This window comes from Mycetocola zhujimingii (assembly GCF_003065425.1).
In the GTDB taxonomy this organism is placed as follows: domain Bacteria; phylum Actinomycetota; class Actinomycetes; order Actinomycetales; family Microbacteriaceae; genus Mycetocola_A; species Mycetocola_A zhujimingii.
Map to the genome: position 1 here is coordinate 512,305 of NZ_CP026949.1, position 115,343 is coordinate 627,647.

Annotated in this window: 97 protein-coding genes, 1 tRNA gene, 1 other RNA gene and 1 riboswitch (2 of these 100 only partly in view); of the genes, 77 read left to right on the forward strand and 22 right to left on the reverse strand. The window is 64.6% G+C overall.

All coding sequences use genetic code 11. The features are described 5' to 3' along the window. The 12 genes from C3E77_RS02465 to C3E77_RS02520 form a co-directional block, all read left to right on the forward strand. A protein-coding gene (locus C3E77_RS02465; protein ID WP_108390186.1) for an ABC transporter substrate-binding protein crosses the window boundary here: on the forward strand, window positions 1–1,151 show its 3' portion. The gene continues 136 nt to the left of window position 1, outside the view; 1,151 of the gene's 1,287 nt are visible here — the last part of the coding sequence; its start codon lies beyond the left edge, outside the window; its stop codon occupies window positions 1,149–1,151. Between the two features lie 12 nt (window positions 1,152–1,163). Further along, window positions 1,164–2,168 carry a carbohydrate ABC transporter permease gene (locus C3E77_RS02470; protein WP_108390187.1) on the forward strand — a complete coding sequence of 335 codons (1,005 nt, stop codon included), beginning with the start codon at window positions 1,164–1,166 and terminating at the stop codon, window positions 2,166–2,168. Further along, the gene (locus C3E77_RS02475) at window positions 2,165–3,037 is read left to right on the forward strand and encodes a carbohydrate ABC transporter permease (protein WP_108390188.1); all 873 of its coding nucleotides are present in this window, start codon (window positions 2,165–2,167) and stop codon (window positions 3,035–3,037) included. The genes C3E77_RS02470 and C3E77_RS02475 overlap by 4 nt, the downstream gene beginning before the upstream one ends. 64 nt (window positions 3,038–3,101) lie before the next feature. Next, window positions 3,102–5,423, forward strand: a complete 2,322-nt coding sequence (locus tag C3E77_RS02480) for a beta-xylosidase/alpha-l-arabinosidase (RefSeq protein ID WP_108390189.1) — start codon at window positions 3,102–3,104, stop codon at window positions 5,421–5,423. Between the two features lie 100 nt (window positions 5,424–5,523). Continuing rightward, window positions 5,524–6,216 (forward strand): phosphatase PAP2 family protein, encoded by a 693-nt coding sequence (locus tag C3E77_RS02485; RefSeq protein ID WP_108390190.1) that lies wholly within the window; start codon window positions 5,524–5,526, stop codon window positions 6,214–6,216. After that, window positions 6,213–7,007, forward strand: coding sequence for a GNAT family N-acetyltransferase (locus C3E77_RS02490; RefSeq protein ID WP_108390191.1), 795 nt, complete (start codon window positions 6,213–6,215; stop codon window positions 7,005–7,007). Before C3E77_RS02485 ends, C3E77_RS02490 begins: the two co-directional genes overlap by 4 nt. 96 nt (window positions 7,008–7,103) lie before the next feature. Then, on the forward strand, window positions 7,104–8,135 hold the full coding sequence (locus C3E77_RS02495; protein WP_108390192.1) for an aldo/keto reductase: 1,032 nt from the start codon (window positions 7,104–7,106) through the stop codon (window positions 8,133–8,135). A 36-nt stretch (window positions 8,136–8,171) separates the two neighbouring features. Further along, on the forward strand, window positions 8,172–9,281 hold the full coding sequence (gene menC / locus C3E77_RS02500) for an o-succinylbenzoate synthase (protein ID WP_108390193.1): 1,110 nt from the start codon (window positions 8,172–8,174) through the stop codon (window positions 9,279–9,281). A 90-nt stretch (window positions 9,282–9,371) separates the two neighbouring features. Beyond that, window positions 9,372–11,030 (forward strand): MDR family MFS transporter, encoded by a 1,659-nt coding sequence (locus C3E77_RS02505; protein WP_108390194.1) that lies wholly within the window; start codon window positions 9,372–9,374, stop codon window positions 11,028–11,030. Between the two features lie 232 nt (window positions 11,031–11,262). Then, on the forward strand, window positions 11,263–13,158 hold the full coding sequence (locus C3E77_RS02510) for a glycoside hydrolase family 127 protein (RefSeq protein WP_234031262.1): 1,896 nt from the start codon (window positions 11,263–11,265) through the stop codon (window positions 13,156–13,158). Window positions 13,159–13,182: 24 nt separating this feature from the next. Further along, a complete protein-coding gene (locus C3E77_RS02515; protein WP_108390195.1) occupies window positions 13,183–14,451 on the forward strand; it encodes a D-arabinono-1,4-lactone oxidase in 1,269 nt (422 codons plus the stop codon). 9 nt (window positions 14,452–14,460) lie between these two features. Then, the gene (locus tag C3E77_RS02520) at window positions 14,461–14,823 is read left to right on the forward strand and encodes a hypothetical protein (protein ID WP_108390196.1); all 363 of its coding nucleotides are present in this window, start codon (window positions 14,461–14,463) and stop codon (window positions 14,821–14,823) included. Between the two features lie 123 nt (window positions 14,824–14,946). Here C3E77_RS02520 and C3E77_RS02525 read toward each other — a convergent pair whose 3' ends face one another. The 5 genes from C3E77_RS02525 to C3E77_RS02545 all read right to left on the reverse strand — a co-directional run bounded on the left by C3E77_RS02525 (window position 14,947) and on the right by C3E77_RS02545 (window position 22,329). Further along, window positions 14,947–17,043, reverse strand: a complete 2,097-nt coding sequence (locus tag C3E77_RS02525; RefSeq protein WP_108390197.1) for an alpha-galactosidase — start codon at window positions 17,041–17,043, stop codon at window positions 14,947–14,949. A 5-nt stretch (window positions 17,044–17,048) separates the two neighbouring features. Further along, on the reverse strand, window positions 17,049–18,380 hold the full coding sequence (locus C3E77_RS02530) for an ABC transporter substrate-binding protein (protein ID WP_108390198.1): 1,332 nt from the start codon (window positions 18,378–18,380) through the stop codon (window positions 17,049–17,051). A gap of 96 nt (window positions 18,381–18,476) precedes the next feature. Continuing rightward, the gene (locus C3E77_RS02535; RefSeq protein ID WP_108390199.1) at window positions 18,477–19,382 is read right to left on the reverse strand and encodes a carbohydrate ABC transporter permease; all 906 of its coding nucleotides are present in this window, start codon (window positions 19,380–19,382) and stop codon (window positions 18,477–18,479) included. Beyond that, a complete protein-coding gene (locus tag C3E77_RS02540) occupies window positions 19,382–20,299 on the reverse strand; it encodes a carbohydrate ABC transporter permease (protein ID WP_108390200.1) in 918 nt (305 codons plus the stop codon). Before C3E77_RS02540 ends, C3E77_RS02535 begins: the two co-directional genes overlap by 1 nt. Continuing rightward, window positions 20,296–22,329, reverse strand: a complete 2,034-nt coding sequence (locus tag C3E77_RS02545) for a beta-galactosidase (protein ID WP_234031263.1) — start codon at window positions 22,327–22,329, stop codon at window positions 20,296–20,298. The genes C3E77_RS02540 and C3E77_RS02545 overlap by 4 nt, the downstream gene beginning before the upstream one ends. A gap of 129 nt (window positions 22,330–22,458) precedes the next feature. Here C3E77_RS02545 and C3E77_RS02550 point away from each other — a divergent pair, with 129 nt between their 5' ends. Next, the gene (locus C3E77_RS02550; protein ID WP_108392966.1) at window positions 22,459–23,481 is read left to right on the forward strand and encodes a LacI family DNA-binding transcriptional regulator; all 1,023 of its coding nucleotides are present in this window, start codon (window positions 22,459–22,461) and stop codon (window positions 23,479–23,481) included. A 16-nt stretch (window positions 23,482–23,497) separates the two neighbouring features. Here the strand turns inward: C3E77_RS02550 and C3E77_RS02555 are convergent, their stop codons facing one another. Then, a complete protein-coding gene (locus C3E77_RS02555; RefSeq protein WP_108390202.1) occupies window positions 23,498–24,325 on the reverse strand; it encodes an aminoglycoside phosphotransferase family protein in 828 nt (275 codons plus the stop codon). Window positions 24,326–24,409: 84 nt separating this feature from the next. On the opposite strand from C3E77_RS02555, the gene C3E77_RS02560 reads away from it, so the two are divergent. After that, complete coding sequence (locus C3E77_RS02560; RefSeq protein ID WP_108390203.1) at window positions 24,410–25,051, forward strand: GNAT family N-acetyltransferase; 642 nt, start codon at window positions 24,410–24,412, stop codon at window positions 25,049–25,051. Here the strand turns inward: C3E77_RS02560 and C3E77_RS02565 are convergent. Further along, window positions 25,015–25,566 (reverse strand): hypothetical protein, encoded by a 552-nt coding sequence (locus C3E77_RS02565; protein WP_108962417.1) that lies wholly within the window; start codon window positions 25,564–25,566, stop codon window positions 25,015–25,017. The genes C3E77_RS02560 and C3E77_RS02565 overlap by 37 nt on opposite strands. 184 nt (window positions 25,567–25,750) lie before the next feature. Next, window positions 25,751–25,838 (reverse strand) — tRNA-Ser (locus C3E77_RS02570). A 118-nt stretch (window positions 25,839–25,956) separates the two neighbouring features. Between C3E77_RS02570 and ffs the strand changes: the two genes are divergently transcribed. From ffs to C3E77_RS02635, 13 genes are all read left to right on the forward strand, one after another. Next, window positions 25,957–26,053, forward strand: an RNA gene (gene ffs, locus C3E77_RS02575) — signal recognition particle sRNA small type. Window positions 26,054–26,127: 74 nt separating this feature from the next. Further along, window positions 26,128–26,415 (forward strand): hypothetical protein, encoded by a 288-nt coding sequence (locus C3E77_RS02580; RefSeq protein WP_162924889.1) that lies wholly within the window; start codon window positions 26,128–26,130, stop codon window positions 26,413–26,415. 159 nt (window positions 26,416–26,574) lie between these two features. After that, the gene (locus C3E77_RS02585) at window positions 26,575–30,180 is read left to right on the forward strand and encodes an endo-1,4-beta-xylanase (protein WP_108390206.1); all 3,606 of its coding nucleotides are present in this window, start codon (window positions 26,575–26,577) and stop codon (window positions 30,178–30,180) included. A 116-nt stretch (window positions 30,181–30,296) separates the two neighbouring features. After that, on the forward strand, window positions 30,297–32,795 hold the full coding sequence (locus C3E77_RS02590) for a phosphoketolase family protein (protein ID WP_108390207.1): 2,499 nt from the start codon (window positions 30,297–30,299) through the stop codon (window positions 32,793–32,795). 53 nt (window positions 32,796–32,848) lie between these two features. Then, on the forward strand, window positions 32,849–34,960 hold the full coding sequence (pta, locus tag C3E77_RS02595; protein WP_108390208.1) for a phosphate acetyltransferase: 2,112 nt from the start codon (window positions 32,849–32,851) through the stop codon (window positions 34,958–34,960). Beyond that, complete coding sequence (locus C3E77_RS02600) at window positions 34,957–36,177, forward strand: acetate/propionate family kinase (protein ID WP_108390209.1); 1,221 nt, start codon at window positions 34,957–34,959, stop codon at window positions 36,175–36,177. The genes pta and C3E77_RS02600 overlap by 4 nt, the downstream gene beginning before the upstream one ends. A gap of 159 nt (window positions 36,178–36,336) precedes the next feature. Next, window positions 36,337–39,078: a DNA polymerase III subunit gamma and tau gene (locus C3E77_RS02605; protein ID WP_108390210.1), complete on the forward strand. Its 2,742-nt coding sequence runs from the start codon at window positions 36,337–36,339 to the stop codon at window positions 39,076–39,078. Between the two features lie 6 nt (window positions 39,079–39,084). Further along, the gene (recR, locus tag C3E77_RS02610; protein ID WP_108390211.1) at window positions 39,085–39,684 is read left to right on the forward strand and encodes a recombination mediator RecR; all 600 of its coding nucleotides are present in this window, start codon (window positions 39,085–39,087) and stop codon (window positions 39,682–39,684) included. Between the two features lie 259 nt (window positions 39,685–39,943). Beyond that, window positions 39,944–41,212 (forward strand): aspartate kinase, encoded by a 1,269-nt coding sequence (locus tag C3E77_RS02615; RefSeq protein ID WP_108390212.1) that lies wholly within the window; start codon window positions 39,944–39,946, stop codon window positions 41,210–41,212. 99 nt (window positions 41,213–41,311) lie between these two features. Next, complete coding sequence (locus C3E77_RS02620) at window positions 41,312–42,376, forward strand: aspartate-semialdehyde dehydrogenase (RefSeq protein WP_108390213.1); 1,065 nt, start codon at window positions 41,312–41,314, stop codon at window positions 42,374–42,376. Window positions 42,377–42,476: 100 nt separating this feature from the next. After that, window positions 42,477–44,123, forward strand: a complete 1,647-nt coding sequence (locus C3E77_RS02625) for a sensor histidine kinase (protein ID WP_162924890.1) — start codon at window positions 42,477–42,479, stop codon at window positions 44,121–44,123. Further along, on the forward strand, window positions 44,120–45,313 hold the full coding sequence (locus C3E77_RS02630) for a diguanylate cyclase domain-containing protein (protein WP_108390215.1): 1,194 nt from the start codon (window positions 44,120–44,122) through the stop codon (window positions 45,311–45,313). The genes C3E77_RS02625 and C3E77_RS02630 overlap by 4 nt, the downstream gene beginning before the upstream one ends. After that, entirely contained in the window at window positions 45,306–46,472 is a 1,167-nt protein-coding gene (locus tag C3E77_RS02635; RefSeq protein WP_108390216.1) for a GGDEF domain-containing protein, read from the forward strand. Before C3E77_RS02630 ends, C3E77_RS02635 begins: the two co-directional genes overlap by 8 nt. Before the next feature lie 45 nt (window positions 46,473–46,517). Here C3E77_RS02635 and C3E77_RS02640 read toward each other — a convergent pair whose 3' ends face one another. Next, window positions 46,518–46,934, reverse strand: a complete 417-nt coding sequence (locus C3E77_RS02640) for a hypothetical protein (RefSeq protein ID WP_108390217.1) — start codon at window positions 46,932–46,934, stop codon at window positions 46,518–46,520. Between the two features lie 71 nt (window positions 46,935–47,005). Here C3E77_RS02640 and C3E77_RS02645 point away from each other — a divergent pair, with 71 nt between their 5' ends. From C3E77_RS02645 to C3E77_RS02655, 3 genes are all read left to right on the forward strand, one after another. After that, entirely contained in the window at window positions 47,006–47,629 is a 624-nt protein-coding gene (locus C3E77_RS02645; protein WP_108390218.1) for a MerR family transcriptional regulator, read from the forward strand. A gap of 73 nt (window positions 47,630–47,702) precedes the next feature. After that, a complete protein-coding gene (locus tag C3E77_RS02650) occupies window positions 47,703–49,181 on the forward strand; it encodes a malate:quinone oxidoreductase (protein ID WP_108390219.1) in 1,479 nt (492 codons plus the stop codon). A gap of 57 nt (window positions 49,182–49,238) precedes the next feature. Beyond that, window positions 49,239–49,859: a thymidine kinase gene (locus C3E77_RS02655; RefSeq protein ID WP_108390220.1), complete on the forward strand. Its 621-nt coding sequence runs from the start codon at window positions 49,239–49,241 to the stop codon at window positions 49,857–49,859. 102 nt (window positions 49,860–49,961) lie between these two features. Here the strand turns inward: C3E77_RS02655 and C3E77_RS02660 are convergent, their stop codons facing one another. Beyond that, window positions 49,962–50,879, reverse strand: a complete 918-nt coding sequence (locus C3E77_RS02660; protein ID WP_108390221.1) for a DUF808 domain-containing protein — start codon at window positions 50,877–50,879, stop codon at window positions 49,962–49,964. Between the two features lie 213 nt (window positions 50,880–51,092). Between C3E77_RS02660 and C3E77_RS02665 the strand changes: the two genes are divergently transcribed. From C3E77_RS02665 to C3E77_RS02710, 9 genes are all read left to right on the forward strand, one after another. Beyond that, a complete protein-coding gene (locus C3E77_RS02665) occupies window positions 51,093–51,647 on the forward strand; it encodes a hypothetical protein (protein ID WP_108390222.1) in 555 nt (184 codons plus the stop codon). A 129-nt stretch (window positions 51,648–51,776) separates the two neighbouring features. Continuing rightward, window positions 51,777–52,763: a siderophore-interacting protein gene (locus C3E77_RS02670; RefSeq protein WP_108390223.1), complete on the forward strand. Its 987-nt coding sequence runs from the start codon at window positions 51,777–51,779 to the stop codon at window positions 52,761–52,763. A gap of 117 nt (window positions 52,764–52,880) precedes the next feature. Beyond that, window positions 52,881–53,915, forward strand: coding sequence for an iron-siderophore ABC transporter substrate-binding protein (locus tag C3E77_RS02675; RefSeq protein WP_108390224.1), 1,035 nt, complete (start codon window positions 52,881–52,883; stop codon window positions 53,913–53,915). 18 nt (window positions 53,916–53,933) lie between these two features. Then, window positions 53,934–54,968, forward strand: a complete 1,035-nt coding sequence (locus tag C3E77_RS02680; protein WP_198412183.1) for a FecCD family ABC transporter permease — start codon at window positions 53,934–53,936, stop codon at window positions 54,966–54,968. After that, on the forward strand, window positions 54,965–56,044 hold the full coding sequence (locus C3E77_RS02685) for a FecCD family ABC transporter permease (protein WP_108390225.1): 1,080 nt from the start codon (window positions 54,965–54,967) through the stop codon (window positions 56,042–56,044). Before C3E77_RS02680 ends, C3E77_RS02685 begins: the two co-directional genes overlap by 4 nt. A 64-nt stretch (window positions 56,045–56,108) precedes the next feature. Further along, window positions 56,109–56,942, forward strand: coding sequence for an ABC transporter ATP-binding protein (locus C3E77_RS02690; RefSeq protein WP_108390226.1), 834 nt, complete (start codon window positions 56,109–56,111; stop codon window positions 56,940–56,942). An 84-nt stretch (window positions 56,943–57,026) separates the two neighbouring features. Beyond that, complete coding sequence (locus C3E77_RS02700) at window positions 57,027–58,394, forward strand: hypothetical protein (RefSeq protein WP_162924891.1); 1,368 nt, start codon at window positions 57,027–57,029, stop codon at window positions 58,392–58,394. Between the two features lie 458 nt (window positions 58,395–58,852). Beyond that, on the forward strand, window positions 58,853–59,416 hold the full coding sequence (locus tag C3E77_RS02705; RefSeq protein ID WP_108390229.1) for a hypothetical protein: 564 nt from the start codon (window positions 58,853–58,855) through the stop codon (window positions 59,414–59,416). A gap of 49 nt (window positions 59,417–59,465) precedes the next feature. Next, on the forward strand, window positions 59,466–60,059 hold the full coding sequence (locus tag C3E77_RS02710) for a hypothetical protein (RefSeq protein WP_108390230.1): 594 nt from the start codon (window positions 59,466–59,468) through the stop codon (window positions 60,057–60,059). 153 nt (window positions 60,060–60,212) lie between these two features. On the opposite strand, the gene C3E77_RS02715 is transcribed toward C3E77_RS02710, so the two are convergent. The 4 genes from C3E77_RS02715 to C3E77_RS02730 form a co-directional block, all read right to left on the reverse strand. Beyond that, window positions 60,213–60,959 carry a CPBP family intramembrane glutamic endopeptidase gene (locus tag C3E77_RS02715; protein ID WP_108390231.1) on the reverse strand — a complete coding sequence of 249 codons (747 nt, stop codon included), beginning with the start codon at window positions 60,957–60,959 and terminating at the stop codon, window positions 60,213–60,215. A gap of 170 nt (window positions 60,960–61,129) precedes the next feature. Beyond that, complete coding sequence (locus tag C3E77_RS02720; RefSeq protein ID WP_108390232.1) at window positions 61,130–61,792, reverse strand: cyclodeaminase/cyclohydrolase family protein; 663 nt, start codon at window positions 61,790–61,792, stop codon at window positions 61,130–61,132. A gap of 253 nt (window positions 61,793–62,045) precedes the next feature. Continuing rightward, complete coding sequence (locus tag C3E77_RS02725; protein ID WP_108390233.1) at window positions 62,046–62,336, reverse strand: hypothetical protein; 291 nt, start codon at window positions 62,334–62,336, stop codon at window positions 62,046–62,048. 268 nt (window positions 62,337–62,604) lie between these two features. Next, entirely contained in the window at window positions 62,605–64,593 is a 1,989-nt protein-coding gene (locus C3E77_RS02730; RefSeq protein WP_108390234.1) for a beta-galactosidase, read from the reverse strand. Between the two features lie 235 nt (window positions 64,594–64,828). Here C3E77_RS02730 and C3E77_RS02735 point away from each other — a divergent pair, with 235 nt between their 5' ends. The 6 genes from C3E77_RS02735 to C3E77_RS02760 all read left to right on the forward strand — a co-directional run bounded on the left by C3E77_RS02735 (window position 64,829) and on the right by C3E77_RS02760 (window position 71,644). Beyond that, on the forward strand, window positions 64,829–66,136 hold the full coding sequence (locus C3E77_RS02735; protein WP_108390235.1) for an ABC transporter substrate-binding protein: 1,308 nt from the start codon (window positions 64,829–64,831) through the stop codon (window positions 66,134–66,136). 76 nt (window positions 66,137–66,212) lie between these two features. Continuing rightward, on the forward strand, window positions 66,213–67,205 hold the full coding sequence (locus tag C3E77_RS02740) for a carbohydrate ABC transporter permease (RefSeq protein ID WP_232528894.1): 993 nt from the start codon (window positions 66,213–66,215) through the stop codon (window positions 67,203–67,205). A 1-nt stretch (window position 67,206) separates the two neighbouring features. Continuing rightward, the gene (locus tag C3E77_RS02745) at window positions 67,207–68,100 is read left to right on the forward strand and encodes a carbohydrate ABC transporter permease (RefSeq protein ID WP_108390236.1); all 894 of its coding nucleotides are present in this window, start codon (window positions 67,207–67,209) and stop codon (window positions 68,098–68,100) included. Between the two features lie 26 nt (window positions 68,101–68,126). After that, a complete protein-coding gene (locus tag C3E77_RS02750; protein ID WP_108392972.1) occupies window positions 68,127–69,143 on the forward strand; it encodes a LacI family DNA-binding transcriptional regulator in 1,017 nt (338 codons plus the stop codon). 175 nt (window positions 69,144–69,318) lie between these two features. Beyond that, entirely contained in the window at window positions 69,319–69,798 is a 480-nt protein-coding gene (locus C3E77_RS02755) for a GNAT family N-acetyltransferase (RefSeq protein WP_108390237.1), read from the forward strand. Window positions 69,799–69,961: 163 nt separating this feature from the next. Next, window positions 69,962–71,644 (forward strand): hypothetical protein, encoded by a 1,683-nt coding sequence (locus C3E77_RS02760; RefSeq protein ID WP_108390238.1) that lies wholly within the window; start codon window positions 69,962–69,964, stop codon window positions 71,642–71,644. 204 nt (window positions 71,645–71,848) lie between these two features. Here C3E77_RS02760 and C3E77_RS15565 read toward each other — a convergent pair whose 3' ends face one another. After that, on the reverse strand, window positions 71,849–72,790 hold the full coding sequence (locus C3E77_RS15565; protein WP_234031264.1) for a type IV toxin-antitoxin system AbiEi family antitoxin domain-containing protein: 942 nt from the start codon (window positions 72,788–72,790) through the stop codon (window positions 71,849–71,851). 412 nt (window positions 72,791–73,202) lie between these two features. Beyond that, window positions 73,203–74,594 carry an MFS transporter gene (locus C3E77_RS02770; protein ID WP_108390239.1) on the reverse strand — a complete coding sequence of 464 codons (1,392 nt, stop codon included), beginning with the start codon at window positions 74,592–74,594 and terminating at the stop codon, window positions 73,203–73,205. 172 nt (window positions 74,595–74,766) lie between these two features. On the opposite strand from C3E77_RS02770, the gene C3E77_RS02775 reads away from it, so the two are divergent. From C3E77_RS02775 to C3E77_RS02800, 6 genes are all read left to right on the forward strand, one after another. After that, window positions 74,767–75,609: a DeoR/GlpR family DNA-binding transcription regulator gene (locus tag C3E77_RS02775; protein WP_108390240.1), complete on the forward strand. Its 843-nt coding sequence runs from the start codon at window positions 74,767–74,769 to the stop codon at window positions 75,607–75,609. 302 nt (window positions 75,610–75,911) lie between these two features. Next, a complete protein-coding gene (locus C3E77_RS02780; RefSeq protein ID WP_108390241.1) occupies window positions 75,912–77,252 on the forward strand; it encodes a Gfo/Idh/MocA family protein in 1,341 nt (446 codons plus the stop codon). Further along, a complete protein-coding gene (locus C3E77_RS02785; protein ID WP_108390242.1) occupies window positions 77,249–78,550 on the forward strand; it encodes an ABC transporter substrate-binding protein in 1,302 nt (433 codons plus the stop codon). Before C3E77_RS02780 ends, C3E77_RS02785 begins: the two co-directional genes overlap by 4 nt. Before the next feature lie 3 nt (window positions 78,551–78,553). Next, on the forward strand, window positions 78,554–79,528 hold the full coding sequence (locus C3E77_RS02790) for a carbohydrate ABC transporter permease (protein ID WP_108390243.1): 975 nt from the start codon (window positions 78,554–78,556) through the stop codon (window positions 79,526–79,528). Further along, the gene (locus C3E77_RS02795) at window positions 79,521–80,414 is read left to right on the forward strand and encodes a carbohydrate ABC transporter permease (protein ID WP_234031265.1); all 894 of its coding nucleotides are present in this window, start codon (window positions 79,521–79,523) and stop codon (window positions 80,412–80,414) included. Before C3E77_RS02790 ends, C3E77_RS02795 begins: the two co-directional genes overlap by 8 nt. A gap of 62 nt (window positions 80,415–80,476) precedes the next feature. Continuing rightward, window positions 80,477–82,210 (forward strand): DUF4832 domain-containing protein, encoded by a 1,734-nt coding sequence (locus tag C3E77_RS02800; RefSeq protein WP_120694489.1) that lies wholly within the window; start codon window positions 80,477–80,479, stop codon window positions 82,208–82,210. Between the two features lie 74 nt (window positions 82,211–82,284). Here the strand turns inward: C3E77_RS02800 and C3E77_RS02805 are convergent, their stop codons facing one another. Continuing rightward, window positions 82,285–83,040, reverse strand: a complete 756-nt coding sequence (locus C3E77_RS02805; protein ID WP_108390244.1) for an SDR family NAD(P)-dependent oxidoreductase — start codon at window positions 83,038–83,040, stop codon at window positions 82,285–82,287. Between the two features lie 264 nt (window positions 83,041–83,304). On the opposite strand from C3E77_RS02805, the gene C3E77_RS02810 reads away from it, so the two are divergent. Next, the gene (locus tag C3E77_RS02810; protein WP_158270271.1) at window positions 83,305–84,048 is read left to right on the forward strand and encodes a YoaK family protein; all 744 of its coding nucleotides are present in this window, start codon (window positions 83,305–83,307) and stop codon (window positions 84,046–84,048) included. A 42-nt stretch (window positions 84,049–84,090) separates the two neighbouring features. Here C3E77_RS02810 and C3E77_RS02815 read toward each other — a convergent pair whose 3' ends face one another. Next, window positions 84,091–85,746: an ATP-binding protein gene (locus C3E77_RS02815; RefSeq protein WP_108390246.1), complete on the reverse strand. Its 1,656-nt coding sequence runs from the start codon at window positions 85,744–85,746 to the stop codon at window positions 84,091–84,093. Window positions 85,747–85,891: 145 nt separating this feature from the next. Continuing rightward, a riboswitch (cyclic di-GMP riboswitch) is annotated at window positions 85,892–85,965 on the reverse strand. Window positions 85,966–86,182: 217 nt separating this feature from the next. Between C3E77_RS02815 and C3E77_RS02820 the strand changes: the two genes are divergently transcribed. The 18 genes from C3E77_RS02820 (at window position 86,183) to C3E77_RS02905 (ending at window position 107,190) form a co-directional block, all read left to right on the forward strand. Next, window positions 86,183–86,650, forward strand: coding sequence for a MarR family winged helix-turn-helix transcriptional regulator (locus C3E77_RS02820; protein ID WP_108390247.1), 468 nt, complete (start codon window positions 86,183–86,185; stop codon window positions 86,648–86,650). Between the two features lie 232 nt (window positions 86,651–86,882). After that, the gene (locus tag C3E77_RS02825; protein WP_234031266.1) at window positions 86,883–88,688 is read left to right on the forward strand and encodes an amidase family protein; all 1,806 of its coding nucleotides are present in this window, start codon (window positions 86,883–86,885) and stop codon (window positions 88,686–88,688) included. Window positions 88,689–88,745: 57 nt separating this feature from the next. Then, a complete protein-coding gene (locus C3E77_RS02830; RefSeq protein WP_162924892.1) occupies window positions 88,746–89,477 on the forward strand; it encodes a cohesin domain-containing protein in 732 nt (243 codons plus the stop codon). A 246-nt stretch (window positions 89,478–89,723) separates the two neighbouring features. Next, window positions 89,724–90,236: a hypothetical protein gene (locus C3E77_RS02835; RefSeq protein WP_162924893.1), complete on the forward strand. Its 513-nt coding sequence runs from the start codon at window positions 89,724–89,726 to the stop codon at window positions 90,234–90,236. 132 nt (window positions 90,237–90,368) lie between these two features. Continuing rightward, window positions 90,369–91,844 carry a tyrosine-protein kinase domain-containing protein gene (locus tag C3E77_RS02840; protein ID WP_108390251.1) on the forward strand — a complete coding sequence of 492 codons (1,476 nt, stop codon included), beginning with the start codon at window positions 90,369–90,371 and terminating at the stop codon, window positions 91,842–91,844. 3 nt (window positions 91,845–91,847) lie between these two features. Next, the gene (locus tag C3E77_RS02845; protein ID WP_198412185.1) at window positions 91,848–92,450 is read left to right on the forward strand and encodes an arsenate reductase/protein-tyrosine-phosphatase family protein; all 603 of its coding nucleotides are present in this window, start codon (window positions 91,848–91,850) and stop codon (window positions 92,448–92,450) included. Window positions 92,451–92,458: 8 nt separating this feature from the next. Then, window positions 92,459–93,400: a beta propeller repeat protein gene (locus C3E77_RS02850; protein ID WP_162924894.1), complete on the forward strand. Its 942-nt coding sequence runs from the start codon at window positions 92,459–92,461 to the stop codon at window positions 93,398–93,400. Beyond that, window positions 93,391–95,244, forward strand: coding sequence for a polysaccharide biosynthesis protein (locus C3E77_RS02855; RefSeq protein WP_108390253.1), 1,854 nt, complete (start codon window positions 93,391–93,393; stop codon window positions 95,242–95,244). The genes C3E77_RS02850 and C3E77_RS02855 overlap by 10 nt, the downstream gene beginning before the upstream one ends. Window positions 95,245–95,258: 14 nt before the next feature. Further along, the gene (locus C3E77_RS02860; RefSeq protein ID WP_418288069.1) at window positions 95,259–96,380 is read left to right on the forward strand and encodes a DegT/DnrJ/EryC1/StrS family aminotransferase; all 1,122 of its coding nucleotides are present in this window, start codon (window positions 95,259–95,261) and stop codon (window positions 96,378–96,380) included. Beyond that, entirely contained in the window at window positions 96,377–97,468 is a 1,092-nt protein-coding gene (locus C3E77_RS02865; protein ID WP_162924895.1) for a GNAT family N-acetyltransferase, read from the forward strand. The genes C3E77_RS02860 and C3E77_RS02865 overlap by 4 nt, the downstream gene beginning before the upstream one ends. A 59-nt stretch (window positions 97,469–97,527) precedes the next feature. After that, window positions 97,528–99,348, forward strand: a complete 1,821-nt coding sequence (locus C3E77_RS02870; protein ID WP_234031342.1) for a sugar transferase — start codon at window positions 97,528–97,530, stop codon at window positions 99,346–99,348. Continuing rightward, the gene (locus tag C3E77_RS02875) at window positions 99,348–100,154 is read left to right on the forward strand and encodes a GNAT family N-acetyltransferase (RefSeq protein ID WP_108390257.1); all 807 of its coding nucleotides are present in this window, start codon (window positions 99,348–99,350) and stop codon (window positions 100,152–100,154) included. Before C3E77_RS02870 ends, C3E77_RS02875 begins: the two co-directional genes overlap by 1 nt. Next, entirely contained in the window at window positions 100,151–101,104 is a 954-nt protein-coding gene (locus tag C3E77_RS02880; protein WP_108390258.1) for a DegT/DnrJ/EryC1/StrS family aminotransferase, read from the forward strand. The genes C3E77_RS02875 and C3E77_RS02880 overlap by 4 nt, the downstream gene beginning before the upstream one ends. Beyond that, a complete protein-coding gene (locus tag C3E77_RS02885; RefSeq protein ID WP_335583239.1) occupies window positions 101,101–102,207 on the forward strand; it encodes an SDR family NAD(P)-dependent oxidoreductase in 1,107 nt (368 codons plus the stop codon). The genes C3E77_RS02880 and C3E77_RS02885 overlap by 4 nt, the downstream gene beginning before the upstream one ends. 77 nt (window positions 102,208–102,284) lie before the next feature. Then, window positions 102,285–103,304 (forward strand): polysaccharide biosynthesis C-terminal domain-containing protein, encoded by a 1,020-nt coding sequence (locus C3E77_RS02890; protein WP_234031268.1) that lies wholly within the window; start codon window positions 102,285–102,287, stop codon window positions 103,302–103,304. Between the two features lie 2 nt (window positions 103,305–103,306). After that, window positions 103,307–104,449 (forward strand): non-hydrolyzing UDP-N-acetylglucosamine 2-epimerase, encoded by a 1,143-nt coding sequence (wecB, locus tag C3E77_RS02895; RefSeq protein ID WP_108390261.1) that lies wholly within the window; start codon window positions 103,307–103,309, stop codon window positions 104,447–104,449. Between the two features lie 20 nt (window positions 104,450–104,469). Beyond that, window positions 104,470–105,729 (forward strand): lipopolysaccharide biosynthesis protein, encoded by a 1,260-nt coding sequence (locus C3E77_RS02900; protein ID WP_162924896.1) that lies wholly within the window; start codon window positions 104,470–104,472, stop codon window positions 105,727–105,729. A gap of 123 nt (window positions 105,730–105,852) precedes the next feature. Next, window positions 105,853–107,190, forward strand: a complete 1,338-nt coding sequence (locus tag C3E77_RS02905; protein ID WP_162924897.1) for a hypothetical protein — start codon at window positions 105,853–105,855, stop codon at window positions 107,188–107,190. Between the two features lie 66 nt (window positions 107,191–107,256). Here the strand turns inward: C3E77_RS02905 and C3E77_RS02910 are convergent, their stop codons facing one another. Next, entirely contained in the window at window positions 107,257–108,471 is a 1,215-nt protein-coding gene (locus tag C3E77_RS02910) for a glycosyltransferase family 4 protein (RefSeq protein ID WP_108390264.1), read from the reverse strand. Between the two features lie 213 nt (window positions 108,472–108,684). Here C3E77_RS02910 and C3E77_RS02915 point away from each other — a divergent pair, with 213 nt between their 5' ends. The 4 genes from C3E77_RS02915 (at window position 108,685) to C3E77_RS02925 (ending at window position 112,097) form a co-directional block, all read left to right on the forward strand. Next, window positions 108,685–110,019: a UDP-glucose dehydrogenase family protein gene (locus C3E77_RS02915; RefSeq protein ID WP_108390265.1), complete on the forward strand. Its 1,335-nt coding sequence runs from the start codon at window positions 108,685–108,687 to the stop codon at window positions 110,017–110,019. Window positions 110,020–110,121: 102 nt separating this feature from the next. Next, a complete protein-coding gene (locus C3E77_RS02920) occupies window positions 110,122–111,090 on the forward strand; it encodes an LCP family protein (protein ID WP_234031269.1) in 969 nt (322 codons plus the stop codon). Window positions 111,091–111,252: 162 nt separating this feature from the next. Next, window positions 111,253–111,393 (forward strand): hypothetical protein, encoded by a 141-nt coding sequence (locus tag C3E77_RS15355; RefSeq protein ID WP_162924898.1) that lies wholly within the window; start codon window positions 111,253–111,255, stop codon window positions 111,391–111,393. A 113-nt stretch (window positions 111,394–111,506) separates the two neighbouring features. Continuing rightward, entirely contained in the window at window positions 111,507–112,097 is a 591-nt protein-coding gene (locus C3E77_RS02925; protein ID WP_108390266.1) for an acyl-CoA thioesterase, read from the forward strand. Window positions 112,098–112,289: 192 nt separating this feature from the next. Here C3E77_RS02925 and C3E77_RS02930 read toward each other — a convergent pair whose 3' ends face one another. The 3 genes from C3E77_RS02930 to C3E77_RS02940 all read right to left on the reverse strand — a co-directional run bounded on the left by C3E77_RS02930 (window position 112,290) and on the right by C3E77_RS02940 (window position 114,225). Continuing rightward, complete coding sequence (locus tag C3E77_RS02930; protein WP_108390267.1) at window positions 112,290–112,658, reverse strand: hypothetical protein; 369 nt, start codon at window positions 112,656–112,658, stop codon at window positions 112,290–112,292. A gap of 150 nt (window positions 112,659–112,808) precedes the next feature. Then, window positions 112,809–113,522, reverse strand: a complete 714-nt coding sequence (locus tag C3E77_RS02935; RefSeq protein ID WP_108390268.1) for a GAF and ANTAR domain-containing protein — start codon at window positions 113,520–113,522, stop codon at window positions 112,809–112,811. Beyond that, on the reverse strand, window positions 113,515–114,225 hold the full coding sequence (locus C3E77_RS02940) for a GAF and ANTAR domain-containing protein (protein WP_234031270.1): 711 nt from the start codon (window positions 114,223–114,225) through the stop codon (window positions 113,515–113,517). Before C3E77_RS02940 ends, C3E77_RS02935 begins: the two co-directional genes overlap by 8 nt. 228 nt (window positions 114,226–114,453) lie before the next feature. Between C3E77_RS02940 and C3E77_RS02945 the strand changes: the two genes are divergently transcribed. The 3 genes in view from C3E77_RS02945 to C3E77_RS02955 are tightly spaced (at most 3 nt apart) and all read left to right on the forward strand, a layout consistent with a single transcriptional unit that may run on beyond the window. Then, window positions 114,454–114,660: a hypothetical protein gene (locus tag C3E77_RS02945; protein WP_108390269.1), complete on the forward strand. Its 207-nt coding sequence runs from the start codon at window positions 114,454–114,456 to the stop codon at window positions 114,658–114,660. Between the two features lie 3 nt (window positions 114,661–114,663). Further along, window positions 114,664–114,876 (forward strand): YozE family protein, encoded by a 213-nt coding sequence (locus C3E77_RS02950; RefSeq protein ID WP_108390270.1) that lies wholly within the window; start codon window positions 114,664–114,666, stop codon window positions 114,874–114,876. After that, window positions 114,877–115,343, forward strand: the 5' end (the start) of a protein-coding gene (locus C3E77_RS02955) for an NAD-dependent epimerase/dehydratase family protein (RefSeq protein WP_108390271.1). The gene runs 553 nt beyond the window's last position; the window shows 467 of its 1,020 coding nt (coding positions 1–467); it begins with the start codon at window positions 114,877–114,879; its stop codon lies beyond the right edge, outside the window.

A 115,343-nucleotide genomic window follows, 5' to 3' on the forward strand; every position in this document is an offset into this window, starting at 1 on the left:
GCCCTGGAAAAGAATTCTGGGACAAGACCGTTGCCGACTTCGAGAAGGAGAACGACGGCGTAAAGATCAAGATCCAGTCGATCCAGAACGAAGACCTCGACGGAAAGCTCCAGACGGCGCTCAACTCGGGTGACGCTCCTGATATCTTCCTGCAGCGCGGTGGCGGCAAGATGGCTGCCATGGTGGCTGCCGGACAGCTCATGGACCTGACAGACAAGCTGTCTGACACGGCACAGGAAGAGATCCCCGAGGGGTCATTCAAGGCCAACACGCTCGAAGACAAGATCTACGCAATGCCCGTCGCTGTCCTTCCCGGCGGTCTGTTCTACAGCCAGGACCTCTTCACTGCAGCGGGCATCACCGAGACGCCGACGACCATCGAAGACCTCGAGGTCGCCGCAACCAAGCTCAAGGAAAGCGGCGTTCAGCCGATCGCCCTCGGTGCCAAGGACGCATGGCCTGCAGCGCACTGGTACTACCACTTCGCACTCCGCGCCTGCTCGCCCGAGACCCTGGCCAAGGCTGCAGACGAGAAGGACTTCACGGCATCCTGCTGGGAAGACGCAGCTCAGGAGCTCGCTGACTTCGCCGGAACCGAACCGTTCAACGACGGCTTCCTCACCACCTCCGCCCAGCAGGGCGCTGGCAGCTCAGCTGGACTCCTCGCCAACCACCAGGCCGGCATGGAGCTCATGGGCGCATGGAACCCCGGAGTGATCGCTTCGCTCACCCCCGACGAGAAGCCGCTTGCCGACCTCGCCTGGTTCCCGTTCCCCGAGGTTTCGGGTGGAGAGGGCGAGCCCGGCTCGGTCCTCGGTGGTGTTGACGGTTACTCGTGTGGTGCTGACGCGCCAGCCGAGTGTGTTGACTTCCTCAACTACCTCGCCACGGCTGACGTGCAGAAGGAGTACTACGCGGCATTCAACGCTCCTCCGGTCAACACCGTTGCCCAGGAAGCTGTTACCGAGCCGTACCTGAAGCAGATCCTCGAAACGTACAACGCAGCACCGTACGTCTCGCAGTGGCTCGACACCGTCTACGGACTCAACATCGGTAACGCGCTGAACGTGGCCGTTGTCGACCTGCTCGCCGGCAAGACCGACGCCAAGGGCCTCGTCTCGGCCGTCAACGACGCAGCCAAGAAGGGCTAGGTTCGCCGCATTATGACCACTCGCACCCAATCACCCTCAGAACTTCGGGTGACCGCGGGTGACGGTCGAACCGGGGGCGACGTCACGTCGCTCCCGGTTCGCCGGCGGAAGATGAGCTGGGCGACCCGCATTGAGATCGCCCTTCTCGTCGGACCGGCCCTGATCGTCTTCCTCGCTTTTGTTATTTTCCCCGTCGTCATGGCCGCGTACTACGGCTTCTTCCGCTGGCAGGGCTACGGACCAGCGACAGACTTCGTCGGGTTCCAGAACTACATCACGATCCTTCAGGACCCGACGTTCATCGACGCGGTCCGCCACAACGGCATCATCGTCGTCCTCTCGCTCGTCCTTCAGGGGCCAGCTGCGATCTTCCTGGCTCTGCTGCTCAACCGGAAGATGCGCGGCCAGTCGATCATTCGCGTCCTGATCTTCGTTCCATACGTGATCTCCGAGGTTGTCGTCGGAACCGGCTGGAGCCTGATGCTCCAGACAAACGGAGCCGTCAACGGAATGCTCGAGAAGCTCGGCCTCGGATTCCTCCAGCAGGACTGGCTCTCGAATCCCGACATCGCCATGTGGACCCTGATGCTCATCATCACCTGGAAGTACATCGGCTTCGCCGTCATCCTCTTCCTCGCCGGTCTCCAGGGAATCCCCGACGAACTCACCGAGGCTGCGCAGATCGACGGAGCGTCCTTCTGGCAGATCCAGCGCCAGATCACCCTTCCGCTGCTCGGCCCGACACTTCGTATCTGGGCCTTCCTCTCGATCATCGGTTCTCTCCAGCTGTTCGACCTCGTCTACATCATCTGGGGCCAGTACATCGCGTCCACAGCGGGAACCTCGACCATGGCGACGTACATGGTCGCGAATGGCCGGACCTCCGGCAACTTCGGTTACGGAAACGCCGTCGCCGTCGTCCTGTTCCTGATCTCACTCGCCGTTGCCCTCATTTACCAGCGTTTCGTGCTGCGGCGCGACACTGACGGTGCCCTCACCGAAAAGAGCAGCAAATGACCACGACAACAGCTGTAGCGCCCCGTCCTCTCCTCTCGAAGCTGAAGCCGAAGCTGCCGTGGGGAAACCCCGGTATTTACGTCCTCGCCGCCGTTGTCATCGTCCTCCTGCTGGCGCCGGTCGCGTACATCATCCTCGGTGGTTTCCGCACCAACGCGCAGATCTCGACGGATCCGTCCGGCTTCCCCGCGCCGTGGAACATCGGCAACTACATCGACGTGCTCGTCGGGTCGGTCTTCTGGCGCCAGGTGCTGAACTCCACGATCGCCGCCGGTGCCACCACCATCGGTGTCGTGGCTCTCGGCCTGATGGCGAGCTACGTCATCGCCCGGTACAAGTTCAACGCGAGGGGCATCCTGTACTCGCTGTTCGCTGCCGGACTGATGTTCCCGATGACAGTCGCGATCACACCGCTGTACCTCGTGATCAAGAACCTCGGCCTGATGAACAACCTCGGTGGCATCATCCTGCCCCAGATCGCGTTCGCCCTGCCGACAACGATCATCATCCTCGTGCCGTTCCTCCGGGCCATCCCCGATGAGATCGAAGAAGCGGCATTCATCGACGGATGCTCGAGGATCGGATTCTTCTGGCGCATGGTTGTGCCGCTCGCCGTCCCCGGCGTGATCACGACAGGCATCCTCGCCTTCATCGGCAGCTGGAACGGCTACATCCTGCCGCTGTTCATCCTCAACAACGAAGCATCGTTCACCCTGCCGCTCGGAGTCCAGTCGTTCGCCTCGCAGTATTCGGTGGACACGGCGAAGGTGCTCGCGTTCACGTCGCTGTCGATGATCCCCGCGCTCATCTTCTTCAGCCTCTTCGAGCGTCGCATCGTCGGAGGGTTGACCGGCGCCGTCAAGGGATGATCGACTGTTCGAATCCCACGCCGCACGACCCGCTCGCCCCAGGAAATACAGAAGAGAGACAGTAATGGAGTATTCGGGCGTGCCTGAAACATCGAAGCGCGTGCGCGAGCTGCACGCCCGGATGACACTGGAAGAGAAGCTTGCCCAGCTGGTCGGCTACTGGGTCGACCAGGGCGACGACATCGTTGCACCGATGCAGGGCGAGATGGCGAGTACCGGTAAGTACTCGGATGCCACGACGCACGGCCTCGGACACCTGACCCGCGTGTACGGAACCCGACCGGTCGAACCGACCGAGCGAGCGGCATGGCTGTGGGCAGAGCAGCGGCGGTTGCGCGAGGAGACCAGGCTCGGAATCCCCGCCCTCGTTCACGAGGAATGCCTCACCGGCCTCGCCGCGTGGCAGGCGGCAACCTTCCCGACGCCACTGGCGTGGGGCGCCGCATTCGACCCTGACCTGGTCGAGGAGATGGGCGCGCTCATCGGACAGTCGATGCGGGAGCTCGGCATCCACCAGGGGCTCGCCCCCGTCCTCGACGTCATCCGGGATGCCCGGTGGGGGCGCGTTGACGAGTGCATCGCCGAAGACCCGTACGTTGTCGGCACCATAGCGACGGCGTACGTGCGCGGCCTGCAGTCTGAGGGCGTGCATGCGACGCTCAAGCACTTCGTCGGCTACTCGGCGTCGCAGAGCGGGCGCAACCACGCACCGGTGCACGCCGGACCGCGCGAGATCGCCGACGTCCTGCTTCCCCCATTCGAGATGGCCGTGCTCGACGGCGGGGTCCGTTCCGTCATGAACTCATACGCAGAGATCGACGGCGTCCCCGTCGCGGCTGACGAGACATACCTCACCGACGTGCTTCGCGGGCAGTGGGGCTTCGACGGCGTTGTCGTCTCCGACTACTTCTCCGTTGCCTTCCTCCAGGTGATGCACGCCGTTGCCGAAGACCTCGGTCACGCGGCAGAGATCGCCCTGAAGGCCGGAATCGACATCGAACTTCCGACGGGAGACGCCTTCCTCGAGCCGCTGGCCGAGCGCATCAGGAGCGGCGTGACCGACGTCGCAATCGTGGACCGTGCTGTGCTGCGTCTGCTGTCGCAGAAGGAAGAGCTCGGGCTTCTCGACGAGACCTTCGACTCGCCCCCCGAGTTCATCGACCTCGACTCGCCGGCGCACCGCGACGTTGCGAGGAGGCTTGCCGAGGAATCGGTGGTTCTGCTCACCAACGACGGAACGCTGCCCCTCGGCAGCGGAGCCGACGCGCCGAAGCGCATCGCCCTCATCGGGCCGAATGCCGCGTCGTCGGAAGCTCTCATGGGGTGCTACTCCTTTGCCAACCACGTCCTCGCACACCACCCCGAGGTTCCCCTCGGGTTCGAGATCCCCACCTTCGCCGAGGCACTCGGCGTCGAGCTGGACGCGAGCGACATCGTCCTGGCTCGCGGCTGCGACGTCGAAGGCACAGACACGTCGGCGATCGACGAGGCCGTTGACGCCGCTCGCAATGCCGAGCTCGCCGTGATCGTTGCCGGCGACCGCGCCGGCCTGTTTGGTCGGGGAACCGTCGGTGAAGGCAATGACGTGGAGAGCCTCGAACTCCCCGGCGTGCAGCGCGAGCTGATCGAGCGCGTGGTCGCGACGGGAACCCCCGTGGTTCTCGTGCTTCTCACCGGTCGCCCGTACGCGATCGACTGGGCGGTGAGCGGAGAGACTGCTCCACGTGCCGTTGTGCAGGCGTTCTTCCCCGGAGAAGAGGGTGCCGGCGCCATTGCCGGCGTGCTCAGCGGGCGTGTCGTGCCCTCCGGCCGGTTGCCCGTCTCTCTTCCGCGGTCTGCCGGAGCGCAGCCGCACTCGTACCTGCACCCGATTCTGGGTGGCCCGTCGGAGATCACGAGCGCATCGAGCGCACCGGTGCTGCCCTTCGGCCACGGACTGTCGTACACCTCGTTCGAACGCACCGAGCTCACCCTTGGTGCGTCGACCGTCGACGCCGGCGATACCTTCACCGCTCGCGTCGTCGTTCAGAACACGGGCGACGTCGAGGGCGCGGATGTCGTACAGCTCTATGCGCGCGATGTGCATGGGAGCGTCACCCGGCCGGTTGCACAGCTGCTCGGCTACTCCAGGGTCACCCTCAAGCCGGGAGAAGCGGTCAGTGTCGAGTTCGAGGTGCCGACGACACGGCTGGCTTTCTCTGACGCGAAGATGCAGCGGATCGTCGAACCGGGAACCATCGAACTCTGGGTCGGGCCGTCGTGCGACACGCGCGAAACCGAGGCTCGACTGGAGATCACCGGCGACAAGGCGCTCGTGACGACGGCATCCCCTCGCTACGTCCAGGTTGAGGTCGCAGCCCTGGCCCTCGCCGGCACTGTCAACTGACCTGCTTTCCCACCCGCGCCCGGCGATGCACAGCGCGGGTGGGAAAGTCAACGGTCGGGGGCTCCGCGCGCAATCGCGTCGTGCAGGGCATGATTAACCAATGTCAGAGATCAATGCAGACCCGGCCGCGAAACGCGTAACCAACCGGTGGCCATACATATCGGGTGGAATCGCCCTGGCCCTCGGCGTCGTGCTCGCGTTCCTCATCGCTCAGCGCGGCAACACGCTGCCGTTCGAGCTTGACTCCGAGTGGAGCGAGGAAGTGTTCGAGGATCGACTGCCGTTCCTCGAGTGGCTGTCGTACGGCATGAACTGGATCGGCGGCGGGATCTTCGGAACCTACATCCTCCCGATACTCATCGTGATCGCGTTGCTGCTCATCAAGCGTCCGTGGGCATCGCTGTTCTTTGCCGTCGCGTCGCTCGTCAGCGTCGGCGTCGCCCAGCTGCTCAAGAGCCTCGTCGGTCGCGCACGACCCGAGGAGATGCTCGTGACGAGCGACTTCGGCTCGTTCCCCTCCGGGCACGTGGCGAACGCCGCGACGATGGCCGTCGCGCTCGGGATCATCTTCCCGCGGGTCTGGGTCTGGGCCGCCGGCACCATCTGGGTGGCGCTCATGATGTTCTCCAGAACCTACCTCGGTGTGCACTGGCTCACCGACACCATCGGTGGCGCGCTTCTCGGCGCTGGCGTTGTGCTGATTCTCTGGGCGCCGTTCGCGTCGCGGATCTCCGGTGAACCGAGAGACAAGAAGTCGGCGGCGGTGCCGGACCGCAAGGAATCCGTTCTGTGACCGAGGCCGCCGGCCAGGCGAAAACGGCGGCGGATGTCGCCGGCGCTCTCGTTCGGCCGGCGTCAGGGCTCGATGACTACGCGGCGATTGCCACCCTCTTCGACGAGACGTGGGGGCGCGGCACCGGTCCCGGTCCTTCCTATATTCAGGCCGTCGCCCACGCGGGCAACACGGTCCTGGTCGCCACTCGTGACGGAGAGGCAATCGGTGCGCTTCTCGGCGTGCTGGGCTGGGACGACGGGCTGCACGTGCACTCGCACGTCACAGCGGTGCGGCCATCGGCACGTGGGGGAGTGGGCTTCGCCCTCAAGCTGGCGCAGCGGGCGCTTGCGCTCGAGCACGGGGTCACCGAAGTGCGTTGGACGTACGACCCGCTCATCCGCCGCAACGCGCACTTCAACCTCGAGAAGCTCGGGGCGACGGTGCCGGCATACCGCCCCGATTTTTACGGCGTGCTCGATGATGCGATCTCCGGGACAGACTCGACCGACCGCTTCGAGGTGAGCTGGCAGCTCGATTCCCTCCCCGTCGCCCAGATCATTGACCGGGTTCTCTCCGGCGCCCCTGGGTCGCAACCCGCCCTCGCTGCCGCTGCAACCGGCATCCGCCTGGAACTGCACCCCGATTATGAGGCGCTTCGACGGAGCGATCCGGATGCCGCGGCAGAGCTGCGGGCCGCCTCCCGCGCGGTCTTCGAGCCGGCGTTCGCCGAGGGACTCACCGTGACGTTCGAGGACGGCGGTTACATTTTTACGCCACCGACCGAGGCTCAGCGCACACCGGGGTCCTGAGCCTCGGAGCCGGTGGCGGAGCGGCGCGCTTGCGCAACCCCTGTGGCGCTGACAGCCGCGCGGGTAGTGTCGGGGCTGAATCGAAGGAGATCACCTATGGAATTTCGCACTCTCGGCCGATCCGGCGCTGTCGTCTCGGCGCAGGCTCTCGGCACCATGACGTTCGGCGCAGAAGCAGACGAGGAAACCTCTGGAGAGATCCTCACCGCGTTCACCGAGGGCGGTGGCACGTTTGTGGACACGGCCGACGTCTACTCCGCTGGCGTCTCGGAAGAGATCATCGGGCGCTGGCTCGGCACGCACCCCACCGAGGCGGCGCAGATCGTGCTGGCGACCAAGGGGCGATTCCCGATGGGCGACGGGCCCAATGATGTCGGCCTCTCCCGCCGTCACCTGCGCGCGGCACTCGAAGCGTCACTGACGCGGCTGCAGGTCGAGCACATCGACCTCTACCAGATGCACGCGTGGGATGCCCTGACGCCGATCGAGGAGACGCTGCGTTTTCTCGACGATGCGGTGACTGCAGGCAAGATCTCCTACTACGGCTTCTCGAACTACCTCGGCTGGCAGCTGACCAAAGCGGTGCGCGTGGCATCCGCATCGGGCTTCACGGCACCGGTCACCCTCCAGCCGCAATACAACCTGCTCGTGCGCGACATCGAACACGAGGTGGTGCCGGCCTCCCTCGATGCGGGGATCGGACTGCTGCCGTGGTCGCCCCTCGCCGGTGGCTGGCTGAGCGGAAAGTACGAGCGCGATGTGCCGCCCACCGGGGCGACGAGGCTGGGCGAAAACCCGGAGCGCGGAATGGAGGCCTGGGAGGCGCGGAACGCGAGTGAGCGCACCTGGCGGGTCCTCGATGCGGTGGCCGCCATCGCCGAGGCGCACTCCGTGAGTGCGTCACAGGTGTCCCTCGCCTGGCTCGGGGCGCAGCCTGCCGTGACCTCGGTCATCCTCGGTGCACGCACCGTCAAGCAGCTGAACGACAACATGGCAGCGGTTGACCTCGAACTGAGCGCTGATGAACTTGGCCGGCTGACGGATGCCAGTGCGCCGGAGATGGACGACTACCCATACGGCACGGCCGGTGTGAAGCAGAGGAACCGGCCGGTCGACGGCGGTCGATAGCGCCTCGCGCGGGCGCGCCAGCGGTAGTCTCGGCGAATGAAGGTCAGGTCGATCACCCTCCACCGCGTCGGGATGCCGCTCGTGCGCCCGTTCGAAACCAGCTTCGGCCGCGAGAGCGCACGTGACGTGTTGCTCGTTCGCCTCGAAACAGACACCGGCGACGGCTGGGGCGAGTGCGTCGCCGGCTCGACTCCCGGCTACAGCTCCGAGTACGTGGACGGGTGCGCGCACGTGATCGAACATCACCTCGCTCCGCGGCTGTTTGCCGCGGATGATGTGGTCGCCAGCGACCTCGGGCGGTTGTTGTCCGGGGTCGTGGGCCACCGCATGGCCAAGGCGGCGCTCGAGGCAGCCGTCCTCGATGCTGAGCTACGCGCATCCGGGGTCAGCTTCGCGAGCTATCTCGGTGCGGTTCGGTCGGAGGTTGATTGCGGTGTCTCCGTCGGGATCAGTACCTCGATCGATGCGCTTCTCGACGAGGTGCAGGGCTACGTCGATGCCGGGTACCTGCGGATCAAACTCAAAATCAAGCCGGGCTGGGATCTCGATCCCGTGCGCCGTGTTCGTGAACTGATCGGTGCGGATGCCGCGCTGCAGGTCGACGCCAACACGGCATACGTACGGGGCGACATCCCGCACTTGAAGCAGCTCGATGCGTCGAACCTGCTCCTCATCGAGCAGCCATTCGACGAGGAGGACATCGCCTCGCACGTTGCTCTGGCCGGGGCGATTGAGACCCCGGTCTGCCTTGACGAGTCACTCGTCTCTGTCGGTGTGACCATCGACGCGATCGAGCGCGGGGCGACGTCGGTGGTCAACATCAAACCGGGGCGCGTCGGTGGCTACCTCCCGGCCGTCGCCATCCACGACGCGTGCGTCGAACGCGGCGTACCGGTGTGGTGTGGCGGGATGCTCGAGACCGGCATCGGTCGGGCGGTGAACGTCGCGCTCGCTGCGCTTCCCGGCTTCACGCTGCCCGGTGACACCAGCGCATCCGACCGTTATTACCGCGAAGACCTCACCGAGCCCTTCGTGCTGTCGAACGGGCGGCTCGCGGTGCCGACCGGGCCAGGGTCGGGAGTGACAGTGCGCACCGACCTCGTTCGCGAACTGGCGCTCATGCCCCCACGGGTGGTCACCCGGTAAGGTCACTGCGCCGTCGGTTGACACCGGTTGCCGCCACGCAGCACAAGGTTGCCTTTTGTGCAAACTTGCACTGTCTGCAAGAATATTCGGATGAGTACCGATAATTCTGACCTGCGTGAGAACAAGCGCAACGTAATGCTCGTGTTCATCGGTCTCATGGTCACGATGCTTCTGGCATCCCTCGACCAGACCATCTTCAGTACCGCGCTGCCGACCATCGTCGGCGAGCTCAACGGTGTCGATCACATGCTCTGGGTCACGACGGCCTACATCCTCGCCACGACGATCGTGATGCCCGTGTACGGCAAGCTCGGTGACCTCGTCGGCCGCAAGGGCCTGTTCATCGCCGCGATCGGCCTCTTCATCGCCGGTTCCGTCATCGGCGGTCTCGCCGGCGACATGGGCTGGCTCATCGCTGGTCGCGCCGTGCAGGGCCTCGGTGGCGGTGGCCTCATGATCCTGTCGCAGGCGATCATCGCCGACGTGGTTCCCGCGCGTGAACGTGGCAAGTACATGGGAGTCATGGGCGGGGTCTTCGCCCTCTCCTCGATCGCCGGGCCGCTGCTCGGCGGCTGGTTCACGGAGGGCATCGGCTGGCGCTGGGCGTTCTGGATGAACCTTCCCCTCGGCGGCCTCGCCATCCTCGCCGCCGTTCTGTTCCTCCGTCTGCCGAAGATCGAGAACCGCAAGCCGCGGCTCGACGTCGCCGGGATGATTCTGCTCGCGATCGCATCGACCTGCCTCGTGCTCGTCACCACCTGGGGTGGAAACACCTACGAGTGGGACTCGCTCATCATCATTTCGCTTATCATCGCCGGAGTTCTCGCCGCCGTCGGGTTTGTCTTCGTCGAGCGCAGCGCTGTCGAGCCGATCATGCCGCTGCACCTGTTCGCCGAGCGCAACTTCAACCTCACGACAATCGCCGGTCTCATCATCGGTATCGCGATGTTCGGTGCGCTCGCGTACATCCCGACCTACCTGCAGATGGTCAGCGGTGTCAACGCGACCCAGGCCGGCTATCTGATGATCCCGATGCTCGCCGCGCTTCTTGTCTCGTCGATCGGATCGGGCATCCTGATCACGAAGTACGGTCGCTATAAGTGGATGCCGATTCTCGGTACCCTCATCGTCGCGGTCTCGCTCGTGCTGCTCTCCACCATGACGCCAGACATGGAGATCTGGGTGCTCTGCAGCTACCTGGCCATCATGGGCTTCGGTCTCGGTCTCGCCATGCAGGTGCTCGTTCTCGTCGTGCAGAACACGTTCCCCGCGTCCGAGGTGGGCACCGCAACGGCGTCGAATAACTACTTCCGCGAGATCGGCGCTTCGCTCGGCTCCGCGATCGTCGGCAGCCTGTTCGTTGCCCGCCTCACCGACCTCCTGGCCGAGCGGATGCCGGGGGCTGCCGGTTCTCCCGAGACGGACACCAATTCGTTTACCCCGACGATGGTCAAGGAGCTTCCCGGTCCGGTCAAGGACATCGTCGTTGGCGCATACAACGACTCACTGACGCCGGTGTTCCTCTACATGACGCCGCTCATCCTGATCGCCGCCGTGCTGCTCTGCTTCGTCAAGGAAGTACCTCTTGCGACGACGATCGTGCAGGAGGGTATGACCCCGATCGACACGACTGCTGCTCCGGTCGGCGACACTCCGGTCGGCGCTCGTGCGGTCGACGTAGATGCGGTCGACGCGGATTCGGTCAGCGGAGGCAAGACCCCCGGAGGCGAAGCGCCCGCGATCCGCTGATCCCCTCTCGGCAGACGGCCCTTTCTCCTCGCGGAGGGAGGGCCTTCGTCGTGCGTGCGCCGCCCGGCCGAAGCCCAGTTCACCCGTCCCGGACGAGATCACTCGTTATGCCGGGTGTTCTCGACCGCAGCGAGTGATCTCGAGTCTGTTGCGTCATGGTCGAGCACGCGAGGCTTGACACCCGAGCCCACGATCCCCAGACTCGGAGGTACAACGTTGTAAAAGGAGTGTCGTGACCGCAGGTCCTGTGTCCCCGATCGCTGGTGAGCGAACGAAGCTCGACCCGCTCCCGTTCGACGCCGTGACCTTCACCGGCGACGGAATGCTCGCCGCCTGGCAGCGCACCAACGCGGATTCCACACTCGCTCACTGTGTGTCGCAACTCGAAGCATCCGGCGCCCTCGACAACCTGCGGATCGCCGCGGGCCGAATGACCGGCGACTTCCGTGGATTCCAGTTCGCTGATTCCGATGTCTATAAGGTGCTCGAGGCGATCGGCTGGGAAGCGGGCCGCGGTGACGTCAGCGCGTTCGATCGGTTCGTGAGCGACACCGTCGACCTGCTCAAGGCAGCGCAGGAGGACGACGGGTACCTCGACTCGCACGTTCAGATCACCCGGCCGGGTGAGAAGTTCGCCGAGCTTCGCTGGAGCCACGAGTTGTATTGCCTCGGCCACCTGCTGCAGGCCGGGGTTGCGTGGGCCCGCACGACTTCCCGACGCGACCTCCTCGACATTGGGCTGCGGTTCGCCGCCCTCGTCGACGACACCCTCGGCGATGGACACACGGATGCCGTCGACGGCCACCCCGAAATCGAAACGGCCCTCGTGGAGGTATACCGCCTCACCGGTGAGAAGCGCTGGCTGAACCTCGCCCAGCGCATGATCGACCTCCGTGGTCACCAGTTGGTCGGGCCTGACCCCTTCGGGTTCGAGTACTTCCAGGACCACGCTCCCGTCCGCGAGGTTGACGGGGCGGCGGGGCACGCCGTGCGGCAGCTCTACCTGGCCGCCGGGGTTGCAGACGCCTTCGTCGAAAACGGCGGCGACGCGCTTCTCGCGGCGCTGGAGCGAATCTGGACCGACATGACCGGTCGCAAGATGTACATCTCGGGCGGCGTCGGCTCACGGCACCGCGACGAAGCGTTCGGCGACCCGTTCGAGCTCCCACCCGACCGTGCATACGCGGAAACCTGCGCCGCGATCGCGAGCCTCATGTTCAACTGGCGGATGCTGTTGATCACCGGAGAGGGACGATTCGCCGACGAGATGGAACGCGCGCTGTACAACGCTGTCGCGACATCGACCAGTCCCGACGGTTGCGCGTTCTTCTACTCGAACCCGCTCCAGGTGCGAACGGAGCGCGGGGGAGCGCACGCGCAGGCGCCGGCCCGCCGGGTTGGCTGGTACGCCTGCGCGTGCTGCCCGCCGAACCTCGCGCGGCTCATCGCGTCGTTGCACTCCTACGCGGCGACAACGGCGGATGACGGGCTGCAGCTGCACCTCTACGAATCGGGAACCGTGCGGCTCGGGGCGCTCGGAGGTGACGCGACGACGGCGACGATCACGACGGGATACCCGTTCGACGGTGGCATTCACGTCGAGTTCGACGCACCCTTCTCCGGCGGTGAGCTGTCGCTGCGGATCCCCGCCTGGGCCGAGTCGTTCGAGCTCACCGTGGATGGGGTGCTGACGCACGCCACGGAAACGGACGGGTACCTGCGGGTCGCCGGTGATGGCATCCGTTCGCTCGACCTGGCCCTGGACATGCCCGTCGTCGTGCACCAGCCACACCCGCACATCGACGCAGTGCGGGGCTGTGTCGCCGTGACGCGGGGGCCTGTGGTGTACGCGGTCGAGCAGAGTGACCTGCCGGACGGGCTCTTGATCGAGGACCTCGTGATCGACCCTGCGGCTGGGGGCACTGTCGGTGCGGTCGACCCGGAACTCGGGATGCCTCTTCTCACGCTGCAGGGCAGTTCGCGGAGCGAGGTGCCCGGCGAGCTGTACCCGGAGTGGCGTGGCGGCGGCTCACGGCCGAACGGCAGAATGGACGTGTCGGCGGTGCCGTACGCGCGCTGGGGCAATCGTGGCCCCGGCGGCATGCGGGTCTGGCTTCCGGCGAGCTAAGGAAAGGGCACTGTGTCTCTGGAAATGTCTGCCGAAATCGGAACCAACTGGTCGGCGAACCATGCCTATCGTGCCCGGCGCATCGAAGCGCCGTCGAGCGTCGAAGACGTTCAGCGACTGGTCGCGGACGCGACGGCGGTGCGTGCGCTCGGCACCCGGCACTCGTTCAACCCGATCGCGGATTCTGCCGATCTTCTGCTGTCAACGTCGAACCTCGTCTTCGCGCCGCACATCCAGGAGCATGAACGGCTCGTGACGGTCGGGGCCGGAATGCGGTACGGGGAGCTCGCCGGCGAACTGCAGCGGAACGGCTGGGCGCTGTCCAACCTTGCATCTCTTCCGCACATCTCCGTCGGCGGCGCCATCGCCACGGGAACCCACGGATCGGGCAACGGCGTGCGGTCGCTCGCTGGATCCGTCGCCGCTGTCGAAATCGTCACGGCGAGCGGTGACGTCGTTCAGCTGCGCCGCGGTGACGCTGACTTCGAGGGTGCCGTCGTGAACCTCGGCGCACTCGGCGTCATGACCAGGGTCGCACTCGACATCGAACCGACGTACGACATCGAGCAGACCGTGTTCGAACGACTGCCGTTCGATGCCGCCACCTCCAACTTCGACGCCATCACCGGCGCGGCGTACAGCGTTTCCCTGTTCACGACCTGGCGGGACCCGGACGTCATCGACCAGGTCTGGTTGAAGCGCCGCCCGGGTGTTGACGCCGCTCCTCCCGCTGACCTGTTCGGTGCGGTGCCCGCGCCCGCCGACCGGCATCCGCTGCCCGGAATCTCCGCCGTCAACTGCACGGCGCAGATGGGCGTGCCAGGGGCGTGGCTCGACCGGCTGCCGCACTTCAGGCTGGACTTCACGCCGTCAAACGGTGAAGAACTGCAGTCCGAGTTCCTTGTGCCTCGTCGCCACGCCGTCGCGGCGCTCGCCGCCGTTCGCGAGCTGGCCGACAGGATCTCGCCCCTGCTGCAGGTATGCGAGGTGCGAACGATCGCCGCAGACACACTGTGGCTGAGCTCCGCGTTCGAGACGGATGCCGTCGGGCTTCACTTCACCTGGTTGAGGAAGCAGGCCGAGGTGGAGGCCCTCCTGCCCGAGCTCGAGGCTGCACTCGCCCCGTTTGACGCGCGACCGCACTGGGGCAAGGTCTTCACCGCCGACGGGGCAGCGATCGAACGGCTCTACCCGCGGATCGACGATTTCAGGGCGCTCGCCGCCCGGTTCGACCCGGAGGGCGTGTTCGTCAACGAGTTCCTCGCGGAGCGAGTGCTCCCCGAGCGTGGCTAGGCTTCACGCATGAGTGACGTCACGGAGCCAGCAGGAACACCGGGCCGCGGGACCGATGCGGAGCGCACGGAAGCCGCGCTCAGCGACGCGACCGCGCAGGCACAAACTGAGGCGGAGGCGGCTCTTCACCGGAGCGAAGACGCCGCCGCCGAGGCGAAGCGCGCGGCCGAGGCGCAGGCCGCTGAGGCGCTCGCCCGTGCTTCAGTCGATGGTGAACGCGCTTCTCTCGCCGCGCGTTCCGCTGCCTCGGCGGCGACCGAGGCTAAGGACCGGGCAACGGATGCTGCGTCGCACGCCGCTCAGGCGGCATCCGCCGACGCACAGGCCGCCGCGGACGAGACCACGGCGATCGCGCGCGAGGCCGCGGAGTAAGTTCAGCCGTGGTCTCGGCCGCGGCTCGCTCGAGCGCTGCACTTCCAGTCGTGCGCTGCAGATGCTTCTGCAGCGCACGGCGAGTATCTGCAGCGTTCGGGTACGCGAGCAGTACGGCGCGTGCTACCCGACGGCCGTCACGGAGTACAGCGCTGCCTGCTCGGGTGCGAGCAGTGGCGCGGGGAGCCCGACGGTTGCGAGCACAACAGCGGTCAGGCACACACCCTCAGGATTACCGAGCCACGGCGGGGCGGCATCCTGGATGGCACGCGGTTCGGCTCCCACCGAGAGCGGAGCGACGCGGTACACCCGGTCGGGGTCGAGGCCGGGGAACCGCATCGGCGCGGGCAGCGCGGTGAGCGGTGCTCCGCTCGCGACGTAGGCGAACAGGCCGGTCGAGCCATCGGACGAGACAACACCGTGAAGCGAGAGCGCCGGGTCGGAAGAGTCGGCGCGTACGACCGTGCCCGAGTGCAGAAGCCCTCGCAGTGACTTGTACGACGAGATCCACGTGCCTATGGAGGCGAGTTCGTCTTCGTCTGCCGCCGTGAGGTTCCACTCGATTCCCGCGCTGCCGAAGAGCGCCGTCGCAAGCCTGAAGCCGAGGTCCGAGGTGCGCCACGTCGTGTGTGACCGCGCTGCCCCCAGGTGCCCGCCGAGGTACTCGGGCGGGATGACGATACTCGAGTAGCGCTGGATCTCCTGGCGCTCGAGCGGATCGTTGGTGTCGCTCGTCCACACCCGGTCGACGCGTCGCAGGATTCCCAGGTCGATGCGTGCGCCGCCCGAGGCACACGACTCGATCTCGACGGTCGGGTGCGCGGCGCGGACGGCGTCGATGAGGCGGTACAGCGCCGTCGTCTGGCGATGAGCGGATGCCGTCAGCAGGTCGCGGTTGTGATCCCACTTCAGGTACCGGATGGGGTATTCGGTCAGCAGAGCATCGATCCGGGCGAAGATCCAGTCGAACGCGTCAGGGTTGCCGAGGTCGAGCACGTGCTGGAATCGCCAGCTCAGACCGTCAGCGTCGATCACCCAGTCGGGGTGCTCGCGGGCGGTGTCCGAGTCGAGGTTGATCATCTCTGGCTCGACCCACAGTCCGAAGTCCATGCCCGCGCGGTGCACGCGGTCGATGAGGGGCATCAGGCCGTCGGGCCATTTCGCTCTGTCGACGAACCAGTCGCCGAGCGCACGCCGGTCGTCGGTGCGGCCGGAGAACCAGCCGTCGTCGAGGACAAACCGTTCGACACCGACGCGACCGGCGACATCCGCCAGTTCACCCAGTGTGGTGAGGTCGTGGTCGAAGTAGACGGCTTCCCACGTGTTGAGCACGACGGGCCGTGGGGCGGTGATGGTCGACCATGACCGGATCCACGGGTGCAGGTGCGCGGACAGTCCGTCGAGCCCCGCGTCTGAATAGACGGCGATGGTCCACGGCGTGGTCCAGGTTTCTCCCGGCTCGACCCGTGCTTCGCCGGGGGCGAGGAGTTCACCGGCGCCGACCGTTGCGGGCCCCAGGGCGGATCGCTCAGCCCAGAGGCGTTTGTCGCCGCTCCACGCGAGGTGGACGGCCCATACCTCGCCCGTGCGGAAGCCGAACCCGGGTGTCCCGACCGTGAGCAGGAAGGCGTCATCGTGGCCGGGACGGCCATGGCGGGACTCCCGGCTCCAGACGCCGTGGGTCATCCGGTGCCGTTGCGGACGACGTTCGTGGGTCCACAGGCCGCTGAAGTCCAGGACCTCGCTCGCCCGGTCGGGAACAGGAAGAATGGCGTCGAGTGAGCCAAGCTCAAATGCAGTTGACGCTCGATTGGTGATGCTCGATCGCAGCCCAAGGACGCCGTGTTCGCTCAGCTCGATCTCGACGGTGATCGCCAGGGATCCTGCGGTATTTGCGAGTCGAACGAGAAGTTTGTGTTGGGCGGGCGTTTCCACCCCGACGAGGGAAAACGCACCAGGGTTCCGGGAGTCGCCCGAGGAGAACCCCGAGATTCCCGGTCGGCCACTCCAGCCGTCGGTGAGGCCGGGCAGAAGAGTCAGCCGGAGCGGCACGTCGATGGAGCTGGGTGGTACAGCAGGAATGGCGGCATCGGCCACCGCGGTGAGCGCCGCCTCATCGAGGGCGCCGAGGTCGCGCCCCCAGTGAACGACGGAGGGCACACCCGTGCCGCGGGCGTCCAGGAGGAAACTGGTGCCAGCGGCACGGATGTGCGAGATCAATCCAACTACTCCTTGACCGGGATGGACTGTGACTTGAGTGCGTCGATCGTTGCCTTCTCGCCGGACTCGAGTGCTTCCTTGAGGGTTCCATTGCCCGAGACCGCGGCCTTGAATCCGTCAGAGACGTCGTTGTAGGTCTGCGTCATGGTCGGACCCCACGCGAAGTCGGGGGAGACCTGAGCGGATGCCTCGGCGAAGACGTCGTAGATTGCCTGGCCGCCGTAGAACTCCACGCCTTCCTTGAGAACCGGGAGGTTGAGGCCTTCCTTGGTCGCCGGGTAGATGTTCGCGCTCTTGTTCATCGCGGTGAGCGCCTCTTCCGAGGTGTTCAGCCACAGGGCGAACTTGGCTGCTTCGTACGGGTGCTCCGAACCGGTGAAGACCGCCGTTGACGATCCACCCCAGTTACCGCTTGCCTCTTCGCCGGCATTCCACTGGGGAGACGGTGCAACCGACCACTTTCCGGCGGTGTCAGGCGCGCCGCTCGCGATGGAGTTTGCACCCCAGACTGCGGAGTTCCAGGTCCAGACTTCGCTCGAGTTGTAGGCGTTGTCCCACTCGCTCGTCCACGCGGGGTAGCTGGAGACGAGGTCGCGGTCGATCAGGCCCTGCCAGTAGTCGGCGACGGTGGTCGTCGTCTCGTCGGTCAGGTCTACCGTCCAGTCGGTGCCATCGTTCTCGAACCAGCTTCCGCCGGCCTGCCAGACAAATCCGGCGAACTGGTTGATGTCACCCTGGGAGAAGTTGGTGATGTATCCACCGAGCTCACGGATCTTGATGGCAGCGGCTTCGTATTCAGCCCACGTCGTCGGAATCGCGATGCCGTTCGCCTCGAACAGGTCGGAGCGGTAGAAGAGTGCCATGGGGCCTGAGTCCTGCGGGACCGCGTAGACCGAGTCCTCTTCACCGAACGTAACCTGTCCCCAGGTCCAGTCGACGAAGGAGTCTTCGGCCGCGACGACCTCTTCACAGTCGGCGAGGTTCATCAGGCCGTTCTGGACCCGGAAGTTGGGGAGGGCGTCGTACTCGATCTGGCCGAGGTCGGGCGCGTTGCCGGCTTCCAGCTGGTTGAAGAAGTTCTGGTACGTTCCGCCGTTGCCGTTCGGGCCGGTCTGAACCTTGACCTGAATGTCCGGGTTTTCGGCGTTCCAGATGTCGACCACTTCTTCGATCCCCGGAATCCAGGAGGTGAAGGTGAGGTCTACAGCACCGTCTGCGGGTGTGCATTCGGCTGCGTCAGCCGAGCCGCCGCTCTCCGATGAGGCGGAGCAGCCGGTCAGCGCGATGGCCGTTGTAGTGAGCAGGGCGACGGCGACCGCTCGAGGAGTTGTTTTCATGGTGTTCCTTTGGGTTCAAACGGGTTGTCATCCGGACAGGTATCCGGATGGTGCTGCGGGTGATTCAGGTGATGTTCGGTCGTGCGATTGTGCGGACTACTTCACGGCTCCGGCCCCGAGGCCGTTGCGCCAGAAGCGTTGGAGGAGAAGGAAGAGGATGATGAGCGGGATGATCGAGAGCAGGGCCCCGACGAGGACATACGCCCGAAGTTCGGGGATCTGGTTGACCTGGGAGTTCCACGAGTACAGCCCGAGGGTCACCGGGAAGAGCACCTCGTCGCGCAACATGATCAGCGGCAGGAAGAAGTTGTTCCAGATGGCGACGAACTGGAACAGGAACACCGTCACGAGAGCCGGGAACATCAGCTTCACCGAGACGGTGAAGAAGGTCCGAACCTCTCCTGAGCCGTCCAGTCTCGCGGCCTCGATGAGTTCGTCTGGCACACTCTCCGCGGCAAAGATCCTCGTGAGGTACACGCCAAACGGGCTGACGAGGCTCGGGAGGAACACCGACCAGAAGGTGTTGGTCAGGTTGACCTGGCTGAAGATCAGGAAGAGAGGCAGGGCGAGCGCCGTTGCCGGCACGAGAACCCCGCCGAGCACAATGTTGAAGATGGCGTCGCGGCCGGGGAACCGGTACTTCGCGAGGGCATACCCGCACATTCCGGCGAAGAGCGTGCCGAGGAGCGCTCCGAGTCCCGCGTAAATGGCGCTGTTCAGCATCCATTTAAGGAAGACACCGTCGCGGTACGCGAGGAGCTCGCCGATGTTCTGGATCAGGTTGAAGTCAGCGAACCACAGCGGGTTGGTGTTCGTGAACTGCGATCGGTCCTTGCTCGCAGCGACGAAGAGCCACCAGATCGGAACGAGGAAGTACAGCGTGAAGACGCTCATCACCGTGATGGCGCCGACCCGTGAGAGGGTCTTCTCCTTCGGACCCGAGGGGCTAGGGGCCTTTGAGCGCCGTTGTTTCGGTGCCGATGTTGTGGTTACGGCGCTCATCAGGCGTCCTTCCGCTGGGTGAACTTGAGGATGCTGAACGAGAGCACGAACGTCGCCAGGGCGAGGATCACGGAGAACGCGGCGGCCAGGTTGACGTTGGGGATCGCCGAGGTGGAGTACACCGCGAGGTTCGGCGTGAAGGTGCTTGACACCGCCGAGCTGAAGGTGCGGAACACCTGGGGTTCAGCGAGGAGTTGCAGGGTTCCGATGACCGAGAAGATTGCGGTCAGCACGATGGCGGGCATCACGAGCGGAATCTTGATCGAGAAAGCCATGCGGATCTGCCCGGCGCCGTCGAGTCGTGCCGCCTCATAGATGTCGGGCGAGATCGAGAGCAGCGACGAGTAGATGATCAGCATGTTGTAGCCGACGTAGACCCAGGTGACGACGTTCGCCATCGACCACAGCACGAGATCCGCGGAGAGGAAATCGATGTTCTTCGTGACGGCGGAGAACGGCGACAGGTTCGGCGAGTAGAGGAATCCCCACATGATGGCGGCGATGACGCCGGGCACCGCGTACGGGACGAAGAAGGCGAGGCGGAAGAACCGCTTGCCGCGGAGCACCGGGGAGTCGAGCAAGAGCGCGAAGAGCAACGCGAGCCCGAGCATGACCGGGACCTGCACGATGCCGAACAGCAGCACCCGGCCGATCGAGGCCCAGAACGGACCGTTCTGGAACACCTGAACGTACTGCGCGAACCCTCCGAAGACCTCCTTCGCTTCGCCGAAAGTCCCGTCCCGCTGGATGACGAGCATGGATTCGTACACCGCGTAGAGGATCGGCGTGAGGTAGAACAGCACGAACAGGATGGCGAAAGGCAGGATGAAGACCGCTATCGCTTTCTTGTTCTTCACGCGCGGGCCGCGCACCTTCCCCGGCCGTGCCGGCTTGGTTGCAACAAGGGGGATGTTCATGCTCTGGCGTCCTCTCGGATGACGCGGACTGACCCTGACGGGACAGTGATGACGGATTCGGCTCGCTGGCCGGTGATGAGGTCGGTGCCGTGCGCGGCAATATCAACGTCGGCTGAACCGTGGTTGATGGCGAACAGGTAACTCTGATCGGAGCCGACGCGACGGATGACCTCGACGCTGCCGTCGCTCTCCGGGCCGGTGGCGATGACTCCCGCCTGCGCCGTGACGGTGCGCATCAGGTCGCGGTAGTCGCCGGGGTCGAGTGCCGTGGCGAGGTACCAGCCGGCTCCTGTGCCGTGTTCGTTCCGGGTGATGGCTGGCGTTCCCGGAAGCGGTCCATCGACGTACGACGCGATAGCTTCGGCTCCGGCGAGACGGAGACGCTCGGTCCAGAGTGACGCTCCGGCGCCTGAATCCAGCGCGGTGGTCTCGCCGGGAAGCATGGGCGAGAACTCTTCGACCGAAATGCCCAGCGCCGACCGGAATGCTCCGGGGTACCCGCCCACGCGCACGCGGTCGTTCTCGTCGACGATGCCGCTGAAGAAGGTGACCAGTGCGTGCCCGCCTGCGGCGATGTAGTCGGTGATGTTGGCGGCCTGCGCGTCGGTGACGAGGTGGAGGCCGGGGGCTACGACGAGCGAATAGCGGGAGAGGTCAGCGTCGGGGTGAACAACATCGACGGTGATCCCGAGTTCGTGCAACGCCCGGTATGCGGCGTGCACCTGGTCGAGGTAGCGGACCGAGTGAGACGGCCGCGACTCGCCATCGTGCGCCCACCATGATGGCCAGCTGAAAAGGATGGCCGCGTCGGCGACAACGGTCGTTCCGGTCACCTCGTCAAGCCGGTCAAGGGTCGCCCCGAGTTCGACGACGTCACGCCACAACTCGGTGTCTGTGCCGGCGTGGGGGACCAGGGCCGAGTGGAACTTCTCGGAACCCTGCAGGGACGCCCGCCACTGGAAGAAGCACACGCCGTCCGCGCCGCGGGCAACGTGCGTCAGCGAGTTCCGGATCATCTCGCCAGTGCCCTTGGCGATGTTGTGGGGTTGCCAGTTCACCGCTCCGGTCGAGTGTTCCATCAGCAACCACGGATTCCCGCCGGCGAGGCCGCGGGTAAGGTCTGCCGCAAACGACAGTTCAGTTGCCGGGGCGTCGAGCCGGTGATCGAGGTAGTGATCGTTGGCGACGATGTCCATGTCCGGCGCCCAGGTCCAGTAGTCGAGGTTGCGGATGTGCGCGGTGACCATGAAGTTGGTCGTCACGGGGATGTCGCTGTGCTGGCGCAGGATCTCGGTCTCGCGACGGTAGTAGTCGAGGAGTTCGTCAGAGCTGAACCGCTGGAAGTCGAGAACCTGGCCCGGGTTGCGGCTGGAGAGTGTACGAAGCGGAGTAAGGATCTCCTGCCAGTCGCTGTATCGCTGGCTCCAGAATGAGGTGCCCCACGCGTCATTGAGTGCGGAAATGGTCTCGTACTTCGCCTCGAGCCAGCGGCGGAATGCCCGAGCTGTGTCGTCGTCGTAGCAGAGGGAATTGTGGCAGCCGAGTTCGTTCGACACGTGCCAGAGCGCAACGGCCGGGTGCGACCCGTACCGTTCGGCAACCGCGGTCACCAGTCGAAGCGCGTGCTCGCGGAAAACAGGCGAACTTGGGCACCAGGCCTGCCGGCCACCGGGGAACCGGGTTGTTCCATCGTCGGCCGTTGGCAGGATCTCCGGGTGCGCCGTTGTCAGCCACGGGGGAGGGGACGATGTTCCCGTGCCCAGGTTGACCCGGATCCCCGCGGAGTGGAGGAGGTCGATGATCGTGTCGAGCGCACCGAACTCGTACTCGCCCGGCCGGGGCTCCAGCTGGGCCCAGCCAAAGATATTGATCGCGACGAGATCGACCCCTGCTTCACGCATGAGGTCGACGTCCTCGTGCCAGGTGTCAACGTCCCACTGTTCAGGGTTGTAATCGCAGCCGAAGGCAATCCCATCGTGAACGAACGAGGGACGATCTGCTGTCGCGGTGCGACGTGGTTCCGAACTCACGAACTCCCGGTTTTCTGTGAACGTGCACAGATCCGGGAGGACGCCCTCACCGTTGAGTCTCTGTGAACGTTCACAGATTACGGAGGCCTGAGCGATTCTGTCAAACGGGAGGACCGATATGGTGGTGCCATGTCCCTCTCGCCGATCCGCCGAAAGCGCGCAACGATTCATGACGTCGCCGTCGAGGCCGGGGTGTCGCGCGGCACGGTCAGCCGCGTCATCAACGGGGAGCGTTATGTTTCAGACGACGCACGGACGGCGATCGAAGCGGCCATCAGCAAGGTCGGATACGTTCCGAACACTGCAGCCAGGAACCTCGTCATGCAGCGCTCGGAAGCCGTCGGGTTTATCGTCCACGAGCCTCACTCGCTGTTTCTCGAAGACCCGAACATCGGCGCGATCATGCTCGGCGCCAACGACGCGCTGTCCCGTGCCGACCATCAAATGGTGTGCCTTGTCATCGACTCTGACCGCGACACCCGGCGGGTCGCCCGGTACCTGAGCGGTGGGTTCGTGGATGGCGTTGTCGTCGTCTCTGCGCGTGAGAACGACCCCATAACCAGGATCATCGAAAGCCTGGACCTGCCGGCGGCATTCGTTGGGCATCCCCCTGATTTGCGCCGCCTTCCGTTCGTGGGAATCGACAACAGGGCGTCGGCGGAGGCAATCACGAGGCGTCTTCTCCAGACGGGGCGCACACGGGTCGGGATGATCGCAGCAGCGCTCGACCGGGACTCCGGCTCCGATCGGCTTGCCGGATTCCGGTCAGCGCTCGGCGATCGGTTCGACCCGTCGCTCGTTGAGCCGGTGCCGTTCTACTCCTTCAAGGCGGGGTTCGAGGGCATGCAGCGCCTGCTCGCGCGTGAGCCGGAGATCGACGGTATCTTCGCCGCATCCGACGCGGTTGCTGCCGGTGCGATTGACGCGATGAAGGTTGCCGGTCGGTCGGTTCCGCGCGACATCGGCGTGGTGGGCTTTGATGACAGCGCGTGGGCCGAGCGTACCCAACCGGCTCTCTCCACAGTTCACCAGCCAGCGACCGGCCTCGGTGCGCGCGCTGCCGAGATCGTTCTCGCGCAGTTGCGTGGCGAAGACCCTGACCTCGCCGGAGTGCTGCTTGAGACCCCCATCGTCTGGCGCGGCTCCGCCTGAATCGGGGGCTGAGTGGTCAGCGACCGAGCGACGCTTCTGCGATGGCACCGATTCTGAGTGCGCGTTGTTCGGCAGCGACGTCACGGTCCTCCGCCGCCCAGCTCGCGCTTAACCCGGTCCACGCGACGGTCCACTCGAGAAGGGTCGACTCCGGGATGCCAGCGAGCTGCGAAATGAGACCCACCCTTCGGTCGAATCTCGACTCCGCAATGTCCTGGACGGGATTGCAGAGAATGTTCGTGTAGTCGAACACCCGATTGCCCACGAGGTACTTGGGGTCGATCGCCAACCATCCTGAATCACCGAAGTCGAGCACGTTGTCGTGGTGGAGATCGCCGTGAAGAACGACGAGGTCGTCCGGCCCCGCCGCATCGAAGACGAGGCGACGGGCCAGTTCCGCCGAACGGGCGTAGAAGCCCCCGGTCCCGGCCCTCAGGAACAGTGACCGGAACCACGAGTCAAGCGGAATCAATCCGTCAGGCCGTTCATCGAACTTCCGGCGGGACACGGAGTGCAGCCGTTCAGCGACCGAACACAGCACGCGGGTCGCACGGCCGTCGTCACCGCCCTTCGCGATGTCGACGAGTGAGGCACCACCCCACGGAAGCACCGCTGCCGTGTCGTCGTGCTCGAATACCCGGGCGGCTCCGGTGCCGTCCCACCAGGCGAGCAGCCGGCATCCGTTCGCTTCTTCCTCAGTGCGGGCGACCTTGAGCATGGCACGCCCGCCGTGCCTGAGCACCGGCTGGAGGTGTGACGATGGAGTGCTGAACCCGGATCCGAGCGGCTGAAGCGACCAGCGGATGAGCACATCGTCGACGGATGCCGGTCGCCAGCTTGTCATGCCGCCACCCTATCGAGGGCGCGGCAATGGTGCGCCGGGGGTGCTGTCGGGCTCGATGACGGTGTGCGTAGAATCAGCACGGTGATGACGATTCGCCCGTACCGTCCCGGTGACAGAGCCGACATCTACGATGTCTGCGTGCGCACAGGCAGGACCGGATTGGATGCCACCGGCCTGTACTCAACAGATGATTTGTTGCCCGATATCTACGCGCTGCCGTACGTCGACCGCGAACCGGAGCTGGCCTTCGTCGTCGACAACGGTGAGCGAGTGGTCGGTTACGTCATCGCGACGGCCGACACCCGCGAGTTCGCGCTGTGGTTTGCGGAGACCTGGTGGCCCACCGTGGCGCACAAGTACAGCGGCACCGGTGCGGCTGAGGCACCCGTGGTCGAGGGTGTCACGGACCCCCGGCGCATGCTGATCGACGAGGTGGACGAGTACCCGGCGCACCTCCACATTGACCTCCTGCCCGACGCACAGGGCCAGGGTTTCGGCCGGCGGCTGGTCGACGCGCTTCGGGCGGCGCTCGCCGAACGGGGTGTTCGGGGGCTGCATCTCACGATGGGCGCCGACAACGTGAACGCCGGTGCCTTTTACGAGCGGCTGGGGTTCTCACGGCTCGCTTCGAGTACCCGCTCAGCGACGACGTACGGTATGCCGATTTCGGTTGCAGCGGATGCCGGTGGTCAGGGAAACCGGATCGGTCTGCGCTCGAACCAATAGAGCATCTCCGGGCGCGTGGTCTGGAGCTCATCGAGCGTGACCGGATGATCGATGTGCTCGATCGGTACGGTGCTGAGCTGCGCCGCGATGCGGTTGATGCTGTTGCGGGTCCAGTACTCACCGCGCATGCGGAGAAGAGGTTTGCCGGACGAGTTCAGAACGAACATCTGCAGTCGCGGTTGCGAAGCCATCGTGCGATGCATCTCGAGCATGATGACCCGCTCGACGTCTGCGATGTCGGTGAGGGTCACCCCACCGAAGAAGCGGACCTCGCACAGCGTGGTGGGAGTTGCCGTAATACTGACCCGGGTGTACCGGTAACCGGCAATGAGAACGGCGACGAGCAGAGTGAACTGGGCCGCTCCAACCCAGCCCCAGGTTCCGGCCGGAATGGTCAGCCAGTACAACACGATCATGATGGGAACGCTGAGGGCCAGCAGCGCAATGATGCCCTGGGCAAGAAGACCGCGACGTACTCTGACCGTCACTGTGGTCATGTCCGTTGTGGCTGTCATCGTCTCCGCGTCCCCCGGGAGCCAGTCTCTCGTGTCCGGGTGCTGCAACACTATCCACTCTTTGGGGGACACCGCGGGGCTTAGCGGACAGCGTGGCCTTCTGCTATCCGGTGCCGTCACGAGTCTCAGGCCGGGATCGGAAGCAGAAATCGCCCGTCCTGGTGGGCGAGCGATTTCTGTGTCGTGGCGGAGAATGGGGGATTCGAACCCCCGAGGGCGTTAACCCAACACGCTTTCCAAGCGTGCGCCATAGGCCACTAGGCGAATTCTCCTTAGCCGGTGTCATCGCCTCAGCGAATCAACCTCAGCTATCCTACCGTGACTTGAGGCGGCATCCGAACGCGTGCGGCGCAGGCGGCACGCAGGCCGTTCAAAGTCTGTAGAATGGGTGACGGCTCCTCGCGTGGCGCCATCCAGGCCAACTCCCCCAGGACGGAAACGTAGCAAGGGTAACCGGGCTCTGGCGGGTGCGCGAGGGGTCTTTTCCGTTTAACGGGTCCGTTCGGAGGAGCGCGCAACGCGCCCGGTAGAGTCATGGAACCCATGACGGAGGGAACGCGGATGTCTGACACCGGTCGCCTGGCGAAGGCGCGAGATGAGTTACGCCGAGTGCGGGAGCGAATAGATCAGCATCCCCTGAACGATCCAGCGTTTCTCGAAGCGCGATCGGTGATCGCCGAACATCAGGAGAGTGAACGTGAGGTCGTTGCGGCCGAGCTCGCACGACGGAACCTGCCGTCGCTCGGCTCGCAGAGCAGGGCTCTCGTGCTCGGGCTGACGTCGCTTGCTCGACTCAACCGGAAGCGGATCCGGCTTGAAGAACAGATTGCGAAACTCGAGTCGGCCTAAGCGTGGGGGTGGCGGGGCTCGCCGTCAAAAAACGTATTTGTAGGTCTTGACAACAAACCACCCCCCGAATAGGCTTCGAGCACTTGAGCACTTTCGACAACGTTTTCGAAACTTTCGAATCGCGTTCTCGCTCACCTCACTTTCGCGCAAAGGAGCGTCATGAAAGTTAGATCCGTGTCCCGCAAAATCCTGGTGGGCGCCATCGCCGCCGGGTTGCTTGTGCCTCTATTCACGTCGCCGGCCGCGGCAGCGGAGCCTGAAACGCTCCTCTCGGCCGACTTCGAGGACAGCACGCTGGGGGGCTGGGAGCAGGGCGGCAGCCCGGTTCTCAGCTATGAGCCGGTTGACGAGGGCGGCACTGCCCTGGTCGTTGGTGACCGGGCGGCCGATTTCGACGGCATCCAGACACCGGCAGGCCTGTTCGCCGACCTCGAGGCCGGCGACACCCTGACGTTCTCGATGAGGGCGCGTCTCGCCGAAGCGACCCCGGCCCCGGTCAATATCCGATTCGTCGTTGGCCCGGATTACACCTGGATCGGGAACACGCCGCTCATCGCCGACGCCTGGTCGACGGTCGAGGGAACCTTCGAAATCCCGCAGGACGCGGATGTCACGGCGCTGCAGGCGTACATCGGCACGGAGGGCCTGCCCGGCGGAACGAGCTACAGCTACCTCGTCGACGACGTCACCGTTTCCGCGGTGCGCGCGGACGACCCCACCGACCCCACCGACCCCACCCCGCCAGGTAACTCAGACCTGTCGTCGCTCAACACGGGCTTCGAAGATGGTCTGGGCGGGTGGGTTCCCCGAGCCGACGCCAGCGGCCCCGCATCGGTGACCGTCTCGACCAGCGATGCCCACAGTGGAGCGCAAGCCGCACTGGTGTCCGGCCGCACCTCGCAGGGCCAGGGCATCGGACACGATGTCACGGGCATCCTGCTCCCAGGCCAGACCTACGAGGTCTCTGCCTGGGTGAAGTTCGCCGCGGGCGAGACCGCGGGAGACGTCTGGCTGAGCCTCGCGCGGACGACGGGCGAATCGACGTCGTACGGCACGCTCGGTCAGTTCACCGGCATGTCGAACAGCACCTGGGTGCAGGTGAACCAGACCTTCCAGATGGGGGAAGCCGACTCAGCGCTGCTCTACTTCGAGACCGCGTACAACGGCGGCAACACCTCCTCGTTCCTGATCGATGACATCACCGTCGCTGTTCCCGCGACCGGTGGCGAGGTCGAGGACCTCACGCCGATCAAGGACACCGTGAGCTTCCCCGTCGGTGCAGCGATCGACAGTCGTGAGACCACCGGCACAGCGGCTGACCTGCTCACGAGGCACTTCGACCAGGTCACCTCCGAGAACTACATGAAGCCAGAGGCCTGGTACAACGCCGACGGTGAGTTCACCCCGCACGCCGAGGCCGATACTCTGATGCAGTTCGCCCAGGATGAAGACCTCGCCGTCTACGGTCACACCCTGGTCTGGCACTCACAGACTCCGGCGTGGTTCTTCCAGAACGACGCGGGCGTGGCGCTCACCAACAGCGCTGCCGACCAGCAGATCCTCAGTGACCGGATGCGCACGCACATCTTCAACGTCGCCGAGTACCTCAGTGACACCTACGGCGAATTCGGCAGTGATTCAAACCCGCTCAACGCATTCGACGTCGTCAACGAGGTCGTCTCGGACGGCAACGAAAACGCCGACGGTCTCCGCCGCAGCGAGTGGTTCCGCATCCTCGGTGAGGACTTCATCGACCTGGCATTCCAGTACGCGGATGAAGCCTTCAACGATGAGTTCGCAGCCGCTGGCTCCAACCGGCCGGTGACGCTCTTCATCAACGACTACAACACCGAGCAGGACGGCAAACAGCAGCGCCTGCACGCACTCGTTGAGCGGATGCTGGAACGCGGGGTGCCGGTCGACGGTGTCGGCCACCAGTTCCACGTGAGCCTGTCGACCCCGGTCGAAGCGCTCGAAACCGCCCTGTCGGCATTCACCGACCTCGGGCTCACCCAGGCCGTCACTGAACTCGATGTGACAACGGGCACCCCGGTGACCCAGGCGAAACTGGTCGAGCAGGGGTACTACTACCGTGACGCGTTCCGGATCTTCCGTGCACACGCCGCTGACCTGTTCTCGGTCACGGTCTGGGGACTGACCGACGGACGCAGCTGGCGCAACAGCTCGGGTGCACCGCTCGTGTTCACCGACGCTCTCGTGGCGAAGCCCGCCTACTACGGCATCGTTGACGCGGAGCTGCCTGCACGGTTGCGAACCGCCAACGTGTTCCAGGGCGACGTTCCCCTCGACGCTGACGCGACGACCGCACTTGAGTGGCAGCAGCTCCCGCTGCAGACCATCGAGCAGAGCGCCCAGTTCCAGTTGCGCTGGCAACCGGATCACCTGACCGCGTTCGTCCAGGTCGACGATGCGACAGCGGATCCCACTGACGAGATTCAGTTCACGTGGGGCGAGGAGACGGCGACGTTCGGCCGCGACGGGACCGGTGACATCGAGGGTGTCGTCACCGAGACCGATGGTGGCTACAGCATCGTCGCGCACCTTCCGCTGACCGCGGCTGAGCAGGGGGACACCGTCGCTTTTGATGTCCGGGTTCAGAACAACGGCACAGTAACCGGGTGGAACACCGCGGGAACGGTCGGGACCCTGACGCTGCTCGAACCGCTGTCGTACCAGGAAGTGGTCGAAACCGACGCCGCTCCCACGATCGACGGCACCGTCGACGACTCGTGGACCTCCGCCGGAACCGTTGAGACGCTCAAGCAGGTAGAGGGCACCGCTGGGGCATCCGCGGTCTTCAGCACACTGTGGCGGGACAACACGCTGTACCTCCTCGCCGAGGTCACCGACCCGACCGTCGACGTGTCCGGATCCGACCCATGGATTCAGGACTCGGTCGAGATCTACGTGGATCCGGGCAACCTGAAGAACGGTTCATACCGCTACGACGACACACAGATCCGCATCAGTGCAGACAATGCTGTGTCGTTCGGAACCGGTGACGAAGCGTTCCAGCGCAACCGGGTCACATCTGCCACGACCCGGACCGACACCGGCTACCGCGTTGAAGTCGCGGTCAGCCTGCTCGAATCCGGCGGAGCCGGGTCCTTCCAGGGACTCGACCTGCAGGTCAACGACGCGTCGAACGGCGCTCGCACCGGCATCCGTAACTGGGCAGACCCGTCAGGTGCCGGCTACCAGTCGACAGCGCGCTGGGGAGTGGCTCAGCTCGTGTCTGCCGTCGAAGGATCCCAGCCGATGATCTCGGTTTCGCCCGAGTCCGTCGTCGCCGGGAACACGGTCGACGTCGAACTCAGCGGGTTCGAGCCGGGTGTCGAGGTTGCACTCCAGCTGCGGGAGCCCGTCGTGGCCGACGCGTTCTCGATACTCGCACTCGAGGTTCCGGCGGTGCTCGCGACGGTGACGACGGATGCCGCTGGTGAGGCATCCGCCCGGGTCACCATCCCGGCGGACACCGCCGCGGGTGCCTATGAGATCGCCGCGCTCCAGGACGGGGTGGCTCGTGCCTCGGCTCCTCTCGCCGTGACGGTTGCGGCCGTTGGGCCGCAGCAGCCCGGTGCTGGATCTCAGCCCGGTGCGGGCGGCCAGGGTGCTGGCGCCGACCGTTCAGGCGCTGACGGCCTCTCGGACACGGGAGCGGACGTCGCACCCCTGGTGCTGATCGCGATGCTGCTGCTGCTCGGAGGAGCGGCGCTGGTCCGGTCGCGCCGCGCGGCCAGGTAATTCGGTCGTAAGAGCCGGCGGGAGCGATTGCTCCCGCCGGCTCTTGCGTTTGCCCCCGCGTTCGGCCCGAGGGCCAGCCCCTATCGGACGGGCGTGCCCTTTCCTAGGATGACCCCATGACCCCGTCAACGGCAGACACGACAGCGGCACACACGACCACGGCAGAACCGACCTCGGTCAGCGAAGAGATGCTCACCCGGATCGATGCATGGTGGAGGGCAGCCAACTACCTCTCCATCGGGCAGATCTACCTCCTCGACAATCCGCTTCTCCGTGAGCCGTTGACGAAGGACCACATCAAGCCGCGGCTCCTCGGGCACTGGGGAACCACCCCGGGGCTCAACTTTGTGTACGCGCACCTCAACCGCGTGATCGCCGAGCGGGAACAGTCCACCCTGTACATCACGGGCCCCGGCCACGGCGGTCCAGGAATGGTGGCGAACGCCTGGCTCGACGGCACCTACTCCGAGATCTATTCGCCCATCTCTCAGACCGAAAAAGGGATGAAGCGGCTGTTTCGCCAGTTTTCGTTCCCCGGCGGCATCCCGAGCCACGTCGCGCCGGAGACGCCGGGCTCGATCCACGAGGGCGGTGAACTCGGCTATGCGCTCAGCCACGCGTACGGCGCCGCGTTCGATAACCCCGACCTCCTGGTCGCCGCTGTCGTCGGCGACGGTGAAGCCGAAACCGGACCGCTCGCGACCAGCTGGCACTCGAATAAGTTCGTGGATCCACTCGAAGACGGAGTCGTCCTCCCGATCCTGCACCTCAACGGGTACAAAATTGCCAACCCGACGGTGCTCGCGCGCATCCCCGAGGACGAGCTGCTCGATCTCATGCGCGGCCACGGCCACAACCCGTACATCGTCTCCGGCGGCTTCGACGGTGAAGACCCGATGCTCGTGCACGCCAGGATGGCGAAAACGCTCGACACGGTCCTCGATGAGATCGCCGAACTCAAGCGCACCGCCCGGCAGCAGCGCGACGCGGGGGGGGACGTGACCCGCCCGCGCTGGCCCATGATCATCCTGCGCACTCCCAAGGGCTGGACCTGCCCGGCCGAGATCGACGGCCTCCTGGTGGAGGACACCTGGCGCGCGCACCAGGTCCCGCTTGCCAACGCGCGCGACACGAAAGAGCACACGAAAATCCTCGAGGAGTGGCTGCGGCGATACCGCCCTGACGAACTCTTCGACGAGACCGGCCGTCCGGTCGCTGAGATCACCTCGCTCGCCCCGACCGGCGACCTGAGAATGAGCGCGACCCCGCACGCCAATGGCGGGGTGCTGCGCCGTGAACTCGAACTTCCCGACTTCCGCGACTACGCCGTCGACGTCCCTGTTCCCGGCGGTACCACCGCGGAGGCGACGCGGGTGCTCGGGGTGTGGCTCGCCGACGTGATTCGCGACAACCCCGACAACTTCCGGATCTTCGGCCCGGACGAAACGGCATCCAACCGGCTCGCACCCGCTGTCTACGAACACACCGACAAGCAGTGGGATGCCGAGATCCTCCCGGTCGACAAGAATCTCGCGAGGGCCGGACGGGTGATGGAGATGCTCAGCGAGCATCAGTGTCAGGGCTGGCTCGAGGGATACCTACTCACCGGCAGGCACGGCCTGTTCAACTGCTACGAGGCGTTCATCCACATCATCGACTCGATGTTCAACCAGCACGCCAAATGGTTGAAAACGACGTCGGAGATTCCGTGGCGCCGGTCCGTCTCGAGCCTCAACTACCTGCTCTCCAGCCACGTCTGGCGGCAGGACCACAACGGATTCAGCCACCAGGACCCGGGTTTCATCGACCACGTCGTCAATAAGAAGGCCGACGTGGTGAGGGTGTACCTTCCGCCGGATGCCAACACCCTGCTGTCGACGTACGATCACGTCCTGAAATCGGTGGACTACGTCAACGTCGTCGTCGCCGGCAAGCAGCCGCAGGCAAACTGGCTCACCATGGACCAGGCCATCGCCCACTGCGCTCGGGGCATCGGGATCTGGGACTGGGCGGGATCCGAGCAGCCCGGCACCGAACCTGACGTCGTGCTGGCGTGTGCCGGTGACGTTCCGACGCTCGAAACGCTCGCGGCGGCATCCCTTCTTCGTGAACACCTGCCTGAGCTCCGCGTGCGCGTGATCAATGTCGTCGACCTGATGCGGCTGCAGAACGAATCCGAGCACCCGCACGGGATGAGCGACAGGGAGTTCGACTCGTTCTTCACCGTCGACAGGCCCATCGTCTTCGCGTACCACGGCTATCCGTGGCTCATTCACCGTCTTGCGTATAAGAGGAACGGCCACGAGAACATCCACGTGCGCGGCTACAAGGAAGAGGGCACGACGACGACCCCGTTCGACATGGTCATGCTCAACGACCTCGATCGGTACCGGCTCGTCATGGACGTCATCGACCGGGTTCCTGGCATCGGCACGCGCTCGGCGGGGCTGCGGCAACTGATGGAAGACGCTCGGCTCGCCGCGCGCCAGTACACGAGGGATCACGGCGAGGACATTCCCGAGGTCGCGACGTGGCAGTGGTCGGGCAAGGGCGCCGGTGTGTCCCAGGAGGACGCGCAGGAACGGGTTGACGAGACCGGGGGCGACAACGGCTGAGCCGTGGGACTTTAGCGACTGTGGCCCTGCCCGCTGGGTCGTAGTCTTGGTCCGTGGCCACAAGCATCTACATCACGTCCGCTGAGGGACAGACCGGCAAGTCGACAATCGCGCTCGGCACGCTCGACACCCTCTCTCACTCGGTGGAGCGCGTTGGCGTCTTCCGCCCGATCGCCCGTTCGACGGGCGAGCGCGACTACGTGGTGCAGCTGCTGCTCAGCCACAACAGCGTCCAGCTCGACTACGACGAGTGCATCGGGGTCACGTACGACGACGTCCATGAAGACGCGGATGCCGCCCTCGCGACGATCGTGCAGCGGTACAAGGCCGTCGAGGCTCAGTGCGACGCGGTCGTGATCCTCGGTTCCGACTTCACCGACGTCGGGAGCCCGACCGAACTCAGCTACAACGCCCGGATCGCCGCGAACCTCGGCGCTCCGGTCCTCCTCGTGCTCGGCGGCCGCAGCAGCCAGGGTTCCGGCGAGCGCCTCGGCCAGGCTGACCCCCGCACGCCCGCGCAAATGAACGACCTCGCCGAACTCGCGCTGTCAGAGCTCAAGCACGCCCACGCGACACTCCTGGCGATCATCGCCAACCGCGCCGACGAAGACAAGCTCGCCGAGATCACGGCCGCGATCGAGCGGACCGAGCCGGGCGTACCGGTGTGGGCGATCCCCGAGAACCCGTACCTCATCGCCCCGAGCATGGAGTCGATCATGACGGCGACGGGCGGAACCCTGATCAAGGGCGACCCCGCGCTGCTGTCCCGCGAGGCGCTCGGCGTCGTCGTCGCCGGCATGAGCATGGTCAACGTGCTTCCCCGGCTCATCGAGGGCGCCGTTCTCGTCGTCGCCGGTGACCGCACCGAGGTGCTCCTCGCGGCGATGATGGCTCAGAGTTCGGGCACCTTCCCCTCGATCGCCGGCGTGGTGCTCAACGGTGGATTCGATCTGCCAGAGCCGGTCGAGCGACTGCTCGACGGCCTTCCGCAGACGCTCCCCGTCATCCGGACCGGGCTCGGCACCTACGACACCATCGTCGCGATCACCCGCACCCGCGGCAGGCTCGCCGCCGATTCGCAGCGCAAGTACGATGCCGCGCTGGCTCTCTTCGAACAGCACGTCGATGCATCCGCTCTTCTGAAGCTCCTCGAGGTCAGCCGCACCGAGGTGGTCACCCCGCTGATGTTCGAGTACGGCCTGCTCGATCGAGCCCGCGCCCACCAGAAGCACATCGTGCTGCCCGAGGGTGGCGACGACCGCATCCTCCGCGCCGCGCACACCCTGCTCGCCCGGGAGGTCGCCCAGCTCACCATTCTCGGTGAGGCAGCCGAGGTGCGCGCCCGCGCGGTCGAACTCGGGCTCGATCTCTCCCGCGCCGAGGTCCTCTCGACGCACGACCCGGAACTCGGACAGCGGTTCGCCGAGGAGTACGCGCGGCTGCGAGCGCACAAGGGCGTCACCCTCGACCAGGCCCGCGACCAGGTCACCGACGTCTCGTACTTCGGCACGATGATGGTGCACCTGGGACTCGCCGACGGCATGGTGTCCGGTGCGATGCATACGACAGCGCACACCATTCGTCCCGGGTTCGAGATCATCAAGACCAAGCCAGACGTCAACGTGGTGTCGTCGGTGTTCCTGATGGCGCTCCAGGATCGGGTGCTCGTCTACGGCGACTGCGCCGTGATTCCCGACCCTGACGCCTCGCAGCTCGCCGACATCGCCATCTCGTCCACCGAGACGGCGCTGCAGTTCGGTATCGACCCCCGCGTCGCCATGCTGTCGTATTCAACGGGCGAGTCCGGGAAGGGCGCCGACGTCGAGAAGGTGCGCGAGGCGACAGCTCTCGTCAGGTCCCGCCGACCCGATCTGCTCGTCGAAGGTCCGATTCAGTACGACGCAGCAGCGGATGCCGCGGTCGGCGCGTCGAAGATGCCCGGCTCAGAGGTGGCCGGCCGGGCGACGGTCTTCATCTTCCCCGACCTCAATACGGGCAACAACACCTACAAGGCGGTGCAGCGCTCGGCGGGTGCCGTGGCGATCGGGCCGGTGCTTCAGGGCCTCAACAAGCCGATCAATGACCTCTCGCGCGGCGCGCTCGTGCAGGACATCGTCAACACGGTGGCGATCACGGCAATCCAGGCCCAGGGCGATTCGGCATGAGCACCGTCCTCGTCGTCAATTCGGGTTCGTCGTCGTTCAAGTACCAGCTGATCGACATGGACACCGAGCAAATGCTCGCAACCGGACTGGTCGAGCGGATCGGCGAAGCGTCAGGACGCTCGGTCCACACGATTCCGTGGGATGCCGTTCCATCGGTCGAGCGGTCGAACGCTCCGCAGACGACCGAGCGCATCCTCCCGATCCCCGATCACACGGCCGGGTTCCGGGTCATGCTCGAGGCCTTCGAAACGCACGGACCGTCGCTCAGTCGCCACCCGCTCGGGGCGGTCGGACACCGCGTCGTGCACGGCGGCAAGCGCTTCTTCGAGGCCACTGTCGTGACCAACCTGGTGAAGATCAACATCGAGGAGCTGGCCGAACTGGCGCCGCTCCACAACCCGGCCAACCTGCAGGGGATCGAAGCGGCGCAGCGTGCCTTTCCCGACGTGCCGCACGTCGCGGTCTTCGACACCGCGTTCCACCAGACCCTTCCTCCCGCGGCGTACAGCTATGCCATCGACGCCAAGCTCGCCGCGAAGCACCGGTTGCGGAAGTACGGTTTTCACGGCACGAGCCACAAATTCGTCTCTGAGGAAGCGGCGAAGTTTCTGTACCGCCCGCTCGGCGAGATCAACCAGATCGTCCTCCACCTCGGCAACGGTGCATCGGTCTCCGCGATCGAGGGCGGGCGTTCGGTGGAAACCTCGATGGGACTCACTCCGCTCGAGGGCCTCGTGATGGGAACCAGGTCAGGTGACCTCGACCCGGCGGTGCTGATCCACCTGCACCGGCGCGCCGGAATGAGCTTCGACGATCTCGACACACTCCTCAACCGCAAGAGCGGCATTCTCGGTATGGCCGGCGTCGGGGATATGCGCGACCTCCAGGAGCGTTCAGACGCGGGCGACGAGGTGGCCGTCGCAGCCTTCGACGTGTACACGCACCGGATCAAGGGCTACATCGGCAATTACATGGCCCAGCTCGGGCGGGTCGACGTCATCTCCTTCACCGCGGGCGTCGGCGAGAACTCGCCGGAGGTGCGCGCGGCAGCGCTCTCGGGACTCGAGGCTTTCGGCATCCGTCTGTCTGACGAGCGCAACGAAGAGAGGTCGCGGGATCCGCGCCGGATCTCGACCGACGATTCCGAGGTCGACGTGCTCGTCGTTCCCACCAACGAAGAGCTCGAGATCGCCCGGCAGACGCTCGCCGTTTTGTAGCCGACCGCTGCACATCCATGCCCGCGCTGCAGAAGCATCTGCAGCGCGGGCATGGATCTGGCGCGCTCGGTAACGGATGCCGCGCAGCAGCCGGGGGAGAGGTGCCCCCAGTGTGGAGAAGCTCGGCGTTCTGTCGGTGGCGGCGGCTACGATAAGGGAGTGGTTACCGCCCTGTATCGCCGTTACCGGCCAGAGTCCTTTGCCGAGCTGATCGGTCAGTCTCAGGTGACCGACCCCCTGATGACGGCTCTCCGCACCAACCGGGTCAACCACGCGTATCTCTTCAGCGGCCCCCGCGGCTGCGGCAAGACGACGTCCGCGCGCATCCTCGCCCGGTGCCTCAACTGTGTCGAGGGCCCGACTGACACCCCGTGCGGGGTCTGCCCGAGCTGTGTCGAACTCAGCCGAGACGGCGGCGGATCGCTCGACGTCGTCGAGATCGACGCCGCGAGCCACAACGGTGTCGACGACGCCCGCGACCTCCGTGAGCGCGCCGTCTTCGCCCCCGCCCGCGACCGGTACAAGATTTTCATCCTCGACGAGGCGCACATGGTCACTCCGCAGGGCTTCAACGCCCTGCTCAAGATCGTCGAAGAGCCGCCGGAGCACATCAAGTTCATCTTCGCGACGACCGAGCCAGACAAAGTCATCGGCACCATCCGGTCGCGCACCCACCACTACCCGTTCCGGCTCATTCCGCCGGCCCAGATGCTCGAGTACGTGCAGTCCCTGTGCGAGAGCGAGGGCGTCAAGGTCGAAGCCGGTGTGCTCCCGCTCGTGGTTCGCGCTGGTGGCGGTTCGGCTCGAGACACGCTCTCGCTGCTCGACCAGCTCATGGCGGGCTCCGAGGGAGACACCGTCGATTACGAGCGGGCCGTCGCGCTGCTCGGTTACACCCACTCCGCCCTGCTTGACGAGGTGATCGACGCACTGGCCATCCGCGACTCGGGCGCCGCGTTCACCGCGGTGGATCGCGTCATCCAGACCGGCCAGGACCCCCGGCGCTTCGTCGACGACCTGCTCGAGCGACTCCGCGACCTCATCGTCGTCGGCGCGACAGGGGCCGAAGCATCCGCCGTGCTCCGTGGCATCCCGCAAGACGAACTCGACCACATGTCTGTGCAGGCCACGGGCTTCGGCCAGGCCGAGCTCAGCAGGACCGCCGACATCGTCAACACGGCACTGAGCGAGATGACGGGCGCAACCTCGCCGCGGCTTCACCTCGAACTCATGGTCGCGCGCGTGCTCGTGCCGTCGATGGACGACTCCGCGCGGGGCGCTCTCGCCCGGGTCGAGAGGCTCGAGCGGCGCGTGGGAATGGGAGACAGCGTCCTCGCCCCTCCCGCGCAGCCCGCCGCTCCGGCAGCGCAGCCCGCAGCCCCGGCAGCAACTCCGACGGCGCAACGCCCGGTCGAAGCACCTGTCGAACCGGCCGCGCCAGCGCCGGCGCGCCAGGCCCCCGCGGCTGAAGACGCACCGCCCGCTCCCGCCGAGCCGGTGACCGTCCGGCCCATCGGGCCTGTGTCGCTGCAGCAGCTCAAAGACGCCTGGCCCGAGATCCTGGATCGCGTGGCGAAGACCAAGCGTTCCTCCTGGCTCGTTGCGACGACAGCGTCCATCCGCGGTTTCAGTGACGACCTCGTTCTGCGACTGGCCTTCCCGAGCCAAACCGACGTCGACGATTTCAAGAAGCTCAATGCGGGCGAGGGCGTCTCGTCGCACGTGCGGCAGGCGATTCTCGATGTCCTCGGCGTCAGCGTGAAGTTCATCGCCCAGGTTGCCCCTCCCGGTGACGGTCACGGCGGGTCGTCGACGACCGATGCTCCACCCGCCTCGCCGAGCGCCCCCGGCATCTCGCCGGACGTCCGCCCGGCGGCAGCAGCACAGGCTGGCACGAGCTCGACCAGCGTCGCTCCGGTTCCCAACGCCGATCCCGCACCGGCTGGCGCGCCCGCCGCCTCGGCGGAGGCTCCGTCAGTGCCGGATGCCGCGCCGAACACTGTGCCGGATGCGGCACCGAACGCCTCCGAGGGTGACGACCCACCACAGAACCCACCAGCACCGCCGGCGTGGCCAACCGCCGTCGCCGGTCAGGTCGTCGGTGCCGACGCCGAGTCACGTGCCGCCCGCGACGCGATCCCGACGGAGTGGGTGGTTCCGGGAGTTGCCCCGCGCACGACAGTGGTCGCCGCGTCGACGACACCGCAGGCATCCGCTCAGACGGCAACCGCCGCTGGTCCCGCAGCGACAGCCGCTCCCGCAACCACAGCAACTCCTGTAACCACGCCAACCGCCACTGCGCCAGCTCGTATCGCCACGGTCGCGCCCGAGTCGCCGGCAGCACCGCTCAACGCTGACGGCGGCTGGGCAGTCGTCGCGATTCCTGGCTCGGGCGGACAACTCGACGCGACCGTCGCCGAGACCGAGACCGAGACCGAGCCCGCACCGTCCGCTGGCGCGCGACCCGCTGCAGTGCCGGAGACCGGTCAGGGGCCCGCCGCGCAACAGGCACCCGCCCGAGTGGTCAGCGTCGATCCGTCGCTGCCCGGCGACGATGACGCACCTCCCGCCGACGATGAACCCCCGTACCCCGATGGCTATGGCGACCCATACGCCGAGCCGGTCGCGATCGGCGACGTCACGGCGGGGATCGCACCGGCGGTCACGAGCCCTGCACGGGCACCGCAGGTACCCGCTGCCGGGTCCACAGCGCAGGGTGCGCCGTCGCAGTCGCAGTCGCCGCAGCAAGCGCAACAACAGCAGCAGCAGTCGCGGGTCCTGACCCCGGCGCACCCCAAAGCATCCACTCGCTACGGCGAATCTGTTGTGCGGGAAATCCTCGGTGCGAGTTTCATCGAGGAACAACCGCACACCCCACCGACACGTTTTAACAGGGACTAAACACTCATGTACGAAGGCATAGTCCAGGAACTGATCGACGAATTCGGCCGCCTTCCCGGCATCGGTCCGAAGTCGGCGCAGCGCATCGCGTTCCACATTCTGCAGACCGAGACGTTCGACGTTTCGCGTCTCGCCGAACTTCTCGTCGAGGTTCGCGAAAAGGTCCACTTCTGCGAAATCTGCGGCAACGTCGCGGAGCAGCCGACGTGCTCCATCTGCCGCGACCCCCGCCGCAACCCGGCGAGCATCTGTGTTGTCGAAGAGGCGAAAGACGTGGTCGCGATCGAGCGCACCCGAGAATTCCGTGGGCTCTACCACGTACTCGGCGGCGCCATCAGCCCGATCGACGGCATCGGGCCCGACGACCTCCGCATCCGCCAGCTGATGCAGCGCCTCGCCGACGGCGTGGTGCAGGAAGTCATCATCGCCACAGACCCCAACCTTGAGGGCGAGGCGACAGCGACGTACCTCAGCCGGCTGCTCACCGTCCTCGAAATCCGGGTGACGCGGCTCGCGTCGGGGCTGCCCGTCGGCGGAGACCTCGAGTACGCAGACGAGGTCACCCTCGGCCGCGCGTTCGAGGGCCGCACCGTCGTCTCGCGCTGAGCAGGGGTCGTCACGCTTCTGTGCCGGTTCGTTCTGCCTGTTCGCTGTTCGCTGTGCCGGTTCGTTGTGCCGGAGTGTGCCGGAGTGCCCGGCGCCACGCGATCAGTGCGGGCAGTGTGCTCGACGCACCGCGACCAGACGGATGTTGCACGGATACCGTGAGGATCGCGCCGGGGCATCCGTCACATAGCAAACCCGGCATGCGAGCGCCTTTAGGATGAGATATCGGTCTTGTCCGGTCCACCCCCCAGGAGTACACGTGAGTCTTATCGTGCAAAAGTTCGGCGGATCATCCGTCGCCGATGCCGAGAGCATCAAGCGTGTCGCCAAGCGCGTCGTCGAGACGCACAAGGCGGGTAACGAAGTGGTCGTTGTCGTGAGCGCCATGGGCGACACGACCGACGAGCTGCTCGACCTCGCCAGCGCTGTCTCTCCGCTGCCGCCTGAGCCGCGCGAGATGGACATGCTGCTCTCGAGCGGCGAACGCATCTCGATGTCACTGCTCGCCATGGCCATCAAGAACCTCGGCGTCGATTCGCGCTCGTACACCGGCCTGCAGGCGGGAATGCGCACGGACAAGCACTATGGCTCTGCCCGCATCGTCGACGTCAACCCGGTTCGGGTCCGCCAGGCCCTCGACACCGGGGCGATCGTGATCGTCGCCGGCTTCCAGGGCTTCAACGACGAGACCGAAGACATCACCACCCTCGGCAGGGGCGGGTCAGACACCACAGCTGTCGCCCTCGCCGCCGCGCTTCACGCCGAGGTGTGCGAGATCTTCACGGATGTCGACGGCATCTTCACCTCGGACCCCCGCGTCGTTCCGCTCGCGAAGAAGATCGACACAATCACGAGTGAAGAAATGCTCGAGCTCGCTGCCAACGGCGCGAAGGTGCTCTACATTCGCGCCGTGGAATACGCGCGTCGGCACGGCGTGAAACTGCACGTACGATCATCGTTCAACAACAACGAGGGAACCCTCGTCATCAACCCGAAAGAGGGCGAAGAGATGGAACAGCCCATCGTCACCGGCGTCGCGATTGACCTCACCGAGGCAAAGATCACCGTTGTCGGTGTGCCAGACGTCCCGGGCAAGGCGGCGCAGATCTTCAAGATCATCGCCTCGACCGAAGCCAACGTCGACATCATCGTGCAGAACGTCTCCGCCGCATCGACGGGCCTGACCGACATCTCGTTCACGTTGCCGCAGGATGAAGCGCCACAGGTGATCGCCGCCCTGCTGGAGCGCAAGGAAGATGTCGGCTTCGAGTCCCTTCAGCACGACGACCAGATCGGCAAGCTCGTGCTCGTTGGCGCGGGCATGAAGGCCAACACCGGTGTTTCCGCACGGCTGTTCGAGGCGCTGCACCTCGCCGGCATCAACATCGAGATGATTTCAACCAGTGAGATCCGCATCTCGGTCATCACCCGCGCCGACAACGTCAAGGAAGCAGCCAGGGTCGTCCACGCGGCATTCGGTCTCGACGGCGCCGATGAGGCGATTGTGCACGGCGGAACCGGTCGCTGACCTTTTTGCACTCAACCCCATATCGCTCTTGCTGGCGTGGTTGGGGAGAAATGTTCGTTATACCCGGCTCAGAAGCCGGCATGCACGGGAGAGAGAATCATGGCCAACGGAGTGAACCTCGGCATCGTCGGAGCCACCGGGCAGGTCGGCGCCGTCATGCGCAGGCTGCTGGAGGAGCGGGAATTCCCGATTGCCAGCATCCGCTTTTTTGCGTCTGCACGGTCGGCCGGAAGCACGATTTCTTTCCGTGGCGAAGAGATCACCGTCGAGGATGCCGCGACCGCGGACCCGTCGGGGCTCGACATCGCGCTCTTCTCCGCCGGTGCAACCGGGAGCCGAGCCCAGGCCCCGAGGTTTGCGGCGGCCGGCGCCACGGTGATCGACAACTCGAGCGCCTGGCGAATGGACCCCGACGTTCCGCTCGTCGTCTCCGAGGTAAACCCGCACGCCATTGACGAAGCGACCAAGGGCATCATCGCCAACCCCAACTGCACGACGATGGCTGCCATGCCCGTGCTCAAGGTGCTGCACGAGGAGGCAGGGCTCGAGCGTCTCATCGTGAGCACGTACCAGGCCGTGTCAGGTTCGGGCCTCGCCGGGGCACGCGAGCTCGCCACCCAGGTGCGCACCGCCGTGCAGGATGAAAACCTCCTGCAGCTCGTCCACGACGGTTCGGCTGTCACGATGCCCACCCCGACGATCTATCAGCGACCGATCGCATTCGACGTCGTCCCGCTCGCCGGGTCCATTGTCGGCGACGGCTCCAACGAGACCGACGAGGAGAAGAAACTCCGCAACGAGAGCCGTAAGATCCTCGAACTCCCCGACCTGCTCGTGTCAGGCACGTGCGTTCGCGTCCCCGTCTTCACCGGCCACTCCCTGTCGATCAATGCCGAGTTCGCGCGCGACATCACGCCCGAGCGCGCGACCGAATTGCTGGCGGATGCCCCCGGCGTCGAGCTCGCAGACATCCCGACGCCCCTCGAAGCAGCGGGCAAGGACCCCTCTTTTGTCGGACGGATTCGCGCCGACCTGAGCGCGCCGGAGAACAAGGGGATCGCCCTGTTCATCTCGAATGACAACCTCCGCAAGGGCGCCGCGCTCAACGCTGTGCAGATTGCTGAGCTGGTCGCCGCAAAGCTCGGGAACGCGGCGAGGGCCTGATCCCGTCTGGCGCCGCTGCCCCACACGGGGGTGGGGCAGCAACCCGGTTTTCGCCCGTTCGTGTCGGGGAGCACATCGGGAGCGCGCTAGTCTCAGAGCCATGTCACTGCCCCTGACGAAGGCTCCGCCGTCGAGCCGTTGGCACCTCGAACGTTCGGTGTTCCTGTGGCAACTTCTCCTTGCCGGGGCTGTGCTCCTTCTCGTCGGGATCGCTCTGACCATCCCGAGCACCGTTTCGAATCCCGAGTTGTTTTTTCTCGGGGTAGCCGTCGTCTTCGCCACGACAGCCGGGGCCGGTGTGGTTCCGTGGGGCAGGCTGGGCAAGAGGTGGACGATCCTCGTGCCTCTGCTCGATATCTTTGCCATCGTCATGCTGCGGGTGGCGGAACCCGCGCTCGGCGCCGGGCTCTTCCTGGTGTTCCCCGTGTTGTGGATGGCCACCTATTTCGGGCTGGCAGGAGCAATCGCCGGGCCCGTGGTGTCCACGGCGTTACTGATTGCCGGTCTTTTCGTTGTTCAGGATCCGACGTCGGGAACGAGGGTCATCGGCGCCCTGATCATCCCGGTCGTGCTGATCTTCATCTCGACGGCGACGTACGTCGGCACGCGGAAGACCCAGGCGCAGCGCGTGCTTCTTCGGCAGCAGTCGGAACTTCTCGAGAGCGCGTTCGATCGCGCCCGGCGCGACGAACGAACGCTCGATCAGGTCATGAACACCGTGTCGTTCGGTGTTGTCGCCATCAACCGGTTCGGTCGCCACACGATAGTCAACCGAACATACCGGCGATGGCTCGATGACTTCGGGACTCCCGGTTCGTCGTACTCGCCCGTTGTCGGCTATCGCGAAGACGGCGTCACCCCGCTCGCCGAGGGAGAGCGACCGCTCGAGCGGATGCTCCGCGGCGAGAGCTTCGAGAACCTCATCGTCTGGTACGGCGAGCCTGGCGAGAAGCGGCTTGCGCTGGGCATGACCAGCCGTCCGTTTACGAACACCGACGGTAAACGCGACGGTGCAGTCATGGTCTCGCGCGACCTCACCGCCGAGCTCGATGCGATCCGAGCGCGTGACGACCTCGTCGCATCCGTTTCTCACGAGTTGCGCACCCCGCTGACGTCGATTCTCGGTTACCTTGACCTTGTCCTCGATAGCGATTCCCTGAGCGGGCAGGACCGGGAGCACGTGGATGTCGCGCTCGCCAACGCCGATCGGCTGCTGTCGATCGTGAGCGACCTGCTGCTCGCCTCGCAGAAGGAGAACGCCGGGTTCCTCCTCACCTTCGCACCGACGGACCTGGCGGTCCTTGCCAAGCAGTCGATCCAATCGCTCAAGCCGACGGCGGACGAGCGGCGCATTTCGCTCCTGCTGACGTCGATCGGCTCGCCGATCGTCTACGCCGACGAGTTCCGCGTGCGCCAGGTCATCGACAACCTGCTGTCGAATGCCGTCAAGTACAACCACCCAGGGGGCCGCGTGAGTGTTGCGGTGGTGGGGGACGACGCAGAGGTGGAAATTTTCGTGTCCGACACCGGTCGCGGCATGACCGCCGAGGAGCAGAAGAGCCTGTTCCAGCGGTTCTACCGCGCGGAGTCAGTGCGAAACTCAACGATTCACGGGACCGGACTCGGGCTGGCCATCAGCCAGGAAATCGTCCAGGCCCACGACGGGAACATACGGATGTCTGCATCGAGCCCAGCGGGAACCACCATGGTCATCACGCTTCCCCGTGAACCGGAGGAGGACGAGTGATTCGCACCTTCATGGGTGGTCCGGTGTCGCTTGACCTCCCGACCCTGCTGTTGACCGGTGGCCTCGTGGTCACTCTGTGCGGCACGATCTTCGTACTCAGCACCGTACTGCAGCACAATGACGTTCCGAGTCGGCTGTGGTCGGCGGCGTTCATCCTGGGGATTACCACGATGACCTCATTCGCGGTCTGGGCGGTGGTCCCCGAAGCGACGATTTCCGTTGGCATCGGAAACGGCGCCCTGGCGATGTCCATGGGTTTCATCTGGTCAGGAAGCAGGGCATTCAACGGTCGCAATCCGATGACTGTCGCGAGCATCGCCGGCGGCGTGATTATTGCGGTCGCAGCCTGGGTTGACGTCGCTTCAGGCAGTTGGGCCGGCGGCCTGGTGTTCCTCCTCGGCGTCACGATCTTCGCTTTGCTCGCTGCGGTCGAGTCGTTCTCCGGTCGGATGCGACGGAGCCTCAACGCGCGGATGCTGGGGGTCATCATGGCGCTCGTCGGCGGGTTCTTCGCTGCCCGGTCCGTTGTCTTCGCGACCGCAGGGCCAGACAGTGTTGCGTTTCGCACCTATCTGGACTCGGACGTCACGACGTTCGTCACCATTCTCTTCGTCATCACCGCATCGACCTCGATGGGCGCGCTCCGCACGGAAAACACCGGCCAGCGCGCGCCGCGGCCCCTCGACACAGGAGAGCGGGACGAATTCGTGTCTCCGGAGAAGTTCGCCAGGGCAGCCGATGACCGCCTTGAGCGCCTCGAGCGCCGGGGACGGTCGGGTGAATCCGGTGTGCTCGTCAGAGTTGAAATCGACAACCTGTCCGAGATGAACACAGCATTCGGGCATGACTTTCGCGACGCTGCCGTCAGGCTGGTCGGCTCGGCGGTTCGCGGTGAGAGCCCGGTATCGGCTGTGCTCGGCCGCACGGCCAGTTCGGGGTTCGATGCCCTCCTGTTCGACGGACTCGACCGTGCCCTCGAGTGCGCACAGCGCATCAGATCGTCGCTTGTGGACACCCCCATCGATGCATCACAGGGTCTCAGGGTCAGCGTGACGATCGCGCTCGCTGTCCCGGAACCCGGTGAACGGTTCGCGGAGCTGGCCCAGCGGGTATCGCGGTTCATCGCTGACGGACACGCCACGGGCGGAAACGTCATCGTCGGTCACCCCGAGGAGTTCTCCCGTGCATGACGCCGTGGTCGTGGTGAGCGTCGCCGTCGTGCTGGCGATTGGTGCCGCAGCAATGCTCAACGTTGCGATGACGTCAAAGGTCAGGCTGATGCAGGCCTGGAGCATGATGTACATCTTTGCCATGCTGTGCGTCATTGCCACAGCGTTTGCTCCCTGGCTCGGCCGGGATTCGTTGCTCAACATCGTTCCCAACGTGGCGGCCGTTGGAGCGGTCGGCGGGCTGTGGAGCGGGTGCGTGACCTTTAACCAGCGTCGCCCCCGGCTTCTTGTCGTCTGGCTTTTTTTGCTGGTCACCGGGATCGTCACGGCCCTCGAGGTGCCGCAATTCGGTGAATCGGCCGGTGCCTCCGTGACGATGGCTGCAATTGTTATGCTCGCGGTTGCCAGCGGGCTCGAGAGCATCAACGGAGACCTCGCGAAGCGGGTGAACGCGCGTGTGATCACTATCGTGTGTGGGGTCGGCGCGGCCTGGACCACCGCGAGGCTCACGGTATTTGCGATCGATGGGCCCGGCTCTGAAGTATTCGCCGAGTATTTCAACCCGACCATGACCGCAGTGGTGTGCCTCATCAGCTATACCGTCGTTGCATTCACGACGGCCATGCTTGCTGCGGCGCGGACCGGAAGCGTCACTCGTCGTAGCCCGACGACGACGTTTGCGATGGGGGTACTCGACTGGACGTCCTTTGTCGCTGGCGCTCGAGACCGCGTCGCCCGTGTCAGGCACGCTGGTGAGCACACGGCGGTGCTCGCTGTAGTGATCAACGGCCTCGAAGAGATCAATATCACCTACGGTGCTGCGTTCGGGGACGATGTGATCCGGGCGCTCGCCGACTTCCTCCGGCGCGAGTTGCATCCAACGACGATTATCGGCTACCGCGGAGGGGGGCGCTTCGTCGTCGTCGGCATCGTCGCCGAGCCGCAGGACGGCGAGCGGAGGGCACTCGAATTGCTCGATGCGCTCGTCGGTGTGACCGTCGCAGGCAAGAAAGGATTCCGCCTCGGCGTCCGTATCGGCACGAGTGATTCCTTCTCGGAGGAGCACGAGTTCGACGCGCTGCTCGCGGCAGCAACCGCCGCGTGTGCGCGTGCACAAGCGGCGACAGGGAGCCGGGTCGAGACCTCGGTGACCGGCAACGACTCGTCGCTTGCTCCCTGATCTGTACAGCGTCGCCGCCGATCTGGCTGGGGCGCCATCGACCGATCAGGAGAGCTGTGCGACGCCCTCCATGATCAAGCCGATACCCCCGAGCAGCATCCCTGCGGCGAGTGCCGCTGCTCCGACGAAGAGCAACACGACAAAACGATTGGGCTTCGTCGGGTCAGTGCCGATTGCCGAGAGGAAGAAGCCCGCTGGCATCAGGATGGCCGCGGAAAGCACGAGGGTCGGGGCCCACATCACCGGCCCATCTGCGCCGCTTCCGTCGACGAGGAGGAGAGTGACAAGTCCGAGGATCACCAGCACGCCGGCGTGGGCGTGGCCCGCCCGGTAGAAGCTTTTCTGGAAATCATTCGCGCGTTGTCGTCCTCCCATCACCTTGAGCAGGAAGAGGCCGCCCGATTCGATGGCGACAACGGTGAGAAGAACGATTCCGGCGTTAATGAGGTTTGCTGCGTGCACGGTATGCTCCAAAGGGGGATAGTGAAGGTATCCATTTTTGGATACTGATGCGATCCAACACAAGGGGGAACATGAAAATTTCTGCTCTGGTTGAACGAACCGGCGTGCCGCGCGCCACGGTGAAGTTCTACCTTCGCGAGGGGCTCCTGCCCGCCGGGACCTCCACCGGTGCCACGCAGGCGGAGTACACCGAGGACCATGTGCGGCGCTTGCGGGTGATTCAGGCGCTCACGTCGGTGGCGGGTCTTCCGCTGTCAAAGGTCAAGGTCGTCCTTGACCTCATCGACAACCCGGGGGACGACCTCTTTTCAGCCCTCGGACGTGCTGTCGGCAGTCTGCCTCCGTACCGGGATCAGGCAGACACCGATTTCCCTCGGGCCAGGGCCGCGCTGGAACGCCTCGGCCAGATGTACGACCCGGATTACGCCGCGACTGCACAGCTCGAACACGCGCTCGAGGCCGCCGAAGAAGCGGGCGTCGGGTTGAGCGATGAGCGCCTGGAGCTGTACGGCCGGCAGGTCAGGGGCATCGCCGAGTTCGATCTGGCGGGAATGGGCGGGAGCGAGCTGAGTCCGATCGAGTACGCGGTGCTCGGCACCGCGCTCCACGAACCGGTGATTATCGCGCTGCGGCGACTCGCCCACCAGGACATCGCTGCCCAACGTTTCGGTCCGTCGCCGGAAGGATCGTCATAGGGCTGCGCCGCCGCATCCGTTCGGCTGCCCCCTTCGTGGCAAGCGGGCCGGTGACGCCGCCTAAACTAGAGACATGACTTCTTCCGGCCCGGTGGATGTCGCCCTCATCGGTGGCGGCATCATGAGTGCTACTCTCGCTTCCCTCATTCAGCAGATCCAGCCGGACTGGAAGGTCGTGATTTTCGAACGCCTCGGTGAGGTCGCCGAGGAGAGCTCGAACCCGTGGAACAACGCCGGCACCGGTCACGCGGCTCTGTGTGAGCTCAATTACATGCCCGAGTCCAAAGACGGCTCGATCGACCCGTCCAAGGCCATCAGCATTAACGAACAGTTCCAGCTGAGCCGGCAGTTCTGGTCGTCGCTCGTTCGGAAAGGCGTGCTCCGCGAGCCGAAGAGCTTCATCAACTCCACGCCGCACATGACGTTCGTGCGCGGCGAGAAGGACGTCAACTTCCTCCGCCGTCGCTACGAGGTGCTCAAGAAGCAGCCGCTCTTCGACGACATCGAGTACTCCGAGGACTCCAGGGTCATTCACCAGTGGGCGCCCCTGCTCATGAAGAAGCGACTCAAGGGCGAGCCGTTTGCGGCGACCCGCACGGTCTCAGGGACCGACGTCGACTTCGGGGCACTCACCCACCAGCTGTTCGATTCGGTAACGGATGCCGGCGCGCGGCTTCGGCTCAACACCGAGGTGCGGGCGTTGAAGAAGCAGAAGGACGGGACGTGGCTGATCCGCCACCGCGAACTCGTCGGCCGGACCCCGGGAGAAACACGCGCCCGCTTCGTCTTCGTCGGCGCCGGCGGCTGGGCGCTCAAGCTCCTGCAGAAGTCAGGCATCCCGGAAATCAAGGGATACGGCGTCTTCCCGATCTCGGGCCAGTTCCTTCGAACGGACAACCCGGCCATCGTCGCCGAGCACAAGGCCAAGGTGTACAGCCAGGCCGCGGTCGGTGCGCCGCCGATGTCCGTGCCCCACCTCGATACCCGGGTGGTCGACGGAGACGCGAGCCTCCTCTTCGGCCCGTACGCGGGATTCAGCCCCAAGTTCCTCAAGAACGGATCGATCCTCGACATCGTCACGCAGGTTCGTCCGTCGAACCTCATCCCGATGCTCGCCGTGGCCAAAGACAACCCGAGCCTCATCAGCTACCTCGTCGGTGAGCTCGTTGCGAGCAAATCGAAGAAGTTCCAGGCGCTCCGGACCTTCATGCCGACGGCGAACCCGAAGGACTGGTATCTCATCACGGCCGGGCAGCGCGCCCAGGTGATGAAGAAGGACGCCAAGAAAGGCGGCGTTCTGCAGTTCGGCACCGAGGTCATCGCGTCGAAGGACGGCACCATCGCGGGACTTCTCGGCGCGTCACCAGGAGCGTCGACAGCCGTTCCGATCATGCTCGATGTGCTCAAGACCTGCTTCCCCAACGACTTCGAGAGGTGGGAGCCGCAGCTGAAGTCGATGATCCCGAGCTACGGAGTCACACTCAACGACAAGCCGGAGCGTGCCGAAGAAGTGCTCGCTGCAACGGCAGCGGTTCTCGAACTCGAGCGCTAGCGGTACGCCCGCGGGCCGAGCGGGGCTGGCCCTGAGTTGCGCAGTAAACTTACGCCCGTGGCAAAACTCTACTTCCGGTACGGCGCGATGAACTCGGGCAAAAGCACGGCTCTCCTTCAGGCGGCGTTCAACTACGAAGAGCGCGGCCACCAGGTTCTCCTTGCCAAGCCCGCCGTTGATACCAAGGGCAACAACAACATTGAGAGCCGACTCGGCGTCTCTCGCCCGGTCGACTTCATCATTGAACCGGATGCTGACGCCTACGCCCTGTTCGCACAGCACCGGGCGCGGTCGCTGGCCGAAACGACCACCGACATTTCCTGCCTGCTCGTCGACGAGGCACAGTTCCTCAGCGACTCCCAGGTGGACGATCTCCTCCGCATCGCGCTGCTCGAGGGGATACCGGTGATGGCTTACGGCATCCGTACCGACTTTTTGACCATGGCGTTCCCTGGCAGCCGCCGCCTCCTCGAGGTCGCGCACAGCCTCGAGGAACTCAAGACGATCTGCCGCTGCGGCCGCAAGGCGATCTTCAACGGCCGCCGGGTCGGTGACCGGTTCATCTTCTCGGGTGACCAGGTTGCGATCGACGGCGTCGAGGTGGAGTACGAGTCGCTCTGCGGTGCGTGCTACCTGCAGGAGTCCGGCGGCAAGCTCGCCCCGCGCCCGTCCCGATAAGGCACACGAGCGGGTTCTCCCGCCACAAAATGCGCGTGGGCCGTGCACCGGATCAGCGGTGCACGGCCCACGCGTCTGCCTGAGACCGCGGTCGCTTGAGAGCTAGACGTGAACGGTCGACGGTGACTGTGCGCCGCTGTTGAACCGCGGCTCCTTGCCCCGAAGCCGGCCGATCAACAGGATCGCTCCGACAATGACGAGGCCAAGCACGAGGCCGGCGATAAAGGAGACGAGGGTGTCGCCGAGCCAGACGACCACGGCGCCGAGGGGTGCGAGTGCATGTTCGATGCCGTGGATGAAGTCACCGATGAGGGGAACGCCGACCTCGCTGAGGTTCTCGAGGATCAGGTGGCCTCCGACCCAGAGCATGGCGACGGTCCCGACGATGCTGATGATGCGGAACACCGCGGGCATCGAGCGGACGATCCGGACACCGGTGTGCCTGACGCGCTTGTCCTGGTTCTTCACCATGCTCAAGCCGATGTCGTCGATCTTCACCAGCAGGGCAACGGCACCGTAGACGACGGCGGTCATCATGAGCGCGATCACGGCGAGGACGCCGAGGGTCGCCCAGATTCCCATGTCGGGGTCGAGGCTTGCGAGCGAGATCAGCATGATCTCGGTGGAGAGGATCAGGTCGGTTCGCACAGCGCCGCCGACCAGTTTTTTCTCATCGCGAGCACCCTCGTCGGCATGGCCGTGGTGCAGGCCGAACCACTCGAGCACCTTCTCAGCGCCTTCGAAGCACAGGTATGCCCCGCCGATGATCAGCAGGTATGGCAGAACCCAGGGCGCGAACGCCGTCAGCAGGAGGGCGATCGGGATGATGATGATGAACTTGTTCCGCAGGGATCCAAGCGCGATCTTGCCGACGACCGGCAGCTCTCGCGCCGGAGTGAGTCCCTGCACGTACTGGGGGGTCACGGCGGCGTCATCGATCACAACGCCGGCCGTTTTCGCTGACGCCTTCAGTGCAGCAGTCAGAATGTCATCGACGACGGCGAGCAAACCTACCGACATGGGTCTCCTTCAGAATGGTGGGAGGACAACTCTACCGATCGTTGTCCGGCGTTTCCTGCAAGCGCGGGGGCCTCCCGCGGCACTACCTCTGTGTGATAGCGGCGACGGCCCGGCGCTGGCGGACGAATCGCCGCGGTGTGTCAAGTCCCTGCCGGAGACCTCTTTCTCGGCGTAACTTCCCTCGGACTATTCACCTTCGAAGGAGACACTTCCATGCCAAGTCGCAACACTGTAGTCCGCAGCATGCACGACATCGGCCTCGCCGCCTGGTTCGGCGGGTCGCTGATGGGGGCCGTTGGCCTCAACGGCGCCACGGCGAAAGCCAGTTCGTCGTCCGAGGGCCTGAGGCTCGCCTCGATCGGCTGGGCGCGTTGGGCTCCCGTCGAGATCGCCGCGATCGTGATGCACGGCATCGGTGGCCTCGGACTCATTGGCGGCAACAAGGAGCGCCTCAAGAACCAGGAGGAGAGCCGGACCAACACGGCGGTGAAGCTGGGAATCACGATCGCCGCTGGTGCGACATCCGTCATCTCGGCGATTCTTGGCGGCGTCATCGCCAAGCACGCAGACGAGGGCGCTGAAGGAATCACCGAACCGGCGCCGGAGGCATCCGACAGCCTGCAAACCGCGCAGCGTGTGCAGAAGGTACTGCAGTGGGTGACGCCCGCCCTCACGCTCGTGATGATCGTGCTCGGTGCCCAGCAGGGGGAGCAGCAGCGACCGGTGAAGGGTCTTTACGAGACGACCGCACGGATGTTCCGGCGCTAAGTGTCGGGAGCGCCGTGGGCGCTCAGCCCGCCGGGCGTGGCGACTGACTCGTCGCTCGCCACGCCCGGGGCTACCTCGACGTCGAATAAAGCTGGACACAAGATAGGTTAGGCATGCCATACTTAGGCAATGCTTACTACGACGGATACCCCGGTGGCCGCGTCGGCCCGCTTCGCGCCTTCTGCGGTGCGAACCAGCGCGACGACGGCTGCCCGTAGCGTCCCGGTTCGCGCGGTGAAGCCCGCCGCGCGCCCGTACGCCGTCACCGTCAGTGGTATCGAGGAACTCACTCCCACCTTCCGCCGGGTGACGTTCACCGGCGCGGAACTTCACGAATTCGGCACTGACGGCCTCGACCAGAGGGTCAAGGTCATGCTGCCCCTTCCCGGGATCGGTTTCACCCCGCTGGACGCAACCAACTGGTACGGCGCCTGGCGAGAACTGCCCGACGAGAAGCGCAACCCGCTCCGTACATACACGGTCCGTGCCGTTCGCCCCGAACTTCGCGAAATCGACATCGACTTCGTCGCGCACGGCGACTCGGGTCCTGCCTCACGCTGGGTCACTCACGCCCAGCCCGGTGACCAGCTCGTCGTCGTCGGTCCATCCGTGCGTACAGACGGTCTCGTTTCCGGCGTCGAATGGAAGCCGGGCGACGCCACGAGCGTGTTGCTCGCCGGCGATGAGACCGCTGCCCCCGCCATTTGCTCGATCGTCTCGTCGCTTCCGCGCGATGCCAGGGGCTGTGCGTTCATCGAGGTGCCGACGATTGCTGATGTTCTCCCGATCGACGCTCCAGACGGCATCCACGTGACGTGGCTGGCCCGCGGCGACGCAGCCCACGGTTCGGCGCTCGACCCGGCTGTCCGGGCCTGGACCGACAACTTCATTACAGACGGTCACCGCGGCGAGCGCCTCGCCGATGTCGACATCGACAACGGGATCCTCTGGGAAGTACCGGATCCGGCAAGCCACTCCGGTGGACTGTACGCCTGGCTCGCCGGTGAAGCCGGCGTCATTAAGACGCTCCGCCGGTTCCTCGTCTCCGAGACCGGACTCGACAGGCACCAGGTCGCCTTCATGGGCTACTGGCGCGTCGGGCGGGCCGAAAGCTAACCACGGCTGACCGGCGCGCGCAGCGCCACTCAGCCCCATCATCCAGCAGTACTTTTCCTGACGGTCGTGCCGCACGGCATCCGTCGACACCCCCGCATCCTTCGAAGGGAAACACCGATGCGCACCACCCCATTCACGCGAGGCGCCGCCGTTCTCGCCGCAGCAACCGCGAGCGTGCTCGTACTCTCCGGCTGCGCGACAGGCGGAGACGAGAAGAAGGATGCCGCGGCATCCGACAGCTCTGCCTTCCCCGTCACGATTGAAAGCGCGCTCGGCGACGCTGTCATCGAAAGCGCACCGGAGAACGTCGTCACCATCGGCTGGGGCTCCGCCGACACGGCAATCGCTCTCGGCACGACACCGGTCGGTGTCGAAGCGGCTACCTGGGGTGGCGACGAGGACCTGTACTTCCCGTGGGTTCGCGAAGCGATCGAGGAAAAGGGCGACGACCTGCCCGCGACGTTCAACGTCTACCCTGAGATCGACGTCGAGGCAGTGCTCGAACTCGCTCCCGACCTGATCCTCGCGCCGCAGTCGGGCATCTCCGAGGACGAGTTCGCGACGCTGAGCGAGATCGCTCCCGTCGTTGCATACCCGGACAGCGCGTGGCGCACCACGTGGGATGAGCAGATCGAGATCATCGGCAAGGCACTCGGCAAGAGCGACGAGGCAGCCGACCTCATCACCGGTATCGAAGACGACATCGCCGAGGCCGCAGCCGAGCACCCCGAGTTCGCCGACGTGAGCTTTGCCTACGTCTACACCGCCGAGCCCGGCGCCCTCTCGCTCTACCAGGCGGGCGACTCGCGCGTCGACCTCATCTCCGGCCTCGGCCTGACCATGGACGAGACTGTCGCCGAGGTTCCGCTCACCGAGGGCAGCTTCAGCTCCACCGTCGGCCTCGAACGCGCCGACCTGCTCGACAACGTCGACGTGCTCTTCACCTGGTTCAACGACGAGGAGAACCAGAAGCTCATCGAGGCGCAGCCGCTCTTCGCGCAGATCCCCGCCTTCCAGAGCGGTGCATACGTGCCGAGCGTCGACAACCAGCTCGGCATGGCGTCGAGCATGATCACGCCGCTGAGCGTGCCGTGGGCTCTCGACAAGTACATTCCGTTCATCGAGGATGCCGTCACCAAGGTAGCCAAGTAACCTCGCGTTGCTCCTGAGATGACCGCGACGGTTGCGCCGACGAGCGCCGGGCTGATCCCCGGCGCTCGTCGTCGTACACCGAAACTCGCGACAGGGTTCGTTATTGCGCTGGTCGCGCTCGTGCTCATCGCGATGCTGAGCCTCGCCGTCGGCAACAAGTACGTTCCGCTGCCCGATGTCTGGAATGCCCTGTTCGCGCCGGGGGACACCTACGCCGACACCGTGGTGGCCAGTCGGATTCCTCGCACCGTCCTTGGCCTGCTCGTCGGCGCCGCTCTCGCGGTTGCCGGCGGTGTGATGCAGGGCCTCACCCGCAACCCGCTCGCGGACCCCGGTTTGTTCGGCGTCAACACCGGCGCGGCGGCAGCCATCGTCACCGCGACGGCCCTCGGCGCCGGCGGCGCGACCAGTGTCTGGATCGCCCTGCCCGGCGCCTTCCTCGCCGTGGTCGTGGTCTATCTCATCGGCACCGGTCGTGGCCGGGGCACTCCTGTACGGCTCGTGCTCGCCGGTGTCGTCGTGTCGAGCGTGCTCGCCGCATATATCCAGGCTGTGTCGCTGAGCCTGCCCCGGGTGTTCGATGTCTACCGGTTCTGGGTAATCGGCTCTCTGGCCGGCCGCGATCCGCACCTCATTCTCGACATCCTCCCGTTCGTGATCGTCGGACTCGTGCTGGCGCTCGCGCTGTGCGGTTCGCTCAATGCGCTCGCTCTCGGTGATGACACCGCCCGCGCGCTCGGCGCGCACGTCGGCCGCACCCGCATCCTCGGCGCCCTCGCCACCACCCTGCTCTGCGCCGCCGCCACCGCCGCGGTCGGGCCGATCTCCTTTGTCGGACTCGCCGTGCCGCACATCGTCCGCAGCGTCACCGGTGCCGACCACCGCTGGCTCTTGCCGTACTGCCTCGTCGCCGGGCCCGCTCTGCTGCTCGCCGCCGACATCGTCGGTCGCATTATCGTGAGCCCGGCAGAGCTCATGGTCGGTGTCATCACCGCTTTCGTCGGCGGACCGATCCTGCTGCTCGCCGTCCGCCGGATGAAGGCCGCCGTATGACCGGCGCGACGCTCAGCGGCGAATCCCGGCTCGACGCCAGCAGCACCCAACCGCCGGTTCTCCGGGCGGGTGACTGGCTGAGCCTGCCGGTGCGGCCGCGCTCGCTCGTGCTCGGCGGCATCCTGATCGTTGCGATCCTCCTCACCGGACTGCTCACGCTGACCCTCGGCAAACTCGGCATCGCGCTCGGGGATCTGGTGCCGACACTGCTTGGCGAGGGGGAGGGGCGCGACGAAATCGTGCTCACCGCCTTCCGCGGGCCACGGCTTCTGGTCGGCATCGCGGCAGGCGCGGCCCTCGCTGTCTCTGGCGCCCTGTTTCAGACCGTGACCCGCAACCCACTCGGCAGTCCAGACGTCATCGGCCTTACCGCCGGTGCCTCCGCGGGGGCTGCCGCGTTCGGGCTGATGTGGCCGGGCATCCTTCCGCTTCCCGTCGGCGCGCTCGTCGGCGCGTTCGCCGCGATGGGCCTCGTCTTCTTCGGCACCGGCACCGGCTTCTCCTCACCGGCGCGGATGCTGCTGATCGGCATCGGCGTTTCCGCCATGTCGCTCGCCTTTGTGCAGTGGGTGCTGGTGCGCGCCGGTAAGGAACAGGCGACGGTGCTGGCCACCTATCTCAACGGGAGCCTGGCCGCCCGTGACTGGGACCACGTCGCGACCATCTGGGTTGCCATCGTCGTGCTGATCCCGTGCGCGCTTCTGCTCAGCCGGAGGCTGCAGCTGGTTGAGATGGGTGATGAGCAGGCGGATGCCCTCGGCGCGCGTTCGAACTCCGCCCGCGCCCTGTCGATCCTGGTCGCCATCGGACTCGCGACAGCGGCGGTGAGTGTCGCAGGGCCGATCTCGTTCATCGCACTGGTCGCTCCCCAGATCGCCAGACGGCTCAGCCGCAGCGCTGGCCCGAACATTCTCGCGAGCGCGCTCATGGGTGCGTTCCTGCTGAGCTTTGCCGACCTGCTCACGCAGCAGCTTCCGATCCCCGTGACCCTGCCGGTCGGGGTGCTGACGGCGGTTCTCGGCGGGATCTATCTCGGCTACCTGTTGGTGGCACAGTGGCGGAAAGGAACGATCTGATGCCGGTATGTCGCGGGAACAGAGAATCCGGACAGCTTTGGAACGATGACAAGGGGACACGCTGATGGCATCCGCTGCACTGACTGACGCGCGGGAGGGCGAAAGCCGTCTCGCCGCGCGCAACCTTCGCCTGGCGTACGACAAGCGGGTCGTGGTGGATGACCTCTCGATCGACCTGCCGGACGGCGGGTTCACGATCATTGTCGGGCCAAACGCCTGCGGCAAGTCGACCCTGCTCAAGGCGCTCGCGAGGACGCTGACTCCGGAGTCCGGCACTGTGCTGCTCGGTGGCAAGCCGATCACCTCGTACCGGAGCAAGGCCGTCGCTCGCGAACTCGCGATGCTGCCGCAGAGCCCGATCGCCCCAGAGGCAATCACCGTGCGTGACCTGATTGGACGCGGACGGTATCCGCACCAGGGCTTGCTCCAGCAGTGGTCGCACGCCGATGAGCAAGCCGTGACGGATGCGCTCGCATCGACCGGATGCGTCGACCTCGCCGACCGCTACGTGTCCGAGCTCTCTGGCGGGCAGCGGCAACGGGTGTGGATCGCGATGGTGCTCGCCCAGCAGGCGGACCTGCTGCTGCTCGATGAACCAACGACGTTCCTCGACATCGCGCACCAGTACGAGGTGCTCGAGCTGTGCGCGGCGCTCCACAACGAGGGGCGCACCCTGGTTGCCGTGCTTCACGACCTGAACCAGGCCGCCAGGTACGCCACCAATCTCGTGGTGATGAAGGACGGCGGCATCGTTGCGTCAGGAGTCCCAGGTGAGATCCTGACGGCGGAGCTCGTGCACGACGTGTTCGGCCTCTCCTGTGTGATCATCCCCGACCCGGTCACCGGCACCCCCATGGTCGTACCGCAGGCTGGCCGCGCAGGCGTAACCCCGGACTAGTGTCTGCCCGCCCGGTTGCTGTCGCTGTAGTCTGGCTCGGTGAGCGCGCCTCGGCGTCGCTCGCGCTCGACTGGGAGAGGGACCGTGACCGGCACATTCGATGGCGACAGGCCGCAGCCTGCACGTGGCGAACCACGGCAACCCCCGCGCACTCAATCGCAGCGATTGCTCGCCGGTGACACGGCGGCGCCCGCGCGGCCCGTCGCGCCCAGACTTCCGTCGACGCTCACCACGAGGGACGCCCGCCGTGCGAACGCCGAACTCAGCCCGACGCGGCCGCAGGGAATGACCGGGAAGAAGCCGAAGACGGCCAGGCCTGAGAAGGCTCCGAAGCCGGCCAGAGCGGGATCAGCCGCTGGATCAGTCACCGCAGGAGTGACGGAGAAACCGTCCAGGCCCAGCGTCGATAAACGGCCAACGGTAAGGAAGAGTCGCAGCCGTGGCCCCGGCCGGTTCGATGGAAACCGCGTCCTCACCGTCAGCGTCACGAGCCTCGCCGTGCTCTCGTTGATCGTGGTCGGGGTCCTGCTGTGGACCAAAAATCAGAATCCGGCCATTGAGCGATCCATGTTCGAGGCGTACCAGTCCCAGCAGCGTGAGCTGGAATCGCTTGCCGCCGCTGCGGCATCCGATATCGATTCGTTCGCCACCCTCCATGGCGAGGCATCCGCTCTCAACGGGGCGGCCGTAACCGCCCTGGCAGCGGTGGCCGGCTTCTCGGATGAGCCGTCACGTCTCGTCGCAGAAACGGCACGGGCCGCGTTCGAGTCGAGCATTGTGGCCCAGTCGCCGACGCGGCAGGGAGGTGGCACCGACAGTGACACCGGGCGTGACACCGGCCGTGACACCGGCGCCGATGAGACGCTCGACGCCGACTCGAGCGTGGAGGAGCTCGCCCGCGGCATCAACACGCTCAATGCTGAAGCGCTGCTGCTTGACACCGAAACCGAGGCCGCGGAAGCCGCCGTCACCACCCTCACGGCGGATCGCGATCTGTTCGTCACGGCGCTCGCTGTCTTCGGTTCGACGATTCCCGCGACGGCCGAAGACCTGATCGACGCTGCCCCGGATGTCGATTCCACGCTGGCGGATGCCGTGACGGCAGCGGTCGCCGCACTGACCACGGCGCAGGAGGCCGGGCAAGCCGGTGTGGCAGAACTGAAGGTGTACGCCGATGCGGCGGCCGCACTGAAGGCCGAGCAGGCGCGTCTCGACTCCAGCGTGGTGATCGACGAGGTTGAGCCGGAGGCTGATACCGACGCGCAGCCCACTCCTCGGACGGCGCCCCGGACGCCGAGTCGGCCCCGGGCGACAACGCCTTCGCCCCGGGCGACAACGCCTCCGCCGCCGCCGGCAACAACGCCGCCGCCGATCACGGAGACGACCCCAGGCTCGGGCGAATCGGGCGGCTCGGGCGGCTCCGGCGACGAGTCAAATCCGGCTGAGCCATAAGCCAGACCGCAATCGCTTATACCACCGCCTGCTTTATCGATCAACGGTTGCTGACACCGGATGCGAGGAGTAAGCAGGGGTTACAGGCGCAGGTTGGGGGGTGGATGTCATGGATCGGTCAGGGTCGTCAGCATTCACTCGATTCGCGCCTGCCCGCATCGACGGACCGCGCGGCCTGTGCGATTCGTCCTCGGGGGGTGGCACCCTATTCGGCCATAGCGGATGAGACAAACAGTCTGCTCGGCGGAGTGGTCGAAGGCGTGATGTTCGGCCGTTGACGCTCCGCTGGGCGGCATCACCCGGCGGGTGTTGCCGTTTCGTGTGTATCGAGCGTGGTCCCGTATGGGTTTCGTGAGCGTCGACGTTCACCGCCCCTCGACCGGCTACTACTGAATCATGTCCACTTCCACAGGCCCGCAATCGGTGCCTTCCGAACATCCCGGCGCTGCGGTTCACGCATGACGCTCACCTCGATTCTCCCCACCCTGCGGCGGTCGATCCCCGACCCGCTGAGGGTCGACGCCTGGCCGCAGCACACCAGGGCCACCGTCACTGACCTCACCGTCGCCGGGGTCTCGATGCTCAGACTGGTCGAGCTCTGCCAGACGCCGTGCGTGCACTCCGGGGTCGCCGTGCTTCCGGGAACCAACGGGAAGGCAAACCCGAAACGGGATGCCGCGGTGATCGTCGTTCGCGTGACTGCCGTGCTCGTGAACTGGGATGCGCAACGTGTCGTGCTCATCGACGCCTGCCTCGATTCGGTGCCGGTCTTGTGGGACCAGATGCGGCTGATCGGCCGGGCTTCGACGGTGAAAGACGCCTCGGCGGTGGTGCTCGCCGGTGAAGCGCACCAGAGTCCGTGCGTCGGGCGGAGCGTCATCACACTGCCGGGTGACCTTCGCGAAGGCGACCTGCTCGCTGTGCCGTGCGCCGGCATCCTGACCCGTCGGGACATCCGCCCGATCGACGGCACTGACGCAGATTTCGGTGAGCGCCCGGACTGGCTGGCGGCTCTCGAATGATGCGCCTGGCTGCCGTTGCCGGTCGGCGCGCGGAACAGGTCAGGGAGCGGTGACCCTCGTGCAGAGCATTTCCGCCAGTTGGAGCCTCGCCCGTCGATCGGCCGCGCTCGCGTGCTGGCCCGATGGCACGGTCCACTCCGCCACCGATGTCATCATCGACCGGTCGTCTCTCATGGACGCTGCCTTCGCCGCTCCCACGCCACTGGTGAGAATCGGAGCGGCAGGGGGATGGGCACCGTCGTCCAGGACACCCCAGCGTTTCGTTACCGTGCTGCTCACGCGGGTTGAGCAGGTCGATCTGACCTACGGAAATCGGCGGCTCGCGATCCGTGTCGATGCCTGCCTCGAGCGGTGCCGCCCCAATTTCGATGCGGCTCGCCTGCTCGGGCGCCACACGTCGGCCCGCCGACGGAAGGTGTCGGTGCACTCCGTTACGTCTGCCGAAATCGGATATGGGCGGCTTCCGGTCGACATCGTCGTGGGCGACCTCCTCGCCCTCCCGTGTGACGGCGCTCTTCCGCTGAGTTACGCGCGGCATCCCGCCTTCTCAACCGACGAGACCTTCTCCACTGACGAATCAGACCAGGAGCGGCGGCTTCGTCCGGGAGACGAAGATCCTGGCTTGCCTTCCTGCCTGAAGTGATACCCAGTCACCGGAAAAACCTGCAGGCCGGCACCGTGAGGGCGCAGGTGGGCACGCCTCAGATCCAGGGTCTGTGGGGCCGGTCGTTTGCCACTCGAGCTGACCATCGGGCGGCGCTCGCGGTTCGGGCGCGCTTCGGGCCAGGCGCGCGGGCTAGATGAGCGACCAGGCGGCGATGAGCCCGTTGTAGGCGATGTGCGCGATGATGGCGGCACCGAGCCGGCCCGTTGTCGCCGCGAGGGTGCCAGTGCCGATCCCCACGACGAGCGTCGAGATTCCGACGACGGCCGCCTCCAGCCCGCCGCTGGTCTGCATCATGTGGACGCCGGCGAAGACGAGGGAGGTCACACCGATGGCGACGACGACAGGGACCCGGGCGGCACGCGCCCTCGCCGGGAGCGCGGCGGCGGATGTTCGTACCAGCGCCCGTTGCATCAGCCCGCGGAAGAACAACTCCTCGATCAGCGGGGCGGCCAGAACCGGCGCGAGGATGACGAGCACGAACCACCAGAGGTCGTAGATGACGGGGCCGAACGTTGCCCCGCCGCTCGCGACCCGGCCATAGAGCAGGATCTCGACCAGAGTGGTCGCCGCACGCATCATCCCGCCGATGACGAGGCCGAAGAACAGGTCGATCCACTCGAACCGCAACCCGAAGTCGCGCACGAGCGATCTGCGGCCCCGTAGGTACGACGCGGCGAGGACAGCACCGAGGAGCGGCACCCACGCGGCGAGGTAGCCGAGCGCGGTGCGGAGTTCGGGCGACGCCGACCAGCCGCGGAGCGCAGCCCAGCCAACGGCCCACACGAGAACGACGGCGAGCACGACCCCGACGAACGCGTCGCCGAGCCCCCAGCGGACCCGACGGTCGCCGGATGTGCCGGGGACAGTCGTGCTCATTCCTCAACGATAGGGCGTGCGCTGATGGTCGTGGCGGGGGACGGATCGCTTACCGCTCGTTCGCCACAGTCACGCGCCGCGCGAGGCCGGGGTAGCCGACGACCCACCCGTGTGAGTCGTACCGAACGTCCGCGCCCGTCGCCCCGTCGCCGAACCTGACGTGACATCGGTCAGCCCTGGAGCTCCGCAGGCACGGCCTTGCCCTCGATGTCAGCGGTGAGCCGATCGATCCGCCCGAGGAGCTCATCGAGTTGCTGCGCCGTTTCCCACAACGCCGGATGCTGTTTGCGTACGTCGTCGAGTGACTCGCCGCCCGCGGTAAGGGAGCCGAGATCGAAACTCATGTTCGTGCGTGCTCCGGCGACGGCCGCCCGGAGCGCTCCGCACGCGACGGCGACGTCGGCCACGAGGGCAGGGTTGCCGTGTTGGGCGAGCCACTCCAGGTCGCCGACCGCGTCTGCGCCCGTTCGGCCGAGGTCGGCGGAGGTTTCGGCGGCGGTGACGGATGCCTCGCGGATGGCATTCTCCCGCTCCTCGCCCGGTTCGAGACGAAACGCGCTGCCGAACGACTTGGAGGCGGCGGCATCCTCATCGGCCAGGTGCAGGGCTGCCCGGCGGCCGGCGACCGCGCGGTCCTTCAGTGCGTCGAGTTCCTGCTTGAGTGGACCGTCGACCTCGGTGTACCCGGCGACCATCGAGGTGAGCGCGTACGCCATGGCGAGCATGACGCCCGAGGCGGCTCCGCCTCCCGGCGAGCCGGTGGCGCGGGCGAGCGCATCCGTCCAGTCTTCGATGGTGGAGGTGGTGGCAGAGACTTTCGCTCGGTCATTCATGGGTTAAGTCTGGTCCCTCAGGCCTCGAAGCGCACGGCCCACCCCGCCGAGCGCGGCACATCCATGCCCGACGCTGCAGAAGCTTCTGTAGCGCGCGCATGGATCTGCAGCGGTGGATTCGAGTGCCCGCCTCACGCAAGCTCCGGTCGTGCTTCAGGTCCCGGTGTACTCCACTCGCCCGTGGCACACGAAAGGCCCCCTGCTCAGCAGGGGGCCTTTCACACTAATGCTGTGTGTGTTAAGTCAGTGAGACTTAGCGACGAGCGTCGGTGTTGGTGTTGTTGACGTCGCGGTCGTAGAACTCGCGGCTTCCGGACTTGGCGAGTCCGCGGCTGATCATGTAACCGATGGTGAGGAGCGTGGCGTAGAGCCAAACGCTCTCAGCGCCGAAGCCCTGTCCGTCTTCGCCGTTGTCGACCATCGCGGAAGCGATGAACATCGAGATCAGGATGACGACGTAAGCGATGAACTCAGTGGTCTTGAACGCGGCCTTGGTCTCGGTGGAGAGGCGCGAAACGCGGCCGTTCGTGGTGGTGTTGCTCATGGTGTCCCTCTTTCATGTGACGATCGTGGCGCTGTTGCGCCTGAGCTATGTAAGCAGTCGGTGGGCAAGAAGCGTGAATTGACTGTTGCCCCTTGACATTGCTGGGTGTATAAGCCATTCGCGTACGCGGGGGGCTGCGCGAGCGCTACAGATCCATGCCCGCGCTACAGAAGCTTCTGCAGCGCGGGAATGGATTATGCAGCGCTCGACGGGGAGGGCGCTCGGATGCGGGGCCGGGGCGGATGCCGGGGCCGGGGCGAATGCCGGGCTACGGCCGCGCGCTCGCCACCACGCGCACCCCGCCGGCCGGAACCACCGAGCCCGCCGACACCGGTTCACCCGTGAGGACGTCGGTGCCCTCGATCGAAACCGGTGCAGGGGCATCCGCGTGGTTGATGAAGAAGGTGAAGCTCTCGGAGTCCGTCGACCGCGTCACGACCTCGAGGCCCGCGGGGGGCGCGTCGACCGCGACGCCGCTCGCGTCAAGCACCGAAGTCACGAACCGGAGGAGGTCGTCGCCCACGAGCTTCGTCGAGACGTACCAGGCGGTGCCGGATCCGCGGGTGTTGCGCGTCACCGCGGGTTTGCCGGCAGCGGGCCCGTCGACGTAGGTGTCGACGGCCACGGCCGTGTCGAGCACGATGTCGTCAGCCCACGCGCTGCCCGTCGAGCCGTCGCTGAGCGCAACGGCCTGGTCGGCGTAGAGCGGCAGGAATTCCTCGATCGACAGGCCGAGCACGTCGCGCAGCGCTCCCGGCGACGCACCCGCAGGGACCTCGTCGTTCTCGCCGACGATGCCGGAGAAGTACGAGACGACGAGGGTGCCGCCGCTCGATACGTAGCTGTCGATGTTCGCAGCGTCTGCCTCGGCGAGCAGGTAGAGGCTCGGCGCGAAGACCACGTCGTACCCCGACAGGTCGGCGCTCGGGTGCACGAAGTCGACGGTGACGCCGAGGCCCCACAACGCACTGTAGAACGCCTCGATGCGCTCGCGGTGGCCGAGTTCGACCGAGGGCCGCCACTCCAGGTCGAGGGCCCAGAACGACTCGATGCTCCAGACGATGGCAACGGATGCCGTCACCCGCGATCCCGCGACAGGCTCGAGTGCCCGAAGGTCAGAGCCCAGCTGCACGACCTCGTTCCAGATGCGTGTGCTGGTGCCACCGTGGGGCAGCATCGCCGAGTGGAACTTCTCGGCACCGAACCGGCTCGCCCGGAACTGGAAGAACATCACGGCATCCGAACCTCGCGCCACGTGGGAGAGACTGTTGCGGGCCATCTCGCCGGCGCGCTTGGCGATGTTGCGTGGCTGCCAGTTGACCGCCGAGGTGGAGTGCTCCATCAGGATCCAGGGCCTGGAGCCGGCGAGCGAACGCGTGAAGTCGGCGTCCATCGCCAGCAGCACGTGGTTGTCGGTGCGCTCGGCAACGAGGTAGTGGTCATTTGCGACGATGTCGACCTCCTGCGCCCATTTCCAGTAGTCGATGGATGGGCAGTTGGTCGCCATGAAGTTCGTCGTGATGGGCGCGTCGGTGAACGCACGGATCGCGTCGCGCTCGCCGATGAAGCAAGCGAGCAGGGCATCGGAGGTGAACCGCTGGAAGTCGAGTCGCTGGGCCTGGTTCGACGTGCTCGCTGAGACCCGCGGTGCGTCGATCTCGTCCCACTCGCCGTAGGACTGGCCCCAGAACCGGGTGCCCCAGGCGCGGTTGAGCGCGTCGAGCGTGCCGTAGCGGGCCTGCAGCCACTCCCGGAATGCGGCGACCGAGTAGTCGTCGTAGCTGTCGCTGATCGGCGCACCGTACTCGTTGTGCACGTGCCACATCACGACGGCAGGATGCTGCGCGTAGCGTTCCGCGAGTTTCGTCGCGATCGCAACGCTCGCACGCCGGTACTCAGGGGAGCTCGGGCTCACCATTCCTCGCGAGCCGAAGCCGAGAGTACGTCCGTCGCGGGTCATCGGGTGGGCGGCCGGGTACTTCTTCCAGAACCAGGCCGGGGGCGCGGCGGTCGGGGTTCCGAGGTCGACGTCGATACCGGCATCCGCGAGCAGGCCGATGATGTCGTCGAGGAAGCTGAAGTCGTACTCGCCCTCACGCGGCTCGAGAACCACCCAGGAGAAAATGCCGATGCTGACGAGGTTGACGCCCGCCTCTTTCATGAGCGCGATGTCTTCGACCCAGGTCTCGCGGTCCCACTGTTCGGGGTTGTAGTCGCCACCGTAGCGAAGGCCTTTTGAGCCGGGAATCCACGACATGTACTGATCTCCTTTGACACACGCACCCACTGTGCGCGCTCCCAGTTCTATCACAGCATATATTCCGGCTAATGACACCCACAAGCTGTTTGACAACCCAATCGGCTGTGTGCGTTACTAGAACCGCTCACAGGTACAACGCCGTTCTCCGCTCGAAGTCAACGATCCGACTTCCGATGTTGGCAGCACGCGCTGCACCGCCCCTGCACAACATCACAGCCACAAGGAGAACGACATGCGTTCATCAGTCCGCATGGGAGCGCTGGCATCAGTAGCCGCCGCAACCATGCTCTTCACCGGATGCTCCGCCGGAGGCGACTCCGCTGGCGGAGACTCCGGTCCGGTCGAGCTCACCTACTGGGCCTGGGCCCCCAACCTCGACAAGGTCGTCGACATCTGGAACGAAGACAACCCCGACATCCAGGTCACCGTCAACAAGCAGGATGGCGGCGACCCCGCGATCACTAAGCTGCTCACCGCGATCAAGGCTGGCAGCGGCGCTCCCGACCTGATCCAGGCCGAGTACCAGAAGATCCCAACGCTCGTGGCATCGGATGCTCTCGCTGACCTTTCCGAGAGCGGCGCAAGTGACGTTGCCGACCAGTTCCCCGCATCCGTCTGGGATTCCGTCACCCTCGGTTCCGACGCCGTCTACGCCATCCCGCAGGACACCGGCCCCATGATGGCGTACTACCGCGAGGACATCCTCGCCCAGCACGGCCTCAGCATCCCGACGACGTGGGAGGAGTACGCCGAAACCGCCCGTGCGCTGCACGCTGCAGACCCGACGAAGTACCTCGGTACGTTCTCGGCCAACGACGCCGGCTGGTTTACCGGACTCGCGCAGCAGGCCGGAGCATCCTGGTGGTCCATCGACGGTGAGAGCTGGGGCGTCGAGATCGACGAAGAACCCACGCAGAAGGTTGCCGAGTACTGGGGCGGCCTCGTCGAAGAGGGCGTCATCGACAACAAGCCGATGTACACGCCCGAGTGGAACGCCGGCCTGAACGACGGAACGCAGGCCGGCTGGGTCAGCTCGGTCTGGGGACCGGGCGTGCTCTCGGGCAATGCGACCGACACCGCGGGCACGTGGGTTGCGGCCGAACTGCCCAACTGGGAGTCCGGTGAGGCATCCAATGGCAACTGGGGCGGTTCGTCGACAGCGGTAACCACGCAGTCGAAGCACCCGGAGCAGGCGATGGAGTTCATCGAGTGGCTCAACACCGACCCTGAGGCGATCCAGGCTCTCATCGACACGTCGGGCATCTACCCGGCGGCGACCGAGGCCGCGGCCGAAGCGCTGACCGAATCGCCTGAATTCTTCAGCAACCAGACCGACTTCTACGACGTCGCCGCCCAGGCTGCCGAGAACGTATCTCCGTTCAGCTATGGACCGAACGTCAACGTGACATTCAGCGCATATAACGACGAGTTCGCGAAGGCTGCCGAGTCGAAGAGCATCACTGCCTTCCTCGACGCGGTCGCTGCCATGCAGAAGATCACCACGGACGACCTCACCAAGAGCGGCTTCACCGTCAAATAGGTCGACCGCACCACACCGCAACACCGCCACCGGGGTGCCTCAGGCGCCCCGGTGGCCTCAACCCCCGGAGATCTCCGTGACATCCCTCGCTGAACCAGCGCCGAAGAAGGCGCCATCCGCACCCGGAAAGAGCCGGCGAACGGATGCCGCCAGAAAGCGGCCGGGAAACTTCCGCACGCGGGTGCTCACCCCGTATCTCATGCTCGCGCCGGGCATCCTGCTGTTCACCCTGTTTATGCTCGCGCCGATCGTGTACACACTCTTCCTCAGCTTCCAGAAGAAGAAGGTCGTCGGCCTCGGGCTCGGTTCCGGTGGACAGACCCGCGTCTTCGCCGGTTTCGAGAACTACATCAGTACCTTCACCAATCCCGAGTTCGCGGCCAGCGTCGGCCGGGTGCTGCTCTACGGGGTCGTGCTTATCCCGACGATGCTCGCGCTCGCCCTGCTGTTTGCGCTGCTGCTTGACTCGAAGCGCACTCGGGCGGCCGGGTTCTCCCGCATCTCGATCTTCCTGCCCTACGCGGTTCCCGCCGTGATCAGCTCGCTGCTCTGGGGCTTCCTCTATCTGCCGGCGGTCAGCCCGTTCTACTACATCTTCGACCTGCTCGGCTGGGACGTGCCGAGCATGCTGTCGAGCGGACTCGTGCTCTTCGGCATCGCGAACATCGCGCTGTGGGGCGGTGTCGGCTTCAACATGATCGTCATCTACACCTCACTCAAGGCCGTGCCGACCGAGATCTACGAGGCCGCGAAGATCGACGGCGCGAGCGAGGTGCAGATCGCGCTCCGCATCAAGATCCCGATCATCGCCCCCGCCCTGGTGATGACGGGACTCTTCTCGATGATTGCCACCCTCCAGGTGTTCAGCGAACCCACGATCCTCCGGCCGCTGTCGAACAGCCTCTCCACGAGCTGGTCGCCGCTCATGCTCGTCTACCGTGACGCATTCACGCGCGACGACATCTACTCGGCGGCAGCGACCTCGATGGTGATCGCGATCGCGACCTTCGCGCTCTCGTTCCTATTCCTCCGCATCGTCCAGAAGCGCGCTTTCGGACAGGAAGACTGACATGACCACTCTCTCCGCACCCCGGGTCCGGTCGACCGGCGCCGCGCCCCACGCGAAGGCCAAACGCGAGCCGATCAGTTTTGTCTCGACCGGCATCCTGATTCTTGGCGCCCTCTATTGCCTCTTCCCGGTGCTCTGGGTCGTCATGGCGTCGACGAAGAACGGCGCAGAACTGTTCTCCACGTTCACCCTGATGCCGAGCACCCACCTGTGGGAGAACATCGTCGAGCTGACGCAGTACCGTGACGGGCTGTTCTGGCGATGGATGCTGAACACCGCGCTGTACGCCGGCGTCGGTGCACTCATCAGCACCTGGGTCTCGGCGCTGTCCGGGTACGTGCTCGCGAAGTTCACCTTCCCCGGCAAATCGATGGTGTTCAAGATCCTGCTCATGGGCGTACTCGTTCCCGGAGTGATCCTCGCGATTCCGCAGTACTTCCTCATGGCGCAGGTGGGGCTCACGAACACCTACTGGGCTGTTCTGCTGCCCCAGCTCATCAGCCCGTACGGCATCTATCTGGCCAGGATCTACGCCGCGGCATCCGTACCGACCGACGTGATCGAAGCGGCACGCACCGAGGGTGCGGGGGAGATGGGGATCTTCGCGAAGATCGCCACCCCGATGATGCTGCCAGGACTCGTCACGATCTTCCTGTTCCAGTTCGTCGCCGTGTGGAACAACTTCATGCTGCCGTACATCATGCTCGGGAATGACAACCTGTTCCCGATCACCGTCGGGCTCAGCGGTCTGCTCAACCAGGGTGCGACCGCGCCGGCGCTCTACACGCTCGTGATCACCGGGGCGCTGCTCTCTGTCATCCCGCTCATCCTCCTGTTCCTTCTGCTGCAGCGCTTCTGGAAGGTGGACCTCGCCGCCGGCGCGGTGAAGGCGTGACCAACCGGGTCACCTATGCTGAAGGCGTGAGCACCCCAGGACCCCGTCGCAGGCCAACGATCGATGACGTGGCCGTTGAAGCCGGGGTGTCCCGTGGCACGGTGTCGCGCGTACTCAACGGCGGGCACTGGGTCAGCCCAGACTCGCTGTCGGCGGTGAACGCGGCCATCAAGAAGACCGGTTACCGCATCAACCCGCACGCGCGCAGCCTCGCGACGAGCAGGGCGAACTCGGTGGCGTTCCTCTTGACCGAACCGCACGAGCGCCTGTTCGAAGACCCCAACTTTTCGCTGCTGATGCGCGGTGCGGCGCAGGCGCTCGAGCAGCGCGATATCCCCCTCGTGTTGCTCATGGCCGGGACCGAGGCGGAGCAGCGCCGGGTCACCGACTTCATCACCGCCGGGCACGTGGACGGTGTGCTGCTGGTCTCCTCGCACGCCGGTCGGCAGGGTTTTCTGTCCGAACTCGTGCGGTCGAAGGTGCCGGCGATCGCCTGTGGCATCCCGCTCGGCTATGAACGGAAGATCGGCTACGTCGCCGCCGACGACCAGCACGGGGCGCAGACCGCCGTGGAGTACCTGCAGGACCTGGGGCGCACGAGGATCGCGACGATCACCGGGCCGCAGGACACCTCAGGTGGCATCGGCCGGCTTGCCGGATACCGGGACCAGCTCGGTGACGCGGTAGAGGAGTCGCTCATTGCCATTGGTGATTACACGCGGGCGAGCGGGGTGCGCGGGATGCGCGAGCTGCTCGAGCGTGACCCGTCGATCGACGCGGTGTTCGCGGGCAACGACCTGATGGCCGCCGGCGCGCTCGATGTGTTGGCAGAGGCGGGGCGGCGGGTGCCGGAGGACGTCGCGGTCGTCGGTTTCGATGACTCTCCTGTCGCCACCCAGACGAACCCGCAGCTCACGACGATGAAGCAGCCGTTCGACCGGATCAGCTCTGAGATGGTGCGGCTCCTGCTCGAGGTGATCGACGGCAACCCGGCCGCGGCGATGACGCTGCCGACCCAGATGGTGCGGCGCGGCTCGGCGTAGCTCGCGCGGTTGCGCGGTCCCCGTTGCGCGAGCGCGGCAGTTACATGCCCGCGCTACAGAAGCTTCTGCAGCGCGGGCATGGAAAGTGCAGCGCTCGGTGGGGGTCGCGGGGCGGATACAGAGAAACGGATGCCCCGGACCGACGTGGTCCGCGGCATCCGTCTATGCTCGTCCCGTGATCAACATTCGGTTGGTGGATCCCGCTGCGGAACCGGACGTGGTCGGGCGCCTGGTCGGTAACTACCTGCGTCAGACTGAACGCGAGAAGGCGCAGCGCGGGTTGGCGGCGCCGGCTGCGGACACGGCGTTGCCGGCCCGATATGAGCGGGAAATCTCGCATCCCGCTGAGGCGTTCGAGAACTGTCAGGTGGTGATGGCGGCCGTGGACGGTGTGCCCGCGGGAATCGTCGTGACGCAATCCGTCGCGGATGTGATCGAGATCAAACGGCTGTGGGTGGAGCCGCAGCATCGGGGCAAGTCGGTCGGGTCGGCGCTTATCGAGCACGTTCTGGCGTTTACACATGCTGATATCTATCGCCTCACCGTGTGGGACTGGCGGGAACCGGCGCTCGCGACGTACCGGAGGCTGGGCTTCGAAATAGTGGAGTCGTGGGATCCGCGCGCGCACCTCGTCTGCCTCCAACGGGTTGGCTAAAGCGGATCCAGGGCACGGCGATCACTGTCACATTGCTGCCGCTGCGTGTAGCGTTCGGGCAGATAGAGCGGGCCTGGCGACCAGCTTGCCTCGCCCAGCCGCCGCGATGAAAGGACTCATGGCGTACACCGATTCTTCGCGGCGTTCTCGATCAGGATCCACGATGCGCCGTCTGGCCGCTGTTGTCGCTCTGGTGGCGATCAGCCTCGTGACCGCGTGTGCGAGTTCCGCGCCGCCGGTAGTCCCAACACCCCCGGCCCCCAATGCGGACGGACCGGCATTTGAGTTTCTCGACGCGGGGAGCGGCGTCGAAATCCGGGAGGGCGACGACTGGAGCCTGCCGGCATCCGCGCGACCGGCGCCGAATTCCGGGTTCTTCTCGGAGGAGGCGTCCGTTTCTGACCACGTGTTTGTCCGATCGGTTGACCTCAGTTGGCGGCAAATCCAACCCCGGCAGGGAGATCTCGATCGCGGGGCGACCGGTGAAGCACAGGGCCTGAGCTTCGATTCGCTCGACGAGCAACTCGCCGGGCCCGACCGGTTCTGGATGCGCATCTTCGCGAGCGGCGAGACCTGGGCGCCGGAGTGGGTCGCCGACGAGTGCGGAGTGTCGACCTACGGGCCAGACTACGACGGCGAGCGGCACCTGCCGATCTGGGACGAGTGCGTCTGGGGGCACCTGCTCGACACCTATCGTCGACTGTTCGTCGACGCGGGCCTCGCCGCCGACCCGCGCCTCGCATTCGTGTACGTCCCCGGCGCCTTCACCTGGGCCGAGTTCGACTACGAGATGGTGACGGCCGCCGTCGATGCGGGCGACCTCGACCTCGAGACCTACCTCGCCTGGCACGACCACGCCTGGACCGACCTCGCCGAGCTGTTCGGCGAGCACGCGAACAAGCTCGTCTTCACGGGCGAGGACTACCCCTTCGGTCCGTTCGGCGCCGATGACGACCTGCTCGCGGCGCAGGCGGTCGACGCGGGTCTCGGCATCCGTAACGGCATCACAGAGCTGTCGAACTTCCACCTGAGTGAGGCGCCGGCCTACGGGTCGCACGTTCTGCCGAACGGGCACCTCGCGCTCGACGACACCCTGCCTGTGCACGACGGCACCCGTATCGTCGCTGCCGAGAACGAGTGCTACAACGACTGCGGTTACGAGACCGACGACCCGTATTACGCGGTGCGGCAGTCGAATCTCAAGGCGCTGCAGCTGCGGACGAACTGGATTTACGTGGTGCCTGAGCCCTCGTATTTCGCCGAGTATCCGGAGCACTGGGATTGGGTGCGGTTGTCGATGGGGGCGACGGCCTCGACCGCCGCGGATGCCTGGGCCGCGTTGCGGGATGCCGAGGACACCTACTGGGCGGGCGACGAGGCGGGGCCGTTTGGTGATGGGTCGTGGGTCGACCGTCCGTGGGTGCGCAATCTGGAGCGCTGGCTCGTGCAGGTCGATGAGCCGGGCTCGGTCGCGCACCGCTCGGACGACGACGTGCACAGTGAGGTTCTCGAGTCCGACAACGGGACCGCTCACGAGGGTTTGCGAACGGATGCCGTTGGCGGCGACACCGGATTCGTCTTCGAGCTCGATCCGCGGTTTGAGGCGGCATCCGGCGCGTGTGTGGTGAAGGTGACCTACCTCGACGAGGGAGCCGGCTCGTTTACCGTGGATGTGGGGGAGTGGTCGTCGCCACCGGTTGAGCGCACGGGGGATGGCGTCTGGAAGACCGCGACGGTCGCGATTCCGCCGGGAACCCTCGCGGAGCATCCGTCGTTCCGGGTTTCGCTGGCGGCCGGTGCTGATGACCTCACGGCGCGGTTCGTGAGGGTGGTCCGCGCGGAGTGACGAGCGCTGGTGTGGGCGCTCTATCTGCGAGCGCTGCACTTCCATGCCCGCGCTCCAGAAGCTTCTGCAGCGCGAGCATGTTTCTGCAGCGCTCGGCGTCTGGGCACTGCTGGGCACGGCAAAGCGGGGCGAGTGCAGCGGCTCGACCAGGCACGATGGGCACGTGCAAAGCACGGCGCTACCCCGCGCTCGCGAGTCTCAATCTCACGGGCGCCCCTTCGACGAGGGCAGCCCGTCGAAGCTGAGCCTGTCGTAGAGCCGGCGGGGCGGGTAGAGGTCCCGCGGCTCCCAGCGCGAGAGCCGACCGACCACCTGACGGAGCTCGTTCTCGCGATTCTTCTCATCGATGACCGCCATCTCGGGGGTGCGCCCGCGAAGGTAACGGGCATCCGTATATTTGGCTCGACCGTCGCACTCGCCCGCATGATCGAAGTCGTTCCAGTAAAAGTCCGGCCTGGCAGTGCGTCCGCTCGGGAGACGGAACTCGACCTGCAGCAGGGGTGGAGGAAAACCGAGCAAGTAGATCCACACACGGCTGTGTGACTCTTCGGGCGAGTCAGACTGGCCCGTTGCGAACTCCGCCGCGGCGGCGGCCCTGCGGTAGCCGCGATGACCGCCGGCGGCTTCGACGCGGCGAGCGATGGCATCCGTCGTCGCCAATGCTGCACCGTGGCGCCCGATGTGCAGCGCGGAGTCCATCGCGACGACGCCGTCGGCAAACGGGAGGCGGCGGGCGAGGTCGACAACGGTTTGCGCGGGGGAGGTGAGCAGCAGGCCCTCGTGCTCGACGATCTCAACGTCGGTCAGCGAGCGGCCGTGGCGTTTCACTGCTCCGGACGATCGGCCACCGCGCGACTGGTCGGTCGTCACGTCGATCGGATCGGGCCAGGTGCCGAGAATACGGATGCCCCACAGCGCGGCCGCGGCGTAGTGCGAGTAGACCACGGTGCCGCGCGCTCGTTCGGCGGCCTCCAGCACTCGAAGGCGGTGTTGTTCATGGGGAGGGAGTCCGACCCATGGGCCCGACCGGGCGTACGAGCCGTGTGCAATCCGGACGATCTCGCCGTTCTGCCTGGATCGCCTCAGCGTCGCGTCGGTGGCGCCGAGTGCGAGCTCCTCGTGTCTGCGAATGATGAAATCAGGCATGCTCCTACCGTCGGGCGTCCGACGGCGGTGACCGACGGCATCCACGAGCTGGGGGAGAAACGGATGCGCAGACTCGCGTGTGAGGGGACCGGCGGCTGCTCGAGCGCTGCACATTCAGTGTTGCGCTGGCATGTGGGACGGGGTAGTGCGGCCCGAGCGCTGCACATCCTGCGTTGCGCTGCAGAAGCTTCTGCCGCGCAACGGAAGTAGCTGCAGCGGTGGGTGGGCGGGGCTGCCCTGCGCCTGGCGTGAGCCGGTGGGCTCGGGTCTGCGGCTCGGTCGCGCGCGTACGTGGTGGGACGGGGTAGCGCGGCTCGAGCGCTGCACATCCAGCGTTGCGCTGCAGAAGCTTCTGCCGCGGAACGGAAGTAGCTGCAGCGGTGGGTGGGCGGGCGCTCGCCACGCGCGCCGGCTATCGCGCGTCGGCCTCGCGCCTCGCGGCATCCGCCTGGTCTGTGCCGTCCGCACCCTCGGCACCCTCGGCACCCTCGGCACCCTCGGCACCCTCGGCACCCTCCGCCGGGCGCTGCGCCCTCGCCGCCGCGATCGCCGCCCGCCCCGACGGCAGCAGCACGGCGACCGTCATCACGAGAATCGTCACCACCCCGGCGATGATGAGCAGCGTGTGCACACTGATCACGTCGGCGAGCGGCCCGAACACCGTCATGCCGATCGGGGTGGCCAGCGCCATCACGATGCCGACATAGCTGAAGACGCGCCCGTGCATCTCGGGCTGCACCGTCTCTTGCACGAGAGTCATGAACGGTGCGGAGAACAGTGGAACGAGCAGGCCGAACGCAAACATGAACCCATAGAACAGCCACAGGTCGGGCGCGAGCCCGAGAGCGATGGTGAACACCGCGAAACCGAACGTCGCGAACAGGATGAGCGGCATCCGACCGAACTTCGCCAGCACCGTCGCCACCAGAACGCCGCCGAGAATCATGCCAACGCTGAACGCGATCTCGAGCACCGTCACCATCCACACCTCTGTTCCGAAGGTGCGCGCGATCAGCAGCGGCGTGATGAACGAGGGCGCAACGGTGAGCAGGAAGATGATGGCGAAGACACCGAGCAGCCAGCGAACTACCCGGTGCTGCCAGATGTAGAGCATCCCCTCGACCAGGTCTTCGCGGTAGCTCGTGGTCTTCGAGGCAATCGACGCGAGCGTCGGCACCGAAACGAAGGCGAGGAAACCGACGCCGATCACGGCGGTGACGACGTCGATAAAGAACACCGGAACGATGCCCCAGAGCCCGAAGACGGCACCAGCGGCCGCGGGCGCGAGCAGCGCCATCGCCGACTGGATCGACCCGAAGAGCCCGTTCACCCGCATCAGGTTCTCGGCCGGCACGATCTGCGGGATCATCGCCTGCACCGCGGGGGTCTGGAACCCCGCCCCGATCGATCGCGCTCCGACAGCGAGCAGAATCACCCACAGGTCGGTGATGCCGTTGAACATCGCTAGCGCGAGCACCAGCGTCACCGCCGCAATCGTGCTGTCGGCGATAATCACGAGCACGCGCCGGTTCATCCGGTCGGCAACGACGCCGCCGAAGATCGACACAATGCCCTGCGGCAGGAACGCGGCGAGGGCATAGAGAGCGATCGCAAAGCCCGACTGGGTGGCAAAAGTGACGTACCACATCACCGCGTACTGCACGATCATCGATCCGAACAGCGAGATGGTCTGGCCGCTGAGAAAGAGTGAAACATTCCGTTTCCAGTGCGCGGGCACAGCGGATGCCTCGGCGCCGGTTGCGAGGACGTCGTCGGCTGAGGATGAGGTTGGCTCGGAATTCACCGGTTAAGGCTACGCGCCGCCGCCGACATGGGCCACCCGTCGTGACTGCCATCAAAGACCAACTTCGCGCCACATTCCTCGCCTCTCGCTGCAATTGATCGATATGGTCGAACTTGATCAATATCAATCACGTCATGTCGGATGTGATGGCAGCGTGAGAAGGAGGGTCGCCGTGATTCAACAGGGCCGACTCAATGTCGTACTCGAGCTCGTCGGTGAACGGGGCAACGTGTCGATCGCCGAGGTCAGTCAGGCGCTCGGCGTCTCAACGGCGACGGTACGCCGCGACCTCAACGCGCTCGCCGAGCAGGGCCTCGTGACCCGCACCCACGGCGGTGCATCCGCACTCGGCTCGGCGTACGAGCTCCCGCTCCAGTACAAGATCGCGCGCCAGGCCGAGGCCAAGGTCGCGATCGCCAGGGCCGTCGCCGACCTCATCGAACCGGGGGAGTCCGTCGGCCTGAACGGCGGCACGACAACGAGCGAGGTCGCACGGATGCTCGGACGGAGCGAGCGGCTCCGCGTCGGACCCGACAAGGTCGGCGTCACAATCGTCACCAACGCCCTCAACATTGCCTATGAGATGTCGGTGCGCGACCACATCAAAATCGTGGTCACCGGCGGTTTCCCGCGCCGCCAGTCATACGAGCTGGTCGGTCCGCTCGTCGGCGCGGCACTGCGCGGCTTCAGCCTCAACACCGCGGTCCTCGGCGTTGACGGGCTCAGCGCCGCATTCGGCGCGACGACCATTCACGAGGGAGAAGCGGATGCCAGCAGCGAAATCGCCGCCGTCGCCCAGCGTGTGATCGTGGCCGCGGACTCAACCAAGCTCGGGCGAAGCACCTTCGCGAGAATCCGCCCGATGAACGAGATCGACATCCTCGTGACGGATGCCGAAGTGTCGCCGGGGTTTGCCGCGGACCTCGCCGCGGCTGGTGTCGAGCTCGTCGTGGCGGCACCCGCCGAGGCGGGCGAAGCGGATGGACCCGGGCCGACGTCGAGTGACGCGGACTGACCCGGGCCGACGTCGAGTGACGCGGACTGACCCGGCGGGGCACGACGGTGCAACGTCTCGCTCCGGCGAGAGCGGCGTGAGTCCGACCCCGAGGAAGCGGTGCAGGCCCCGCCCGACACCGCTGACATCGCAGCACCGCACTGTCGCAGTGTTACGGCCAGGTAAATAAGAGCAACCGATCCTTCCCCAGCGCGGAGAGCAGCACTACTGTGCTGTTTTGTGATCATTTCTACATCAAACGTGACAAAGTCGCGCAGCATGGTGCAAGATGGCAGAAGACACAACGAAGTGGACTCCAGCAGATGAATCTCAGCTCAACCCCCGGCGGCATCCGCAGCGATAGCGCCCGCGATAACGCCGGTGGTAACCCCGGCGGCAACACCGGTACAGACGCCAGCGGCACGGTCGGCAACACCGACGCCGAGCTGGCAGTCGCCGTCATCGGAACCGGCGCCCGCAGTGTGATCGCACACCACGTCGCCGAGGCTCGTCCCGGTGCGCGCGTGGTCGCCGCCGTCGACACCACCGAGCCTGGCCGCGAGCGGGCACGCTCCCTCTTCCCCGACGCGACGGCGTACTCATCGCTCGACGAGCTCATCGCCGCCGGCGGAATCGACGCGGCGATCGTCACCACCCCGGACCACACCCACGAGAACATCGCTGTCGCCCTGCTCGAGGCCGGCATTGCCGTCTACCTCGAGAAACCGCTTGCCATCTCGCTCGAGGGAGCCGATCGGGTACTCACGACAGCGGCCGAGACGGGCACCCCGCTGTACGTCGGCCACAACTTCCGTCACTCCGGCGTGGTCCGGGTGATGCGCGAGATCATCGAACGCGGCGAGATCGGCGAGGTTAAGGCCGTCTGGGTCCGCCACTTCGTCGGCAACGGCGGCGACTACTACTTCAAGGACTGGCACGCCGACCGATCCAAAACCGGAACCCTCCTGCTGCAGAAGGCCAGCCACGACATCGACATCGTCCACTACCTCGCCTCCGGGTATACCCGCCGCGTCGTCGGCATGGGCGACCTCATGGTCTACGGCGACATCACCGACCGCCGGGAGCGCCCGGGCGAGGTCATGGAGGACTGGTTCTCGCTCGACAACTGGCCCCCGGCCGCGCAGACCGGACTCAACCCCGTTGTCGACGTCGAAGACGTCTCGATGATGCTCATGACCCTCGACAACGGTGTGCAGGCAAGCTACCAGCAGTGCCACTTCACCCCCGACTACTGGCGCAACTACACGGTCATCGGCACCGAGGGTCGCCTCGAGAACTTCGGTGACACCGCGGGCGGCACCGTCAAGGTCTGGAACCGCCGCCACGAGTGGCAGGAGGCGGGAGACGCCGAGTACCCGATCGAGGGCGTCGCGAGCGGCCACGCGGATGCCGATCTCCTCACGATGACAGAATTCCTGGCCCACGTGCTCGACGGCGCTCCCACCATCGTGTCGCCCATCGCCGCGCGTGAAGCCGTCGCTGCCGGGTCGCTGGCCGCGGCATCCCTCCGTGCCGGCTCCACCCCCATGACCGTCCCGGACCTGGCGCCGGCGGTTCTCTCCCACTTCACCTCCCGCACCGCTGACTTGCACCAACCGACAATCACAACAGACGCGCCACCCAGTGAAAGGACCCCCTCATGACCTCGTCCACCCCCTCCGCCCGGCGGTTGACCGCCGGAGTGGCCGCAGCCATGGGCCTCATGCTCGCGGTCAGCGGCTGCAGCTCGGATGCCGGAACCAGCGACAGCGGCGAATACGGCGCCCCCGATAAAGACCTGAAGGCATCCATCACCTACGGGCTGTGGGACAAGAACCAGGTGTCCGCGATCGAAGAGAACATCGACGCGTTCAACGAGCTCTACCCGAACATCGAAGTGAACGTCAACGTGACGCCGTACTCCGAGTACTGGACCAAGCTGCAGACGCAGGGTTCGAGCAAGACGCTTCCCGACGTGTTCTGGATGAACGGCCCGAACATCGGCCTGTACGCCTCCAACGGACTGCTCGAGCCGATCGCCGGGGCTGTTGACGCCGGTGACATCGAGCTGTCGAACTACCCGGAGTCGCTCGTCGACCTCTACAACGTCGGCGACGAGCAGTACGGCGTGCCGAAGGACTTCGACACGATCGGCGTCTGGACCAACAAGGCACTGTTCGAACAGGCCGGGGTCGAACTGCCGAGCGAGGACTGGACCTGGGATGACTTCCAGACCGCGGCCACCGAGATCTCGACCGCACTCGCGGGCGAGGGCATCTACGGTGCCGCCGGCGGCATGGACGGCCAGACCACCTACTACAACACGATCTTCCAGGCCGGCGGCTCGGTCATCGATGGTGACACCTCCGGGTACGCCTCGGAAGGATCGCAGGCCGGCATCCAGTTCTGGAGCGACCTCATCGCGAGCGGCGGTTCACCGTCCATCCAGCAGCTGACCGACACCACGGCAGACCAGTGGTTCACCTCGGGCAAGCTCGCCATGTACTGGGGCGGCAGCTGGTTCCGCTCGGCACTGACCGACCTCCCCTTCGCCGGTGACATCACGGCTCTTCCGCTGCCCGCCGGCGAGGAGCAGGCCACGGTCATCCACGGTGTCTCGAACGTCGTCTCCGCAGACTCCAAGAACAAGCAGGCTGCCCAGGCGTTCCAGGTCTTCCTCGCCAGCGAAGAAGCCCAGCAGCAGCAGGGTGACGCCGGCGCGATGATCCCGGCATTCACCGGAACACAGGATGCCTTCACGCAGTCGATGCCTGACGCCAACCTGCAGATCTTCCTCGACGCGGTCGAATACTCGAAGCCCCTCCCGGTGAGCAACAACTCTGCAGTCTGGAACGCCCTCGAGACCGAACTGCTGCCGCAGGCGTTCTCCGGTGAGCGCCCGACCGCTGAGGTCACCGCGGAACTCGCCGAGCAGATGGATGCGGCTCTCGCCGAGGAGTAACCAGTGACAACCGAAACGCACACTCCCGGCTCGCCCGCCCTGACCCGCACGGGTCGGGCGGCGCGAGCCGGGAGGGGCGCCCCGCCCCAGCCACCGCGGCGTCGCTTCGCCGGTGACGGCATCTGGCCGTGGCTCTTCCTCGCCCCTCTGGTCGGCGGGATCTCGGTGTTCTACTTCTGGCCGATCCTCCAGACCGCGTTCTACTCGCTCACCGACTGGGGAGCATTCGGCGGGTGGGACTTCGCCGGATTCGAGAACTACGTCGCCCTGTTCGCCGACCCGGCGCTGTACCTCTCCTTCGGCAACACCCTGCTGTACACGGGCATCGTGATGCTCGGCATCCCGATCGCTGTCTTCCTCGCCAGCCTGCTGAACCTGCCAGGCCTCCGCTTCGCGTCGCTGTACCGGGTGCTGTTCTTTCTCCCGTATGTGGCGATGCCGACGGCGGTCGCGATGGTCTGGCGCATCATCTTCAACGGCGACTTCGGACTCTTGAACTATGGACTCGGTTTTCTCGGCATCGACGGGCCGTACTGGATCAGCACGCCCGGTGCCGCAACGGTTGCTGTCGCGATCGTCGGCCTGTGGTCGTCACTCGGGTTCGCGATGATCGTGCTCGCCGCTGGTCTCAAAAGCATCCCGCCCGAAATGTATGAGGCATCCGAACTCGACGGAGCAACCAGGTGGCGGCAGTTCCGCTCGATCACCGTCCCGTTGCTCACGCCGAGCATCTTCTTCATCTCGATCGTCACGATCATCTCGAGCTTCCAGGTGTTCGACCTTCTCTACGCCATCCTCGGCAGCTCCAACCCGGTCCTGCCCAAGAGCATGTCGCTCGTCTACTTCTTCTATCGCGAGGGTTTCGTGAACAACGACAAGGGTTACGCGGCGGCGATCGCCATGGTGATCTTCGTCATCATCGGAATCGTGACCGCGATCCAGTTCCGCTTGCAGAAACGGTGGGTCCAGGTTGACTGAGGCAGTCGCATCCGTTCGGGTTCCTCCCGCGGCGAGGAGCTCAGCGCCGACCCCGCGTCGTCGCACTCGCCATCGCGGCGGGTCGCACGTGTTCGCGCACATCATCCTCGGTGGCGGCGGGCTGCTGATGGCCTTCCCCTTCGTCTGGCAGATCATCATGTCGCTGTCGACGAACGCAGAGGTGCAGAGCGTCACACCGGTGTTCTGGCCGGCGGAGCGGCAGTGGCAGAACTACGCCGCCGTGTTCACGCGACTTCCGTTCCTGGAACAGCTGACGACGTCGGTGGTGATCACCGTGATCCGCACGGTCGCCCAGATCCTGTTCTGCACCCTCGCCGGGTATGCGTTCGCGCGCATGCGGTTCCGGGGGAGGGGCATCCTGCTCGCGCTCGTTCTCTCGATTCTGATGGTGCCGTCGCAGGTGTACCTGCTGTCGCAGTACCAGATCGTGCAGAACCTCGGCCTGCTCAACACGCTCGGCGGCCTGGTGCTGCCCGGCCTGTTCAGCGCGTTCGGCACCTTCCTGATGCGCACCGCGTTCCTCGCGATGCCGACCGAGCTCGAAGAAGCGGCCCGTCTCGACGGCGCGAACCCGTTCCAGATCTTCTGGAAGGTCATGCTGCCGCTGGCCGGCCCGACGATCAGCGTGCTCGCGATCACCACCGTGCTGTGGTCGTGGAACGAGCTGCTCTGGCCGCTCGTTGTCACCACATTCAGCGACCGGATGCCGTTGTCGGCGGGGCTCGCAACGCTCATCGGCGACCGCACCACCGACTACCCGGTCGTGATGGCAGCGAGCCTGCTCGCCATGGCACCCGTGTTGATCATGTTCATTGTTTTGCAGCGCCGTGTTATCGACGGCCTCGCGTCCAGCGGGCTCAAGTAACCGGCATCCCTCACGCCTTTTCCGTTCCACACAAAGCATCATCCGACTGAAGGAGATCCACCGTGCAACAAAGGAAAAATCGCAAGAGATTCGTACCGATCGGAATCGCGCTGGCGGGGATAGCGGCGTTAGCCATTCCGTCTGCCGCCGTCGCGGCCCCCGGGGACGTCACGGTTCAATACGAAGAAAGTGCGGGGGTCATCGCCAACCCCGAGCGCGGGTTCTATGACCACACCGAAACGCACTACCGGGCCGACGGTTCCGGTTATGTGCCGCTGAACCGTGCGGAAATCGAGGCGTTCCGCACCGAGGGTGTCACCCAGATCCTCCGGGTGTTCTACCTCGAGAAGTTCGTCAACACCCCGACGCTTGACCCCGAGTTCCTCGCCCTCGTCCAGGCCGACTACGACACGGCGCGCGAGGCTGGCATCTCGGTGATCACCCGGTTCGCTTACGTGCAGGGCGGCGCCTGGCCATACGAGCCGCCGCACGGTGACGCACCGCTCGACATCGTTCTCGCGCACATCGAGCAGCTCACCCCGATTCTGCGGGCGAACGCGGATGTCATTCCCGTCGTTCAGAACGGACTCATCGGCCTCTGGGGCGAGGGTTATTACACCGACCACTTTGTCGCAGACCCCGCCAACCCCGGCGTTGTCACTGAGGAGGACTGGGCCAATCGCTCTGCGGTGACCGACGCACTGCTCGAGGCGCTGCCCGCCGACAGGTCGGTCCAGGTACGCACGATGCTCTCGAAGCAGAAACTTCTCGACGTTCCGACCGGCGCCGCGGGAGCGATCACTCCCGCGCAGGCGCACGACGGCAGCGATATCTCCCGTGTCGGGCATCACAACGACTGCTTCCTCGCGGCGCCAGATGACTGGGGAACGTTCCTGTCCGACCCGATCGAACTCGACCAGGAGTACCTCGAGGCCGACAGCAAGTACGTGCCGATCGGTGGTGAGACCTGCAACGTCAACCCGCCGCGCTCCGAGTGGGCGAGCGCATCGGCTGAGATGGCGCGCTACAACTACAGCTACCTCAACCGCGACTACAACAAGGACGTGCTCAACACGTGGGGTGCAGAGGGCATCGAAGAGACAGCCCAACGTCTGGGCTACCGTTTCGTGATGACCGAGAGCACGCTCTCGGCGGATGATGGCGGCGCGACCCAGATCTCGGTCGACGTTCGCAACGACGGCTGGGCGGCTCCGTACAACCCGAGGACAGCTGTTCTGGTTCTCGAGGGCGACATGGGCCGCTTCGAAGTGCCGTTCGACGGCAACGACGATGCGCGCCTGTGGATGCCTGGTACGACCACAACGCTCACCGCGTCATTCGCCGGCATTCCTGACGGGGAGTACCGGGCGTACCTCGCTCTTCCAGCGGGAGATGCCGGCACGAGTGTGGACGCCCCCCTGGCCATTCAGGCCGTGAGCGACGACCCGCGGTTCGCCATCCAGACCGCGAACGTCGACACCTGGGATCCGGCCACGGGTCTCAACGCGCTCGGCCAGACGGTGACGATCGGTGCTGCGGCGCCGGTGGTCACGCCTGCTCCCGTGGACCCTGCGGACCCCGCGCCTGAGGTGCCCGCCCCGGCCGCCCCCGGCGCCGCTCCGGGCAACGTCGCTCCGGTGGTGAGCGGTGATGACACGACGGATGCCCGTGACCCGCTGGCCAACACCGGTAGCGAGTCCAGCCCGCTCGGCCTCGCTGTCGCTGCGGCGGTCGCGATGCTGATCGGCACCGGTGCGCTCGTCGCGCTCCGTCGCCGACAGAGCCAGCTCAGCTAGGCCGGCGCTCGCCGAGACGCCGAACGGGCACCGGATGTCGCCATCCGGTGCCCGTTCGTGTGTGAATCTGTTGCTTAGACGGTGGTGTAGCCGCCGTCGACCAGCACGTAGGCGCCGGTCATGAAGCTTGCCTTGTCTGACAGCAGGAACGCTGCGACGTTGGCGATCTCCTCGGGACGGCCGAGGCGTCCGAGCGGGTGCTTGCCCTTGAGTCCCTCGAGCATCTCGGCGGGAGCGGCTTCGAGCAGCGGGGTGTCGATGTAGCCGGGGCCGACGGCGTTGATGCGCAGTCCCTGTGCTCCGTACTCGGCAGCGGCGTTCTTGGTGAGGCCGACAACCGCGTGCTTCGAGGCGGTGTATGCCGAGGAGCCGAGGGCAGCGACGGCGCCGTGGATCGAGGCCATGTTGACGATGCCGCCTTCGGCCGCACCGGACTCGAGGATGGCGGGGATCTGGTACCGCATACCGAACAGCACACCGTTGAGGTTGATGCCGATGACGCGCTCCCAGTTCTCGAGGTCGGTGTCACCGGTCAGGGCGGGGGCGCCACCGATGCCGGCGTTGTTCACCGCGTAGTTAAGGGCACCGAAGGTCTCGATGGCGAAGTCGACGGCCTTCTTGCTGTCTTCAGCGATCATCGTGTTCGACTGGAACGGAACAGCGGTTCCGCCAGCGGCGGTGATCTCGTCAGCGACGCGGGTCGCGCTCTCGAGGTTGATGTCAGCGACGACAACCTTGGCGCCATTGCTGGCGAGTTCCTTGCTGATCGCTTCGCCGATGCCGGAGCCGCCACCGGTGACGAGTGCGGACTTTCCTTCAAAATTTCCCATTGTGTTTCCTTGCTCGGGACCAAGTCCCGCATTTCTGGATAGGGGCGGTCCTTCCGGACCGTCTAGAGGCATAACGACCTCCGAGGTCAGCCTATTTCATCACTCTGCATAGACCTCCCAGCAATAAGTGAGCAAACCTTCCATTTCGACGGTGTCGTGCGCCCCGGCAGCGCGCCGAGTGTCATCCGCCTCTGGCCGGTATCCGGCCATGGCACTGTCATGGTGCCGACGCCGAGTGCGTTGCCACACGACCAGGAGGCGACAATGCCGAACACCCCATCCAGCGCCTCAGCGGCGCAGCCGCCGACGGCCGCCCGTGACACCGGGCTAGTGGCCGCACTCCTCATCCTCTCGGTGTCCACGGGCATCCTCGACGGCGTGAGTTATCACGCGCTCGACCAGGTGTTCACCGGCAACATGACGGGCAACGTCTTGTTCGTCGGGTTCGCGCTCGGTGGGCAGCAGGAGCTTCCGGTCATCAACCTCCTCGTCGCCCTGCTCGCCTTCGTGCTCGGCGTGATCGTCGCTGCCCGGGTGCTCAGGATTCGGCCGACGCGCGATCGGGTCCCGCGCGCGACCACCGTGATGCTGGCGTGTGGGACCGCCGCCACCCTCGCGATCGGAGTGGGCTGGGGATGGATCGAGCCGCTCGATTCAACCGGAATCCTGCTGGTCACCGGCGTGCTCGCCTTTTTTCTTGGCGCGCAGGCATCCGCCCTCAAGCCTGTCGGCATCCGCGACATCAGCACCGTCGTCGTCACGATGACCATCGTGAACCTCGCCAGTGACGGTTGGTTTGTCGGCAAGAACGACCCGCACTGGTTGCGCAAGCTGCTCGCGATTCTCGCTATGGCGCTCGGTGCGTATGTGGGTGCCGCGCTGTACTTCTCGTTCGGTGCGGCGGTGGCGACGTGCGCCGGGGGAGTCGTGATGGGGTGCGGAGCTGTCGTGCTCAGGGTGGTGTCAAACCGGTTAGCGCGGTCAGGCATCCGTCAGTCGCGCATATAGAGAGGCGTGTTCTCACTCATGGCGACGTCCGTTTCTTGCGGCCTAATCGAACTGCACAACCACCGTCGTTCCGTGCCCGACTCGGGACCGCACATCGATGGTGCCCTGGTGTTCCGCGACAACCTGCTTGACCAGCGAGAGACCCAGCCCCATCCCGCCGATAGCGGATGCCGTGGCGTTCGACGCGCGGAAGAAGCGGTCGAAAATGTGGGGAAGGTCTTCCTCGGGGATGCCGATTCCTGCATCGCTGGCCGTGAGGCGGCATCCGTGCTCGTCCGATTCGACCGAAAGCGTCAGCTTCCCGCCCAGCGGTGAGAACTTCACGGCATTGTGGACGATACTGCTGATCGCCTGTTCGAGGCGATCGGTGTTGCCGAGAACGATGGCGTGCGCATCGGCCGTGACAGTGCAGGTCAGATTCCTGTCTTCCATCGCGACCCGAAGATCGGCGGCGACAGCGACCAGCAGCTGACCGAGTGCGACGGGCGTCGCTTCGTGAGTGTCATCCGTGCCGACACGTGAGACGTCGACGACCTCGTTGACCAGGGCGCTGAGGAGGTGGGCGTTGCGTTCTACGATGGCGACCATGCCGCCAATATCAGGGGGGAGGCTCGCGTCGTCGCGAATGAGTTCGAGGTAACCGGTGATGGACGTGAGCGGGGTGCGCAACTCGTGGCTGATTGTGGAGATGATGTCGCGGTGCGTCTTGTTCATTCGCGCGGAGTAGCGGGAGGCGTGACGGAGTGTGACGACCAGGTGGCTCTGCAACAGGCTGGCACCCGCGCTCAGGGCCATCGACTGTAGGGCCCCGAGTTCACTTGGCGACCATGTTCGGGGTGTGCGGCTGCCGATCCAGACGAGCCCGGTGGCCGACTCTCCCTGTCCGATGGGCACGAGCACTCCGGTAGCGGCGTCCAGTTTCGATGCCCAGGGCGCGAGCATTGTGCGCACGGGAGAGCCAGCCCATTCCGCCTGCGGATCAGTGATGAGCATCGAGGCGGTTGCCCAGAGCGAATTTGCCAGGGCGCGAAGCACCGGTTGGCTGTCGGCAAGCTCCACGTCGGGGGAGATCGCCACCGTCGGCCAGAATGCCGCCACCCGCGGCAACTGCCCATTATCGAAGGTGACGGCCATCGCGTAGTCCGTCGCGAGAACGTCGCCCAGTCCCGTGACGAGCGCGTGCGCGATGTCGTCCGGGTCGATGGACGCCAGCACTGTCGACGAGACCGCGCGAGCGCGCTGACGCAGAGTGTCGGCATGACTCGCCATCTCTTTTCGGGTCTGGCTCCGCCGAATCAGCACTCGCGCCCGAAACAGCAATTCGCTGTGAGCGTCGGCGGCGCTCACCGTGTCAGCGCTGCGAAGCAGCGCGAAGAGGTGCTCGTCAAGAGGGGCGTCGTCGATACGGATGACGACCACCGGCACGTCATCGTCGCTCGCGCGCTCCCCGGTGAGTTGCATCGCTTGCTGAATCGCGTGGTGATCGCGCATTGCCGCGTCGGAGCCCGCGATAACAAAGAGGTCCGGCACTTTCTCGGCCAGCGAAACGGATGCCTCCGCGGCGTCACGCGCGTGCGTCACCTCCGCACCTGCCTCTGTGAGACGGCGGACCACGTCGTCTGCCCACTCCTCATCCGGGGCGACGACCAGCGCGCGCCCGATTGCTGTCACGACCGGCCCGGCCTCAGGTGCGTTCAACTGACCCGCTCCGCCCCGAGAAGTGCGGCGCTCGCGACCCAGCCCTCCTGACCTGCACGTTCATCAGTCACCGTGATGCCTTCCAGCGGACCAGTCGACGCGCGGCTGCCGCACGTGTTGATTTACGCATGGTGATTCTCTCTTGTTCGGTAGACCGGCTAACCCGTGGGTCCCGTGCCTTTGCGCCGCCGACTTACGTCGGGTTTGCCGTTATCGGTGAGGATGATTCAGCGCAGCCAAGGGAGATCGGTGCCGCTGTCCCCCGAGACGCATACTTCAGCACCCGAAAACTAACACGAGTAGTTTGATCGTCAAGTTACTTTGTCGTCAACGAACCCAAATCACCCCTTCACTGGGTGTGCAAGGCCCCTGCCGCCGGTTGCCGGGTGGATAAAGATAGGGGAGGGGATTTTGGGGAACGTGAAGGACGAAGCAGATGGCGTTACCGGACACCAACGCTCGATTCGAGCTCACGTCGACTCGCGACCTGGCTCTCGGGTTGCGGGACCTCGTTCTGAACGGATTGGCGTTCCAACAGGTCCGGGCGGCACACCTCGGCCTGAGTCCAACTGACCTCACAGCGCTTGAGCATGTCTATCTTGCTGGGCCGCTCACCCCGGGTGATCTGGCCACCAGGCTGGGCCTCACATCGGGTTCCATCACGCCTCTCGTCGACCGTATCCAGGCTGGTGGGTATCTCCTTCGGGACGTGAACCCCGATGACCGGCGGAGCTCGCTGGTAAAAACGACACCGGCGGGAGAGTCCGCGATGAAACAGTTCTTTGAGGAGGTTGACGCCGTAGTTCGCGACGCGCTGGATGAAGCACCGGGTATCGCAAATACGACGATGAACGACGCCTTTCAGAAGACCGCGCACGCGCTGAAGGCGCACACCGCAAAGTAGACGATGGTGCCGCCCGGCCGCGAGGGCACTTGTCACCATCGGTTAGGCCGATCAAACCGGGTGAAGGCCTCCGGAGCACGGTTGTAACGCGATCGGCCAATTGGGCCAGCCCTCGAAACCGGGGCGTTACACCCCTGCAACACGGGGCTGTGAGCATCGGACTCACGCCGCAGAATGCGTCGTCACGGCGCATCCTGCGTCTCGATTCCTTGCCTGCCCCGAGAGGAAAACCTTGAGTCAGCCATCACGGCCCCGATTCCGAAAATTCGTTCTGCTGCCGGGAGCGATGGTGGCTGTTGCGGCCACCAGCCTCGGTGGCCTCACCGTCGCGACAGCGGCACCGTCAGACACCACAGGACTGAACTTTCTCGCTCCCTTCTATATAGAGGCAGATCTCACCGGTGATGATGCCGTCGATGAGGTGGATATCGCAAAGATCATGGCCGCACTCGGCAGTACGAGCGCGGATCCAGCGTGGTCGGGTGTGAGCGCCGCCGACTTCGACGGCAACGAAACGATCACCCTCACCGACGTCGCCCAGCTGAGCCAGCGTGCCCTCTACGACGACGGTCCGTTCTCCGCGGTCGAGGCGAGCACGATCGACGCGCAGAAGGCGATGAACGCCGGTGTGATCAGCGCCGTCTCGCTGACAAAGATGTACCTCGACCGGATCGCAGCGTACGACGACCAGGGCGAGAAGCTCAACTCGATCATCTCGGTCAACGAGCGCGCGCTCGAGATTGCTGCCCAGCTGGATGCGGAGCGTGCCGCCGGCGGTCCGCGCAGCATGCTTCACGGCATCCCCGTGATCGCGAAAGACAACTACAACACTGTCGACATGCCGACGACGGCCGGGTGTACCTGCCTGAAGAACAACCAGACGGATGCCGACAGCCAGATGGTCGAGCAGATGCGCGCTGACGGGGCGGTCATTTTGGCGAAGGCCAACCTCGACGAGTTTGCGTTCAACCTCAGCACCGACAGCTCGCTCGGCGGACCGACCATGAGCCCGTACGTCCGCAACCAGAACGCGGGCGGATCCAGCGGAGGAACCGGCGCATCCATCGCCGCGAACCTCGGCATCATCGGACTCGGCACGGACACCGGCGGATCGATCCGGGTGCCGTCGTCGTTCAACCAGCTCGTTGGCGTACGGCCGACGGTTGGCCTCGCCAGCCGTGACGGGATCATCCCGCTCGCGCTGTCGCAGGACACCGGTGGCCCGATGACCCGCACGGTTGCCGACGCGGCGATCGCGCTCGACTCGGTTGTCGGGTTCGACCCGGAAGACGCCATCACCGCCGAGTCGACCGGCAATATCCCCGGCACGTACACCTCGAGCCTTGACGACTCGAGCCTCGAGGGCGCGCGGATCGGTTACGTTCCGTCGATTGTCGGCACGAACCCCGCTGTGCTTCGCCTGTTCAACCAGGCGAAGGCCGACCTCGAAGCGCAGGGCGCGACGGTCGTTGAGATGGTGATCCCCAACCTCTCGACCGTTCAGAACTACTCGAGCGGAAGCACCAACGAGTTCAAGCACGACGTCAACGAGTACCTCGCCAAGTTCGTCACCGACCCAGACGTACCGTACGAGACGCTCGCCGAGATCATCGCCGCGAACGACTACCAGTACCCCTCGCGCACCAGCACGTACAACGCTCGTGAGCGCGTGACGGAGGAGCAGTACCAGGCCTGGATCACGCAGCACAACGCTGAAATCGCCAATGGAGAGTCGATCCTCACCGGGGCAATGGACTCGTACAACGTGTCGGCGATGATCTACCCGACGACGACCGGCCAGTACAACGCCGGCGCCAACAACCGCCTCAGCCCGTACGGCGGCATGCCGGCGGTCACCGTTCCGATGGGCATGTCGTCGACCGCGATCGACGGAAGCACCATCGACGGAGCCCCATCGAACATCGAGTTCCTCGGCCGGTCTTACGCCGAGCCAACACTGCTCGGGTTCGCGTACGACTACGAGCAGGCCACGAAGCACCGCACCTCGCCGTCCCTCTTCCCGGAATTGGTGGGTTGAGCCATGGCGACGATACGGCGAGTGCAACAACAGACAGAACTGAAAGGTAACGAGTCCATGTCATCAGCGCGGAGCATCCGTCGACGAGCACCATTCGCGGGTACGGCGTTCGCCGCGATGGTGGGCGGCCTGGTTCTGGCCGCGCCGCTGTCGGCGACGGCAGCTCCGAGCGTCGCGACCTTCACGGTTGCGGTGTCGGATGCCACGGTGCAGGTCGGCGAGACCGTCGACGTCACGGTGTCGGTCACGGGAGCGGTCGACGTGTACGCATATGAGCTCGCCCTGGGCTTCGACCCGGCGGTGCTCGAGTATGTCGACGGCAGTGCGCAGACCCCGGTGTCGGGAGTCGGGGCCGCGACCGTCGAGGGCAGCGAACTGCAATACGTGCACACCAAGCTCGGTACGTCACCGAGCGCGACCGGTGACCTGACGCTCGCGACCCTGTCGTTCGAGGCGATCGACGCGGGCGAGGTGACGCTCGCGCTCGACGCAGAACTGGTCGGGGCGGATGCCGTGTCGCTCGTCGTCACGGATGCCGCGTCGGCCGTGGTCGAGGTTCTGGCTCCGCCCGCGCCAGCGGCACCGCCGTCGGCTGCTCCGGCGGCTCCCGTAACGCCGGGCGGTCCCGCGGGGGAAGACGCCGACCCCGTTTCCGGACCGGGCCGAGACATCCTGTCGGGTACCGGCGCTGACCTCGCGGCGTGGCCGTTTGTCGGTGCGGGCGCTGCGCTCCTGCTCGGCGCGCTGCTCGTCTTCGGGGTGCGGCGGAAGCGGGCCAGCCAGGTCTGAGCCAGCTCGCCTCTGGCGCCGGATAATCCCCGCCGCTGACGAGAAACTCATAAGAGAAAGGCAATTGCCGTGGGCGAGGCGCAACTCGCCCACGGCAATTGCTATGTCGCTGCGAAGGGCACGCGAGTCAGCGGTGACAACCTGGCCCGTCCCCCAGAGCGGGGGGAGAAATCCTGAATGCACCGACCGGTGCGATAGCGTTCTGTCGTCAGGGCTCTCCTCTGGCCTGCCCGGGAGACATCGATCATGAACCACAACAGAGACAGCCTCCAGATGGATGGAGTCGCTGGCGGGATTGATGAGTCTCGTGCGTCCAGACGGGCTGCATTCGGCGCAGTCGATGTCGACTCCGACCGTGACGACAGGTTCAAGCTGACCTTGCCGTTTGAGAGCGCAGGCGCCACGGCCCGCGTTGGAGACGCAGCCTCCGCCTCTGTCGTCACTCCTGGGCTGGCGACTCTTCGCCTTGACGATGGTGCTGACGTCAGCGCCCGAATAGCCCGACAGGAGCGGATCTCACGCCCGGTCGCCCCGACCTACCTGCCCGGCACCAAACAGAGACGGCCGCGCAGCGTACTGACGCTGGTCATCTCGCTCGTCGCAGCACTGGCCCTCGTCGTGGCGGGAGTTCTTTTCTCGGTCAAGAGTCTGGGAGCGGCGGAGGAACAGACGGCAATTAACGGTGCTGGGGGCTTTCGGACTGCACTACTGGCAAACTTTGCCGACATTAATCCGCCGCCGCTCGCATCCGTGATTTGAAGTTCATCCGCAGAGGGGTCTTTTGGCCCTATTCGAGACGCGGATCTGCCGTGTCGAAACGCGCGCGTCTCATGAGAGATGTGCAAAACTGAACCGATCTGCCGAATAGGCAGCTGTATTTGGGGGTACTTGTTGGAGCTCAAGGACTACGTAAGAATCCTGCACAAGAGCTGGATTCTTATCCTCGCCTGCGTATTGCTGGGTGTTGGCGTCGCGGCGGCCGCATCACTGGCGATGGCCCCGAAGTACCAGTCGACGACAGAGCTTTATGTTTCTGTGCGAGCCGCCGAAGGTGCCGCCACGGGGGATCTCGTGCAGGGCACAAGCTTTGCGCGCCAGGCGGTCACGTCGTACGTGGACGTCGTGAACAGTGCGCTCGTGCTTGACCAGGTCATCGAAGAACTCGACCTCGACATGACAGCGCAAGAGCTTGCCCCGTTGGTTGAGGCGACCTCGCCGCTGAACACGGTGCTGATCAACGTGACCGTGACGAGCACTGACCCTGTCACAGCGACCGACATCGCGAACTCGGTGGGTGCAACCTTCGCTGACGTCGTCACCACGCAACTGGAGAAGCCCGCGGGTGAGACCGCGAGTCCGGTGCGGATTGAGACAATTCAGCCTGCGGTCATCCCCGTCGAGCCGTCGAGCCCGAACGTGAGACTCAATATCATCCTGGGCCTGTTGGTCGGCCTCGTCATCGGGCTCGCCGTTGCCGTGTTGCGAAGCGTACTCGACACCCGGGTTCACAGCTCGCGTGACATCGAGCTGGTGACTCCGGCGCCCATTCTCGGCGGTATAACTTTCGACCCAGAAGCAAAGAAACGGCCCCTTGTCGTTCACGCTGACCCGCGCAGTCCCCGGGCTGAATCCTTCCGGAGTCTCCGCACCAACCTCCAGTTCGTCAACCTCGATGCGGGCCCACGAAGCTTTGTCATCACCAGTTCGATACCCGGAGAAGGCAAGAGCACGACCGCCGCGAACCTGGCCATTGCCTTGGCGGAAACCGGCGCCTCGGTTGCCCTCATCGACGGTGATTTGCGCCTGCCACGCGTTGCCCACTACATGGGTGTAGAGGGGGGAGTAGGGCTCACCGATGTGTTGATTGGGCGTGCCGAGCTCGCGGACGTGCTCCAGAAGTGGGGTCGTGGCAACCTGTACGTCCTGCCGAGCGGCCGCGTTCCCCCGAACCCCAGCGAGCTGTTGGGCTCGGCAGCGATGAAGCGCCTGCTCGATGCGCTTACTGACCAGTTCGATGTTGTCCTGATCGATGCTCCACCGCTGCTTCTCGTGACCGACGCAGCCGTCGTGTCCAAACTCGCGGGCGGGGCAATCGTGGTCGCTGCATCCGGGCGCACCAGGAAGAACGAACTGAGTGCAGCCGTCCGTACGCTCGAGAGCATCGGAAGCCACCTCGCGGGAGTCGTGGTTACCATGCTCCCGACCAAGGGTCCGGATTCGTACGCCTACGGTCAGTACAGCTACGGAAAGTTTGAAGAAACCGAAAGTGCTTCGGATGACGGACTCGGCGAGAAGACGGGTCGAAAGAAACGAGGACCCAAGGACGCGCGCAATCGCCGGTCCCTTCGTGAAGTAGGGGCTGAGTAGCCCGTGACGCCCTTCAGGATATTGACCGTCTGCTCGGGAAACATCTGCCGGTCGCCGTTGGCGGAACAGCTCCTGCGCGCAGGCTTGAGCGCGTACCCCGGGGTAACTGTTGCCAGTGCTGGAACCGTCGGCCTGAGCGGCGAGCCCATGGATGCGCGGGCACTCACGTTGGCTACCAGCCTCGGGGTGACTGATGCGGAAGCTCACGTCGCGCGCGAACTCACGGAAATCGACATCCGTGACGCTGATGTCATCTTCGCGATGGCGCGCGAACACCGCAGAGCGATTGTGCAACTGCACCCGAGGGCCGCGCGCTATACCTTCACGATCCGTGAGTTCGCGCGCATCGCTGCCGAAATCACCGACGCCGACCTGACGGACGTTGCGATTCTGCCGCCAGACGACCTCGCCGGGCGCTTTGCGTCCGCCGTCGCAACTTGTGCGGCACTGCGAGGGGTTGTGGCCCCCGCGCTTAGCCCCGACGACGATGACGTGGTAGATCCCTATCGACGCCATGACGACGTGTATGTCCGTACCGGCCACGAATTGGTTCCAGCCGTTGCGAGCACCGTCGACCTGTTCCACCGCGCCGCCACGGTCATCTAGGCATCGCCGTGGGATCAAATAACGCATTGGTGCGTCGAGGCAAGGGGGAGCGATTCCCCAAGCGATGGTCCATTGCCGCTCTTGCGGTATTTCTCATCCTCGACGTAGGCCTGGTTGTCGCCGCACTTGATGAGAAGCGCATACCCCAGACCGTTCGCGCAAGCATCCCGTCCCCTTCATCATCCGCGAGTGCCAGCCCCACAGCGAGTCCGCAGGCGGTTGCAAGCGCGGTGGTACCGCAACGCGTGCTTGCCGCTGTCACAGATGACGTGTCGTGGCGTGGGCTGACCGGTTCCTGCCCCGGAAACGCTCCAGAACTCGAATACACCGATGACGGCGGAGTGACCTGGAATAGTGTCGACCCGGAAGTACGAGCTGGCTTTTCCGCGCTGGTACGGGTCGTTCCGGAAAGTGCCTCGGAAGCCAACGTGGTGACGCTCGACGCCGAATGCGCGCCCCAGCTGATCGGTACGTTCGTGGCGGGCGATGCATGGGAGGACCACTCGTCCAACCTGGGGTCGTACTGGTACCTCGATCCGATGGACCGCGCGACCGTGCACGCGCCTGACGGCAGCGTCCCCGCTCCCTGCGGTTCAGCGGTGTCGATCGCTACGCGCTCGACATCGGAGGCGGCTGTTCTCTGTGAAGACCAGGCAATTTTCTCGACGACGGATGGGGGAGCGAACTGGGACACCGCCACAGTGCCGGGGGCGACCGCCGTCGCTGGTGCTCCCGACGGCTACGTTGTCGCGGTTGTTGGACAAGGCCAGTGCACGGGGACGTCGGTTGTGACGCTTCTGGGCTCGCGAGTGGGGCTTCCGGCGGGGTGTGGCGGCGAAGCACCGGCACCAGGAGAAACCGCGATCTCTATGGCTGAGGGCGGCACGCTGTGGCTCTGGGCCGGGGCCTTCTTTGCGCGATCTACTGATGGGGGGCTGACATGGAGTTAGATAACGGGGCAGTCAAAGAGCGAGATCTGCTCAACGGTGAGGTACCGCTCGTCCGTTTCGGAGCGCAGTTCGTTCTCGATGCAGCGGCGTGGTCCGTGGCGCTCGTGCTGGCCGTCATGTTTCGCTATGAGTTCGTCCTGTCCACCGTCTCCTGGAAGACCCTCGCCGCGATCGTTGTCGTCGCAATCGTTTTGCAGTTCGTTGTCGGCTGGGGCTATGCCCTCTATAAGGGGCGCTACACCTACGGCAGCTTCGAAGAAGTGCGAGCGCTGGTGTTCTCGGCCCTCACCGTTCTGGCGATACTCAGCGTGCCCGTGATCCTTTTCGGAACAGTGATCGACATTGCGCGGAGCGCGACCGTTATCGCCTTCCCGATGGCGCTCATCATGATGTTTGCCGTTCGGTATGCCAAGCGACTCTATGTCGAACGCAAGTACAAGCCGGGCAGTGAAGCCAGGCGCACACTGGTCTATGGAGCCGGCTATCTGGGATCAACCCTGGTTCGTCGCATGCTCACCGATCCGACATCCCAATTCCTTCCGGTCGCGTTCCTCGATGACGACCCCCTGAAGTCAAATGCGCAGCACCGCGGTGTGCCCGTGATGGGAACGTTCCATGACCTCCACAAGGTCGTCGAGCAGACACGTTCGACGGACCTGGTGATCTGCATTGGGCGCGCGGATTCCACGCTTATCCGCCGCATTTCGGATGCTGCAACGGCGGCTGGCCTCCAAGTCAAGGTGTTGCCGCCGCTTGAGACGCTCCTCGAGCGCAAGACCAGCCTGGCCGACATGCGCGATATCTCGATTGAAGATTTGATCGGCCGGCATCCCGTCGATACCGAGGTCGAGACGATCGCTGGCTACCTCGAAGGAAAAAGGGTGCTCGTCACCGGAGCCGGTGGTTCGATCGGCGCGGAACTGTGCCGTCAAATCTCGAAGTACAGTCCCGGAGAGCTCATCATGCTTGACCGCGATGAGACCGGGCTTCAGGGAGCGCAGATCGGCATTTCGGGCCATGGGCTTCTCGACACCCGCGATGTCGTGCTCGCAGACATTCGAGATGCGGACGCACTTTCTGTGATTTTCACTGAACGGCAGCCGGACGTGGTGTTCCACGCGGCGGCTCTTAAGCACCTGCCCATGCTGGAGCAGTACCCCGACGAGGCATGGAAAACCAATGTCCTCGGCACCCTCAACGTACTGGAGGCTGCACGCGCGGCAGGCGTGAGCACGTTCGTGAACATTTCGACGGACAAAGCCGCCAACCCGACCAGCGTGCTCGGGCACTCCAAACGAGTTGCCGAAAAGTTGACGGCGTGGATGGCAGAAGAATCGGGCGAGACTTATCTGTCGGTTCGATTCGGCAATGTGATTGGCAGCCGCGGTTCGATGCTGCCGACCTTCACCTCGCTCATCGAAGCGGGCGGTCCGCTGACCGTCACACACCCGGATGTCACGCGCTTCTTCATGACTATCCCGGAGGCGTGTCAGCTTGTCGTTCAAGGGGGGGGAATCGGTAGCGGTGGGGAAGTGCTCATCCTCGACATGGGAGAACCGGTGAGGATCCTCGATGTCGCCCAGCGGATGATCTCTATGTCGGGTAAGGACATAGAAATCCAATTCACGGGATTGCGTCATGGCGAAAAGTTGCACGAAGAACTCATCGGATCCAACGAGACAGATGAGCGTCCGCTCCATCCCAAAATCTCCCACGCACGTGTGGGAGGTATTTCACCCGAGCGGCTCAACAAACAAGGCTGGGAAGAACGAATGCTTGCGTATCCGCGAGACAACAACGCGACCAGCATCATCGAGCGGATCCCAGCGGGTGACCTGCGATGAACGCCCGAATCCACATGTCGTCCCCCGACGTCGGCGCGGTGGAAGAGGAGTTCGTAATGGGGGCTATGCGATCCGGGTGGATTGCACCACTGGGCCCAGACGTGGATGCGTTTGAGGCCGAAGTTGCGGCGCGAATCGGCGTGACTTACGCGGTGGCCCTGAGCTCGGGCACTGCTGCGTTACACCTGGCGCTGCTCGCCGCGGGCGTAGGGGAGGGCGACGTGGTTCTCACCTCGACGATGACCTTTGCCGCAACAGCCAACGCCATCAGCTACACGGGTGCAGAGCCATTCTTCATTGACTGCGACATTGCCACCGGGAACCTTGACCCGGTGCTCCTCCGGAGAGCTGTCGAACAGCTTCGGGAGGCGGGTGAAAACATCGGCGCCATTGTCCCCGTGGATTTGCTTGGCAAGACGGTCAACTACACCGAGATTTGCGCCATTGCCGATGAGTTCGGAATTCCATTGATCGCCGATGCCGCTGAGTCGTTTGGGGCTACCCACCGCGGGCGCCCCGCCGGCTCATTCGGCCTGGCCTCGATTATTTCCTTCAACGGCAACAAGATCATGACCACCTCCGGCGGCGGGATGCTCCTCACGAATGACGGAGCAATGGCGGCCCGGGTTCGATACCTTGCGACGCAAGCGCGCCAGCCAGTTACGCACTATGAGCACACCGATATCGGGTATAACTACCGGCTCAGTAACATTCTCGCAGCGCTTGGCCGCGCTCAACTGACTCGCCTCGACGAGATGATTGCGCGTCGACGGGCCATGCGGGACCGCTACCGCGAGTTCTTTGCCGCGGTGCCTGGAGTTGAAGTTTTTGGTGGTGCTGACGACGATGCCGACAACTGTTGGCTTACGTCGGTCGTAATTGACTCAGCAGTTACCGGGTGGAGTGCGCGTGACCTCAGCGATGCGCTACTCGAAGACAATATTGAGAGTCGGCCGTTGTGGAAACCGATGCACGCGCAGCCTGTCTTCGTGGACTCTCGCTCTCTCACGAACGGAAGCTCGGAGCGGCTCTTTGAGCGTGGTTTGACCTTGCCGAGTGGTTCCGCGCTCGATGGCGCAGAGATCGCACGAGTGTTGACGGCCCTCTCCCGGTTCACGGAACGAGTGAACGCTTGAGCGCCAACGTCATGGCAACCGGCTTTCAGATACTCGATGCCGCAGACCCTCTTGAAGCCGAGGCTTGGAAAGATTTATGGAGTACCTGGCCTGGGCGTGAGGTGCATGCACACCCCTCTTATGTCGGTTTGTTTGCAGAACCGGGACAGAGAGTTCTGTGTGCAACATATGTTGACCCGGCCGGCGGCGCAATCCTGTACCCGTTCATCCTCCGCCCACTTGAGCCGGTCGACAGCTTTGGAACCGCTGCCGACATCGTCTCGCCATACGGATATGGCGGGCCTCAATGTTGGGGTCTTGCGGATCCCGACGCCAGTGCGCGCAGGTTTTGGGAACCCTTCGACGCATGGGCGGAGCAGAGCGGCATCGCCACCGAGTTCATCCGTTTTAGTTTGTTCTCAGAAAAGCTCTTGCCATATCCGGGCGTTCTAGTGGACCGGCTAGCGAATATCGTGGTCCCCTTGGACGTCAGTGAAGACACGTTGTGGATGAGCTTCGATCGCAAGGTTCGGAAGAACGTAAAAAAGGCTGAGCGAAGCGGCGTCACGATCACTGTCGACGAGACTGGAGCAGCGCTTGACGAGTTCATGCGGATCTACGTCGCAACCATGGATAGGCGCCAAGCGTCCAACGGATATTACTTTCCACGCACATTCTTCGACTCGATCCGACGGGAGTTGGTCGGACAGTATGCGTACTTCAACGCCGTCCTTGAAGGAAAGACAATCTCCACCGAACTTGTCTTGGTCTCCGAGCATTCGGTGTATTCGTTCCTGGGCGGCACAGATGAAACCGCCTTCGACCTACGCCCCAACGACCTCTTGAAATTCGAAATCATGCGTTGGGCCCAGGCACGGGGCAAGAAGCACTTTGTGCTCGGGGGCGGTGCATCTGCGGGGGATGGCATCGAACGGTACAAACGGGCTTTCTCGCCGGATGGTGCTGTTTCGTTCCGAAGCGGTCAGCGGGTCCTGAAGCCTGAACTCGTAGCCGCGCTCGTCGCTCGAAGGAAACGCGAATATGTTGCGGAAGGAACTGTCTGGCCCGATGACTCGACCTACTTTCCTTCGTATCGGCTGCCGCTGTGATGCGCCAACGAGAAATCGAGGATCAGACTGTTTTGGACGGCAATAAACGACGCTTGAAAGTGCTGCTCTTGACGCAGTGGTTCGACCCGGAGCCCACCTTCAAAGGGCTGCTCTTTGCTAAGCAGCTCCGGGCACTCGGCTACGACGTGCGTGTACTAACGGGGTTTCCGAACTATCCCGGGGGAAAACTCTACGACGGTTATCGGATTCGCCTCTTTCAGCAGGAAGAAATCGAAGGCATACCCGTACTGCGAGTTCCCCTCTATCCCAGCCACGACAGTTCAGGTGCGCGTCGCGCCTTAAACTACTTGACGTTTGCGTTGTCAGCGTCCGTGGCAGCGCTCCTCATACGTCGTCCCGACGTCGCATACGTGTACCACCCGCCGGCAACCGTCGGATTGCCGGCGATCTGCTTGAAGTGGTTTCGTGGCGTCCCATTTGTTTATGACGTTCAGGATCTGTGGCCCGATACTCTCGGCGCAACGGGGATGGTCAGCCAGTCACGCGTTCTCAAAGCCGTTGGCAGTGTGATGAAGTACATCTATCGCAGCGCAACTCATATTGTCGTGCTCTCGGACGGCTTCAAGAAGACAATTACTCGACGGGGAGTGCCAGGAGACAAGATCGACGTAATCCCAAACTGGGCTGATGAAGATCAGCTCACTGTCGCAGGCCCGTCGGCTGCGGCTCGCACGGATGGCTCATTCACTGTCACCTTCGCGGGCAATGTCGGCCGAGGTCAGGCGCTCGGTACCCTGCTGGATGCCGCCGAACTAATGGCGGCTGACCGAAGAGTGCGGTTTGTGATTGTCGGCGGGGGGCTGGAGGTGAGCACCCTGAAGGCCGAAGCTCAAAGACGCCAGCTTGCGAACGTCAAATTCCTTAAGCGTCGGCCACTCTCCGAGATTGGTGAGGTTCTCGGTGCTGCGGACGCACTATTGGTACATCTCAAGGACGACCCGCTGTTCGAAATCACGATTCCGTCGAAAACGCAGGCCTATCTCCTTGCGGGACGCCCGATCCTCATGGGCGTCAGAGGCGACGCCGCCCGTATGGTCCAGGAGGCGGGCGCAGGTGTGGCGTTCAGCCCGGAGGACCCTGAGGACCTCGTCAAGGGAATCGAAACTCTTCTAGACCTGAGCCCGGGGGAGCGGCAGAGTATGGGACTAGCCGGGCAGAAGTACTACAGCGAGAAGCTCTCCCTGAGTGTCGGCGCACGTCGGTTCAGCGAGGTATTGGACGCTGCAAGCCTTCTCCAACCCCGCACTCTTGCGGCTAAGCGCGCACTCGACGTAGCTGTGTCGGGATTGGGTATGGCTGTACTGGCGGTGCCGTTCCTCTGCGTAGCCGGTGTTGTTCGAATCGGGATCGGCGCCCCCGTCATATTCAAACAAGAGCGGCCTGGCCGTGACGACGTTCCGTTTATGTTGCTCAAGTTCAGGACTATGACGAACGCGCGCGGAGATAACGGCGAGCTGCTGCCAGACAAAGAGAGGCTCACCCGATTGGGCTCATTCTTGCGCCGTTCAAGTCTGGACGAGATCCCGGAATTGTGGAATGTGTTTCGCGGGCAAATGTCTTTGGTAGGCCCTCGACCGCTGTTACTTCGTTACACCAAACACTTCACCGCGGAAGAGCGAATCCGACTGAAGGTGCGCCCAGGCATAACGGGGCTCGCACAGGTAAATGGGAGAAACACGGCTTCCTGGGACCGCCGACTCGCGCTCGACGTGGAATACGTCAAGAACCTCAGCTTGGGCCTCGACGTGAAGGTCTTGTGGCGGACGCTGGGCAAAGTCTTCAGCAGCAGCGGGGTCGTCGTGGACGCGGAATCACTAATGCTCAACTTGGACGACGAGCGAGCGAAGGCGATTCGATAGTGCTGTCAACTTCCATACGCGCGTTACAAATAGACGACATTCCGGCAGTTGTCCGTCTCCTGCGTACTTCTTTCGAGCCGCACCTCTGGCCGTTGATGACATACACGCAGTCTGGGGTCGCACGCTATCTTGCAGCACCGCTTCGTTTTCCCGGTGCCACCCCATCGACGACTTCGCTAGTGCTGGTAGGGGGCGAGGGCGAGCAGCAAGCAGGGGTAATCGGTTTCGCTGATTTCCGGATTGTAGACACCGCCCACGCGCACCTCTCATACATCTGCGTGGCGGAGGAAGCACGCGGCAACGGGTTTGCGTCCTTGCTGATCCGCGAATTCGTCAGGATGCATCCTGAGGTGACGACGATGAGTCTTGACGTTTTCCGCGATAACGGTGCTGCCCGGTCCCTCTACACCAGACTCGGTTTCCGAGATTCCGGTAGCTCGGTATGGATCACGCGACAGCTGCCAGAGGCACGGGGCGTTGTTGCTGTGGACAATTTACCTTTTGCGCTCGCTGCGCATTCTGCGTACGGATTTTGCGAGCTGAATGTCCGTCGAAGCGTTGGAGGGCGGCGCTACGGTTTGCTCGGAGATGCGACGGTCCGTACTTTCTCCGCGGAGGACTTCGATGAGGACGAGCCACTCGCCGCCCTCCACGCGATGTTTGCCGGAATGACCACTGCTCTTTATGTCGCACCCGAGGATGAGCTCGCGCTCATAAAGAGCGATTTCGAGGTTGTCAAAACGAATAACCGGATGTCGCTTTCTTGGCAAGTCGTCACTCCGCCCCCGTGGTTAGGACCCGTATGAACTCGAAAATATCCAAGTCTGCTGTCAGTACCTCGAATGCTTACCAGCCCGCGTTCTTCTATAACTCGGCACGAGAGGGAATGCGCGATCTTCTCGAGAACGTGCCGCTCTCCGAGGGGGGAGTGTTGCTCCCAGGTTTCATCGGTTGGTCGCCGCGTGAGGGAAGTGGCGTGTTCGATCCCGTCCGAGAGGCACACATCCCGTATGGGTTTTATTCGCTGAATGGCGACCTGTCGGTGGACATCGACGATCTCGAACGTCGCTTGGAGGCTGGGACCTTCAACGTCCTCGTCCTGATTCACTATTTTGGCCGGACCGACCCGTATCTCAAACGCGTTCGCCAGCTCGCCGATGCGCACGGTGCGTTACTCATCGAAGATTTGGCGCACGGGTTCTTTACTGCCCGCGGGGGCGGCGAGGCCGGACGACACGGAGACGCGAGTCTTTTTTCCCTCCACAAGCAGTTCCCACTTACCGACGGTGGATTAGTCAGTTACGCGAACCCAAGGCTGGTCAGCGGTCAAGTGGAAACGAGACCAGAACTTGCGTCCAAGGTCCTTTCCTATGACTGGCGCGGAATTGCGAAATCTCGGCGCCGTACGTTTGCCACGTTGACGTCGTTGTTGTCGGACCTTCCCGAATTAGACCGCAAGTTCAAGCTCCTGTGGCCCGCTCTCGATGATCACGATGTGCCGCAATCGCTTCCCGTTTACATACTCGGCGAGAATCGAAGTCAGATATACGACCGAATGAACGCCGACGGCTATGGCATGGTGAGTTTGTACCACACGCTTATCCCGCAGCTTGCGGGAGGCTTCCCTTCGCTTGTTACTCTTTCGCGTCACATCCTCAATTTCCCCGTCCACCAGGATGTCGACCACACGCTCCTGGTTGCGATGGTCGAATCGTTTAGGTCCCATCTGGGTCCTCCTGATGAGGCAGCTTGGTGACGAACATCGTTGGTCAGGCAATGGGGACAACAACTTTAGACAAACGGAATGGAAAAATGACAGATAGCTATGAGGGCAAGCGCATCCTGGTGACCGGGGGTACAGGGTCTTTTGGTCACACCGTGGCCGAGAAGCTCTTGGCTCGGGGAGTCGAGGAAGTCCGCATTCTGAGTCGCGATGAAGCGAAACAAGATCTCATGCGGCATGAGCTTGCGGATTCCCGGCTTCGCTTCTACGTCGGCGACATCAGAGACTACCTCAGCGTCGAACGGGCTATAAGAGAAGTCGACTATGTCTTCCACGCCGCAGCTCTCAAACAGGTGCCATCCTGCGAGTTTTTCCCGATGGAAGCCATCAAGACAAATGTGCAAGGAAGTGAGAACGTCATTCGCGCTGCTGATCAAGCTGGCGTTGCTTCCGTCGTGTGCCTGAGCACGGACAAGGCGGTCTACCCCGTAAACGCGATGGGGATGAGTAAAGCAATGATGGAAAAAGTCGCCCAGTCTTACGGGCTCAATAATCCCAATGCTTCGACTACGGTGTCCTGTGTCCGCTACGGCAACGTCATGTACTCCCGTGGTTCCGTGATTCCCCTCTTTATCCGCCAGCTAAAGTCGGGGAAGAACCTCACAGTGACGAATCCCGACATGACGCGGTTCATGATGTCTCTGACAAGCTCGGTGGACCTCGTGGAGTTCGCTTTTCAGCACGCGAAGCAGGGCGATCTTTTTATTCGGAAAGCGCAGTCATGCACCGTGCGTGATCTCGCGCAAGCGGTGATCAACCTCTTCCAGTCCGATTCAAAGGTCGAGGTCATCGGAACGCGTCACGCGGAGAAGCTCTCTGAGGCGCTCGCCAGCCGAGAGGAGCTTTCGCGAGCCCAGGACATGGGGGACTACTTCCGCATTCAGGCTGACAAGCGTGACTTGAATTACAAGGTCTATTTTGAAGAGGGAGATGTCTCGCAGACGGCGTACAGCGACTACGACTCCCACACGGTCGACCGCATGGACGTTCCGGAGGTCGAACAGATGCTGCTTTCGCTGCCCGAGGTTCGCGCGGAACTGGCGGCAGCCGGTCTCCTCCTTTTGCAGGCAGGGTAGTTGTGAGCCATGTGGCCCTGACCGGGGCGAAGGGTTTTCTTGGCTGGCACACGCGCTGCGCCGCGCGCGAAAATGGCGTGGCAGTTCAGACTATTCCCCTTGGTGACCGGTACTCCGGTGGTTCAGCAGCCCAGTCGATGAGCGGCGCCTCGCGTGTCGTGCATCTTGCTGGCGTCAACAGAGGAACTGATGACGAGGTGCGGGATGGGAACAAGCGCCTCGCGGAGCAAGTGGCAGACTCCATCACAAGGGCTGAGGATCCTCCACGATCGGTCGTCTTCGCGAACTCAACGCAGTCCGGAAACGGGTCGCTGTACGGCGCAGCTAAGGCGGACGCTTCGGATACCCTCCGGAATGCGGCGGAGCAGGTCGGCGCGTCTTTCCACGACGTTATTCTTCCCAACCTGTTCGGCGAACACGGCGTGCCGTTCTATAACGCTGTCACAGCAACATTCAGCCACCTGATCGCGAACGGCGAACGTCCCAGCGTTGACAATGACAAAGAATTGACGCTCCTGCATGCTCAGGATGCGGCGGACGTGCTTCTTGGTACCGTCGACGCAGCTCAGCAGTCGGGCCTCGAGGTGCAAGAAACGGTGAGCGGTCTTTTGGCTCGCCTGACCGCGATCGATGAGGTCTACCGCCGGGGAGAAATCCCGGATGTCGCTTCGACGTTCGACAGGAACCTGTTCAATACTTTCCGTTCGTACACGTTCCCTGCCCAGACGCCGATCGGGTTGACACGTCACGCAGACGCGCGGGGTTCCTTCTTTGAGATCATTCGATCGCACGGAGGGAACGGTCAGTCCTCATTCTCGACGACCGTTCCAGGGATCAGCCGTGGTGACCACTTCCACAGGCGCAAAGTTGAGCGTTTCACGGTGCTCTCAGGATCTGCGACGATCTCCCTGCGCAAGCTCTTCACCGACGACGTCTTTGAGTTCAGGGTTACCGGCGACGAGCCTGCAGCCGTAGACATGCCCACGATGTGGACGCACAAGATCACCAACACCGGGACAGACGATCTCTACACCTCGTTCTGGTCCAACGACATTTTCGACCCCGACGCTCCCGACACGATCGCAGAGGCTGTTTAACCATGACCGACCGTTTGAAAGTATTGACCGTCGTAGGAACACGACCCGAGATCATCCGGCTCGCGGCGACGATCAAACGCCTCGACAAATACACCGACCATGTCCTCGTGCACACCGGCCAGAACTATGACTACGAGCTCAACGAGGTCTTCTTTGAGGACCTGGGACTGCGGCGTCCGGATCATTTCCTGGAGTCCGACACGTCGTCATTGGGAGCCGTGCTCGGATCGATCCTCCAGAAAATCGAGAGGGTACTCATCGAGGAAAAGCCGGATGCCGTCGTGATCCTGGGCGATACGAACAGTTGCATCTCCGCCGTCATGGCGAAACGAATGAAGATACCGGTTTATCACATGGAAGCGGGTAATCGATCATTCGACGAGAACGTCCCAGAGGAGACAAATCGGCGACTTGTTGACCACGTATCTGACTACAACCTCGTGTATACGGAGCATGCCCGTAGAAACCTGTTGGCAGAAGGCATACATCCGTCGCGGATTCTGCTGACCGGGTCGCCCATGAAGGAGGTCCTCAGCGGTAATGAAGAAGCAATTGCTTCGAGCACGGTCATGGAGCAGCAGGGCCTGGTGGCAGGTGGATTCTTCCTGGTAAGCCTTCACCGGGAGGAGAACGTTGACAATGCGGAGAGGCTCGCCTCCGTCCTCCAGGCCTTACGTGCGATTAGAACCAGGTATGGGCTGCCGGTGCTGGTCTCCACGCATCCTCGAACGAAAAATCGACTCGAACAACAGCCCGCCGACGCCAAGAGCGACTTGATCTTCCATGCCCCATTCGGTTTCAACGATTATGTCCATCTGCAGCAGAACGCAAAACTGGTGTTGTCGGACAGCGGGACTATCAGCGAAGAATCTTCTCTCCTTGGGTTTCCCGCAGTTTCGCTGAGGGATGCAATCGAGCGGCCGGAAGCTATCGATACGGGGGTCACGATCACCGCGGGGGTTGAGACCGACAGCGTGCTTGACGCCGTCGAAATGACTCTCGCACAGTTTCTCGAGGACGGTCCTGCCGCGATACCCGCTGACTACTGCATCCCGGATGCGTCTCGTCGAGCAGTTAGTTTCATTCGGTCCACCGCCGCCACGCATCATTCTCGAACCGGTATCCGGGGTTTCCGTGGCGAGTGATGTTTGCGAGGGCGGTTTAGGTGGGTAGCCCCGCCTTCCGCGCTATTTCTGCCCGAGCTGTTTCGATACTCGCGAGCTTCGGGCTGACTGTGGTCATTGTGCGCGTGCTTTCGGTGGAAGATGCGGGGTCGTTCTTTCTCGTTTTCACTTCGCTCGCGATTCTTGCAACGTTTTGCCGATTTGGTGCAGACAATCTGGTTCTGAAGATTTGCGGCCGGGGCGGCGTTGATATGGCGCGCGATGTCAGCTTCGCCGTGGGCGTCGCTCTGTTCGCAACGGTGGCAGGCGTAACGGTTGTCATTGTTGTTCTTTCTGTAGTTGGGTATCGCCTTTCTGGCGTTGGCCCTGAGTGGAATCCTCTGCTGGTGGCCTCGGTTATCCCGCAGGCGTTCTCCGTCATTGCGGGCGCTATTCTCCGAGCTCGGCGATCGTTGGCGTTGGGCGTGCTCGCAGAGTTGGGATCAGTTCCGCTGTTTGCGACACTGTTCGTCCTCGGATCGAGCCACTTCGGGACGGCAACTCTCTCATCGGCTCTACTGGCGTTGTCGCTGTCTTCCTGGCTCACGCTCGCCTGGAGTGCCCCCGCAGCCGTCCGAGCTCTGAAAAGTGAGCGCGGGTCAGCTCCAAACTCGACCGATTTTGTCGTCTTCGTGAAGAGCAACGGCGGTCAACTCGCGGCGATGATGGGAACTTCGCTGTTGTTCTACGTACTGACTTGGGCGCCCGTGTACGTGCTCTCGGCAACCAGCACGTTGGCGAGCGTCTCCTATTTCACTGCAGCAATGAGGTTGGCCAACTTTGTGTCTTTGGTTCCGAGTCTGCAGGTGAGTTACCTCGCGCCCGAGTTCGCGCGTCTCTTCCATCGAGGAGCACTTTCCGGACTCAACGAATTGACCAAAGGCGCGACCAGGCAAGCCGCGCTCGTGTTGCTGGTGCCCGTAGCTGCGATGATCTTCGGGGCCCAAGCCATAGTGGGGACGCTGTACGGAGCGGATTACCTTGTCGCCGCGGACGTGCTGATCATTCTTGCGGCCGCCGCGTATGTTGTGGCATTAGGTGGTCACGTAAGTCCACTAATGCTGTTGTGTGGCCTCGAGAGGGTCGCATTCTGGCTCAACGTAGGAGCAGTCGTTGTCTGGGCAGCGGCAGGCCTACCAGCGGCAGCCGCTGCTGGCGCGGTGGGAGTTGCATGGGTGAGTGTTTTCGTCAGTGTTACCTATACGTTTTTCGCGGCTGTGATGCTCAAACGCGGCGTAGGTGTCAGATCCTACGTGCGATGATTTACTCACCGACCGAACAAAGGATGGCGTCAACATCGTCCCAGTCACCGTCTGGCCGAAGTGTGGGGTTCCGACCGGGGGCCTGCGATTTGGATGTCTATCGAATGTCGTCGGGAGAAACACATGAGTAAGGTTGCGCCAAAAGAACTTTCCGCGTCAGCCATTAGGTTCTTGCCGCTCGCACTTGTCGCGACTTGGTGGTCGGTGTGTTTCGGGTCGTACATTGTTGCTTGGCCAATCGACTACACACGGATCAATGCACCCGAGGTTGGCGCGCTCACCGGTGCGTCCCTGATTGCGGCGGTGGCCGGCTACTGGCTGTCGACGTATCGTCAGCCTTTTTCACGAGTTTCTGTTGGAGCCCGCCGCCCGCTGCCTCGGATGGTGATGATAGGACTCGGCGCGTCGCTGCTTCTCGTCGTCCCGATGTCCTCTGCCTACTCCGGTTACAGCGTGTTGGAGATAGGGGCCGCAATTCAGGATCAAGGCGGGGCCTTCGCGCAGGCCTCTCAACGTATTACCGAAGGTTTGGAGGCCAGGACAGGGGTGGTGCTCCTGCAGACAGTACTCGCACCATTCACGTTGGTGGTCTTGCCGTATCTTGCTCTGGCATGGTTTGAGAGAAGAGAGCATGGAATCCTTCTCATTCTCGGGATAGCGGCACCAGTCGTGACCAGCTTGTTGGTCGGACGCGACCAACAAATAGGGTTCTCTCTGATCGCGATAGCTGGTGCCTGGGTAGTATCGCGAGCGCGAAGGCGGTTAAGGCTGCGAGGACGCGAGGTGGTCTTCCTAGGATTTGCCGCTATAGCGTTAATGACAGGATTCGGTGCCCGGAAACTGGCGCGGAACCCGGTCGACCCAATATGCGCCCCCGGTGCACAATCCTGCACGGTTCCCCATTCGAATCCCTCGCTTTTCGACGCGATGTGGGTGAACGTCACTTCCTACGCCACGCAAGGTTTTGAAGGGTTGGGAAGAGCGCTCGATGCCGTCTGGGTGTTTGGCGGTGGGTTCAGCCACTCGGGCGCGGTGCAGAACATCCTTTCCAACCTCTTCGGCTTCCGCCCAGCGCCAGTTGTGACTACGCAGCTCTATAGTCTCGGGTGGTCCGACTCGTGGTATTGGAGCACCGGATTCACCAGCCTCGCGAACGATGTTCCCTGGGTCTTGCTGCCGCTTGTGATTCTCTTGCAAGCGTCCCTGCTGGGCTGGGCTTGGCGAACTGCGATACGTCGCGGAGATTGGTTGTCCACCGCAGTCCTCTGCTACACATGGCTCGCACTCATGTTCATGCCACAGAACTTGCAGATAGCGATCAGTGGGCCCACTTACCTTGGTTACATCGCGCTTGTGGTCTTGTTTATCGGGCGTGCGATCACAGAACGCAATAGCTCAAAGATGCCAATGCCCCAGGTTGTCAGCCCGGGAGTGCTGGGTAATCCGAGGCCCATCGGCTAGCGCGATTTCTGGGGGAGGTCGCTCAGCCGCGACCAACACGGTCGGCGTTATCCCTGTAGCAGTGCCTCATTGAGATTTCGGTGCGGAGATTGGTGTAGCTTCGTGCACTAGATCCTCGAGGCTGCGGGCAGCGCTCACTGTCGAAAACTGCTCCTCATAGAGGCGCCGCGCTGCGCTGGACCAGCCGTCCAGGGCTCCCTCGCTGTGCACGCCAAGCAGCACACGGATCGCGTCAGCCAGCGCTTCAGGATCGCCCGCCGGGGTGCTCACACCCGCGCCTGCAGTTTCTACTATTAGGCCCGCGTCTGAAGATGGCTCCACGCATACGATGACAGGCAGTGCGACGCCACAGTACTCGACAATCTTTGACGGAAAAGTGGGCGGGCTCACTCCGGGCACGGTGATGGCAACGCCGACATGCACCGTCTTCAGCAGCGCTCGGTAAGCGTCGCGCTCGAGGTGACCCGCGAACGTAACGTTTGAGATGCCATTGTTCTGTGCGTGCTCCTCCAGACGGTTTCGCTCAGCCCCGTCGCCGGCGATGACAATGTCAACTGGAGCGTGTGCGTTCTGGAGGAGGAGCGCTGCATCCAAAAGCGTCTCAACGCCCCGACCCCTCGCCAGTTGTCCGCCAAAGATGACGGTGAATCGCTCTAACTTAGAGAAGCCAGCGGATGGGAGTTCTCCCGAGGACGACCACGGCGGAATGATCAGCGTTCGCGCGCGGATCCTAGGATGATAGCTTCGGAAAAATGCCTCGTTCGCACTTGTCATAAGGGCGACATGATCGGCCGGAGAGATCGCCATTCGTTCGATGGCCTTCAGCACGGGCCCGAGCGCACGGGGTCGGATTCGACCGATTTCGAGCTGGTGGATTGGGAAGAAGTCCCAGAGGATGAGAGCGAGGCGTTTGGCGACGCCCGACTTCCGAACACGGCCAGGAAAGCCCCAGCTGAAGCAGGCGATTGAAGTGAAGACGCACAAATCGTACGTCGAAGTCTTGGCAATTTTATAACCGAGGGTGTGTAGCCCTATTCCCGCTTGCAGGTACCCAAGCAGTTTTTGCAAAGCGCCGCGCCGGGTTTTCGTCGAGCCAACGCTCCAAGCGGTGACTCCCTGTGCTTGGTCCGGCACTTCGCCTCTCGGATGCCCATTCTTGGCATCGTGCACGATGACATCGACCGAATGACCTCGCTCTGCGAGCACCCGACACAAATCGTCCAGAAGCCACGGTCGCGAGCCGTCTAAGGAATACGTGCCCGTAACCATGAGGATCTTCACACAGACTCCAATTTCGGAGGCCAGTCCCGGCCCGGCGCGTCAGCGTCCGGTTGACGAGCGCCCGAACGTACTCTATCGGGCGGCGGGCGCGTGGTTGGTGCAGCGCCGGCGTGTACCGCAATATCCGGGCGGACCAGCCGCGCGCCTGAAACGCGAACGCATCACCGTTGATTCTTCATGCCGCACGCGCTGCGTAGATAGGGTTAATGCATCATGAAAATTTCAGTTATCGGGTGTGGGTACCTTGGTGCAGTGCATGCGGCGTCGATGGCGTCGCTCGGACACGAAGTCATAGGTATCGACGTGGACGCTGCCAAGGTCGAGGCTTTGTCCGCTGGCCGAGCGCCGTTCTTCGAACCAGATCTCCCGGAACTGCTCCGCGAGGGAGTCGCGAGCGGGCTCCTGAAATTCAGTACCGATATCGCGGATGCCCGGGATTCCCGGGTCCATTTCGTTGCGGTGGGAACGCCGCAGCAAAAGAACGGTACGGGCGCTGACCTCACGTACGTGGACGCTGCCGTCGATGCGCTTCTTCCTTACCTGAACGAGGGCGATCTCGTCGTCGGAAAATCAACAGTTCCAGTCGGTACTGCAGAACGCCTAGCGGTTGATGTTGAAGCAGCTGGCGCCGAACTCGCCTGGAATCCGGAATTTCTGCGTGAAGGATATGCGGTCAAGGACACGATCGCCCCCGATCGCCTCGTATACGGCGTGCGGCGCGACAGCGAGGTCCCGTCGCATCACACGAAGGACATGGATCACCGCCCTGCGGTCAAGCTGCTCAACGAGGTTTACGCACAGGCTATTGCGAATGGCACTCCACTCGTGGTCACCGATTACGCCACCGCGGAACTCGTGAAGGCCGCGGCCAACGCCTTCCTGGCCACAAAGATCTCCTTCATCAACGCTATGGCGGAGATCGCTGAGGTGACGGGCGCAGATGTCACCGAGCTCGCCGATGCCATCGGCCACGATGTTCGTATTGGTCGCAAGTTCTTGAACGCGGGCGCCGGCTTTGGGGGCGGATGCCTTCCCAAGGACATCCGTGCATTCGCGGCCAGGGCGGAAGAGCTGGGCCGTGGCGAGTCGGTTGCGTTCCTGAAAGAAGTCGACGCGATCAACCTTCGGCGTCGGGATCGAGTGGTCGAGCTTGTGGTGGACGCGCTCGGTGGCAGTGCGTACAAGAAGAAAGTGGCAGTGCTCGGGCTCGCGTTCAAGCCCAATAGCGACGACACCCGCGACTCACCGGCTCTCGACGTTGCGGTTCGGCTGCATGGGCTCGGGGCGCAGGTTCTTGCCACCGACCCAGAAGCGATCGCCAACTCACGCCTCCGTCATCCGCAGCTCTCATTCGGCACCACTGGCGAAGCCCTGGCGGACGCCGACGCTGTCGTTCTTGTGACCGAGTGGAACGAATACAAACAGCTTGACCCGGTCGAGGTCGCCTCGCTGGTCAACTCCGCTGTGATCGTGGATGGTCGGAACTGTCTCGATTCGAAGAAATGGCGTGCGGCAGGCTGGACTTACATCGGTCTCGGGCGTCCCTAGCTTGTGGGGAGTGGAGTTGGCCGCGTATTCCGTGGTCTTCACTGCAACCTGCCCTAGGCTGGGCGAATGACTGACGCCCCCGCGACTACGAAGAGCCACTGGGTGCGCAATACCCTGATTAGTCTCGCTATCTTGCTGGTTCTGGTCGTGACGGCCGGCGTTGTATTCGCGGCGACGGTCTCGACGTCGTTCACATCGAAATCGAAAACGATTGAAGACGTGTTCCCCGAGGAGGCCGCGCGCCCCCCGGCCGCCACTGGAGCAGCCGCGAGCGCGCAGAACATTCTCCTTCTCGGGTCCGATACTCGTGGCAAGGTCGACAGCCTGGACGATGCGGCCGGCGAGCGCTCGGACACCATGATGATCGCGCATATCCCAGCCAACCGTGATCACATCTACATCATGTCGATCATGCGCGACAGCTGGGTTGAAATCCCGGGCCACGGCGAGAACAAGATCAATGCGGCCCTCGCCTTAGGCGGAGTTCCGTTGGTGGTGCAGACCGTCGAGACCTTGATCTCCGCTCGTATCGATCGGGTGGCGATCATCGACTTCGAAGGTTTCAAAGGCGTCACGGATGCTCTCGGGGGCGTGGATGTCGAGGTGTCCGATTCATTCACGACGGGAAAGCACACGTTCACCCAGGGCGTCCAGCACCTCGACGGGGAGCAGGCGCTGGCATTTGTGCGCGAGCGCTACTCGTTCTTCGATGGTGACTTCCAGCGTGCCCGCAATCAGCAGGCCTACCTCAAGGGAGTGCTCAACCAGATCCTGAGCGCCGATACGCTCCTCGACCCGGGGAAAATCTCGGGATTGGTCTCCGCGATCGCGCCGTACCTGACGGTCGATGACGGATTCACGCCGATTTATGTCGCGGGTCTGGGTCTTGAGCTGCGGGACTTGCGGTCGGCCGACCTGACGTTCTTTACGGCCCCGACGGCTGGCACGGGAACCTCCTCGGACGGACAGTCGATCGTCAACCTCGATCCCGCCCGGATGCCGATCGTTCAGGAGGCGTTCCGGACGGATACGCTGCATACCTATCAGCCGACCTTCGAGACGACGGGGTAACACCCGGACAGCTGTTTGGAAAGGGCTGTCGAAGGGAACGCGCCGGCGGAATGGTGGCGCACGGCCGGGGTGAGGCGCAACCCCTGCCCTTGCACCAAATCTGATGCGTAGGGTGGAGGCCACCAGGGAGCGATGCCGCTGCCGCCTTCGAAAGGAAACACCATGTCGAACACCGAACCGATGAGCTTCGACCCCACCCCCGAGCCGACGGTCATGAACCCGACCGACGTCGACTACGTGGGCGAAGAGCCTGAGGTCGACGACCGCGAGATCGACTCCCGCGACGCCGACGTCATCGAGTAGGGCTCGTCGTAGCCATGGCGGCTCCCAGCGCTGAGGCGCCCGGGGGCCGCTCCTTTTGTGGAGGATCCACAGGCGTTACCGCGAACCCATCCCGATCTGTTTAGTCTTGCTGGGTGAATCTTCTCTGGCGCACCATCTTGCACTTCTGGATGTCGAAGCGCGCACACCGGCGTGACTCCGACGGTCTCCACCCCTACGACGTGTTTTCCACCTCATATCGGGTGCTCCCGACGGACATCGACTACCTCGGCCACCTCAACAATGGGCGTTACCTCTCGATCGCTGACCTGGGTCGCTTTGACATGCTCATCCGCAGCGGACTGTGGGCTGAAATGCAACGGCTGGGCTGGTACCCGGTGGTGCAGAGCCTCACCATCAGCTACCGGAAGTCACTCCTGCCGTGGAAGAAGTTCGACGTTGAGACACGGTTCATGGGCTTCGATGACCGCGCTGTCTACGTGGAACAGCGCTTCGTTTATGAGGGCGAAATCTATGCTCGCCTCCACATGAAGGGCCGCTTCCTCAAGCGTGCCGGCGGCCATGTCTCGGTTGAGGAGATCCGACAGCTTGCCGGAGATCCCCGGGACGACTCCGAAATCGAGGGCTGGATTCACTCCTGGGCCTCCGATGTGGCTCTGCCATCCGTGAAGAGCCCGGCGCCCAGCGTCTGGGACTCCAACGACCGGCCCGTGCACCGGCACTGACTCAACAGCGCACCCGGCGCCACCAGCGCTGGGCGCGCTACTGGCATCCGTAGATGGAGTGAGGGTCGCCGTACTCGCCCGGACAGCGGGCGAGCGCGGCGACCCTTTGTGCTGGCACCCCCGCGCCAGCACTGGCGGCTCGGACGCCGAGCCCCTGTGAGTAGGGCCCCCGTCGGTATCCGAGCGCGCCGCTTATGCGAACGTATGAACGTCCGAGTACAGTGGCGATTCGCTCGCGGCGCGAACCTCCCAGGTCGTCACCGGGGGGCGCGACACGACAGCCGTGTGTGAAGCGAGCATGGCGACGCGGCGACGAAGGTCGCCGACCACCGCTTCGCTCACGACATCTCTCACCAGGGTGGGTTCGCTCTCAAACAGCATCCCGGCGCTGGGCACCAGCAAGAGTTCGACGCGTCCGGCCGAGCCGTCGCGGCGGGAGATCGGTAGCTCGACCACGTCGGACATGTTCGTCTCGACGAGGGCATGAGCGTAAGCGATGAGCGCGCGGGCGATGACATCACCTGTAACGAAGGTCGCACCCGCGTAGTGAATTTTCTTCATGGTCGATGTCCTCCCAGTGATCAGCCCAGCGGTGTGGGCATCATCCCGGGGTCCGGGGGACAATCAACGCATCGGGTGCGCTTCGGCTCAGGCTACGCGCCAAGCCGGTATTAGGGAAGGGCCTGCGGCAAACGGAATTCCGCGGGCGGGTCAGATGACGAGAGTGCGGTCCACAACCTGCTGTGCAACCGTGGAGAGAAGCATCCCGTTGTTGCGTGCGTAGGCCCTCAGGTTGAGGAAAGCCTCGTCGGTTGACGAGTTGTTGAGGAACGCCAGCACGCCCTTTGCCTGCTCGATCAGCACACGGGAGTTCAGCGCCGACTGCAACTGTGACCTGACCGCATCGCTCTCGCTCAGCATCCGTTCGTGGAGGATGCCGATGGTCGCGACATCCGCCAGCGCCTGCGCGGCGCGCACATCGCGCTCGTCGAGGGTGCCCTCTTCCTTACGGAGCAGGTTGAGTGCGCCGATGCGGTTCTCCCGGAGGCGCATCGGCAGGGCGACGACGCCCCTGAAGCCCTGTTCGGCAGCACTGTCGATGAACCGCCGCCACTTCTCCGGTCCCTCGCTGATGTTGGTGAGGGTCACGACCGAGCCCGTCGTGAACGCTTCGATGCAGGGGCCGGCATTGGCCGAGAGCTGCATCAGCTCCACGATGCTCGTCGCTTCACTCGTCGATGCGACGAGTTCAAGGTTCTCCGGAGAATCCCCGAGCAGGATGCCGGCGGCCGTGACATCGAAGAAGGTCTGGCAGCTCTCCACGAGCGTTTGCATCAGCCCGATGGCGTCATAGTCGCTGACGAGTGTGTCTGCGAGGGTCGCAAAAGCTTCGACGAACTCGCCCTCACGTAGTGTCTTAGTCATGAGATCTCCCCGGCTGAGTTGATGTGGAAAGGTCCAGCTTGCGGGCGAGGATGTCTTGGGCAACCTCCTGGACCGGTCGTCCCGCGGCGAAGGCGTGAGCCTGGATAACCAGTCGGGCGTCATCGGGTGAGAGATTGAGTTGGGCGAGCACCATCCCCGTGGCCTGGTGGAGGGTGCGCCGAAAGAACGGGTTGTGCGGCTCGTGTGTGTCTGGCCGGTCGAACTTGTCGAGGGCCTGGCGGAGGACGAGGCGGCTCACCACGGCGGCAAGCGCAACCGAGCGCTGCGCATCGGCGGCGCTGAGTGCGCACGGAGTGGTGCAGTAGAGGTCGATCGCTCCGAGCCGCAGCGACCCGACGAGCATCGGGAAGGCGAAAATCGCCCCGATCTCTTCCTGCCGGAGCGCCTCAGAGAACGCGGGCCAGGTGCGTACCGGTTTGTTGCGTACATCGGGCTCGAGCACGGGACGAGCCGTCGAGAGCGCATCCCAGCACGGGCCTTCGCCGAGATCGAACTGCAGTTCGTCAAGCCTCGCGGCGCGTTCATTGGTGGCCGAAATGGTCTCGGTACCGAACAGCGGCCCGAGCGTCGAGACCGCCGCGCCCTCGACGGGCAGGGTGTCGACAAACGGCCGCGTAAGGTCGGCGTTGTGACCCTCATCGCGGGTGAGGGATTCCATCGCCAGGGTGAACACGTCAGTCATGACGGACACCGCCGTTGCGCTGTCCGCATCGCGTCTCGCGAATGTCTGATCGAATTCTCATAGTCGACCTACGTTACCTGTCGGGCGGTCGATTGAGTAGTGCGTGCCCCGAGCGCGGCGGCATCCGCCCGTCTCAACGTGTGCCGACCATCCGGCTTCGCCGTCAAGGCCCTTTCGAGAGGCAGTGGCGCACCGTAGGGTTGGGGCACCAACCGAGAGGAGACAACCATGTCTGACAACACTGGTGACCTGGGGCCTGACTCGACAATCCCCGACCACAAGACCGGCCTCGCAGCCGGATACACCGGCGAACCGTCGAGCTTTGAGCCCGAGGAGGACCCGGAACACCACTCCGACGACACGGATGCAGACCCTGACGCAGGCGCAGATGCTGCGGCCGGCATCCAGACCGGTGACAAGCGGATCGAGAGCTGAGCCATGACCTACACCTTCTCCGGCTGGCTCGCCAAGCAGAGCGACCGCGATGACGTGGTCGGCGAGCTTGCCCGCAGCGTGCAGAACGACGGACTCTTTCCCAAGCACGGTGACAAGGCCATCTTCGACGGCTATTTCAGCGCCGACAACACGGTGGCCGAAACACGTCAGGCGTTCGAACGCGCCTGGGACGAGTTCGAAGGGCTCCCCGGGTAGATGCGCGTCGTCGTTGTAGGGGCTACGGGCAACATCGGCAGCGCCGTTCTGACCCGTCTGCGTGAAGAACCGTCCGTCACCGAAATCGTCGGTGTCGCGCGGCGCTCGCCGACGGCATCCGTCGCCCCCTACAGCGGGGTCTACTGGCACCAGCTCGACATCGGTGAGTCCACGGCGGCTGCACAGCTCGCCGGGATCTTTGCCGGTGCGGATGCCGTAATCCACCTGGCCTGGGCGCTCCAGCCGAATCACGATGAAGAGCTGCTCTGGCGCACGAACGTGACCGGCACGAAGAACGTGCTCGCGGCCGCCGCCGCAGCACGGGTCGGGCAGGTCGCGTACCCGTCGTCTGTCGCGGCGTACAGCCCTGGCCCCAAGACGCGTCGCGTGGACGAGAGCTGGCCAACCGGGGGAGTGCCGTCGTCGCACTACTCGCGCCACAAGGCGATCAACGAGCGCGCGCTCGA

Bases quoted from the DNA above. Each gene is read 5' to 3' on its own strand.
- C3E77_RS02470 (WP_108390187.1), top strand. From the start codon at position 1,164: ATGACCACTCGCACCCAATCACCCTCAGAACTTCGGGTGACCGCGGGT.
- C3E77_RS02475 (WP_108390188.1), top strand. From the start codon at position 2,165: ATGACCACGACAACAGCTGTAGCGCCCCGTCCTCTCCTCTCGAAGCTG.
- C3E77_RS02480 (WP_108390189.1), top strand. From the start codon at position 3,102: ATGGAGTATTCGGGCGTGCCTGAAACATCGAAGCGCGTGCGCGAGCTG.
- C3E77_RS02485 (WP_108390190.1), top strand. From the start codon at position 5,524: ATGTCAGAGATCAATGCAGACCCGGCCGCGAAACGCGTAACCAACCGG.
- C3E77_RS02495 (WP_108390192.1), top strand. From the start codon at position 7,104: ATGGAATTTCGCACTCTCGGCCGATCCGGCGCTGTCGTCTCGGCGCAG.
- menC (WP_108390193.1), top strand. From the start codon at position 8,172: ATGAAGGTCAGGTCGATCACCCTCCACCGCGTCGGGATGCCGCTCGTG.
- C3E77_RS02505 (WP_108390194.1), top strand. From the start codon at position 9,372: ATGAGTACCGATAATTCTGACCTGCGTGAGAACAAGCGCAACGTAATG.
- C3E77_RS02515 (WP_108390195.1), top strand. From the start codon at position 13,183: ATGTCTGCCGAAATCGGAACCAACTGGTCGGCGAACCATGCCTATCGT.
- C3E77_RS02520 (WP_108390196.1), top strand. From the start codon at position 14,461: ATGAGTGACGTCACGGAGCCAGCAGGAACACCGGGCCGCGGGACCGAT.
- C3E77_RS02530 (WP_108390198.1), bottom strand. From the start codon at position 18,380: ATGAAAACAACTCCTCGAGCGGTCGCCGTCGCCCTGCTCACTACAACG.
- C3E77_RS02535 (WP_108390199.1), bottom strand. From the start codon at position 19,382: ATGAGCGCCGTAACCACAACATCGGCACCGAAACAACGGCGCTCAAAG.
- C3E77_RS02540 (WP_108390200.1), bottom strand. From the start codon at position 20,299: ATGAACATCCCCCTTGTTGCAACCAAGCCGGCACGGCCGGGGAAGGTG.
- C3E77_RS02550 (WP_108392966.1), top strand. From the start codon at position 22,459: ATGTCCCTCTCGCCGATCCGCCGAAAGCGCGCAACGATTCATGACGTC.
- C3E77_RS02555 (WP_108390202.1), bottom strand. From the start codon at position 24,325: ATGACAAGCTGGCGACCGGCATCCGTCGACGATGTGCTCATCCGCTGG.
- C3E77_RS02560 (WP_108390203.1), top strand. From the start codon at position 24,410: ATGACGATTCGCCCGTACCGTCCCGGTGACAGAGCCGACATCTACGAT.
- C3E77_RS02565 (WP_108962417.1), bottom strand. From the start codon at position 25,566: ATGACAGCCACAACGGACATGACCACAGTGACGGTCAGAGTACGTCGC.
- C3E77_RS02580 (WP_162924889.1), top strand. From the start codon at position 26,128: ATGTCTGACACCGGTCGCCTGGCGAAGGCGCGAGATGAGTTACGCCGA.
- C3E77_RS02585 (WP_108390206.1), top strand. From the start codon at position 26,575: ATGAAAGTTAGATCCGTGTCCCGCAAAATCCTGGTGGGCGCCATCGCC.
- C3E77_RS02590 (WP_108390207.1), top strand. From the start codon at position 30,297: ATGACCCCGTCAACGGCAGACACGACAGCGGCACACACGACCACGGCA.
- C3E77_RS02600 (WP_108390209.1), top strand. From the start codon at position 34,957: ATGAGCACCGTCCTCGTCGTCAATTCGGGTTCGTCGTCGTTCAAGTAC.
- recR (WP_108390211.1), top strand. From the start codon at position 39,085: ATGTACGAAGGCATAGTCCAGGAACTGATCGACGAATTCGGCCGCCTT.
- C3E77_RS02620 (WP_108390213.1), top strand. From the start codon at position 41,312: ATGGCCAACGGAGTGAACCTCGGCATCGTCGGAGCCACCGGGCAGGTC.
- C3E77_RS02625 (WP_162924890.1), top strand. From the start codon at position 42,477: ATGTCACTGCCCCTGACGAAGGCTCCGCCGTCGAGCCGTTGGCACCTC.
- C3E77_RS02645 (WP_108390218.1), top strand. From the start codon at position 47,006: ATGAAAATTTCTGCTCTGGTTGAACGAACCGGCGTGCCGCGCGCCACG.
- C3E77_RS02650 (WP_108390219.1), top strand. From the start codon at position 47,703: ATGACTTCTTCCGGCCCGGTGGATGTCGCCCTCATCGGTGGCGGCATC.
- C3E77_RS02660 (WP_108390221.1), bottom strand. From the start codon at position 50,879: ATGTCGGTAGGTTTGCTCGCCGTCGTCGATGACATTCTGACTGCTGCA.
- C3E77_RS02665 (WP_108390222.1), top strand. From the start codon at position 51,093: ATGCCAAGTCGCAACACTGTAGTCCGCAGCATGCACGACATCGGCCTC.
- C3E77_RS02670 (WP_108390223.1), top strand. From the start codon at position 51,777: ATGCTTACTACGACGGATACCCCGGTGGCCGCGTCGGCCCGCTTCGCG.
- C3E77_RS02675 (WP_108390224.1), top strand. From the start codon at position 52,881: ATGCGCACCACCCCATTCACGCGAGGCGCCGCCGTTCTCGCCGCAGCA.
- C3E77_RS02680 (WP_198412183.1), top strand. From the start codon at position 53,934: ATGACCGCGACGGTTGCGCCGACGAGCGCCGGGCTGATCCCCGGCGCT.
- C3E77_RS02685 (WP_108390225.1), top strand. From the start codon at position 54,965: ATGACCGGCGCGACGCTCAGCGGCGAATCCCGGCTCGACGCCAGCAGC.
- C3E77_RS02690 (WP_108390226.1), top strand. From the start codon at position 56,109: ATGGCATCCGCTGCACTGACTGACGCGCGGGAGGGCGAAAGCCGTCTC.
- C3E77_RS02705 (WP_108390229.1), top strand. From the start codon at position 58,853: ATGACGCTCACCTCGATTCTCCCCACCCTGCGGCGGTCGATCCCCGAC.
- C3E77_RS02715 (WP_108390231.1), bottom strand. From the start codon at position 60,959: ATGAGCACGACTGTCCCCGGCACATCCGGCGACCGTCGGGTCCGCTGG.
- C3E77_RS02720 (WP_108390232.1), bottom strand. From the start codon at position 61,792: ATGAATGACCGAGCGAAAGTCTCTGCCACCACCTCCACCATCGAAGAC.
- C3E77_RS02725 (WP_108390233.1), bottom strand. From the start codon at position 62,336: ATGAGCAACACCACCACGAACGGCCGCGTTTCGCGCCTCTCCACCGAG.
- C3E77_RS02730 (WP_108390234.1), bottom strand. From the start codon at position 64,593: ATGTCGTGGATTCCCGGCTCAAAAGGCCTTCGCTACGGTGGCGACTAC.
- C3E77_RS02735 (WP_108390235.1), top strand. From the start codon at position 64,829: ATGCGTTCATCAGTCCGCATGGGAGCGCTGGCATCAGTAGCCGCCGCA.
- C3E77_RS02745 (WP_108390236.1), top strand. From the start codon at position 67,207: ATGACCACTCTCTCCGCACCCCGGGTCCGGTCGACCGGCGCCGCGCCC.
- C3E77_RS02760 (WP_108390238.1), top strand. From the start codon at position 69,962: ATGCGCCGTCTGGCCGCTGTTGTCGCTCTGGTGGCGATCAGCCTCGTG.
- C3E77_RS15565 (WP_234031264.1), bottom strand. From the start codon at position 72,790: ATGCCTGATTTCATCATTCGCAGACACGAGGAGCTCGCACTCGGCGCC.
- C3E77_RS02780 (WP_108390241.1), top strand. From the start codon at position 75,912: ATGAATCTCAGCTCAACCCCCGGCGGCATCCGCAGCGATAGCGCCCGC.
- C3E77_RS02785 (WP_108390242.1), top strand. From the start codon at position 77,249: ATGACCTCGTCCACCCCCTCCGCCCGGCGGTTGACCGCCGGAGTGGCC.
- C3E77_RS02805 (WP_108390244.1), bottom strand. From the start codon at position 83,040: ATGGGAAATTTTGAAGGAAAGTCCGCACTCGTCACCGGTGGCGGCTCC.
- C3E77_RS02810 (WP_158270271.1), top strand. From the start codon at position 83,305: ATGCCGAACACCCCATCCAGCGCCTCAGCGGCGCAGCCGCCGACGGCC.
- C3E77_RS02820 (WP_108390247.1), top strand. From the start codon at position 86,183: ATGGCGTTACCGGACACCAACGCTCGATTCGAGCTCACGTCGACTCGC.
- C3E77_RS02830 (WP_162924892.1), top strand. From the start codon at position 88,746: ATGTCATCAGCGCGGAGCATCCGTCGACGAGCACCATTCGCGGGTACG.
- C3E77_RS02835 (WP_162924893.1), top strand. From the start codon at position 89,724: ATGAACCACAACAGAGACAGCCTCCAGATGGATGGAGTCGCTGGCGGG.
- C3E77_RS02855 (WP_108390253.1), top strand. From the start codon at position 93,391: ATGGAGTTAGATAACGGGGCAGTCAAAGAGCGAGATCTGCTCAACGGT.
- C3E77_RS02860 (WP_418288069.1), top strand. From the start codon at position 95,259: ATGTCGTCCCCCGACGTCGGCGCGGTGGAAGAGGAGTTCGTAATGGGG.
- C3E77_RS02880 (WP_108390258.1), top strand. From the start codon at position 100,151: ATGAACTCGAAAATATCCAAGTCTGCTGTCAGTACCTCGAATGCTTAC.
- wecB (WP_108390261.1), top strand. From the start codon at position 103,307: ATGACCGACCGTTTGAAAGTATTGACCGTCGTAGGAACACGACCCGAG.
- C3E77_RS02905 (WP_162924897.1), top strand. From the start codon at position 105,853: ATGAGTAAGGTTGCGCCAAAAGAACTTTCCGCGTCAGCCATTAGGTTC.
- C3E77_RS02915 (WP_108390265.1), top strand. From the start codon at position 108,685: ATGAAAATTTCAGTTATCGGGTGTGGGTACCTTGGTGCAGTGCATGCG.
- C3E77_RS15355 (WP_162924898.1), top strand. From the start codon at position 111,253: ATGTCGAACACCGAACCGATGAGCTTCGACCCCACCCCCGAGCCGACG.
- C3E77_RS02930 (WP_108390267.1), bottom strand. From the start codon at position 112,658: ATGAAGAAAATTCACTACGCGGGTGCGACCTTCGTTACAGGTGATGTC.
- C3E77_RS02935 (WP_108390268.1), bottom strand. From the start codon at position 113,522: ATGACTAAGACACTACGTGAGGGCGAGTTCGTCGAAGCTTTTGCGACC.
- C3E77_RS02940 (WP_234031270.1), bottom strand. From the start codon at position 114,225: ATGACTGACGTGTTCACCCTGGCGATGGAATCCCTCACCCGCGATGAG.
- C3E77_RS02945 (WP_108390269.1), top strand. From the start codon at position 114,454: ATGTCTGACAACACTGGTGACCTGGGGCCTGACTCGACAATCCCCGAC.
- C3E77_RS02950 (WP_108390270.1), top strand. From the start codon at position 114,664: ATGACCTACACCTTCTCCGGCTGGCTCGCCAAGCAGAGCGACCGCGAT.